The organism is Rhizobium sp. 268 (assembly GCF_036571585.1).
Lineage (GTDB): Bacteria > Pseudomonadota > Alphaproteobacteria > Rhizobiales > Rhizobiaceae > Rhizobium > Rhizobium redzepovicii.
Genome location: NZ_JAPPSO010000014.1, coordinates 1 through 115,343, shown reverse-complemented (window position 1 = coordinate 115,343; position 115,343 = coordinate 1). Strand labels below are relative to the sequence as shown.

Genomic DNA, 115,343 nt, shown 5'->3' with positions numbered 1-115,343 from the left:
ATGAACGGGCTCGTCTCGACTGTGATGATGGCAACGCTGGTGGCCGCGCCCTTCTATCTCTCCCGTACGCTCGGGCTCAACGAGGCGCTGGTTGGCACCGTCATGTCGATCGGTCCGGTGATCTCGATCCTCAGCGGTGTCCCGGCCGGTCGCCTGGTCGATCGCCTGGACACGCCCTTCGTGGTTGCTGCAGGGCTCGTCGCCATGGCCATCGGTTCCATCGCTCTCGCCGTGCTGCCCGGAATTGCCGGCTACATCGCCGGAATCGCTCTGCTGACATCAGGCTATCAGTTGTTCCAGGCGGCCAACAACACGGCCGTCGTGGCGGATGTGCAGCCCGACCAGCGCGGCGTCATCTCCGGCGTGCTCAACCTGTCGCGCAATCTCGGGCTGATTACCGGCGCATCCGTCATGGGAGCCGTGTTCGCGCATGGCTCGGGGAGCTCAGAGATCGCCGCGGCACGGCCCGAGGCCGTTCATTCAGGTATGCAGATCACCTTCGGCGTCGCAGCCGCATTGATCGCCATCGCGTTGACCATCGCGGCCGGGACCTACCGGCGGCGAACCAGTTCCGCAGGAGCATGAACCGCAACCGCAGCGCTCTAACCGGATCTATCGAGTAAGCTCTCCTCCAGGGGATTATGCATTCAGCCGTAGAACTCAGACCAAGGTCCGATCGGTCCCGGACTTCGTGCCCCATACCAACCTTCGATCGTTGCAATAGCTTTCCGGAATGAGTCGAATTTCGGAGCTTTTAGTGTGACCAAGATCATCATTTTGGGGATGATAGTGATGCCGGCTATCTTTTGGGGTTCTGTTGGCGTCTGGATCTATTCGCTGCTTTCGTGAGCGGCGTTCAGCGAATGGACGCCGGGAGAAGATGGAAAGCTGATCATCGCAAGCCTGCTGTCGATTGCAAAACGCGGTCTTAGTCGATCCGCGCCTTGTTGCTGAAACCGACTGTCGGGCGTGGACGCATGACGGCAAGTTGCGGCACACGTCACCTATTTGTGCTGTGCCTGGGCACCGGGCGCGGGAATGTGGGTTCGGTTGGATGGGGGCGGAATGCCACGACGGGCGGGCGGTGGTGCGGTGGACGGGTCGGACGGAGCATCATCGGGGTCGCGGAACGGATCGCGCCACGCGGCCATTCTCGGGGCGACGGATCGATATGGCGCAGCACTTGTAGACCCCACCCCCGCTGTTTCCTGCTCAAGGGGAGGGCCCTTCGCTGGTACCGGGGGCCTTCCGCTTCCTCCACGTCCCTCGCAAATTTTGTGAATTTTTTTGCTCGGAGGCCGCACTGGTGTGTGCGTGAAGACTAAGGCTGTTGCAGTGGCGCGCACCCCTAAGCTATGGGCTGTGTTCGGGCAACGGGCGAGCCGGCAAGGTATGAAACGGCCAGATCAGTTCAGTTTCAATCCATTTACTACAATCAAACTCGGAAGCGGTGTGCTGGGCAAGACCGCTCCGGTGATGATCGCTTTCATCATGCTTGTCAGTATTGCGATCTACAAGATGCCCAACGATTTGCCGTACATGGTTCTTGGGCTGGTGGCCTTAGTTGCACTTGTTCTAGTATTCTATTGTCTCAAGGCGTTTGGCTACGCCGAGCGTCACCCTGGCCCCTCAGTACTCGAAGGCGCGCAGTTGGTGAAATATCGACTAAACGAAATCGCGGCGAGTGATCCGAAGATCATTGATCTTTCACCAGAAGGTGGACAAGGACGATTGCCTCCGAGCGAGTTACGCGTTAGGGGCGAGGTCCGTGATGCCTAAGATTTATCTTGTGACATTACAGTGGATTGAGACCGCGCAAAATCCCGAGATGATCGATGCGCAACTCGGCCAATATGGTGACTGGATTCGATGGAACGGATGGACTTGGTTCGTTTCGACGAACTATGCACCTGCAGTGCTACGAATGGCGCTGATGTCCAAGTTAACGACATCCGACTTTGTTATCGTCTCAGAGCTTACGCCGCAGGCAATTGAGGGCTGGGCTCCGAATTGGGTCTGGGATTGGTTTAATTCCCGATGGTTCCCTCCACCTCCACCAACGACCGCGATACCTGAGGGGGCTCCGCCTCCGCAACGAGGGCTACTCGGTGATTAGTTGGGGGACAAAGAAAAAATATTCAGGAGACCTGAGAACACTGTCAGCCCCATCAGCCTATATCGAGACTTGTTGCAACATTGTTGCAGATTTGCGTTGACTATGTTGCAAACCAGTTTGAAGATTGCTGGCGTGGGGCGACGAAAATATTCAGGTTATTCAACAGGTTGCTGGCGGAAGAGGTGGGATTCGAACCCACGGTACGGTTTCCCGCACGCCGGTTTTCAAGACCGGTTCCTTAAACCACTCGGACACTCTTCCATCTGATTGAAAGGTTGAGAAACCACATTCCGTTGATTTCTTCCAACCGGCAGTTACTGCCGGTTTGCGCCCCAATCACTCGATGGCTGGGTTTTAGCAGCTTTGATAGCAGCGTCAACGTGCTCTGCAGCATTTGCCGGCATTCCGTTATGGCGTGCCAGTCAGTCTGAGCGTGACCGAGCTCCGGTGTTTGTCAGCCTGCGCGGGCCGTTCGCAGTTCCAGTGCAGGGGTGCTATTGACCAACTCCATGCCGGTGAACAACTCCACCCTGTTGCGACCGTTATTTTTGGCGCTGTAAAGCGCCTGATCCGCACGCTTCTGGACGTCTAGTTCCGTGAGGCCCGCTTCCCACAGCGCCACACCTGCGCTGACGGTCGGGGAGACCTGTTTTCCGTCGAAGACGAGACTCAAGGCGTTGACCGCCTCACGTATCTGCTCCGCGAGTGCGAAAGCAGAGGCTTCGGTTTCGCCGCGAAGGAAGAGGCTGAACTCCTCGCCGCCCAGCCGACCAAAGACGCTGGACCGGGGTATGCTGTCAGCAATCGTCCGAGCAACACTTACGAGAACAATATCGCCTTTGTCGTGTCCGAAGCGATCGTTCACGCTCTTGAAAAAGTCGATATCGATCAGGACGAATGCGTCTCCGCGCCCGAGGCTTTTGGGAAGTGAGCTGAAGAAATGCTGCCGATTGGGAACGCCGGTCAGCATGTCGGTATTCGCAAGTCTGGTAAGCTTCTCTTCGGCTCTTTCCTGTACGAGCACGAGCACGAACAGAGCCACCGCGAAATGACAGATAATCAGCAAAAAGAATGCGTAGCGCGGGGGAAGAGGCGCATCGTTCGGAAAGATGAAACCGACCACGACCAAAGCTGAGAGAGATGTCGCGACAAAAATAGCCACGGAAAGACCGAACCGCGCAGTAAGGCGCTCCTGAAAGAAGTCGCGGGCGATCACTAACCCCGACAAGGCCAGCAGAAGGGCGGCGTTGCCGTTGAACACGGATGCTCTGAGCCCATTGTCCACATACCACGGCGTGATCGCAGCACTAAGCGTCAGGGTGACAGGCAGGAGCATCGGCCACCAGTCTCGAAGGGAGCTGTGACGCCGGCTGAGGCCAAAAAGACCCACCGCCATCAGCCCGTAACCATTGGCACCAAGCGAAAAACTCCAGAGTGTCCTGGCATTATTGGACATGTGAAGACGCTCATCCAAACCTGCCAGCGTCGAGGCGATCGCGAGCAAGGAAAAACCGACGGCGAGTACGCCAAGCCCTGGCGTCGCTCCAGAGCGCCATCTCACGTAGAAGAAGCAGATTGCTCCGACGATGAAGGAAGACTTGTGTAGAAGAAGCACTGTCGCAAGATCCATTGCCGGAACCCGATATGAGATGAGAAGCGGGGCCGGAATAGCGGCTAAAATCTACTTTTCGGTGAACGCTGCGGGACAATGCGACGGAGGCAATCGCTGTTCTTTAGTGTTGACGAGCTTCGCAGGCCGGCGGGAATTTGCGGGTCGGCGCGTAACTCGTTCCCGGGCAAGCTCTTTGAAACTTATGTCGGAGACATGAGATCTAGCCTCCGTCTGATCCGAGGCCTTTCGGACCATTGAGCTGGTTCATATCCTCGCAGAGAGAGCGAACCGCTTCCATCGTCACCGCAAGTGCCGACATCAGCATTGCGATGTCGCTCTCTTGATCCAGCTGGGAAAGCGCACGCGCCCGAGCATTCAGCTGCCGGCTCACAGTGTCGAGCTGCGTTATGGTTTCATCGTTCATAGTGATCCTCCACAGGCATAACCTTCAAAGCCTTTCGCGGACGTTTCGTTCCCGGAGAGGATCGAGGCAGATCGGCGATGGAGCCGTGCCGGCGGCGTTTTCAATATGGAGCTTTTCGGGCGTCTGAAGCGGCCGGATGTTTACTATATGCCCCGCATCGGCACGGGAATTTCAGGCTTCTTTGCGGCAGTGGCAGGGCAGGGGGACAGGGCTCGCGTTAGCGATTTGTAAACCATAATCACTAGAATTATGACTATCGCTGCGAAATCGTTCGTAAATTTGCCACGAACTTCGCAAGATTAAACCCTCGTTAGGCGGGCGGGGATAAGGCGTATTGGCCCAGTATGGGGCAAAGTTCCTTAACCATAACGATCTTTGAGCGGCGTGGGACATATGAAATTGGGATACGGGGCGGCGTCTTTCGCAACGACAGTACGGTGGCTGGCGGTATCGGCGATGTGTGCGACGGTTGCGGCGTGCGGCACGACCCAGGGCGTGCCGAAGAAGAAAGCCCACGGCAAAGAATATTTCTCCGAATCCGAATATGGCGTGAAGGCGAGCCCACGGGTCGCCACCGGCAATAATATCCCGAAGGGCGGCGGCCGCTACATCGTCGGCAATCCTTACGAGGTGAAGGGCAAGTGGTATTATCCGAAAGAAGACTTCGCCTATAACAAGGTCGGCGTCGCCTCCTGGTATGGCTCGGCCTTTCATGGGCGCCTGACGGCGAACGGCGAAGTCTACGACCAGATGCATCTTTCCGCCGCGCATCCGACCTTCCCGTTGCCGAGCTATGCGCGCGTCACCAATCTCGAAAGCGGTTCCTCCGTCATCGTGCGCGTCAACGATCGCGGCCCCTATCATGAAGGCCGCATCATCGACCTGTCGAACAAGACGGCTGACATGCTGGATCTGCAGCACAGCGGCACCGGCAAGGTGCGCGTGCAATATGTCGGCCGCGCCCGCATGGACGGCCACGACATGCCCTATCTGATGGCCTCCTACGTGCCGAAGGGCAGCCGTATTCCCGGCGTCAATCCGGAAGGCCAGATCGCAACCGGCGTGATGGTCGCCTCCAACAGCCGCAAGATCACCCGCGACCAGCTGCAGAGTTCGGAAGATTACGAGACGCCGGCCAACGTGCCGGTACCGATGTCGGCGACTTCCTATGCCGGCTCGACACCGAGCGCCCGCTATAATACGGCGCCCGCTGTTGCTCCCGGCGCCCATGTCTTGGTCGCGCCGCAGGTACCGTCCGCCAACAATGCCTCGCAGGCCTTCGACCAGATGGTCGTGCTGCCGGAGATCGGTCCTATGCCCTATGAACGGCCGCTCGGCTCCCTCGCGCTGGGCTACCAGAACGACGACGTGAAGACGGTGACCGTCGATCTCGCCTTTGACGCGGTGATGGCGCGCAATGACGGGCTGACGCAGGAGTCGATCCTGGCCTCGGCCAAGCGTCATCAGGCCAAATTCGCCGCCCGCTGAGCGCGGCGATTGCATCGGATTTCCTCTCACTCTAACCTCCTGACGACACGCCGCTCGATCGATGGAAACGCCTGATGCTGAAGCTTGTGCTTCGCCTTTGTTTCACCGCAATTCCGGACGCAAAACCGCTACGCACTTTTGCTGGAATTGCTCTTGCATGCCTCATCCCGTTGACCACCGGAGCGCTTGCGGCCGATAGCGGGACCGCTGGTTTCGCCACCAAGGCGGCGCAGGCCTATATGATCGAGGCCGCCACCGGCACGGTGCTTCTCGCCAAGAACGAGGACCAGGGCTTTTCGCCCGCTTCGCTCGCCAAGCTGATGACGATGGATCTCGTCTTCGACGCGTTGACGAAGGGTCAGATTACCTTCGATACCGAATATCCCGTTTCCGAATATGCCTGGAGAACCGGCGGCGCGCCGTCGAGGACGGCAACGATGTTTGCCAGCCTCAAATCGCGCGTGCGCGTCGAGGACTTGATCAAGGGGATCGCCATCCAGGGCGCCAATGACAGTTGTATTATCCTCGCCGAAGGCATGGCTGGCAGCGAGCAGCAATTTGCCGAGTCGATGACGCGGCGCGCTCGAGAGCTCGGCATGGAAAAAGCCGAGTTCGGCAATTCCACCGGTCTTCCCGATGGAAAGAGCAAAGTGACGGCGCGCGAGATGGTGACGCTCGCCACGGCCCTGCAAAAGTCCTATCCGAACCTCTACCCCTATTTTGCGCAGCCGGATTTCGAGTGGAACAAGATCTTCCAGCGCAACCGCAATCCGCTACTCGGGCTCGATCTCGGCGCCGATGGGCTGGCAACCGGCTTTACCGAGGGCGAGGGTTATTCGATCGTCGCGTCGGTTGAGCGGGACGGCAGACGGCTGTTTCTGGCGCTTGCCGGCATTGCTTCCGACAAGGAGCGGACGGAGGAGGCCAAGCGGGTGCTCGAATGGGGGCTGACGGCCTTCGAGAACCGGCAGATCTTCGCCGACAACGAAGTGATCGGCGCTGCCAGCGTCTATGGCGGCACGGCGCGCACCGTCGATCTCGTAGCCAAGGCGCCGGTCAGCGTCTATATTCCGATCAGCAATCCCGACCGGCTGTCGGCGCGCATCATTTATCGCTGGCCGCTGACGGCACCGGTGACGCCGGACACCCAGGCAGGCACACTCAGGATTTTCGCGGGCAGCCGGCTGCTCAGGGAAGTGCCGCTCTATACAGTGCAGGGAGTCGGCCAAGGCTCGCTCAGCAGCCGGGCTGTTGACGCCATGTTGGAACTCGGCGAATCGCTTTTCTTCTCCTGGCTGTGGGACAAGTCCGCGCCGGGCTGAACGCCGGCTTTCCGATGCAATTTGCCGGGAAAGGTGAATATGTCGCCGCGGCGAAAGGTTTTCCTTCCTGCTGTCTTCGGATAGATAGAAGAAGCAAGGCGCGTGCGGCGCCTGGAATGCGGGAAGTTGTCATTGTCATCCGGTACGGGATTGTTCGTTACGTTTGAAGGCGGGGAAGGCGCTGGGAAATCCACGCAGATCCGCCGCCTCGCCGAGGCGCTGAAGGGCGACGGTCACGATGTGCTGGTGACGCGGGAACCGGGCGGATCGCCGGGCGCCGAGGCCGTGCGCCACGTGCTCCTGTCGGGGGCCGCCGAGGCCTTCGGCACGCGGATGGAGGCTATCCTGTTTGCGGCGGCGCGCAACGACCATGTCGAAGAGGTGATCCGCCCCGCACTGGCTGCCGGCAAGATCGTGCTCTGCGACCGTTTCATGGATTCCTCCCGCGTCTACCAGGGCGTCACCGGCAATCTCGAGCCCGATTTCATCGAGACGCTGCAGCGCATCGCCATTAACGGCGTCATGCCGGATTGCACCGTGATCCTCGATATCCCCGCCAAGATCGGGCTGGAGCGGGCGCAGAAACGCGCCGCCGCCGACGCTCCCGATCGCTTCGAGAAAGAGCGGCTCGAAACCCACGAGAAAAGGCGCGAAGCCTTTCTCGATATCGCCGCCCGCGAGCCGGAGCGCTGTCACGTGATCAACGCCATGCAGAGCGAGGAGGCGATCGCCGCCGAGATCGTGGCGATCGTCCGGCAGCTCATGTCGCCTGCAGGCCGTGCGCGCATGCCGGAAGCCGCACATCATGAGTGAAGCCCGTTATGAGTGAAGAAAGGCCTGGACTGCTCGACGGCGCCATCTGGCCGGGGGAAAATACCAGGCTGTTCGGCCATGAGGAGGCGGAGGCCTTCCTGGCGCAATCCTATCGGTCCGGCAAGGGCCACCACGCCATCCTGATAGAGGGGCCTGAGGGCATCGGCAAAGCGACGCTCGCTTTCCGCTTCGCCAATCACGTACTCTCCTATCCCGATCCTGCCACTGCCCCGGAGAGGATCGGCGATCCGGATCCTGCGTCTTCCGTGAGCCGGCAGATCACCTCCGGCGCCTCGCACAATCTCCTGCATCTCGCCCGGCCGGTGGATGAAAAAACCGGCAAGGTGAAGTCGGCGATCACCGTCGACGAGGTGCGCCGCGCCGGTAAATTCTTCTCGCAGACATCAGGCACTGGCAATTGGCGGATCGTCATCATCGACCCGGCCGACGACATGAACCGCAATGCGGCCAACGCCATCCTGAAGATCCTGGAAGAACCGCCGAAGCGGGCCTTGTTCCTGGTGCTCTCGCATGCGCCGGGACGATTGCTGCCGACGATCCGCTCGCGCTGCCTGCCGCTGAAACTGGCACCGCTTGCAGACGATGCGCTCATAGCCGCGCTTGCCCATCTCGGCATATCGGGAGAGGGTGGGGCGGTGCTTTCGGCCGCCAAGGGCAGCGTCGGCGAGGCGCTGAAACTGCTGAATTACGGCGGCGGCGAGATCATTGCCGCCTATGAGGAGATGCTGTCGGCCGAAGGGCCGACGGCCCGTAAGGCGATGCATCGGCTGGCCGATGCGCTTTCGGGCAAAGAAAGTGACACGATCTTCGATTTCTTCGTCAGCCATGTCGGCGACGACATCATGAACCGGGCACGCGCAGCGGCAGGCGAGGGGCAGATCGCGGCTGCAGAGCGGCTGGCACGGCTTTATTCCGAAATCACCGAACGGCTGACTATTTCGGATGCCTATAACCTCGACCGCAAACACACGATCATCGGCATCCTCGCCGATATCAAGCAGCCGGGTCTCTAGTTCCGTCCTGGTTCTCCGATCAGCCGGTCAGCAGCTTGACGGCGACGACGGCGAGTGTCGCGGCGAGGACGATGCGGATGGTGCGCTCGTGCAGCTTCGGCGCCAGGAGGCTGCCGATGATAATGCCCGGGATGGAACCGATCAGCAGGGCAAACAGCATCGGCCAGTCGATTTCGCCGATCAGCCAGTAGCCCGTGCCGCCGATCAGGGTCAGCGGGACCGCATGGACGATATCGGAACCGACGATCTCGCGCACATCGAGCCTGGGATAAAGGACGAGCAGGATCGTCACACCCAGCGCGCCGGCACCGACAGAGGTCAGGGTGACGAGGACGCCGAGCAGGAATCCGAGAATGACGGTGAGGGCAAGGATGGTTCTCGGCTGCGGCGGTGTGCGGTCGCCGATGGCGCGGCGTGCCAGCTCGAGTATCGGACCTCGGAAGACCAGCATGATCGCGGTCATGACAAGAAGCCAGCCGAGCGCCGTGGTGATGGTATTGGTGACACCGATGCTTTTGCGATCGACGCCTGCCAGCAGCCAGAGCATCAGCAGGGCGGCCGGCACGCTGCCGATTGCGAGACTGCCGACGATCTTCCAATTGACGCGCCCGTGCATGCCGTGGACGGCGGTGCCGGCAGTCTTGGTGATCGCCGCATAGAGAAGATCGGTGCCGACGGCGGTCGCAGGATGGACGCCGAAGAGCAGCACCAGCAGCGGTGTCATCAGTGAACCGCCGCCAACGCCGGTGATGCCGACGAGCGCGCCGACAAACAGGCCCGAAAGTGAATAGAGAGGCTCGAACGTCAATCAAGCGCCTCCGACGGCGCGCGGCCACGACAAACCGGATAGATGAAAACTGGCACTTCGTTCTGCCTCGCCCTCTTTTCCATGACGGGTAGATTGCGGCAGAAGCTGAGTCAAGTTCACCGCTGCCCGCGTCCCGGAAATCATTGGCGGCGGCAAAACTTGATGTTTCGCTGGACGGTGACATGCGCTAAGAGCGGCTGACCATTTTTATAGAGTAAGCCGGACATTGGCCGCCATGACAGACAAGACACCCTTCTACATCACCACCGCGATTTCCTATCCCAACGGCAAGCCGCATATCGGCCATGCCTATGAGCTGATCGCGACGGATGCGATGGCGCGCTACCAGCGCCTGGATGGCAGGGACGTGTTCTTCCTGACCGGCACCGACGAACACGGCCAGAAGATGCAGCAGACGGCGCGCGCCGAGGGCATTACCGCCCAGGCGCTCGCCGACCGCAACTCCGGCGAATTCCAGGCGATGGCCAAGCTGCTCAACGCCTCGAACGATGACTTCATCCGCACCACGCAGGAGCGTCATCACGAGACGTCGCGCAACATCTGGAACCTGATGGCCGAGAATGGCGACATCTACAAGGATAGCTATGCCGGCTGGTATTCGGTGCGCGACGAGGCCTATTACCAGGAAAACGAGACGGAGCTGCGCGCCGACGGCGTGCGCTACGGGCCGCAGGGCACGCCCGTCGAGTGGGTGGAGGAGGCGAGCTATTTCTTCAAGCTCTCCGAATATCAGGAGAAGCTGCTGGCCCTTTACGAGGCCAATCCCGATTTCATCGGTCCGGCCGAGCGCCGCAACGAGGTGATCTCCTTCGTCAAATCCGGCCTCAAGGACCTCTCTGTCTCGCGCACGACCTTTGACTGGGGCATCAAGGTGCCGAACGATCCCGCCCATGTCATGTATGTCTGGGTGGATGCGCTGACCAATTACATTACTGCGACCGGCTACATCGAGGACAGGAACGGCCCGCGGGCGAAATACTGGCCGGCCGATGTGCACATCATCGGCAAGGACATCATTCGCTTCCATGCCGTCTACTGGCCGGCCTTCCTGATGTCGGCAAAGCTGCCGCTGCCGAAGCGGGTCTTCGCCCATGGCTTCCTGCTCAACAAGGGCGAGAAAATGTCGAAGTCGCTCGGCAATGTCGTCGATCCTGTCAACCTGGTGAACCATTTCGGCCTTGACCAGGTGCGCTACTTCTTCCTGCGCGAAGTATCCTTCGGCCAGGACGGCAGCTATAGCGAAGAGGCGATCGGCACGCGCATCAACTCCGACCTCGCCAACGGCATCGGCAATCTCGCCAGCCGCTCGCTGTCGATGATCGTCAAGAACTGCGACGGCAAGATCCCGGAATGCGGGCCGCTAACCGACGAGGACAAGGCGATGCTGGCACAGGCCGACGCGCTGCATGCCTCCACACGCGAGGACATAGGCAAGCAGCAGATCCACCGGGCGCTTGCCTCGATCATCGCGGTCGTGTCCGAGACCGACCGTTATTTCGCCGGCCAGGCGCCCTGGGCACTGAAGAAAACCGATCCGGCGCGGATGGGCACTGTGCTTTACGTCACCGCGGAAGTCGTGCGCCAGATCGCCATCCTGCTGCAGCCCTTCATGCCTCAATCATCGGGCAAGCTGCTCGATCTGGTCGCGGCACCTGCAGACAAGCGAGATTTTGCTGCTCTTGGCGAATCCGGCCGTCTGGTTGCCGGAACGCCGCTCGAAGCGCCAGCGCCGGTCTTCCCGCGCTACGTGGCTCCGGAGGCTTAAGGCTGTGCTGATCGATACGCATTGCCATCTGGATTTCGCCGACTTCGAGGCGGAGCGCGACGAGATCGTTACGCGCGCCCATCAGGCGGGCGTCAAGCAGATGGTGACGATTTCGACGCGGGTGCGCAAGCTCGACCGGCTGCTTGCGATCACCGAGAAATATCCTTCGGTGTTCTGCTCGGTCGGCACGCATCCGAACAATGCCGACGAAGAGCTGGATATCCAGACGGAAGAGCTGGTGCGCCTTGCCAACGCCCATGAGAAGGTGGTGGCGATCGGCGAGGCGGGCCTCGATTATTTCTACGATACGCAGAAGCCCGAGGACCAGCAGACCGGCTTTCGTCGCCATATCGCGGCGGCGCGCGCCACACAGCTGCCGCTCGTCATCCACAGCCGCAGCGCCGATGAGGACATGGCCGCGATTCTGACCGAGGAAACGGGGAAGGGGGCCTTCCCCTTCATCCTGCACTGCTTCTCGGCAGGTCCGGAACTGGCGCGAACCGGCGTCGAACTCGGCGGCTATGTCTCCTTCTCGGGCATCCTGACCTTCCCGAAATCGGAAGAGCTGCGCGAGATCGCCAAGACGATCCCGCAGGATCGGCTGCTCGTTGAAACGGATGCGCCGTATCTGGCGCCGAAGCGCTGGCGCGGCAAGCGCAACGAACCGTCCTATGTCGTCAACACGGCCGAGGTGCTCGCCGAGACGATCGGCCTCTCCTACGCGGAGGTCGCACGGATCACGACGGAGAACGCTTTCCGGCTGTTTTCGAAAATGCCGAGGATCTGAGAGCGTGCTCTACCGGCGGCGCTTCACCATTCTCGGCTGTTCGTCGTCACCCGGCGTGCCGCGCATTACCGGCGACTGGGGCGCCTGCAATCCCGACAATCCGAAGAACCGGCGCACGCGCGCCGCTTTCATGGTGCAGCAATTTGCGCCGGATGGCGGTGTCACCACCGTCGTTATCGATACCGGACCGGATTTTCGCGAGCAGATGATCAGGGCAGGGGCCGACCATGTCGATGCCGTGCTCTACAGCCATCCGCACGCGGACCATATTCATGGCATCGACGATCTGCGCGGCTATTTTCACAATACGCGCCGGCGGGTGCCGATCTTTGCCGACCAATATACGATGGACAGGCTGCGCGAAGCCTTCGGCTATTGCCTGGAAACGCCGCCGGGCAGCAACTATCCGCCCATCGTGCTGCCGGTTGTCATCGAAAACCTCGACGAACCCGTCGAAGTCCGCGGCCCCGGCGGCAAGATACGGTTTCATCCGCATATTCAGCAGCATGGCGATATCCACTCGCTCGGCTTTCGGATCGGCGATGTGGCCTATTGCAGTGATATCAGCGACTTCCCGCCCCAGACCGTCGACAAGCTTCAAAATCTCGACGTGCTGATCATCGACGCGCTGCAATATACCTACCATCCGAGCCATTTGTCGCTGGAACAGTCGCTCGACTGGATTGGCCGGCTAAAGCCGAGACGGGCGATCCTCACCCATATGCACACGCCGCTCGATTATGACGTTGTGATGGCCGAGACGCCGGACCATGTGGTCCCGGCCTATGATCAGATGAGTTTCGAAACCGAAGTCAGGATCGGGGCTTAAGCCTGACCACAAAGACAATCGAGCCTGAAATCACTGCATGTAGGGCATAATCTCGACGGCGCCGCGATAGATCATGTCGAGCGAAACGTAGAGGATGATCAGCAAGCCGACATAGGCGATCCAGCGATGGTTGTTGAGCAACCGGGCGATCAGATTGGCGGCGATGCCCATCAGCGCGATCGACAGGGCAAGGCCGATGATCAGCACGCTTGGGTGTTCGCGCGCCGCCCCGGCAACGGCGAGCACGTTGTCGAGCGACATGGAGACGTCGGCAATGACGATCTGGGTCGCCGCCTGGAAAAAGGTCTTTTTCGGCGCCCCCTCGGCGCCCGCCGCGTCATGGTTGTCGCCATGGCCGGCGCGAAGCTCGCGCCACATCTTCCAGCAGACCCAGAGGAGCAGAAGTCCGCCGGCCAGCAGCAGGCCGACGATCGCCAAGAGATAGACGGCAACGCTGGCAAAGAGAATACGCAGGACGGTCGCGGCTGCTATGCCGACGATGATCGCCTTTCGGCGCTGCGTGGCCTCAAGCCCGGCAGCAGCGAGACCGATAACCACGGCGTTGTCGCCGGCAAGAACGAGGTCGATAGCAATGACCTGCAGCAAAGCCGTTAGACCGGCTGCCGTAAAGATGTCCATATGAAATATCCCCAATGCGTCAAAAGCCGTGCTAGCGTCTCGACGGTTTGACGTCAACCGCTAGAGCGCCTTGAATTGCGGTGGCGCGGGACAACGATCCTCGATGCCAAACCGTTCCTCATTTTGATATCGGTGAGCCGCCAATGTGGGGGGCGGCCGGTGCGACTGAAGCCGCTATCGCCTGCCCACGCATTGGCTTGGAACATTCCATTCGCCCACCTGTTTTTCTGATCAGGAAACCAGCCGCCGGATCCGCGGCGTGGGTCTATGCATCGAGAGGAGATTTCCCGTGAGCAGCATTTACCACGATACCAATCCAGCCTTCTCCGGCCCGACAGGGGGCAGCAGCCTCACCGCATTTTTCGACAACCGATCGCAAGCCGAATCCGCCGTCTCCCGTCTTGAAGACGCGGGCGTGCCGGTTGCGAGAATAAGGTTGATGCCAGGCTACGAGGCGGACGAAAAAACCGCCGGCGCCATGAGCGACGACCGCGGCGGCTTCTTCGACGCGCTGGCCGACTTCTTCTTTCCCGACGAGGATCGTGCGGTCTACGCAGAGGGGTTGCGGCGAGGCGGCTTCCTCGTTCAGGTCAACGATATCGATGACGCGCTCTATGAGACCGTCCACGATATTCTGGACGACGAGGGCAGCATAGACATGGACGAGCGGGCGGACCTCTGGTCGCTGGAAGACAGGCAACAAGGCGCGTCCAATACCGGTTTTGCCGGCAAACCCTCCGGCGGCAAAGCATCGGAAGACCTCGCCGTGTCCGAGAGTGCATTCGACGATACGCGCCCCGTAGCGACGCGCGACACCGTGCATGGAAGCGCCAAGGTGCGTGCCTACACTTATAGCGCCCCCACGCCGTCGGACGATGCCAATCGCCAATCGCAGAACCAGTCGCAGGGCGGATCGCAGCAAAGCCAGGGTTTCCGGCGCGACCACTGATCCTCTGACCTGCATTGGAAGGCGCGGCCGCGATGCCGGGCCTTCATCTCATCCCGCTTCTTTATTTGAGGATATGTCCATGCAATCATCCATCAATCGCGACGGCCGCCTTCCTGACCCCGATGAACTGATCGCCGAAGGTGAACCGCCTTTTGCCGATGCCGCCGTTGTAAGCACGCGTGAAAAAGTCGACGAAGATTTGAGCGGCCTGCAGCAGGAACTCAGGCTGCTGAAGGCTCGGATAGGCATGCTGCGCGAGGACGCGGAGGCGGCGCTGAAGGCAAAGGCCACATCGGTTGATGCAAACGCCCATGTCCAACTTGGCAGCTATCCCTGGGCGAAGCTTGCCGCAGCGATCTGCGCAACCTTCATTGCAGCCAGGCTGGTTCGAAATGTGCCGCTGGGGGTCATGCTTGCCGGATTTCCCAGTCATCTCTCCGAGGCGAGATGGCGTTGACCGGCGAGCTTTGAATCGCTGCACAAGGGCAGGCGCGTCGCTCGATGCGTCGAAGAAAATCAATGAAGCGGCGCGATGCCGGAAGCCATCGGCGTCGCAAGCTCTTTCAGAATCGCCTCAAGCGCGTCGGCCGTCGCCTGCAGCCCGGATGACCTCGCAATTTTGAGCGCCGCGCTGCAATGCGCAGACAATTCGTCTTGCTGGCTTTGATCATTCGTCCGAAAGACGATGCCCGCATAGTGCGATGGGTTTCCGGCTGCATCCCTGAAGCAGCGGCCGAAGGCGGCCACGGCTACGATTTGTCCGCTTCGATCAAATACCCGATAGTCATGGCGGTAGGGATCTCCTGTCACCACCGAGTCTGAAATCGCCTTGGCCACGGATGGCTTGTCGTCCGGATGAATCCTGTCGAGATATTTTATGATCGGCAGCCCCGCGATGGTCTGCTCCGGATCAAGCCCAAAGAGGTTCGCTAGTGCCGAATCCGCGTAAACCGTGTCGGTCGCCAAGTCCCACGTGAAGATGCCAGGCTCTTCGGCAAGGTCCATTCCCGTATCCCCAAGTCTGACCTGCCGGTTGACCACGTCACGCGGCTGGTGACACCCAATCTTAGTCGCCTTTCAATGGGACGCAATATCGACGTTTCCAATCTTGCTCGTGCATGCGGCTTGAGACCGCCGTACAAGCTCGCGACGCGCAGCCGGTAGCGGCCTCCCGCCCTTGCGCACCAAAGGAAGCCGCGGACGGCGATTGACGCTTGGAGCCGCCGTTCGCTCGACGTAGTGTTCGGAAAAACGCCATTCAATTCGGGGGACACCATGGATTTTTTGAACGTCGCGGCGATCGTATTCTTCCTTCTCGTCTGGGTGGCACTCGAGCCTTTGATGGCAATAGGGTGGCCGCGGCGAAACGACAGCCTTTCCGTCGACATGGTGCGCATTCGCGCGGCCTGGATGCGCGAGGTGCTGACCCGAGACAATAACTTCATCGGCGACGCGGCGATCCTCGGGCATACGATCAATTCGGCATCCTTCTTCGGATCTGCCAACCTCATCGTCATCGTCGGGCTCAGCGGTGCGCTGTTCATGGAGCCGAATTATGGATCGGGCGGCGGGCTGATCGCGCTGTTTGCGGCGCAGGATCCCGCCTGGTTCTTCCAGTGCAAGGTGCTCCTGATCATGGCGACGCTGCTGCGCGGCCTGTCCGATTTCATATGGGCGGTCCGACAGATCAACTATTGCCTTGCGGCGATCGGGGCGAGTCCGTCGCGCGATGAAGACAGGGACATCGTCAGCTGGACAAACGCGCTCACTCTGGTCTTGAACCCGGCTCTTCGCTCGTTCAGCGTCGGCGTCCGATCCTACTACTTCACCGTCGCTGCCGCCTTCTGGTTCATCGGGCCGATCCCCTTCATTGTCGCAGCCATCCTCAGCGTCGGCGTTTTGATCTGGCGTCAATCCTGGTCGGATGCTGCAAAGGGGATCATGGCCATACGCAGGCTGCTGGATTAGGATTGCCTGCGGTTCTGGGCAACGTCATAGTCTGCCGGCCGATGATGAGCAGAAGCGATATCTTACGGTCGGGTGCCAATGGATCGTCTCGAAGCGATGCGCATATTGCTGGCCGTTGTCGACGCCGGAAGCATCTCGGCCGGCAGCAGGCGGCTGAACGCGCCTTTGCCCAGCGTCAGCCGCAAGGTGGCCGAGCTTGAACGCCATCTCGGCGCAAACCTCATCGTCCGCACCAGCCGCAATCTTCAGCTCACCGACGCCGGCCGCGACTATGTCGACGCCGCCCGAAAGATCATTGCGGATCTCGATGAGGCGGAGCGAAGGGCGTCGGGCGAATACCAGACGCCCAGAGGCGCGCTCACGATCACGATGCCGATCGAATATGGGAGCCGGTATGTGCTGCCCGTCGCGCTGAGCTTCATGGACAAATATCCGGAGGTGTCGCTGAAGCTCCTGTCGCTCGACCGCACGGTTGATCTTGTGTCCGAGCTGGTGGATATCGCGATCCGTCTCGGCGACCTTGCCGACAGTTCCCTCCATGCGGTCAAAACCGGCGAATTCCGCCTGCTGACCTGCGCGAGCCCTGCCTATCTCGCGCGGCATGGCGAACCTCAGCGCCCAGGCGATCTCGTCGATCGCGACGGGATCTTCTTCAACAAGCCGGCATTCTTCTGGACATTCGACGTTGAGGGAAAGCCGATCGAGGCGATGCCTCGCAACCGGCTGGAAGTGAATACCGCGGCGAACTGCGTCGCGGCGGCCGTCGGCGGAGCGGGGATCGCGCGGCTCTTCGACTACCAGGTTCCCGACCAGCTGGCGTCGGGCGCGCTGGTGCCCATCCTGCGGGATTTCGATGGACCGCCGCAGCCTATTCATATCGTTTACGCTCGCCAGGGGATTCTGGCGCTGAAGGTACGCGCGTTTGTCGACTGGGCTCTACCCCGGTTGCGCGCGCTATCAGAACGACGATAATAAAACATTATCCGAATGATGCGCGGATTTCTTCAACCGTCTGTTTCGCATTCTGCAGATGGGGAAAGTGGCCGATACCCGGCAGGATATTGATTTCAACACCGATCCTGGCGGCGAATTCGATGCCCATTTCCTTGTTGATGTAGAGGTCCTTTTCGCCCCAGATGACTTTGACCGGCGTCTTCAACCGGTCAAGGTTGGCCTCGAGGACGTTCTGGTCGCGCGTGAAATGAGCGTAGTAATGGGCAAAGGCGTCCGCCGACGTCATTCCGCCCAAGTTCCACGAACGGACCAAGTCCTGCTGAACGTCGGTCGGCAGATCGAATTGTTCCGCCGGCGACAGGCCGCGCCTGTGCACGTTCTGAAGGATCTCGTCGCTTGTCTTGTTCATATAGGCGCGGGTCGGCGAGGCCGTCGGCTCGGCTTTGAGATTCTGCAGGTTCTCCCACATGTATTGCGGCCGGTCGAACGGCGCGAAGTCTCCGACGATGATCCGCCTGGCGATCGCCGGCTCATCGAGAGCAAGCAGCAAAACGGGGAGGGCGGCAATATCGGTCGCATAGATCACGAGGTTCGAACGGTCGATGCCTGCCGTCTCGATATAGGCCTTCAACACCGCCGCGTAGTCCTGGGGCGCATAGGAAAACCATTGCAACGCGGGGCGCGACGACTGGCCGTAGCCCGGCCAATCAAAGGCGTGGACGTCGTAGTCGCGAGCAAGCGTGCTCGCAATGTCCCTCCAGACCAACAGCGTTTCCGGAAACCCGTGCAGGAAAAGCACGGTGCCTTTTGGCGCCGGCGCGCGAACAATCATTCTCCTCAGCGTGAGCATCTCGTCGACCTTGATGAAATCAACGTCACCGTGCTGGGCTTCAGCGGACGCGAAGATTTTTCCGACGGGGAGGGATGGCGTGGCTGCGGCCGATGCAGCCCTATTTTCGGTTTTGTCTTCGGACATGTGAGTTCCTTTCCTGAACGACAGGTCCATAAGTAGCCACGCCGTCACCGCGCAGTAGCTGGAAAAATTGAGAGGCAGCCTCTTGATCGTGGTCGCTGTGACGGCGCTGGCCAAGGCTGAGTTTCCAACGAGAGGCTGCCTCTCAGTTTCTCCGGGTGCCGGCCCTGCGTCGCGCCACCCAAATAATCACCAGCCGCCGATTTGAGACAGCTCGCGGGGGATGGCGGAGCGCAGCGGCGACAACATAAGGAAGAACTGATATGACTGACATCACATTGAACCCTATGCGGTCACCAATGGCACCCCTTGCCGAACCTGTCCGTTGACTCTCATTGTCATGAAAGGACACACGTCATGGCACTGCTGACCTCTTTGAACCAAAGGCCTCTATCGCGACGCACGCTGCTGTCATCGGGTGCCGCGGCCGGCTTATCCGCCGTTCTGCTTCCGCTGGTGTCGGAAGCCGCCGACGTCATCGGCGCAACCATCGGAGAGATCCGACCGTTCAAGGCCGAGATCCCCGAGGCAGCGCTGACGGACCTCAGGCGGCGACTTGCCGAAACCCGATGGCCCGACGGTGAAACCGTCACGGATCGTTCGCAGGGTGTTGAGCCCGACAGGCTGAAGGAGCTGGTGGCCTACTGGCAGGCCTCCTACGACTGGCGCAAGGCAGAGAGCAGGCTGAATGCCTTTCCGCATTTTCTCACCAATATCGACGGTGTGGACATCCATTTCATCCATGTCCGTTCCCGTCATGAAAACGCGCTGCCGCTGATCATGACCCATGGCTGGCCGGGTTCGGTGTTCGAACTGCTCGATGTCATCGGGCCGCTCACGGACCCGACGGCGCATGGCGGTACGGCCGAGGATGCCTTCCACCTGGTGATCCCTTCGATCCCGGGATTCGGTTTCTCCGGGAAGCCGTCGACGACGGGTTGGAACCCGCAGCGGATAGCGGCTGCCTGGGACGTGCTGATGAAACGGCTCGACTATGACCGCTATGTCGCGCAAGGCGGCGACTGGGGCGCCATCATCAGCGACGCCCTGGGTCGCCAGGCACCCGATGGGCTGCTCGCCATCCATGTCAACAGGATCGAGCGGGCCACGACGTTCCCATCGGATGCAGCCCAGGCTCTTAAAAATGGAGGGCCGGCTCCCGACAATCTGTCTGCGGACGAGAAGGTCGTCTTCGATGAGGCGCGGAACTTCCTCAACAACGGCTTCGGCTATGCCGCGATCATGAGCACACGTCCGGAGACAGTCGGTTACGGCATTGCGGATTCGCCAGTTGGCCTTGCCGCCTGGCTTTACGACAAGATCGCCGACTGGGTGTTCACCCGAGGCGATCCGGAACAGGCGCTTGGCAAGGATGTCATCCTCGACAATATCACGCTGTACTGGCTGACGAACACCGGCCCCTCGAGTGGCCGCATCTATTTCGAAAACGCCATGGCGGGCGCAAAGCTCACGGAGGTCAAAGTGCCGGTCGCCGTCACCATATTCCCCGGAGAGGTCTACAAACCGCCAAAGCACTGGTTGTCGAAGGCCTATCCGAAGCTGGTCTACTATAACCGCGCGCCCACGGGCGGCCACTTCGCGGCCTGGGAGGAGCCGGAACTCTTCAGTCAGGAGATCAGGGCAGGGTTCAAAACGGTGCGATCATGAGCAACCGCCGTTAACCGACCGGCGTGTTTTCAGGGGCGGCGGCACGGCGAGCTTTACGCCCGCCAGACAGGTCGTCGATTGACGTCGATTACGCAACGCTTCACAACGTCCGAAGTTGCTAGAAACAACGCCAGCTTCTTGGGGACCAGGGCTATATGCGCATCAATGACGACCGTCATTTTTTTGGTAGAGTGTCGATATTCTTGACGGTGGTATTTTCGACGCTTGTGTTCGCGAGCGTAACCGTCGCCCCAGCGGCCGAACCGACCAATTCCTCGGCACCGATCCGGGTTATCATCGAATTGCCCAACGATGATGCCGGACGCGCGCTGGTCAACCGGATCGTTCCCGGCACTCAGGAACCGGCGCAGCCGGCAGCGGCCCCGCAAGAGGTGGCACCGCCGTCGATTGCCACCGCATTGCAGGATCTACGCCAAAGGTTGCTCACGCTCGTCGATGCAGTCCCAACGCTTCCGGGACAGGTTCAAACGGCGATCCGGGTCTTCCAAACGGATGATCGCATCGATGCTGTCGGACTGATCCTGGCGGTGACACTCTTCATTGCAGGCGGATTCGCTGCGCAGCGCCTTGCCTGGTGGTCCGGGCGAGGGCTGCTTCATTTTGTGTTGACCGCGCCTGCCGACACCGTCCGGCAGCGGATCAAGCTCCATGCGGCCCGGCTTTCAATGGGCCTTCTCGCGTTGGTCGGTTATCTCATCGGCAGCCTCGGCGCCTTTATCCTCTTTCCCTGGCCTGCCGTGTTTCGCGATATCGCGCTCATTCTGCTATCAGCGGCGCTGATGGTGCGCCTTGGCGTGCTTGTCGGCCGCATCGTGATTGCGCCCGGCGCCCGGCTGCCGCATATGCGGCTTCTGACGCTTGTCACCTCGCTTGCCTGGTTCTGGTATTACTGGCTTCTCGCAATCGTCGCCGTGCTGGCGGCCGGCTGGGCGATCATCGAAGTGTTCCAGACCATCGGGGCTTCGCCCATCCTGGTCGATCTCTTTACCGCCGCGTGGCTCGGTGTCGTTTCGATCACGCTGATTACGATGATTTGGCTGCGGCATTTCCGTTCCGACGGGCCGCCGGTGAACCGGTTAGTCTGCGTCGGCTTCAGCGCGAGCATCGTATTATCGTGGCTGTTATGGGTGTCCGGGCTGCGCGGAGTATTCTGGACGTTGATCGTCCTGACGCTTCTGCCGCTTACCGTTTCCGTGGCGCGTGATGTCATCGGTCGCATCGTACGATCCGGCGGCGAACACGCCGTCGAAGATCCGGCTATCGTCGGATGGTCCGTCGTCATCATGCAAACGCTCCGGAACGGCCTGATCGTGGTCGCCGCGCTGCTGATTGCCCGCGCTTGGAATGTCAATCTCAGTGACCTTGCCGCTGCCGAAACGGTGACCACCCGTTTGATCCGTGCAGGCATCCGCATCGTTATCGTGCTGCTGGTGACCGACGTCATCTGGAAGCTCGCAAGCACGCTGATCGACAGTCAGATGGCGGTGGCGTCGCGAAGTGCGGAGGCGGGGCATCTGGACGGACCCGAAGCGCGCCGGCGCCAGCGGTTAAATACCCTGCTTCCGATCCTTCGCAACGTGCTGTTTCTGGCGATCGGCGCTGTCGGCTTCCTGATGATCCTGGATGCCGTCGGCATTCAGATCGGACCGTTGTTGGCCGGCGCCGGTGTCGTCGGCATCGCCGTCGGCTTCGGCGCGCAAACGCTCGTCAAGGATATCATCTCAGGCGTCTTCTATCTGTTCGACGATGCCTTTCGCATCGGTGAGTATATTCAGGCGGCAAAATATAAAGGGACAGTCGAAGGTTTCTCGCTGCGATCGATCCGCCTTCGGCACCACCGCGGTCCGGTCACCATCGTTCCTTTCGGCGAACTCGGCGCGGTGCAGAACCTGAGCCGCGACTGGGTGATCGATATCATTACGCTGACCCTGAACTATGACAGCGACCTTGAGGAGGTCCGCAAGACCATCAAGCGCATTGGCGTCGAGCTGCTGGACGATCCCGAACTCGGGCCCAACATCATCGAGCCCTTGAAAATGCAAGGGATCGAGCAGATGGCCGATTACGGTGTGCAGATCCGCCTGAAGTTCATGGCCAAACCCGGCGAGCAATTCGGCGTTCGCCGAAAGGCACTGGCCATGCTCAAGAAGACATTCGCGGAAAAAGGGATCCAGTTTGCAACTCCGACGGTTCATGTTTCCAGCGGGACGGCCGATGCAGCAGCTTCCGCCGCCGCTACGGAGCTACAAAGACCGGCAAAAGTGATCCCAACACTTCAGGAGTAACTGCGCAGAGCACAAGACAAGCTCGGCGAGAGTGGCGACGCTATATGCCATTGTAATAAAAAGGCATTCTGTTGTTCCATAATCTGTCTTATGCGATTTTTGTGTGGCCGCAAAGTTGAAGTGTCCTGTTTCTGTAAAGTTTGAATGGCACACTCCCCGCGTTTTCGATTACGTGGGAGACGAGATGACAAGCCAGCTGTCTGGCAATCCCTGAGAACAAAGCTGGAGGCAAGCCTCCCATAGCGGCGTCTTACAGGAGGTTTCGTCCTGTAGAATGTCGAGCCCGTCGCGATGGTCGCGCAGCGATCCGAGCTAGCACACGGGACGGCGAATTTCTTCGCGAAGCTCTCGCTGCATCGTCCAAGGTTCCGCAGTCATTTCTGCGTGCTCAGCCGGGTATCACTCGTTCACTAGGTCGTTCAGCGACCAGCGACGTCAATGTCGGCAAGCAATTCGATTTTTGGAAGCACGCTGAGGTCCCGTTCAAACGCTGGAGCATAAAGCGGATATCCATCCACCAGGATCATGAGAATAGAAACTTAGGAAGCTGAAGCCGATGTGTGCACCCTCACCTGCCCGATCTGCCCAGCAACCAGGAGCAGCCAGTCAGATTGTGCCAGGCCATCGTGCCGTGGCAGACCAACGTTCCAACCAAAACGATGTCTTGACGCGCTACCGGATCGGCTTTTCTCGCAGGCTAGCCGGTTTAGCGTTGCCTTAAAGAAACTGTGCGAGGATGCATCTGTGTCCATCCGCGCCGGCAAACTAATGAAGTTTCGAAGAAATCCAAAGATACTCCGTGGCCTTGCTGCCTCCGCAGCCAGCCATGCAACCGCATTTGCTCCGGCACTATTTGCGGCGGTTATTGCAGTTATTGTCGTCTGGGTCGCAACGAACTGGCGGCTGGAGCGATCGCTGGCAGAGGAGCGCTCGATTGTTGCGGGCGAGCTTGCCACAATATCATCTCGGCTTCAGACGAACCTCAATAGCAATGTGAAGCTGCTGCAAGGTCTGGCGGCTGGCATCGCAGTCGACCCGGCAATGGGCCAGAACGGATTTTCCAAACTCGCCGCGCAGATCCTGCAGCCCGATTCACAATTGCGCAGTTTCGCTGCGGCGCCCGACATGGTGGTCAAATGGGTTTATCCTGAGAAAGGAAACGAAAAGGCCATCGGGCTCGATTACCGAAAGAATGACAAGCAACGGGCTGCCGCGATGCTGGCGCGCAACACCCACAATATCGTTCTGACAGGGCCAGTGGAACTCGTCCAAGGCGGAACCGCTTTCGTCGTCAGATGTCCGATCTATATCGATGACGGAAACAGCCAGATCTTTTGGGGGCTGCTCTCCGGAATTATTGATATCCCAAGGCTCTATAGTGATAGCGGCCTTGGATCGACCGAGCTTGAGATTGCCATCAGTACCGTGCCGGAGCCAAATTCGCCGAAACAGGTTTTCCTCGGAAGTCTGGAAACCTTTTCGAAGCAGCCGGTCGCGACATCCGTTGACATGGCTTATGGCCGGTGGACTTTCGGCGCCGTGCCCAAGCACGGATGGGGCCAAAATAACGGAATCGGCGTTTTTGAGTTTTATGCGAGCTTGTTGGGCCTCTGTGTCGTTGCGCCGATCATTTGGATCGGCTTCCTGACCAAATCACGCCAACGAACGATCGAGAAGCTTCGCCTTCACAAGAAGAAGCTCGTTCGAGCGCGGCAACGTCTGGAATATCTGTCGTTGCGCGACGCCCTGACGGGGCTGGCTAACCGACGGTTCGTCGACCAGATGATCTCGCAACCACAGAGACCCGATGGCGAAGACTGTCTGATCCTCATTCATATCGACCTCGACCGATTTAAAGAGATCAACGATACGAAAGGGCATGCCGGCGGTGACATGGTCCTTCAAACAACCGCTTCGCGCCTCGCCGATTTGACCGGCCCAACCGACGTCGCGGCTCGGATCGGTGGGGACGAGTTCATTTTCGCCAGGTGGAGCGCCAACCCCGAGCCTGAGGCAGCCGAATTGGCCAAGCAGATCGTCGCCACGCTCCAGCAGCCCCTCCTCATCGATGGGGCGGAGTATGTGGTCGGAGCAAGCGTCGGTGTCGCCTGGGAGACTGAACATGCCTCCGGGCGGGATCTCGGCCAGTTGCTTCTCAATGCCGATTTGGCCCTCTACGAAGCGAAGAAGGCAGGGCGCGGCCGCGCGGCCATTTTCACCGAAGAGCTTCGCAGCGCCGCAATCCATTCAAAAGAATTGGCGGATGAGTTCAATCTGGCGCTCGACCGCGATGAGCTCGTTGCATTCTTCCAGCCGCAATTCCATGCGGATACGCTGGCTATATCAGGCGTCGAGGCCCTCGCCCGCTGGGATCACCCGCGAAAAGGTCTGCTCGGCCCGAACAATTTTCTCGGCGCCGCGGAAAGGCTGGGGCGTAGCGGCGATATGGATAGGCTGATCCTGCACAAGGCCCTGTTCGAGCTGACGAGATGGGACAGCCTGGGAATGCAGATCCCGCGTGTCTCCGTCAATATATCGGCGCGCCGACTGGCGCAGGCAAATTTGCTCGCCGAACTGTCCGGGCTTCCCGCAGCGAGGGGTCGCCTCTGTTTCGAGCTGCTCGAGACAATTTCCTTCGACGAGCTTCAGCCTGCCCTCAACGAGGTCATTCCGGCAATCAAAGCGCTCGGCATTGAAATCGAGATCGACGATTTCGGCACGGAACATGCCAGCATCATCAGTCTGCTTCGGTTTGAGCCGCGACGACTTAAGATCGACCGCGAAATTATCAAGCCGATCGTAGCCTCTCCGTCTCAACGCCGCCTGGTTTCCTCCATTATCGAAATCGGCCGGTCACAGAACATCGACATCGTTGCCGAGGGCGTCGAGACAATGGAGCACGCGAAGATCCTAAAAGATCTCGGTTGCCATTTGCTGCAAGGCTATGCTCTGGCGCGGCCAATGACGTCGGAGCAGCTGATCGAATTTTGCCGCGTGAAGCACAAGGGACTGACGAAAGCAGGCTGATGCGCGAAATCACACCAGCCTAGAATCGGATGATTTGAGGCCGGATCGGATTAAAATCATCCGGTTCAGACGCAGCCGCGAGAGCCCGCTCAAGGGCGGCGGACAAGCTCCTGAAGCCTCCATGGTAGGCACCGGGCCGCAGTTTCGTCAGTCGATCGATCTGCTGATGGCCCAGCGGAGCGATCGTCAATCCGAATGGCAATGCCGTGGGTTCAGGGCAGTCCCCTGCCTCGACGATCGCCATCACAGCGGGAGGCGATCCAACGACCGCCACATCGCTCTCGAGTTTAGAGCTCTCGAAGTTATCGCTCTAACGGCTGCTGTCCACGGAATCCGGCATATCAGGCGTGGGCACGGCAGAATGCCTCGAATTCTCGTGCGGGCGCAGTTCGATGGCGCTCCTTATGTCTGAGCAAGGTGAACCGTCGCGGCGGAAGCTCGACCTCGAGCATTCGCAACTGGCCATTCTCGACGAAGGGCATGACGATCACCTCGGAGAGCGCCGTGACACAGCCGCAGCTTCTCACGGCCGACAATACCGCTTCGTTCGAGGGAAGCACCAGCGAGACGTCGAGCTTGGAAGGATCGATGTGAAGCTCGCGCAGCGACTGTTCGAGCACCGAACGTGTTCCGGAACCCGCTTCCCGCATGATCCATTTGAGGCGGCCGAGGTCCCCTGCTTCAATATCGTCGCGGTTTTCGGATCCGACGACAAGAACCAGCCTGTCGCTGGCGATCATGGAGTTCGAAAGCGTGGGTTCGTCGACCATGCCTTCGATGAATCCCAGTTCCGCGTCGCCCTGTTTGACCGCCGCAGCCACGGTCATCGTGTTGCCGATCGTCAGATCGATATCGATGCCCGGATAAGCGTGGGAGAAGCCGAGGAGCCGCGAGGGCAGCCAATAGTTGGCGATGGTCTGACTGGCATGGATGTCGAGCGTACCGGTCTTCAGCCTGCCAAGCTCGGCGAGAACCGCCTCGGTTGCTTTGACTCTTGCCAGCGTCTCCTTGGCCTCGCGCAAAAGGACGGCCCCTTCCCTGGTCAATTGAATGCCGCGGCCAACCCGGTCGAAGAGCTTCACGCAATAGAACGTCTCCAGCGCCTTGACGGAAGCGCTGACTGCGGAGGGTGTCAGTCGAAGAGCGGAAGCCGCCTGCGTGAGATGCTGCCGCTCGGCCACTGCCACAAAGATCGAAAGCTGCTCGAACGTCATCGAAAATCGTTCTCTTACACCGAATGAAATGTCAATAATTATTCGATGGATGAGCACAAAACGGAGGACTATCCTACAAATAGAATTTCTTTTGGATATTTCATGTCGCCTTCCTCGAGATTGTTGGAAATCCTTCCCGGCATCGCCGCCTCCGTCGCGATAACCATCTTGGCGTGGGGCATGGTTTCTATGGAGAAAGCCGTCATCGGCTTCGAAATCATCGATGGGCTGGTCTTCGCCATCCTCCTGGGCACGATGCTGCAGACCTTCGTGGGCCTGCCGGCCCGTTTTCATGCAGGGATCGCCTTTTCGAGCAAGGTCCTTCTGGAATTTGCCATCCTGCTACTCGGCGCATCCGTCAGCATAGCGACCGTCGCCGCGGCCGGCACCACCATGATCGTGATCGTCATGGGAACAGTGCTTCTCTCGCTGGTGACAAGTTATGGGATCTGCAGGATGCTTGGCCTTCACGACCAGCTGGCAACTCTTGTCGCCTGCGGCAATTCCATTTGCGGGAATTCTGCGATCGTTGCCGCAGCACCAGTAATCGGCGCCCGCGCGAACGACGTTGCATCGTCGATCGCCTTCACGGCGGCGCTCGGAATAGTCGTCGTCCTGGTGCTGCCGCCGCTTTTTGCGGTAACACATCTCACGGAATGGCAATATGGCGTTCTTGCCGGCATGACCGTCTACGCGGTTCCGCAGGTGCTTGCAGCGACCACGCCTGTCGGCGCCGTCAGCGTACAGGTCGGCACCATCGTGAAGCTCATGCGGGTCCTGATGCTTGGTCCGGTCGTGCTGCTGCTGCAACTCAAGAGGGATGCGGAGCATCCCACCCAAATCTCGCTTGCACATCTTCTGCCGTGGTTCATTGTCGGTTTCTTGGCGATGATGGGCTTGCGGAGCTTCGATCTCATCCCGCCGCAAGCCGCAACGGTGGCGAGGGAATCCTCGTCCGTGCTCACCCTCGTCTCGATGGCTGCCCTTGGCCTGTCGGTGAACATGCGGACGGTACTTGCCTCCGGCGGGCGCGTGCTGCTGGCCGGGGTGCTGTCGATGCTCGCGCTGGCGTTTATGAGCGCTATCGGACTGATGATCCTTCACCCCAACTGAAATCCTGCTTGCGGGCCTCACGTAGCAGGTTCATGCTTGTTTCTGTTAAGGCCCGTCGGTTGCGACCGGGATACCCGTCGCATATCTGGCCTTTCGTGGGACGGGTGCGATGGAGTGCGCCGGCTGCGGTTTCGATATTCAAAGTGGTTTTGCCTTCTGCACGCGATGCGGCGCCAGGCAGCCCCTCTCCTGTGCTGCCTGCGGCTGTGCCTGTCAGCCGGATTTTGCCTTCTGCCCGAGATGCGGCGCGGCCATCTCAGGCCGAGTCCCGCCTGCGCCGAAGCCAAGCATCGAGGTGGTGCCGCATAAATCAGACAGCGATGCCGACCGGCGGCCGGTCACGGTGCTCTTTGCCGATCTCTGCGGCTTCACGACGCTGAGCGAGCAGATCGACCCAGAAATCATGCGGGTGCTGCAGAACGAACTATTCGAAGAGATGACGCAGGCGGTCGAGGCTTATGGCGGATTCGTCGACAAGTTCGTCGGCGATGCGCTGCTGGCGCTGTTCGGCGCCCCGGTTGCCCATGAAGATGATCCGGTCCGGGCGCTCGGTGCCGCACTCGATATGATTCGGCGGGCGACTGACGTCGGCGACCGCTGGCGCTCACGCGCCGGTGTGCCGCTGCGTCTGCATATCGGCATCAATAGCGGGCCTGTCGTCACCGGCGGCTTCGGTGCGGTCAGCACAAAATCCTATTCGGTGACCGGCGACACGGTGAACACCGCCCAGCGGCTGCAATCGATGGCCGGCGAAAACGATATCCTCGTCGGACCGCTGACCTATCGCCTCACCCGCCATGCCTTTGCCTTCGACAGTCTTGGCGCGCAGACGCTCCGTGGCAAAAGCGGAAACGTCCTCGTCCATCGGCTGGCTGGGCTGCTGGAAGCGCCGCATACGGCGCGCGGGCTCGAAAGTTTCGGCCTTCAGGCGCCGATGATCGGACGCGATGGCGAGTTGTCGCGGCTGCTGACCTGCCTCGATCTCGCCTGCGGCGGTGCGGCGCAACTCGTCCGCCTGATCGGCGAAGCCGGTATCGGCAAATCGCGGCTGGTCAACGAATTCGTTGGAACCGCCGGCGATGCGGCCCGTTTCCCCGGCCTTGCCATCCGCAACGCCACCTGCTCTCCCCTCGGCGAACGATCCTATGGCACGCTCGCCGCGGTCGTGCGCAGCGCTTACGGTATCGGCGAGCGGGATGATCTCGCCAGAACACGGCAGCTGCTGACAACCGGATTCCGCGCGCTCGATCTCACCCAAGAGGATGTCGAGGGGCTTTTGCCGCTCTTTCTGCATGTCCTCGGTCTCGGCGACGCCGATGGGGCATTACGGCACATCGAGCCGGAACAGTTGCGGCGACAGATCTTCTATGCGGTACGCACCGTCTTCGAGCGGCGGTTGGCGCAAGGCCCTCTGCTGCTCGTTATCGAGGATCTGCACTGGGCGGACGTTGCCTCGCTGGAAGTGCTCCGCTTCATGATGGATCGGCTGGAGCGCAGCCGGCTGATGCTGCTGGCGATCTACCGGCCGACATCGCAGACCGACCCGCTGAACTCCGATCGCGTCAACGTGACCGTGCAACGTCTCGACCCGCTCTTTGCAGCCGATGGGCAGAAGTTGCTTGCTGCCTTTTTTGGCGAGAGCCATAGTAAGCTGCCGGTGGCCATGCGCAAGCGCATCCTGGATCGGGCCGGCGGCAATCCGCTTTTCATCGAAGAAATCCTGCGCGGACTGATCGACATGGGCACGCTGCACCATGACGGTCATCGCTGGCATGTCGCAGCCGACGACACGGATGTCGATATCCCGGTCAATCTCCAGGCGCTGTTGCTCGCCCGCGTCGATCGGCTGCCGCAAGAGATGAGACGGTTGGCGCAGGAGGCTGCGGTTGTCGGCCCAAAGTTCGATACCGCCCTGCTCCGCACCGTCACCTCCGACCCGGCCGGCGTCGACGCGGCGCTGGATTATCTCTGCGATGCCAATATCATCGAGGAATTGCGCGGCCCGGATGCCGGCGGATCGCCGGGCTATCGCTTCAGCCAGACGCTGATGCATGACGTCATCTACCACAATCTGCTGCTGCAGCGGCGCATGGAGCTGCATGGCAGGATCGGCCGCATTCTGGAACGCCAATATGGCGAAGCGCCCGACCGGGCCGAGCACCTGACGCAGCTCGGCCATCACTTCAGTCTGACCACCGAGAAAGCCAAGGGCGCCGGCTATCTGATGGCGGCGGGCGATCTGGCGCGCAAGACCTACGCCAATGACGATGCCATGCGACTCTACCATCAGGCCCTTGCCGCCTTCGCCAACGAGCCGGAGGTGTCGCCGGAGCAATTGGCGCTCATGGAGCGTCTTGGTGATCTCTGCGGCCCTGCCGGCCGGCGCGATGCTGCCTTGACCCATTATCAGCGGGCGCTTGCGATCCACCGCACCAAGGACGATCGGATCGCCGCAGCACGGATCCTGCGAAAGACCGGCCGTCTGCATCTCGACGCGGGGCGCCGCGACCAGGCGGAAACCCATTGCGCTGCGGCCGAAGCGTTGATCGCGACGATCGATGCGCCGATCGAACATGCGCACTTGCTGCAGGAGCGCGGCCATCTGGCCTTTCGCATGGGCGATCAGGCAGCTGCCGCCGAATGGGCGACGCAGGCGCTGCAACGCCTGCAAACGCTGCCCGTCGACGGAACGACCGAGGCCGGACGGGAGGCGGCACGGGCGATGGCGGAGGCGTTGAACACCAAGGGTGCGGCGCTGGCGCGGCTCGGGCGCCGCCGCGATGCGGTGCAGGAAGTCGAGCGCAGCCTTTCGGTCGCTGAAAAGGCCGATCTGCAAAGTGCAGCGTGCCGCGCCTATTCCAATCTCGGCGTTCTCTACACCATCGTCGACCCGGCCAACGCCATCAGGATCTGCCGGCGCGGCCTGGAGGTCGCCACCCGCATCGGCGATCTTGGCTTCCAGGCGCGGCTACTCGCCAACCTCGCGGTTTCCTGCTGCACCTTTACCGATCGCTGCGCGGCCGAGGGTGTGCCGGCAGCGGAGAAGGCCGTCGAAATCGACCGGGCGCTCGATCAGCGCGACCATCTCTCCGTGCCACTGATTGTCCTCGGGCAGATTCATCAATGCCACGGGCAGCCGAAGCTAGCTCGTAAGTATTACGAGGAAGCCCTTGAGGTTGCAAAGGAAATTGACGAGCCGCAACTGCTCTTTCCGTGCTATGATGGCTTGGCGACACTGAGCCTCGAACACGACGATATGGACGAGGCGGAACGGTATTTCACGCTGGCGCAGGATGTGTGCATCCGCCACAACCTCGATCCAGGCACACTCGTCGTTTTGCCGTTTCTCGACTGACCTTCCTCCCGGTGTAACTTCTGGAGAGCGGTTAGTCCAATCAAGTCAAATAGATAAAGGGAGGAATTAATCATGCAGGAGAACCACTCGGAAAGACCATTACAGCCCGGAGATCGCGCGCCAAACGTGGTGCTGGATGCGATTACTCGCCAGGGTAAGATCGCCATCGATGATTTTCGTGGCCAGAAACCGGTGCTTGTCGGGCTGTTTCGCGGACTGCATTGCCCCTTCTGCCGCCGGCAGATCGCCGCCATGGCCGAACTCACCGGTGCATTGCAGGAAAAGGGCATCGACAGCCTGACTGTCGTGAATACCCCGATCGAGCGTGCCCGCCTCTATTTCCGCTACCACCCGCTTCCCAACCTGCTGGCTGCTTCCGACCCGGAACGGATGTCACACAGGGCCTTCGGCCTGCCGAATGTCCAGTTCACCGAAGACGAGAATGACTGGCCGCACAAGCTCAGCATGAGCACGGTGACCTCGATGCGTATCGACATGCCGGGTGAGCTCCCGGAGCCGATGGATGTGATGGCGGCGGTGGACTATCTCGACAAGGCGGATGGCTACGAATTCACTGAGGACGACACGCAGATGATTGCGACCGGCCATGGCCAGCTTGTCGGCGAATTCCTGCTCGACCGAGATGGCGTCGTGCGCTGGTGTTTCACTGAAGTCGAAGACGGTGGCCGTCATATGTTCGGTGGTCCCGCCCCTCGGGAAGTGATGTCGGCAGCCTCGAATATGGCTGTTTGAAGCGAGTAATCTTTCCTCCGGGGATCGCCGTCTATCTCGGGCGCGAGGCCAGCCAGACGTGAAACGCTGCAACCTCGTATCGACTCAACGCCTTCGGCGCTGCGACGATGTAATACGCCCACTTCACAGGCCAGCGGACGTCTGGCAACAGATGGACCAGCCTGCCGCTGTCGAGTTCCTGCGCCACGAGCGCCTTGCGCACGAGGGCGACGCCCCTTGCCGCGACGGCAGCCTGAATGACTGCCGCCGTGGAATTGATCTTCAGCCCGCGTTCTATCGGAAGCCGGTTTGCGCCGGATCTCGCCAACCATTCCGCCCATGTCGGAAAGTCGCCGCCCGGATGCGGCGTGCCGTCAGCGTCTGTTCGACGATCCAGCCGGCGGTCACCTCCCGATCCACCTCGAGCAGCCGATTGTGGCATACCGCGATAATCTCCTCACTCATGAGGAATGTCGACTTCACACCCTTCCAGGCACCAAGACCGCAGCGTATGCCGATATCAGCCTCGCCCTGGGCCAGATCGATGACTCTGTCGGAGACATCAAGCCGGACATCGATCGTCGGAAAGTTCATCGAGAAGTCGTCCAATCTTGCCAGCAGCCAGTTGGCAACGGGACGCGGTGACCACCACGACCGACCGGGCTTTCCTGCCGCGAAGCTTCCGCAGCCCGGTTTCGAGACGATCGAGCCCTTCCGCGATATCATAGAGCGTCGGGCATGGTCACTCGATCGACCAGGCGGCATTGGGAATCCAATGGCATATCCTCGCCATGTATGCCCCGAGCTTCGTCACCGGCCGCCTGATGGTGCGCTTCGGCAAGGAACGGGTCGCGGCCGTCGGTCTCCTCCTCATCGGCAGCTCGGCGGCGGTCGCGCTCTCCGGCTTCGACATCTCCCACTTCTGGCTCTCGCTGGTTCTGCTCGGGATCGGTTGGAACTTCGGCTTCATCGGAGCAACCGCGATGGTCGCCGACTGCCATACGCCGGCCGAACGCAGCAAGGTGCAGGGGGCAAACGACTTCGTGGTCTTCGGTACGGTCGCCTGCGCGTCCTTCTCGGCCGGGTCGCTTCTCCACAGCTCCGGCTGGGAAACGATCAACTTGATCGTGCTTCCGGCGGTCGCCCTGGTGCTGTTTCCGTTGGTCTGGCGGGCGGCGCGGCCCGGCGATCACTCGGGAAGACCGGCCTTGCGGTAGCCATCGACAAAATGCGCAAGCGTCCGAGCGTCGCGGAAGGGCTCGGTCGCCGCCCAGTGGCGAATGGAAAAATGCGGGTTGGCGACGAGGAAGAGATCGGTCTCGGCGCGTGCCTCGTCGGGCCGGCCGAGCTTGGCAAGGCTTGCCGCCAGGAAACGGCGTGAGCTTGAGCGATAGGTCTCGTCGCGGCGCAGCGTCTCGACGGCGGCCGCATATTGGCCGGCCGCATATTGCGCCTGGCCGAGCGTCAGATAGTACCAGCTTGCCGGAAACGGGTTCAGCCGGAACGCTTTGCGAATATGCTCGAGCCCCTCGCCGACCCGGCCGGCAAGGACGGTGATGTCGGATAGCGCGGCAAAAGTATCGGCCTCATTCGGGTCGAGCTCGATCGCCTTGGCGAATTCCGCATCCGCTTCGGCGAAGTCGCGCTCATAGGCAAGCAGGTAAGCCAGGACCCAACGGCAGCCGGCATCGTTGGGATCGAGCGTGACGGCCCTGCGTGCCAGTTCTAAAGCGAGGCTGCGGTCGAATTCCGTCGGCCCGCCGCTATGGATCCGTCCCATCCAGTGGTTCATGGCGAGCCAGCGATAGGCCTCGGCATAATCAGGGTCGAGGGAGACGGCGCGCGTCAGCATCAGATGCGCTTCCTCAGCCGCCTGCGGGGAATCATCCATCAGCCTGCGCGCCCGCACACAAAGGTCGTAAGCCTCAAGGCTGATTGGCCGGTTGCGCGGCGGTGGTGCGCGCAGCCGCCCGAGCAGCGCCTCGACGATCTTTTCCGCCACCTCGTCCTGAACGGCAAAGATATCGTCGAGGCTGCGATCGAAGCGTTCGGCCCACAGGTGATCGCCGCTCGCGGCGTCGATCAGCTTGGCATTGATGCGGACCCGTCCTGCGGCGCGTCGGGCACTGCCTTCGAGCAGGTAGCGCACGCCTAGTTCCCCAGCGATCTCTCGCATGTCAACCGCCTTTCCCTTGTAGGAAAACGCCGAGTTGCGGGCGATGACGAACAGACCCGGCATCCTGGAAAGGTCGGTAATCAGGTCTTCGGTCAGCCCATCGGAGAAGAATTCCTGCTCGGGGTCATCGCTGATATTGACGAAGGGCAGCACAGCAATGGATGGCCTGTCAGGCAGCGGCAAAGCCTTTCGCTTGACGCCACCGGGCTGATCTGTGGCCCCGGTGAAGCGGTAGCCGACGCGCGGAACCGTGGCAATCCACTCGCCGCCGTCTGCAGCAGGGCCAAGCAGCTTTCGCAGCTGCGCGATCTGGACGGTGAGGTTGCCCTCCTCCACCGCCCTGCCCGGCCACGCCGCATCCATCAACTCGGCTTTGCCGAGGATTTCGCCCGGCCGCCCGACGAGCGCCGCAAGCAGCTTCAGCCCGCGGTGGCCGACGGCCACGGGATCGTCATTCCGAAGGAGCGTTCCCGCCGCCGGATCAAGCACGAACGGACCAAATGCAAAACGCGATCCCTGCATAGCCGCATCCTAGAGTCTTTAAAGCTTGGATGAAACTGTTCGTCCGCTTAGTCCGCGTGGTATCGAGGATGCGAGCAGTAATGGCGGCGACCACGCGGCCTGAACATAGACCGTCGAGGTGACACGCATGGTTTTCTGGATAGCGGCTGCGGTCGGGTTGGCGATCGCCTATCTCCTCGGTTCGATACCCACGGGCTATCTGGCAGGCAAACTGCTGAAAGGCATCGATATCCGGGAACATGGCTCCAAATCCACCGGAGCAACGAATGTATTGCGAACGCTCGGCAAATGGCCGGCGTCGATGGTGCTTCTGGTCGATGTACTGAAAGGTGTGGGCGCAATCGCCTTTGCGCGCGGGTTCTGCCTCTGGCTCTCGACAGTCCCATCATCCACTCCACCGGCAGCCTTCGATCTGCAGAGCTCGGAGCCTTGGGCTGTCTGCCTGGCGGGGTTTGCTGTGTTGCTAGGGCACAGCCGGTCGGTCTGGCTCAATTTTGCCGGAGGCAAGTCGGTTGCGACGGGGCTCGGCGTGCTGCTGGCGATGTCATGGCCCGTGGGTTTATGGGCCGCGGTGGTTTTCGGCGCCGCGCTGGCTATCTCCAGGATTGTTTCCCTCAGTTCGATGCTGGCGGCGTTGACGGCCATGGCCCTGGTCTGCGGCCTGGAGCAACCGCTGCCCCATCGGCTGCTGGTGATCGCCGGCGGCGTTTACGTGATTGTGCGCCATCGCGCCAACTTTCGGCGGCTTCTGGCTGGGACGGAGCCACGTCTGGGCAAAGTTGCCTAAGAGAAAAAGAGCAATGACCCCATCGACGGCTTGCTGCGAGAAGCAGGATCAAGCCTGCCGGACGATGGCGCCGATCGCATTGACAAGAAGCCGCGAGGCGGTGAGCGCCGACAGACCGTCAATGTCGGCGGGAGGATAGAACTCGACAAGGTCGAATCCCGCGATCCTCGCCCGCCTGCCGAGGCCGGCGATCAGGTCGACCACCTCAGAGTAAGTGAGGCCACCAGGGGTACGCGCCGCCACACCAGGCATGATGCCGGGATCGATGCTGTCGCAATCAAGTGTGACGACGACCTGCGCTCCTTCCGGGATATGCTGGAGAGCGGCGCCGACGCCCTGGCTATGAACCTCGCGAGCGGTCACAAAACAGCTGCCATAGCGTTGCGCCGCTTCGATGTCGGCGGTGCGCGCGCTGCCGACACTGCGCAAGCCGACTTGCACCATGCCGGCGACATGCGGCATCTCGCTCGCCCGGCGCATCGGACTTGAATAGCCGTGATGTTCGCCATGCACCTCGTCGCGCCAATCGATATGGGCGTCGATCTGCAGGACCCAGACCGGCCCTTGCGCCGCAAAACCGGCAAGGAAAGGAATGGTCACGGAACAGTCACCGCCGAGCAAGATCGGTATGGCCGGCAATGCCAATACCTTTCGCGTCTTCGCCTCGATCCGCGCCCGGTTGCCGATATTGTCGTGCATGGTTGTCTCGACATCGCCGGCGTCGGTGCATGCGATCGGCTTGCCATCGAACAGCGGACCGCCGAGATCGAAATCCCAGTGCTCGATGAGCCCGGCATCGTCCTGGCTTGCAGCACGGATGGCGCCGGCCGCCAAGGCATAGCCGCCGCTGTCCTTGCCGGGATAGGTCGTGCCGTGGGCGGCCGCGAAAATCACCGCCCGGGGCAAGCAGTCATCAGCGAGGCGATTGGGAAGGCCGAGAAAGGAGGGCGAGGCGGTCATTTCCTGATGGTCCTGCGTTCGATCCTGACCCGTTTAGCGCCTTTGGAAATTTTTGAGAACTTTTTGGGAGAGCTTAATTACGGCGTTCGCCATATCCCGCAGAATTCATCCTCCTAAGCCGACGGGCTCCAGGGTTCTGAGAACATAGGGTCTGACGAGGATATCTGCATGAGTGCCGAAAACACCCTATCACTAAGGGAGGCCCGTATCCCATGGGTGGCGATGGCAGGGGTCATCGCGACCGTTACGGTATTCGCCGTGGCGCAGGGGCTGACCTATCCGCTGCTGAGCTTCATCCTGGAGCGGCAGGAAACGACATCCGGCCTGATCGGCCTGTCGGCGGCGATGACGCCGCTGGGTTTCATTGCATCGGCGCCCTTCATTCCGGCGCTCTCACGGCGCCTCGGCGGGGCGCGGCTGGCCATCCTGTGTTCGATCCTGGCCGCCCTCACCCTGATTGCGATTGGCTTGATGCAGAATGTTTGGGTCTGGATGCCGCTGCGCTTCCTGCTCGGCGTCTTTGCCAATCCGCTCTATGTGATCAGCGAGACCTGGCTGATCACGATCACGCCGGCGCCGCGGCGCGGCCGGATCATGGGCCTTTATTCGTCGATTGTTTCGGCTGGCTTCGCCATCGGCCCGCTGTCGCTCGGCTTCACCGGCACGGAGGGCTGGCCACCCTTCATGATCGGTATCGCGGCCTTCCTCGCCTGTGGCTTCATCGTGGTTGCCGTCGCACCACGCGTGCCAAAGATGCCTCGCGAAGGCGAGGCAACATCGCTCGGCGGCTTCCTCGTACTGGCGCCGCTGCTGATGTTTGCTGTTTTCACAGCTGCCGCCTTCGAGCAGATCCTGCTTTCCCTATTCGCGGTCTATGGCGCGGCCCTCGGCAGCGCCATGGGACGGATCGCTGCGCTCATCACCTGTTTCATTGCTGGCAACGCGGTGATGCAGATCCTGCTCGGCCGCGTCGCCGAACGGCTTGGCTCGACAAGGACCATGTCATTCTGCGTCCTGGCTTGCCTTGCCGGTTGCCTGCTGCTGCCGCTGGTCTTCAACGCATGGCTGATCTGGCCGCTGGTTTTCGTTTGGGGCGGGGTCTCGTTCGGGATTTACACCATGTCGCTGATCCAGCTCGGCGAACGTTTCACCGGCCAGGCCCTGATCGCCGGCAACGCGGCCTTCGCTTTTACATGGGGCATCGGCGGTATGGTGGGCTCGCCCGCTGCGGGATTGGCGATGCAATTGATTGGACACCAAGGGCTGCCGATGTCGCTTGGCCTACTCAGCTGTGTCCTGGCGGGGTTTCTGTTGGCGGCGAGACGGCGGGGCGGGTGAACCCTGCCCTCGACTTTCAGGCATTGAACCGCGAGTATATAACGCGTTATATAACATTCAATGCAACGGAGAACAGGCATGGTCGAAGATGTGGTTCGAACCCTCGGTTTTCTGTGCTTGGGCAGCCGGCTGCGGCGGATCGGAGAGAGGCTGCAGGCCGATACGCAGCAGGTCATCGACGAAGCCGGTCTCAGCATTCAGGCGGGCAAATATCCCTTTTTGGCCGCGATCGACCGATCCGGCCCGCTGACGATCGGTGAGCTTGCGCAGGCGGTCGGGATCACCCAGCCCGGCGCAACCCGCACCATCGGCCAGCTTCTCGAACTCGGCTTCGTCGATATGCAGCCGGCCCCGGACGATCAGCGACGCAGACTGGTCTCGCTGACCGGCAAGGGACAGGATCTTGTCGATCATTCGAAGATGGTCATCTGGCCGCGCATCGCGGCGGCCGTTGCGGATCTCTGCGGCGATCTCGACGGGCCGATTCTGGAGCAGCTCGCAGCCATCGAGGACGGGCTTGCGGCGGTGCCGCTTGCGCGCCGCCACGCCGCCAAGGAGGAAGAAGCATGACCCATATCCTCGACCGGCCGATCTGGACCGCGTTGGAGACAGCGCATGCCGGCCTTGCAGAGGGGAACGAAAACGCGCGGCGATACCCACCATCGATCGTCCCCTTCGCGGCGTCCGCCGACGATAGGCCTGAAAGCCTCGACGCCCTGGAGATGCTGCCGGCGTCGGAGGAGAGCATGATCCTCTTGGAAGCCGGGCCGATCGCCATCCCAACAGGCCTTGCCGTTGCCACGGAAGCATCGGCGGTCCAGATGATTGCCGAGCGGCCGCATAAGCGGATTTCGGATTCCCGCATCGAGAGGCTGACGGAGGCCGATGCCGCCGACATGCTGGCTCTGGCGACGCTGACCAAACCCGGCCCATTCACGCTCAGAGCCCAGAGCCTCGGCAGCTTCTGGGGGATCAGAAGCGAGGGCCGGCTAATGGCAATGGCCGGGCAGCGGATGCGGCAGACCGGTTTCATCGAACTCAGCGGGCTTTGCACCCATCCCGATTTCCAGGGGCGCGGCCTCGGCACCCTGCTCTTCCGCTTCGTTGCCGGCGAAATCGCATCCGGCGGCGATACCGCCTATCTGCATGCCTATGCGGCAAATACGTCCGCCATCGCCCTCTACCTCGCGCTCGGCTTCACGCTTCGCTCAGAGATGAACATGCGCGTGGTCAAACGCCGCGGCTGAGCGATCGCACGACGATGCAGGAGCCCCGGAGCGCCTATCTTACCGCCGCCGGCAGTACTTCGAATTTCCAGAAGTTTTCCGGGCTGAAATAGGTCCCGGCAAATGCGCGAATATCCTCGACGGTGACCTTGTCGTAGCCGCTGAGACTGTCGCGTATCCGGTCTAAACGACGCGGATCCATCTGAGCGCCCCGCAGAGATTCGATCCAATATTCGTTGCTCTGCCGCTGATGCTTCAGTGTCTCGATGATCGGTTCCCGGGCGCGCGCGAACTCGTCCGGGGAGACATCATGCGATCGCAGGTCATTGGCGATGTCGTCGGCAAGTGCATAGAAGCGCCCGATCTTTGCCGGTTCCGTCTCGACGTAGAAAAATGCGTAGCCATAGCCGGGGATTTCGCGTGACAGGTTCGCGTCACCCTCCAGGACATAACTTGCGCCTTCCGCAATACGAAACTGGTCGATCAGCCTGTTCTGAAAAATCTGGGTGGCGATATTGGCGGTGAAGGACCGCGGCAGATCGGAGAGCAAATCGCCGATCGGTGCCCCGAAGGCGGCGGCCGCGTTATCCGCCCTGCCGCTATGGGTCAGCAAAATGGGCGTCTTGTTCGCCGCCGGGAAACGCACGTCACCCCACTCCTTGCTCAGCACCGCCTCCGGCCGCGGCGGCAAAGCGCCAAAGGTTTCGGCTGTCATCCGGATTGCGTCATCCACCGTGACGTCGCCGACGATGGTGATATCGATCGGGCCGGTGGAAACCATGGGCCGGAACTGCGCCTCGAAATCGTCCGGCTTGGCGGCGGACAAGGCAGCGCGATCGGGGAAGGTCCAGCGCGGATCGCCGGAATGCACGAGACCTCCGAAATCGCGACTGACAACGCCGCCGGGGGTCGCCTGATACTGATCGAGGCCGCTCAAATAGGCCTGCTGCACCCGCTTGAAAGCCTCCGGGCGGTAGGCGGGATCGGCGGTGTATGCCGTCATCAGCTGCAATTGCGTCGCAAGATCTTCAGTTCGCGTGCGGCCGTCGAAGCTGAAGGAACTGTCGCCGACGGAGAAGTCGATGCCGACGATGTTGGCCGTCAGCGCTTTCTGGATATCCTGGTAGTCCATGGCCTTGACGCCGGACAGCGCGACGGCCGGAGACGCCCAGATCGGGGCGGGACGGTCCTGCGGCAGGTCCAGCCGGCCGCGGCCGATATCTTCGCGCACCAGCACTTCATTGGCGCGCAGCTTGGTCGGCTTGACCGTAAGCCGGACGCCATTGGAAAAGCGCACCATGGTCACGCCGAGATCGTCGACGGCGCGGCGTTCGACCACGGCGCCCGGCTCGCCGAAATGGGTGTAGGGCCAGGCGACGTCGGCTGCACCGGATGATGCCGAGACGGCAGTAGCCTTTGAAGCATCATAGGCCTGCCGAACCGCGTCGGCTCCGCCCTGCGGTGATTGGGCCGTCTGCAGCACGACCTGCGGACCGTTGCCGGAGAAGGCATGCCGCAGCGCCTGATTGACCTCGGCTGCCGTGACGTCCTTCGTGATCGTCTCGAACAGCGAAAGGTCTTCGGCGGGCGACGTAAAGACCTGATTGTCATCGACGCTGCTGGCCAGCATGGAAGCGATGTCGGTGGTCGTGCGCGTCGCGGCTCCGGCCGCGGCAGCCTGGAGGAACGAGCGATATTCGAGGATTTCACGATCGAGTTCAGCCTGCGCAACGCCGAACTCCTCGATACGCCGCTGTTCCTGGTCGATGGTCGCGAGCGCCGCCTGCCATTTATCCGGCTCGGAATTCGCCACGATCAGGACGATATGCGCGGAATCAAGAAGATCCTGGGAGCCGGCGACCGCACTGATGAAAGGGGCATCCGCCTTGCTGGCAATAGTGCTCACCCGACGTTTGAGCACCAACAGGCCGAGATCTTCGATAAGCTGCGTGCGGCGCTTGGCAAATGTGTCAGCCGCGGCGTCATTGGGACGCGTCCAGGCTATCTGGATGCTGGTCATGCCGCCGGGAACAGCGAGGACGTCGGCGCTTTCGCCTTTCGTCTCCAGTGTGCCCAGATCCGGTTTTGTTGGTGCCCGCCCCACGGCCTTCCAGTCGCCGAAGTGCTGCCGGATTTGGGTTTCCATGGCAGCCGGGTCGATATCGCCCACCACCATCAGCGTTGCCCACTCGGGCCGATAATTGGCCCGGTAATAATCACGGACGAGGTCTACAGGCGCATTGCTGATGATGTCGGTTTTGCCGATCGGCACGCGGATGGTCGCGCGGCGGCCGGCGAGCAAGGAATTCATGATTCCGAGCCCTGCGCGATATTGCGGCGTGTCGCGCAGCCGCTCCTCCGACAGGATGACGCCGCGTTCGCGATCGAAGGCGCCGGCATCGAGGGTCAGTTCGCTCGCCGTCTCCCGCATCAGCATCAGGCCCGTCGAAACCGTGTCAGCATCGACCTCGGGAAGATCGAGTGCATAGACAGTCTCGTCATAAGAGGTGTGGGCGTTGGTATCAGGCCCAAAGGCCAGGCCCTTGCGCTGCAGGATACGGATTATCTCCCCTTCGGCGACATGCGTCGAACCCTTGAAGGCCATATGCTCCAGAAAATGCGCCAAGCCCTGCTGGTTGTCGTTTTCCTCGAGCGAGCCGGAGCCGATGCGAAAGCGGATCGCCGCCTGCCCGGGTGGCGTGGCATTGCGCATGATCGCAAACCGCATTCCGTTGGCGAGCGTGCCGAAATGGACGTCGGTGTCGGCTTGTAGGTCGCTTTGTGTTTGTGGCCAGGATGTGAACGAGGTGTCCGCATAGGCCGGCGACGCCAAGCTTGCGACCAGAGCAACCGTCGCGAGAAACCGCCAGGCGGCGGAGCATTCCATTTTATAAGACATTCTTGTCCAGGGATGAGCGTAAAGAGATGGATCGTGTTGATCTGACTATTCCACAGGTTGCATTTCTCTTCAACTTCTATGTGTGCCAGTGGACGAGACGGCAAAACTCCGGCCAGCTGCTTCCGCCGATGTCAGACCAATGTCATCGAAACCTCCTAAGGGATTGCGCCTTATCTGTCACCAGGAGGCGTTTTCGATGGCGACATTGCAGCAGGTCGCTTTCCGGGCCGGATGTTCGCTGGCAACCGCAAGCCGGGTTCTCAGCCGTGACGGACCGGCGAGCGACCTGATGGTGCGCAAGGTGCGCCGCGCCGCCGCAGAACTCGGCTATCGCCCGGCCGGCCATTCCGCCGGGCGGATCGGGCGCCGGCCGGTGGTCGGCGTGCTGATTCCGAGCATCACCAATCCGGTCTTTGCGTCGTCGCTGTCGAGCATCCAGAACCGCATGCTGGTCGCCGGCCACGGCGTGTTGATCGCCCAGTCGAATTACGATCCGGCGCGCGAGGCTGACGCCGTCGCCGCCCTGCTCAACGACCAGCCGACCGGGCTGATCCTCACCGTCTGCGATCCGTCGACCAGCGAGGCGCTGCTGGCCAGACTGCCGCCGACCGTGCTGCTCAACAACCTCCCGACCGCGCAGTTTCCGGCGGCCGTCACCGCCGACAATCGCGGCGCGGGCCGCGAGATCGCCACCTTCCTGATCGGCATGGGCCATCGCCGCATTCTCTTCCTTTCCGGCAATTTTGCCGCTTCCGACCGCGCCCGCCTGCGCTACCGGGGTTATCTCGACGCCATGGCCGAGAACGAGCTGCCACCGCTCGACGCCGTGCAAATCCCCTTCCTCGGCGGCTACGACCAGATCGACCTCGGCACGGTGATGACCTCGCTTGCGCCGACGGCGATCATCGCCTCCAATGACCTTCTGGCGCTCGGCGTCATCGGCGCGCTGAAGCGCGAGGAGCTGTCGGTGCCCGGGGATGTATCGGTCGCCGGCTTCGACGGCATCGCCATCGGCCGGCTGATCGATCCGCCGCTGACGACAATCGAAATGCCGGATGCCAGCATGGGGGCGACGGCCGCCTCGCTGCTCCTAGACATGGCGGAGAATGCCGCCCCTGCCCGCCATCTCGATGTCGCCTATACGCTGCGCCGCGGCGGCACGGTGCGCGCCATCTGAAGCTTCGAAACAAAAGGGCGCCACGCACTCGGCGTGACGGCCCTTCTTCTGACGCGGAAAGCGATCAGCTGCGCGGCAGCATGCCTTCGACGTCGGCGGCCGCGTCGTCGAGCGCTTCTTTGGGTTCGGCCGACTGGTCGACGATGCGCGAGAGGTTGTCGACGATCGTCTGGGTAACCTTGACGCCGTTGGAGCCGGGAAAGGCATACCAGGGGATCATCACGGGCATCTGGCTGAGGCCTGCCTGGAACAGCGGGTTCTGCTTGTAGAAATCGCCGAGATATTCCGGCAACTTGGCGGCAAGCTCGTTGTTCGGGACGTAACCGGTGCCGGGCACGACGACGGAAGCGCCGTAAGGGCCGGCGGCGAATTTGGCGAATTTCCAGGCGGCGTCCTGCTTGGCGGCGTCATGGGTCAGGATGACGACGGCGTTGCCGCCGGTGGGAAGACGGCCGTTCACCGGATCGATCAGCGGGATCTTGGCGGTGCGCAGATCGAATTTGTTACCGACATTCTTGATCGTGTTGCGCAGCGCGCCCGTGGTCTGGAACTCGAAACCGACCTTGCCGGCTGCGAAAGCCTGTTCGCCGGTGGGCTTGGTGAAGACCGGCATGCCGCCCTCGGTCACCAGGCGATGCAGGACCTCGACGGCCTTCTCGCCTTCCGGACCGTTGAAGGCGACCTTGCTTTCGTCGTCGCTCAGCATCCTGCCGCCGGCGCCGAAGAGCAGAGCCGAAAACATCCAGTCGTCGCCCTGCCAGCGGAAATCGATGCCGTCGACGCCGTTGCCGAGCGCCTTGATCTTGCCGCCGAGCGCGATGACCTCGTCCCAGGTCTTCGGCGGATTGTCGGGATTGCCGCCGGCCGCCTTCACCAGATCGGCGTTGTAATACATGATCGGGTTGGAGGTCGCAAAAGCCAGGCCCACCTGCTTGCCCTTCACCTGGGCGAGTTTGAGGATCGTGTCGGAGAAGCCCTGCTCGGCCATGTTGCCCTCTTTCTTGACGAGCGGGCCGAGGTCGACGGCGACATCGCGTTCGTCGAGCATGCGCAGGCGGTTCAGGCCGATGAAGGTGATATCGGGCATTTCGCTGGTGCCGACCTGGCGAAGGATCGTCTGGATGCCTTCCTCATAGGTCGCCGACGGGCTGGCGAACTGGATTTTGATATCGGGGTTCTCCGCCATGAACTTCTTCGAGATCGTGTCCATCACGTCCTTGAAGAAGCCCGGCATGGGGTAGTGAACCGTCAGCGTCGTCTCGGCATGCGCTGGAAGCGCGATTGCCATCGATACGGCCGCTGCGGCGAGAAGCTGGGTGATATGTTTCATCGCTCGTTCTCCTGGTTGAAGCCGGTCAGCCTTTGAGACCGGTCATGGTGATGCCCTCGACGAAACGCTTCTGCGCAAGCAGGAAGGCGGCGACGAGAGGAAGGGTAATGATCAGGGTCGCCGCCATCAGCGCGCCGTAGTCGTCGCCGGCCTCGGCGGCGCGGAAATACATCAGCCCGAGGGGTGGCGTGGCATAGTCCTGCTTGCTGATGACGATCAGCGGCCAGTAGAGATCGTTCCAATGGGCGACGACCGAGAAGATGGCGAAGGCGGTGACCGCCGGCCAGGCATTCGGCACGATGACGCGGGCGACGATGCCGAGCTCCGACATGCCGTCGAGACGGGCGGCATGGATGAGGTCGTCGGGCATGGCGCGGAAGAACTGCAGGAACATAAAGATCGCGAAGACCGAAATGGTGAAGGGTGCGATCAGGGCGGCATAGCTGTTGAGCAGGGCGGCGCGGTCGAAGGCGACATAAAGCGGCAGCGCCGTCGCATGGATCGGCACGAGAAGGCCGAGCATGACCAGCACCATCAGCGCGCGGGCAGCGCCGAAACGCAGCTTCGCCATGGCATAGGCGCAGGGGATCGCCACCAGCACCTGGAAGAAGAAGATCAGGCTGCAGACGACGACGCCGTTCCACAAGAGCCGCGCCATCGGCACCCGGCTCAAGGCCTTGGCGAGATTCTCAGCATAGGCGAAATGCGCCGGGATCAGCGACAGCGACGAGGTGAAAATGTCGCTCTGCGTCTTGCCGGCCGCCGAGATCATGAAGATGTAGGGCGACAGGAAGACGATCGCGCCGAGGGAAAGCAGGCTGAGGCGGATCACTCTGCCGAGGGAAAAAGCGCTTGTCGTCATGTGTAATGCACCCGGCGGTCGAGAATGCGGTACTGCAGGAACATCAGCACCACCAGGATCAGCAGAAACACCACGGTCATCGCCGAGGCATAACCGACACGCAGATAGACGAAGCCTTCCTGGTAGATGGTAAAGAGCAGCACTTCAGACGCCTTGTTCGGGCCGCCCTCGGTCAGCGTCTTGACCGTCTCGAAGACCTTGACCGCATTGGTGATGCTGATGGTGATGACGAAGAGCGTCGTCGGCCCGAGCATCGGCCAGGTCACCAGCAGGAAGCGGTCGAGCGAGGATTTTGCGCCGTCCACTTCCGCTGCGGCGTAAAGCTCGCGCGGGATTGCCGTCAGCCCCGCCAGGAAGAGCACCATGTTGAAGCCGGCCGATTGCCAGACGCCGATGATCGACAGGCTGTAAAGTACGGTGCCGGAGCTGCCCAGCCAGTTCGGACCGGGCAATCCGGCAAGCGCCAGCAGCGCATTGATCGGGCCGATCGTCGGGTGGAACATATATTGCCAGACGGTCGCCATGGCGACGATCAGCGAGGCGACCGGCAGGAAATAGGCGGTGCGGAAGACGCTGCGGGCCGCAGTCTCGCTTTCGATCAGCATGGCGATGCCGAGGCCGAGCAGGATCGAGACGGGCGCGACGATCGCCGTATAGACCGTGGTATTCCACAGCGACTTGCGAAAGGTGCGGTCGGTGATCAGGTGGGCGTAGTTCTCGAAGCCGACGAAACGGAACTCGCCGTAGCCGAGTTCGAAATCGGTAAAGCCGAGCACGACGACAGCGGCGACCGGCAAAAGTACGAAGAGAAAAAGCAGTGTTATCGCCGGCAGCACCAGCATCCAGGCGATGCGGCCCTCGCTGCGGCGATGGGCAAGAGCGGAATGACCAGGAATGGCCATAGAGGCGAGGCTAGCCATGCGCCCTCTCCCGCTCGGTATCGGCATCACCACTGAGCCCGGCATTAGCAGAGCTGAGCCCGGCATCGCCGCCGGCGACCACGCCGGCGAGCCGGCTGCCGTCCTCGGCAAAGACCAGCGTGCGGCCGGGCGACAATCGGAGCCCCACGGCATCGCCCGCCGCAAGCCCGGAGGCTTCGGACGGCTGTACCTTGGCGATGACGGTCTCGCCGATCGCATCGAGCCGGCAATGGAGGATGACTTCGGACCCCAGGAATTCGAGGCGTTCGATCCGGGCGGCAAGGCCGTCATGCCGGCTCTTGGCGAGAAAGACGAATTCGGGGCGAATGGCGATCGTGACCGGCGTCTTGCCGGCAGGTGCATTTTCAAGCGTCAGCCGCAGGCCGCCGCACAGGATCACGCCGCCTTCGACAAAGGCCGGAAGCAGGTTGATGCGCGGCTGGCCGATGAAGCGGGCGACCTCGATATGGGCCGGGTCGTCATAGATGACCTGAGGAGTTGCGATCTGCAGCAATCGGCCACCTATCATCACGGCGACGCGGTCGGCCATCGACAGCGCCTCCGCCTGATCATGGGTGACGTAAAGCGTCCGCCGGCTAGGATCTCACCGCTTTCGGCATGGTCGAGGCCGGCAAGGACGCGCCGTTGAGGATCTGGTTGCCGCCGAAGGCCTTGGTGATGCTGCGAAGCGAGAGCGCGCTCATTCGACGGCCTCGCGCGGCTTGACCGCCTGCGGATAGACCTCGAGCACGACATCGTCGAGCACATGCGCGGTCATGCCGGGAACGGCGACGATCTGGCTTTCGACCGACGTATCGAACTCGTGGATGACGGCGCCGATCAGGCGCTCGCCCGGCATCTCGCGCTCCATCTTGTCGATGATGAAGGCCGCCGACGGGCCCCAGGTCAACTGGGTATCGTCGAAGCGACCCTGCCAGGCCCGGTGAAGGTGGCCGCTGGCAAACAGCGCCACGTCATGGGCTGCTATCAGATCATAAAGCCGCCGGCGCTGAGCCGGACGAACGCTCCAATAGCCGGTATCGCCTTCATCGGGTGCATCGACGAACAGAGGCTTATGCGCGAAGAGAGCCACGCGCCGCCCTGCCCTGTCTTCGAGCGCCTTGGCGAGCCATTCGAACTGGGCCTCTTCCTCGTCATCCTCATGACCGAGAAGCAGCGAGTTCAAGCCGATGAAGCGCCAGCCGGCCGCATCCTCCAGCCAGCGATCGTCACCGGCAAGGCTGCGCCAGCGGGCCAGCCGCTCGGCGTTGACGGGCTGGTCGGACCCCTCGAGATGGCCGACATCGTGATTGCCGGGGACGATCAGCATCGGGATCGACACTTGCCGCATCAGATCCATCGAGAATGTGATGTCCTCGTCCTTGTCGGCGCCGTCGAGTGTGAGATCGCCGGTGTGGATGATCAGATCGGCGCCGGTCGCTTCGATCCAGCTCAGAAGCGGCGCCCAGTTGCCGTTGAAATGCGGCTTGTTCGGGCTGAAATGGGTGTCGGTGATCTGAATGATTTTCATGAGTGCGTCTCCGAGACCTTAGAAGCGCGTCGTGCGCACTCCCTTCTCGGGCCCTCTCTAGAAGGCTCCCATGTCAATCAGACATCCGATGTTTTCAGCTGTTTCTCAGTTTTGACATCGATCTGTCATGCAATGAAAAGGCTGCCCGCTGGAACGGGCAGCCTTTTCCGGCAATTGGAATTCAAAAGGTAGTGCGATCAGTGCCGTCGCGCGTTGGCGGGAATGGACGATACCGTTGCCGATACAGGGTCGCTTGCCGGAAAGCTGTCCTCAAGACCTTCATTGAGCTCTTCCTCCAGCACCGCGCTATCATGGGTCGAACGTGCGCTCGGCTGGCCGATCAGGCCCTTGCTGCCTTCGTCGAAATTGCCGTTGCTCAACGCGTCGTAACGGTTGATGCTGCCATCCGCCTCGCTGCCGGAAAAGCTGGTCAGCTGGACCATCATCACCTTGGCGTGGTCGACGGCCTTGGAGTGGTCGAGTTCGCCGTGAGAGTTGTCGATCTTGACGGAGATCGATTCCCCTCCCTCGCCCAGGAATTCGACGGTGAAGATGTCACCGGCCTGTGACACTCGCGTATCGATCAACTGCATGGAAACCTCCTGTGTCCTTCGATATCAACGGCAATCACGGTCCCTGAGTTCCACGGCAAGGCCATTCCACGTCGACGTGTGCGGCAGGACGTTGGCAACTGCTGAGCCTTTCCGTGACGCTTATGGTTAATTTATTAATAATTCAGAGTTTATAAAGAGAACGAAGCGGCCTTTCCGAGTGTTGATGGTGCGCCGCGGAGGAACCCCGATGATCCTGAAAATCCTTACCCCCAAGATCGACACCGATTGCCACGACACCGGCACTTATGCCGATGGAATCTTTGCCGAAAACCGGATCGATCTGTCTGCTCGCCGCGACGGCCGCCGCCGCTCGCAGCACGAGCGCGACTACGGTGCCGGCAGAAAACTGAAAAACCTGCCGGTCGGATTTGCCTGAGCGCCCTGCGCACCCATTGCCTGCTGCCTTGGAAGGCGCGACGCATCACAGCCTGCGAAACACTAGGACGCCTGAGGCAGGCAGCACGGCATCGAGCATTCCCGCAGTGGCTCTGATCCTTCCGCCGCCGTTGCCGACATTCCAGCCGCCGAAGGTCTCAGCATCGCTATTGAAGATCTCTTCCCAGAGGTCGTCTCCCAGACGCTCGCTGCGCAGCCGATAGCCGTTCTGGAAAGCAGCGTCGTTCAGCGATCCCACCACGAGGAAATCCTCGCCGTCGTTCCACCGATGAAATGCGATCACCCGGTCTTCGTCATGGACGTAAGGAATGGCGATGTTGCGGGAGCGAATGGCTGCCTCTTTGATGCTGAGGGCGATTAGGTCGCGATAACAGCTGATCATCCCTGCCCCGTTGCCCGCAGCCTCGCCGAGGATATTCTCCCGGTTCTCTAGGAAATCATTGTAACGATAGGGCTTCTGGGCGCCGATTTCCTCGCCCATGAAAAACATCGGCGTCCCGGCCGATAGCAGCGTCATCGCCGCCGCAAACCTGGATCTCGCCTCCGCCCAAGCCCTGGTCTTGCCGACGATCGGCGCGAAATTGACCGCGATGACAGCGGTTCGTGCCGACCCTTCGCGATTGCCGCAATCGTCGTGCGACTGGTTGTAGACCACCTTCGATCGCGCGCTCGTCTGCAATGCGCCGGCAAGCGACGACATGGTCAGCGCCCGACTGTCGCCAAAACCGGCATTCTTCAAAAGCTGCGCCTGCGCGCCACCGTGATATTCGACAAGGTTGTGATGAAAATCGCCGTACCAGGTGGCGTCGAAACCGAGCCCATCGCCGGTCAGGCTCGGCTCCGTCATTGCCGACCAGTCCGAATAATCCTCGGCTGTCAGGAAAAGTTGCGGCTTGATCAGCCGCATCGTGCGGGTCCACTGCTTCAGGAATTTGGCGCCGAAGGCGGCTGCCCGATCGGCGCGCCGGCCGTCGGCATGCAGCACTGGATATTGATGGATCGAACTGGTCTGATCGAGCCGGAAGCCATCGATATGGCAGACGGAGACGAGAAATGCCGCACTCGAGATGAAAAGCTGCCGAACCGCCTCCTCGTCGAAGGCAGGCGCCCATCCCGTGGAGATGTTGTCGATATAGCCGCCCGCGGGATTGGCGTAGTCGCCTGGGCGTCCCTCATACCAGTAGTAGATATTGCGGGTGGGATCGTTGGAATCATAGGCCCATTGCGCCCGCTCGCCATCCGGATCGAAGTGGTTGTAACAGACATCCAGAATGACGGCGATGCCCTGCTGGTGGCAGGCCTTGACGAATAACTTCAGCCGGTCGGTGCCGCCGGCGCCCTGATCGGCGGCAAAGAAATGCGAGGTGCCGTAACCCCAATTGGCCCGCGCCTCGAATTCGGCGATCGGCAACAGTTCGACGGCGTTGACGCCGAGCGCGGAAAGATGCGCAACGAAGGCGATCGCATCATCGAGCGTTCCCGGCGCGGGTTTGCCGAAACCGAGCGCGCCGACATGCAATTCATAGATCACCAGATCCTCGAGCCGGTCCGGAAGTTTGCGGCCGGCCACGAATTCGTCAGCCCAGAAAGCCTGCGCGGCAAGCTCCTGCCCGGACGGCAGCACCACCCGCTTCGGGTCGCAGACGACCGAGCAGCTCTGCGGTCCGTCCAAACCAGCCGGCGATCCATGATAAGGCGCACCATCCGGATCGAAATCTCCCGCCCCGATCTGCATCAGCGACCAGATGTCGGTCCGGTAGGCAAGCGATCCGTCGTCCTTGGTGATGCGATACATATAGGGCGTGCCGACCATGCCGTCGAAATCCGAAAGGCGGTGATCGTCGGCGGTTTCAACGGTCCAGAACCCGTCGACAGTCCTTCGCATGCTGATGGTCCCGAGCGCTCCGGTGCCGTCGTCGGCGACGTAGCCGATGGCGGGATCGGCGAGCACCAGCAAGACTTCCCGGGCGTTCGGCGCCCAGACCGAGAAACGAATGCGGTCGGCACCGTTGCGCCTTTCAATCCGGTTCGCCCCCAGACGGCCGATCCATGTCAGATGTTAGATCTGCGGCTCCATGCCCGGCTGGAGTTCGAAGGAACATTCCCGACGCGACGAGGCCTCGTCGTCCAATTCGGCGGCGATAGCCCATAGATCCGCCACGCCCGGCCGGTCAAGCTCGATACCCCAGCGAAAATTCGTGCCGATCTCGCCATCGGGAATGGAAACCCTGGCGACAAAGACATCATAGCCATCTTCGTCCTCGGAGCGCTGCATGGGAACCGATGTCCAGTCGGCCGAGGGGCGGCCGTGCCGGTCCCAACTGCCGCGGAGGCGGACATTGTCGAACGCCATCGACAGCAGACCGCTGCGAAACCGGAAATGAACATTGACGGTCATCGGAACCTCCAGATGCTTCGGAAGACAAGCTGCTGCTCGACCATTCGATTTTCGCCGCGCTCAGCCTGTCCGCATTTTCGGATGAGAATTTCGTTCACGGCAAGAAAGCGCTCGAGGCGGATGACAAGCTGATCTACGATCAGGCGAGCGGCGTTCTATCTTTTGACGCGGATGGGAGCGCGGCGGGCGCGGCAATGCATGTCGCGGAGCTCGACAATTCCGCTGAGCTTCACTTCAAAGATTTCCTGCTGATCTGACCGGGTCAGGCCCGTCGCTGTTCTGCGGCAGCTGCCACACCACACTGCGTTTCCAGGCTACTCTTGCCGGCATGACATTCCCGGCCACATTCCTCCGTTGACGCCACTTGCAGCACTGGAGAAGTTCTTGCCCTGGATCGCCTATATCGTCCATTTCATCGCCGCCGCCTTTTTGACCAACGGTATCCCGCATTTCGTCAACGGCGTCAGCGGCAGGCCGTTCCGCATCCCGTTCGCACCGCGGAGCCAACGTAGTTCGCCGACGGCGAATGTCGTCTGGGGCTGGGCGAATTTCCTCGTCGCCTTCCTGCTGTTTGCCAATATCGGGCCGCTCTATATCGGCACGCCGGGCGATACGATCTTCGTGGCGGCCGGCATGCTCGTCACCGGCATCCTGCTCGCCCGGATTTTCGGCGGCGATGTGAACTAGCGCAAACCTGTGGGGAAGCTCAGCTTGACGGTCGTTCCGTGCCCGGGAGAGGAATAGATGGATGCCTCTCCGCCGCTCTGACGGACGAAGCCATAAACCATGGCCAGGCCAAGCCCTGCTCCACCATCTCCGCCTCGTGTGGTGAAATAAGGCTCGAAAGCTTTGTCTACGACCTCTGGGCTCATGCCGATGCCGCTGTCGGTCACCGAGATCAGCAAGGTGTCTCCGTTTGCCGTTGCACCGATAATGATGACGCCTCCTGTCGGCATCGCTGCCGAAGCGTTGAGACAGAGGTTCAGAACGGACTGCTCCAAAAGGGCCGCGTCGAGCGATACGACCGGCAGGCCGGTATCCAGGTCCAGCTTGATATGGCACTTTGCGCCGACAGCGATCTCCAGGATATCGGCCATTCCGCGAAGGAGGCTGGCGACATCCACCGCGCTTGGATAGAACGGCTGCTGGCTGCCGATCGACAGCATGCTGCCGGCCAGCGAACGTCCTCTCTCGGCAGCCTTGCGAATCCGCGCAATGTTGCGTTTCTGCCGATCGTTGAAGCCGGTTTCACGCTCGAGAAGGCCGAGGCTGCCGGTGATGATGCCGATCATGTTGCCGACTTCGTGGCTCACCTGATGCGTCATGCGCATGATGCCGTCCAGTCGCTGAACCTTTGCCGCTTCCGCTTCCTGTCGATCCATCAGCGTGACGTCGCGTGCCAGAAGAACGATGCCGCCCTCCGGCTGTCGTGACATGGAGATCTCGATCACCCGCTGGTCGCCGGTGCGATGGCGGACGACTGCGCGTTCCGACAGAGTGCCGCGCTCCGGATCGGAGGGCAGCAGGGCGAGATCGATCTCCGGCACCGGCTCGACAAACCGGCGCAGCGGCAATTTGCGCGCGGAACCCGAATGGCCGAACAGTTCGATGATCCGCCTGTTCATGGTGATCGGTCGCCCGATCCTGTCGAAAAGCGCAATCCCCTCGTTCATATTGCGAAAGGTTGAACGGATGGTGCGAGCGGCGGCTTCTGCGGTGCGTCTCAAGCGAGACACGCGATCCACGCTGTCCTTGAAAGCTCGGAAGGCGTCCAGCAGACGCACAAGCTCGGTTTCATTTCCACGATAGGCTGGCGGACCCACTTCGTTTTCACCCTTGGCGAGCGCATTCATGCCGTTCGACAGCGCCACGATGCCCCGTGATACGCGCATGACCGACCGGATGGAGAATATGGCCATGACGAGCACGAGCAGGAAAGCCAAGGCCACGGTGGCCAGGAGCCGGCTCAAGGCATCGGAGGTCGAAAGCAGATCGTCGTTCAGCTGGCGTGCAACTGCATCGCTTTGCGTCTCCGTTGCATGGGAGAGGTCGCGGGAGACGGCATGCAGCTTTGCGACCGCCGCCCGGATCGCGAACATATTCAAAAGGTATCGTGTTTGAGCTTCGAACACGCGCTCATACGGCTGCAGCTCGGCAGGCGAAATTCTCAAATCGGGCTCGGTTTTCCCCTGCGCGGCCGTCGTATCCGCCACGTATCGTCTGCGAAGTTCACCGAGCTGGAAAAGACTGTCGGAGGTGGAAGCCGCTTGCACGATTCCATTCACTTGACGGCGCAACTCGTGATCGACGATGCCTTTGCCGGTCGCCACCTCCCCCAGCGCCGCGGCAGCTTCAGCTTTGTGATTCTGTGCAGCGTCGGCATCCCTGGCAAGCACAAGCGTCTGTGTCCTGATAAGATCGAGAAGCTCAACCATCCTCGGACTCGCAAAGCCGCGGGCAGCCTGGTCTGCTCCGTGGGGCGCGGCCGTCTTCAGCAGGCTGTCGACCTGCAGCACGACAGCGCGGCTCTCGCTTGCCACCCGGTATGGCGAGGTCGAGTTCATCAGGAAGGGCGCGCTCGACACCAGATCGGAGACTTGCCGGGAAACGAGCGAGGCCTTGGCGAGGCTCGTGAAGGCCTGCAGGCCGTAAGCTGCCATCTCGTCACGGGCGCGCTGCAGCCCGTAGATCGCGATCGCCGACAGGCTGAACACCAGGAAGCAGATAAACGCAATCGCGAACGGCAAGCGAAAGGCAATCGACGACAGAAAGGAGCGGCTGATCACGCGGACGGCTCGCCGTCGCCGGTGTGCAGGACATAGCCCTTTCCGCGTCGTGTCTTGATATGGCGCGGGAGGTCGGGATTGCGTTCGATTTTCCGCCGGAGCCGCAGAACCAGAACGTCGACGTTGCGGTCGATGTAGCGATCGCTTTCCGAGCCAAGCCGATCGAGGATCTGCGCCCGGCTCACCGGCTGGTTGGGGGTCTGCGCAAGGATTTCAAGCAGGGCGAATTCGGCCGTCGTCAGCGTTTTGCTGCGGTCGGCGAGGCAGACGGCTTGCCGGCCCATCAGGTCGATGGCCCAATCGCCAAGCAGCAGAGAGGGACGTTCGTGCTCCCGCTCACTCTCCTTTTCCTGTTTCAGTGAGGGCACGGTTCGCCGTAAGACAGCTTTGATGCGGGCCGTCAGTTCGATCGGTTCGAACGGCTTGACGACATAGTCATCCGCAGCAGTTTCCAGGCCGAGAACACGATCGGCGGCACTGCCGGCTGCCGTCACCATGACGATACCGATATTGGCCTCCGACCGCAGTTTTTGGGCGAAAGCCCGGCCGGATGTCCGCGGCAGGTTATGGTCGACCAGCACCAGATGCATCTGCTCTCGTGCCAGAATATCGGTCGCCTCCTCGGCGGATCCCGCGCAGGTCGGAATCCACCCCTCGGCCTCGACGAGATCGGAGATAAGTTCCGCCATATCCGGATCGTCCTCGACGATCAGAATTCGAACCTTCTGATTCAGCACCGCTTGATCCTCCCGGCGCAATCATAGGCATGCCGCCGCCAATGTTCAAAGACACTCTGATGATGGGGTTTGTCACATTTGTAATGAATGTAATGTCGCTCCGCCCGGCGATGAAAAATCGGTAACCATTCTTCGATTGCGGTGAAGCGAAGATCTGACATGCTGCCTGTGGAGATTGGAACGGGAGGTTCCAAGGGAGGCTTGCGTGAGAATATTGACCGCTTTTGCTGCGGGCATGGCTTTCTGGCTGTGCGGCGCAAGCCACGGCATGAGCGAGGCGCGATTGAACGTCCTGTGCGGCGTCGACGAAGCCTGGTGCATGACCATGGAAAAAGCGTTCGAAACCCGCGCGGGTATCGATATCTCGATGGTTCGCAAGAGCACCGGCGACATACTCGATCAGATCCGTACCGAAAAATCACATCCGACTGTGGATGTCTGGTGGGGTGGAACCGGTGATGCCCATCTGCAGGCGGCCTCAGAGGATCTGCTCGATCGATACCAGCCCGACCATGAACATGATATGCTGCCTTGGGCGCAGAACTTTTTTGCTATGTCCGGCTCACGGTCGGCCGCCATATATGCGGGGGCTTTGGGTTTCGCCTACAATTCCGATCTCCTCGCAGCGCTGAAGCTTCCGGCCCCGACCTGCTGGCAGGACCTGACGAAAGAGGCCTATCGCGGCCATATCCAGTCCGGCAATCCGAATTCCTCCGGAACCGCTTTCACAATGCTGGCCACACTCGTGCAGCTCCTCGGCGAAGAGGAGGCCTTTCGGTACATGGCCGCGCTCAACCGTAATATCGTCGAGTATACCCGGTCCGGCGCGGCGCCGGTTAAGGCTGCGGCCCGCGGTGAAATCCTGATCGGCATCTCGTTCATGCATGACGCGGTCACCCTGAAGGAAGCAGGCGCCCCCCTTGTCATCGTCGCCCCCTGCGAAGGGACGGGTTACGAGATCGGTGCGGTCAGCATCGTCAAGGGCAGCCGCAATGCCAGAGCCGCCCAAGCCTTCGTCGATTTCGCGCTTAGTCCCGAAGGCCAGGCGACAGGAGCCGCCGCCGGCCAGAACCAGGTCCCGTCGAACGCCAAAGCGGCTTTGCCGCCGGCCGCCCCCGACATCACCATGATCAAGATGGTGGATTATGACTTTGCAACATTCGGCTTGTCCGACGAGCGAAGTCGGCTGTTGACCCGCTTCGACGCCGAGATTTCTCCGACCCAATAGGCCGGCATCCGACCGCCATCCGACATTTGGCACACGGTGCGATCGACGCGCCGCGACGGGCAGCGCGTGTGCCGCTGACCCAACACCCTCTCAGACGCAAGCAACAGGAGGATACCCATGCGACTGACAGTTCTTTCCACGCTTCTCTTTGCCGGAACGGCGCTGGCTGCCGGTTCGGTCCAGGCCGCTGGCGAGCTCAACCTCATCTGCTCGGCCGATGTCGTCATCTGCGAGCAGATGCAGGGCGACTTTGAAAAGGCTCACGACATTAAGGTGAATATGGTGCGCCTGTCCTCGGGCGAGACCTATGCCAAGATACGCGCCGAGGCTCGCAATCCGAAGACCGACATCTGGTGGGCTGGCACGGGTGATCCGCATGTTCAGGCAGCATCGGAAAACCTGACACTGGAGTACAAGTCGCCGATGCTCGACCAGCTGCAGGATTGGGCCAAAAAGCAGGCGGAGAGCACCGGCTTCAAGACGGTCGGCGTCTATGCCGGTGCGCTCGGCTGGGGTTACAACACCGAGATCTTCAAGACCAAGGGTTATAAAGAACCCCGTTGCTGGGCCGATCTCCTGGCGCCGGAATTGAAGGGCGAAATCCAGATCGCCAATCCGAACTCGTCGGGCACGGCCTATACGGCTCTCGCTTCACTGGTGCAGATCATGGGCGAAGACCAGGCCATCGACTATCTGAAAAAGCTGAACGCCAACGTCTCGCAATACACCAAGTCCGGATCGGCTCCGGTCAAGGCTGCGGCGCGGGGCGAAACGGCGCTTGGTATCGTGTTCATGCATGATGCCGTCGCCCAGACCGCCGAAGGCTTTCCGGTCAAGTCGGTCGCGCCATGCGAGGGCACCGGCTATGAAATCGGCTCCATGTCGATCATCAAAGGCGCCCGCAATCTCGACAATGCCAAGGTCTGGTACGACTGGGCGCTGCAGCCCGAAGTTCAGTCGCGCATGAAGGATGCCAAGTCCTTCCAGCTGCCGTCGAACAAATCGGCGGAGGTGCCGAAGGAAGCGCCGAAGTTCGAAGACATCAAGCTGATCGACTACGACTTCAAGACCTATGGCGATCCGGCAAAGCGCAAGGCCCTGCTTGAGCGCTGGGACCGGGAAGTCGGCGCCATTGCCAACTGAAGATCGATGAATGACGCGGCATCCCGGACGAGTCCGGGATGCCGCTCCATTCTCCCATTTCATCAACGTGAAATAAGAGAGGTATGCCATGAGACGTGGCAATCGCCGATTGGACATCGTCCTTGGCCTGGGGGCGGCTGCCCTGATCCTGGTCCCGTGGTATCGCATCGAGGGCGGCTTCTTCGGATTCAAATGGCTGTCTGCATTCCCGTTCTCCGCCGATACGGCGCCAGGCCTGCTACAAATCCTGCAGCATGGAAGAATTTGGCTTGCCGGCGTTGTCCTGCTCTTCCTGCTCGGCTGTTTGGTGCGTCTGGTGGGCGATCCGATGCGGCGCGGAACCCTGCTCGCCTGGATCGGCGCCGTCGGCCTCGTCTTCCTGTCTCTGCAGGGACTGGCAATCGGCTTTTCCGGCTGGACCTGGGCAATCAGTGAAAACCTGTTCGGCATGTTGTCCGAAGGACAGCCTTCGATGGGTGCCGGCGCGGTCCTCCTGGCGCTCGTCTTCGTTCTCCTCTTTGCCTTCGGACTGGCCGAACGCGGAGTGATGAAGGGAGACGCCTTCATCGTCGGCTCGATTTCCATCCTTGCATTCCTGGTCACCGTCTTCGTTTTCTACCCGATCGGCAGCATGTTCATCGCTTCGGTGCAGGATTTCGACGGTTCCTTCAATCCGGATGGTCTTATACGCAACATCCAGGACCCCGGCATTTGGAGCCTGGCCTGCATAGCGGGCGAAGAACGTTGCGGTGTTGCCTGGCGCACACTCCTTCTCGCCGTCATGACAGCTTCCGGCTCGACCCTGCTCGGCCTCGGCTTTGCGCTGGTGGCGACGCGCACGCGTTTTCCTTTCAAGAAGGGATTGCGCCTGCTGACGGTGCTGCCGATCATCACGCCGCCCTTCGTCATCGGCCTGGCGCTGACGCTGCTGTTCGGCCGCGCCGGCGTTATCACCGAGGCCTTGTCCAGCCTGTTGGGTATCGAGCCAGGCCGCTGGCTCTATGGGCTCACCGGTATCTGGATCGCCCAGGTGCTCTCCTTTACGCCGATCGCCTTCCTCGTTCTTATCGGTGTCGTCGAAGGCGTCAGCCCCTCGATGGAGGAGGCATCGCAGACCCTGCGTGCCGGTCGTTGGCGAACGTTCTGGCGCGTCTCCCTGCCACTGATGAAGCCCGGTCTCGCCAACGCCTTCCTGATCGGCTTCATCGAGAGCATGGCCGATTTCGGCAATCCGCTCGTGCTCGGCGGCACGCATGGCGTACTTTCGACGGAAATCTTCTTTGCCGTCGTCGGATCGCAGAACGATCCGTCGCGCGCGGCCGTTCTTGCCATCGTGCTCCTCTGCTTCACTCTCTCGGCATTCCTTGCCCAGCGTCTCTGGCTATCGGGCAAAAGCTTCGCCACGGTCACCGGCAAGGGCGACAGCGGCGCTCATATCGCATTGCCGCGGGGCCTTTCCATTGCCGTGCATGCGGTGGTCGTTCCGTGGATGATTTTCACCGTCATCGTTTATGGAATGATCCTGATCGGCGGCTTCGTGAAAACCTGGGGCCTCGACAACTCGCTGACGCTCGACCATTACGCTCGCGCCTTCTCGATCGGTTTCGACAATGGCGCAATCGCGTGGACCGGCGTGGCGTGGAACTCCTTCTGGACGACGATGGAAATCGCGCTCGTCTCCGCGCCCCTGACCGCTGCCGTGGGCCTGCTCACGGCTTATATCATCGTACGGCAGAAATTCGTCGGGCGGAACGTCTTCGAATTCGCGCTGATGATGAGCTTCGCCATCCCCGGAACGGTCATCGGCGTCAGCTACATCATGGCTTTCAACCTGCCTCCGATCGAGATGACCGGCTCGGCGCTGATCCTCATCCTCTGCTTCGTCTTCCGCAATATGCCGGTCGGCGTACGCGGCGGGATCGCGGCGATGAGCCAGCTCGACAAGAGCCTGGACGAGGCTTCGCTGACTTTGCGTGCGGACAGTTTCCGGACGATCCGCAAGGTGATCCTGCCGCTGCTGCGGCCAGCCATCACCGCTGCCCTGGTCTACTCTTTCGTTCGCGCCATAACCTCGATCAGCGCTGTCATCTTCCTCGTCAGCGCGGAATACAACATGGCCACGTCCTATATCGTCGGCCTCGTCGAGAATGGGGAGTACGGCGTGGCGATCGCCTATTCATCCATGCTGATCGTGGTGATGAGCATTGTCATCGCCGGCTTCCAGCTCGTCGTCGGCGAGCGCCGCCTACGCCGCGAAAATCGCGTCGTCGGCACCAGCTCAGCTCCCTCTGTTCCTCTCGGTCAGGAGAAAACCGCATGATCACCGTCAAACCCGGTTCCGTCACCTTCCAGAATGTCCGCAAGTCTTTCGGTGCATTCACGGCCATTCCGGACCTTTCCCTCTCCATCGAGGCGGGCACACTGGTGACCTTGCTCGGCCCATCCGGCTGCGGCAAAACCACCACGCTGCGCATGCTGGCCGGGCTCGAGCATCCGACATCCGGGCGTATTCTGATCGGCGGCGCTGACGTTACCATGCTGCCCGCCAATGAGCGCGATGTCTCGATGGTGTTTCAGTCCTATGCCCTGTTTCCGCATATGACTTCGCTCGATAATGTCGCTTACGGTCTGCAGTCGTCGGGCCTCGGCAAGAAGGAAGCGCGGGAAAAGGCGGAGGAAGGATTAAAGCTCGTCGGCCTCGCGGGCATGGGCCATCGCCTGCCGGCCGAGCTTTCCGGGGGGCAGCAGCAACGCGTCGCAGTTGCCCGCGCGCTCGTGCTCGAGCCGCAGGTGCTGCTGCTCGACGAACCGCTCTCCAACCTCGATGCACGCCTGCGCCGCCGGGTGCGCACGGAAATCCGCGAACTGCAGCAACGGCTCGGCTTCACCGCCGTTTATGTCACCCATGACCAGGATGAGGCTCTGGCGGTGTCCGACCGCATCATCGTCATGAAGGATGGTGAGATTGCCCAGTCCGGGACGCCGCGTGAGCTCTATGAAGCGCCGGCATCGTCCTTCATCGCCGATTTCATGGGCGAGGCCAATGTCATTCCCTGCGAGGTGATCGGCGTCGAAGGGACGGAGGCGCTTATCCGCGTGGCCGGCGTGCATTATCGTTTGCCAAGCCGCAGCGCAAAGCTCGGCATGGCAAAACTCGCCGTCAGGCCCGGATCGATCTCCATAGCGGCAGCCGGCCACGAGGGTCTGGCGGGACGCGTGCTCCATAGTGCCTATCTTGGCGGACATGTCGAATATGAGATCGAAACTGATGTCGGAACGCTTTTCATCATCGACCATGCCGTTGAAAGAAACCTGTCGCCTGCGAGCGATGTCACACTGGGGTTCGAGAACCGCGGCATTGCGCTGATCAATGCCTGAAATTTTTGAAATGCGAATAAAGGATAGCAACATGACTATGCATGACACCGACCTGGAACGGCGCTTCGCCCTGGCCAAGTGCCTTGCTGAGGAGGCTGGCGCTTTGGCGCTCGATTATTTCAACAAGCGCGAGACTCTTGTGATCGAGACAAAGCGCGATCTTCAGGATGTCGTGTCGATCGCGGATCGGAACGTCGAGACCTTTCTGCGCGAGCGGGTTGCAAAAGCAATTCCCGAGGACGGTTTCCTCGGCGAGGAGTTTGGCCATCAAGCGGGACGTTCCGGCTATACCTGGGTTGTCGATCCGATCGACGGCACGGCGCCCTTCGTCAATGGCATGCCCACCTGGTGCGTTTCGGTCGCTGTCCTCTACCAAGGCGTCCCGGTCGTCGGCGTGATCCAAGCGCCTTGCGCGAATGAGCTTTATGCCGCAGCCCTTGGCCTTGGCGCGAGCTTGAATGGCGAGACGCTTTTGCTCGATCCCTCCCGCACGATACAGAACGCCATGACGGGCATTGGCTGCAATACGCACGTCGCTCCGGAGGTTGTCGGCTCCATCATAACGGCGTTGCTCGCCAGCGGCGGCACGTTTATTCGGAACGGCTCCGGAGCGCTGATGCTTGCCTATGTGGCTGCAGGGCGTCTCGTCGGCTATTATGAACCTCACATGCGGGCTTGGGACTGCATGGCGGGTTATTGCCTTGTGAAAGAAGCCGGCGGCCGGTACCTGCCCTTCCCGACCGAGGGCGAAGATTTGTTCAAGGGGCATCCCGTCCTGGCCAGCAATGTTTCCGCATATCCGGAATTGTTGGCGATTCACAATCTGCGCGACGGTAATAGAACCGCACTATAAAGCAGGCTGCGTGGCGGCGAGCGCACGGCTGACAACGGCGGATGGTTGCGCCTACAACTGATTATCATAATCTGCCATGAACACGCTCAGGCGGGTGAAGAATCAGCAAATTCAACAATCCCCAATTGCCATGAAGACTCCGAAAAAACGCAGCAAGCCTCGACCAGACAAGTCTCAGCCATTGCTGCGGCAGCTCGCCGCCGTTCCTGCCAAGCTGTTTTCGGGGGCATTCCGCCAACAATACGGCGCGATTTGCTTCCGCTACGCCAATGACGGAGCGGGAATCGAAATCCTCGTGATCACATCGCGCGAGAGCGCGCGCTGGGTCATTCCGAAAGGGTGGCCGATGAAAGGGAAGAAGCCGTTTGAAGCGGCAGCGATCGAAGCCTGGGAGGAAGCAGGCGTGCGCGGGACGGTGAGGAAGAAACCGGTCGGCCGCTACACCTATCTGAAGGACCTCGACGATGGCGACGTAGCTCCCTGCATCGTCGATTTGTTTCAGGTTGAAGTCGTCGAGATCAGCAACGACTTCAAGGAGCAAGGCCAGCGCATTTTGGAATGGGTCAGCCCCGATGAAGCGGCACGACGCGTTCGCGAGATCGAACTCAAGTCGCTGCTCGTCGAATTTGAAGTTCGCCCGCGCAGGAAGCGCGATCCTCGCTGACAGCTGTCACCTCTATTAGTTACTTGCATCATGATAGTCACTGCTATAGTGACATCCTATGCAACGGACGAGCTTCAGCCAATTCAAATGCCCGGCAGCGCGCGCGCTCGACAGCGTCGGCGACTGGTGGAGCATCCTCATCCTGCGCGATGCCTTTCAGGGACTGTCGCGCTTCGACGATTTCCAGAAGAGCCTCGGGGTGGCGCCGAACATCCTGACGCGGCGGCTGAAACACCTGACGGATCAGGGGCTGTTCGAACGGCGGCTCTATCATCAGCGCCCTGCCCGCTACGAATATCGGCTGACAGACAAGGGCCTCGATTTCTTTCCGGTGCTGATGACGCTGTTTTCCTGGGGAAGCCGGCACATTCCCGAAGAAGATCTTGCCTTTCTGCTCGGCGACGCCGCCTCCGGAAAAGAGCGCGAGGCGGTGCTGGTCGACGCACGGACCGGCGAAGAAGTGACTCCCGAAAACACCAGCCTGCTTGCAGGCCCCGCAGCCGACGACGCGGTGCACGAGCGGATCGCCCGCATGCGCGCCTGGTATCTCGGCATCGACGCATAGAGAGGAAAATATCATGGATCGCATCGTTGTCACCGGCATGGGACTTGTCTCGCCGCTCGGCACAGGCGTCGAGCTCGCCTGGAGGCGCCTTCTTGACGGCAGGTCGGGGCTGAGGCTGCTTTCGGACGATATCGTCGGCGAGCTGCCGGCCAAGGTCGGCGGCATCGTTCCTGATACCACAGAGGATGCGGAGGCCGGTTTCGATCCCGACCGTTACATCACGCCCAAGGACCAAAAGAAGATGGACCGCTTCATCCAGTTCGCCATGGCGGCGGCGGAGGAAGCGGTGAAGCAGGCCGGATGGATGCCAACCGACGAAGGCGCGCGCGAACGCACGGCAACGATCATCGCCTCGGGCGTCGGCGGCTTTCCTGCCATCGCCGAGGCAGTCCGGATCGGTGAGGCGCGCGGCGTGCGGCGACTGTCTCCCTTCACCGTGCCCTCCTTCCTCGTCAACCTCGCCGCCGGCCAGGTCAGCATCCGCTACGGCTTCAAGGGCCCTCTCGGCGCGCCGGTGACGGCGTGCGCGGCCAGCGTCCAGGCGATCGGCGATGCGGCGCGGCTGATCCGTTCCGGCGAAGCGGATGTGGCGATCTGCGGCGGCGCCGAGGCCTGCATCGACAAGGTGAGCCTTGGCGGTTTTGCCGCGGCGCGTGCCCTTTCCACCGGCTTCAACGAAACGCCGGAGCTGGCGTCGCGGCCCTTCGACACGGCGCGCGACGGCTTCGTCATGGGCGAAGGCGCCGGCATCCTGGTGATCGAAACGCTGAAGCATGCACTTGCTCGCGGCGCGACGCCGCTTGCCGAACTCGTCGGCTACGGCACGGCAGCGGACGCCTACCACATGACCTCAGGTCCCGAAGACGGCGACGGCGCGCGCCGGGCGATCGAGGCAGCGCTCCGGCAGGCGAAGATCCCGGCGTCCGAGGTCAAGCATCTGAACGCGCATGCGACCTCGACACCGGTCGGCGACAAAGGCGAGATCGCGGCGATCGCCACGGTCTTCGGCCGGGATGGCGGCATTGCCGTCAGCGCGACGAAATCGGCGACCGGCCATCTGCTGGGTGCTGCCGGCGGGCTGGAGGTGATCTTCACCATCCTGGCGCTGCGCGATCAGATCGCGCCGCCGACCCGCAACCTGGATCACGCCGATGCCGTCGCCGATGGGATCGATATCGTCGGCAAGATGGCGCGGCCGCTGACGATGGACTACGCCATCACCAACGGTTTCGGCTTCGGCGGAGTCAATGCCAGCGCCCTCTTCCGCCGCTGGTCGTAAAGTCCGCTTTTCTTAAGTAAAAAATCGCCTACACTTCTGCTCTATCGGGGATCATTCTCCGATAGAGCGGGAGATTCCCCATGCGCGCCTTCTTCGCAGTTGTCATTCTGTGTGCCGCGTCCCTCTTCTCCACAGTCTCGGCTCGCGCCGAAGACCCCATCGACACGACGCGGACGATGATCGAAGAACAGATCAAAGCCTTCCTCAAGGACGACGCCGAAACCGCCTATTCCTTCGCCGCTCCTGGCATCAGGGCGATGTATCCCGACAAGAACCTGTTCTTCGCCATGGTGAAGAAGAGCTACGAGCCGGTCTATCATCCCGGCAACTACGCCTTCGGCCGCAGCCGCTCGATCGACAACGGCGCGCTGATCTATCACGAGGTGCTGATCTCCGGCCGCGACGGCAAGGATTGGACGGCGATCTACCAGATCACCCGCCAGCCGGACGGCAGCTACAGGATCAACGGCGTGCAGATCATGCCGGATGCCGACAGCAAGGGCATCTGACGCGCTATTCTTGGCTGGATGAAACAATGCCCAGCCCCTGGATCCGTTGCACTAACTATTTTGAAATCGTGCTGGAGTAAAAATCCGCCAGCGGAGGATTGGCAGGTTGAAGACTGGCAAGCGATTTTTCACGGCTCTTGAGGCATTGCGAGGAATCGCGGCTATCATGGTCATGTTGTTGCATACCGCTGGCACGCTTGGTCCGATCCGGGCGAATATAAGTTACCTTGCCGTCGACTTCTTCTTTCTTTTGAGCGGTGTGGTTCTGGCAAATTCATACGAAAAGCAACTGGCAACGGAACAGATTTCGCCTGCCAGATTTTTGCTGCAGCGGATCATTCGGCTTTATCCTGTTTACCTGCTTTCTCTTCCTGTTGGCCTTGTCAGCTATTCAATTCAATTCGGCTTCGATTACCTTACCCTGGCCGGCCTTCTGCTGCGGGCGATTCTATTCATTCCAAACGCAGGCACGGGCGGCGCCTTTCCGTTAAACGGGCCGAGTTGGTCGCTCTTCTTCGAACTCTGGGCTGGAGTGCTGTTCTCCATTCTTCTGGTGCGACTTTCGTCCAGAATCTTGCTCGCCATCGCCCTCGGGACAGCGGGTATCACCTTGTACGGAGCCCTTGGAGGCAATTTCGACATTGGCCATCAGGCGGGCTACTTCGGATTTGGCTTCTCGAGAATTTTGTTCTCGTTCTCGCTCGGGATCTGCCTTTACAGGTTGTACGAGGTTCGGCTGCCGAATGCATTCAATAGAGGCAACACCATCGGCATTTTCCTCTGTGGTTGCCTGATTGTGATCACGAATATACCCGCGAGCACATTCTACGGTTTTCCCTATTTTGATCTTTTCATGTGCTTGGTGATTTTCCCAGCCATTGTCTGGATCGCAATGCGCACGAGGCAGACCGGCCTTGTCGAGCTGGTATTCCGCTGGCTGGGGATAGTTTCCTATCCGATTTATATCCTGCATGCGCCTATTTTCGAGTTACTGCATTTACTGCGGCAAAGAGGCTTTGACCTCCCGGCCTCCCCGGCGGCCGGTATGGTCGTCGTGATAGCGATTTTCATTGTGGCCAGCGTCGTCGCCATTCGCTTCGACGAGCCGGTGCGCAAAAAGCTCAGAATGATGGTTGCACCAAGTCCGGTGTCCAAGGTTACCTCGGAAAGCCAGGCGGGGGTGACGTAGCCTTACACCGGTTCGAGGTCGCCTCTCGCCCATTCCTCCATCGTCTCCGCCATGAAATCGGCGAAGCGGCCTTCGGCGATTGCCTTGCGGATGCCCTGCATCAGTTCCTGGTAGTAGGCCAGATTGTGCCAGGAGAGCAGCATGCCGCCGAGTGCTTCGTTGGAGCGGACGAGATGGTGCAGATAGGCGCGTGAATAGTCGCGCGAGGCCGGGCAGTTCGACTGGTCGTCAAGCGGGCGCATGTCCTCGGCATGGCGGGCATTGCGGATATTGACCTTGCCGCGGCGGGTAAAGGCCAGGCCGTGGCGGCCGGAACGGGTCGGCATGACGCAGTCGAACATGTCGATGCCGCGGGCGACCGATTTCAGCATATCGTCAGGCGTGCCGACGCCCATGAGGTAGCGCGGCTTTTCCAGCGGCAGCACCGGCAGCGTCGTTTCCAGCATCTGCAGCATGACGTCCTGCGGTTCGCCGACAGCAAGGCCGCCGACCGCATAACCCTTGAGGTCGAGCTGACTCAGCGCCTCTGCCGAGCGGATACGCAGCGCCGGGATGTCGCCGCCCTGGACGATGCCGAACATCGCTTTTCCAGGCTGCTCGCCGAAAGCGACCCGGCAGCGCTCGGCCCAGCGCAGCGACATTTCCATGGCGCGCTCGATCTCCTTCGGCTCGGCCGGCAGCGCCACGCATTCGTCGAGCTGCATCTGGATATCGGAGCCGAGCAGCCCCTGGATCTCGATGGAGCGCTCCGGCGACATATGGTGCAGACTGCCGTCGACATGCGACTTGAAGGTGACGCCCTGCTCGTCAAGCTTGCGCAGGCCGGAGAGCGACATGACCTGAAAACCGCCGGAATCCGTCAGGATCGGGTGTTCCCAGCGGATCAGCTTGTGCAGGCCGCCGAGGCGGGCGACGCGCTCGGCACTGGGGCGCAGCATCAGATGATAGGTATTGCCGAGGATGATGTCGGCGCCGCTCTCGCGCACCTGGTCGAGATACATCGCCTTGACGGTGCCGACGGTGCCCACCGGCATGAAGGCCGGCGTGCGGATGGTGCCGCGCGGCATGGAAATTTCGCCGAGGCGCGCGCCGGCATCAGTCTTCTTCAACGTAAATTGGAAGTTTTCTGTCATTTGTCTTTCCGGAAAAGAAGGCTCGCGTCTCCGTAGGAGTAGAAGCGGTAGCCTGTCGAAATGGCGTGTTCATAGGCCGCATGCATGGTTTCGAAGCCTGAAAAGGCCGAGACCAGCATGAACAGTGTCGAGCGCGGCAGGTGGAAATTGGTCATCAGCATGTCCACAGCCTTGAAGCGATAGCCGGGCGTGATAAAGATGCCGGTGGCGCCGCTCCAGCCGCGGATCTCGCCGCTTTCTTCCGCAGCACTTTCGATCAGCCGCAGCGAGGTCGTGCCGACGCAGACGATGCGCCCGCCCCTTGCCTTGACGGCGTTCAGTTGCGCGGCAGTCTCAGGGCTGACAGTGCCGCTTTCAAGGTGCATCTTGTGATCGACGGTGTCGTCAGCCTTCACGGGCAGGAAGGTGCCGGCGCCGACATGCAGCGTGACGAAATGGCGTTCGATGCCGGCTCTGTCGAGCGCTTCGAACAGCGCAGGCGTGAAATGCAGGCCGGCGGTGGGGGCAGCGACGGCGCCCTCCTCGCGGGCGTAGATCGTCTGGTAGTCAGCGCGGTCCCGCTCGTCATCGGGGCGCTTGGCGGCGATATAGGGCGGTAGCGGAATATGGCCGACGGCGGCGATTGCCTCGTCGAGCGCCGGGCCTGTGAGATCGAAGGCGAGCGTCACTTCGCCGGCCTCGCCCTTTTCCTCGACGGTGGCATCGAGCGCGCCAAGAAAGCAGCTTTCGCCGCTATGACCGAAGGCGATGCGGTCGCCCTCCTTGATGCGCTTGCCGGGTTTTGCAAAGGCCTTCCAGCGGCTGGGGCCGATGCGCATATGCAGCGTTGCCGACACCTGCCTGCCGCCCGCACCCTCGCGATGGCGGATGCCTTCCAGCTGGGCGGGAATGACCTTGGTGTCATTGAAGACCAGCGCATCGCCCGGCCGCAGAAAGGACGGCAGATCGCCGACCCGATGATCGGAGAGCACGGTTTCAGCATGGGGGTTGACGACGAGCAGACGGGCGCTGTCGCGGGGCTCGGCGGGCCGCAACGCGATGCGTTCATCCGGCAGATCGAAATCGAAAAGGTCTACGCGCATAACGGCACTTTCAGACAAAGCGAAACCCGCCCCCACGCGGTTAACGCGCAAGAGCGGGTTTCAGCAGAAATCACAATCAGACGTCGGCGGCAACCCGCATCGACACGATCGAGTCCGGATCGGAAACCGGCTCGCCGCGCTTGATCTTGTCGACGTTGTCCATGCCTTCGATGACCTGGCCCCAGACGGAATACTGCTTGTTCAGCCAGGGCGCGTCGGTGAAGCAGATGAAGAACTGCGAATTGGCGGAGTTCGGGTTCTGCGAACGGGCCATCGAGCAGGTGCCGCGCGTATGGGTGGTCGCGGAGAATTCAGCCTTCAGATCCGGCTTGGAGGAGCCGCCCATGCCGGCGCGGCCGGGATTGAAGGTTTCCGAGCCCTTCTTGCCGAATTCGACATCGCCCGTCTGCGCCATGAAATCCTGGATGACGCGGTGGAAAACGACGCCGTCATAGGCCTTTTCGCGGGCGAGTTCCTTGATGCGGGCGACATGCTCCGGGGCGACCTGCGGCAGAAGCTGAATGACAACCTTGCCCTTGGTGGTTTCCAGAATGATGGTGTTTTCGGGATCCTTGATCTCGGCCATTGCCTTCTCCTCTTGTTTCTCTCGTAACTTACTTCTTGCCCAGGGCGACCTTGATCATCCGGTCGGGACTTTTGACTTCGCCGTTCTGGCCTTCGCCGCGCTTGATCTTGTCGACATTTTCCATGCCGGACACGACCTTGCCGACAACGGTGTACTGGCCGTTGAGGAAGGAGCCGTCGGCGAACATGATGAAGAACTGCGAATTGGCGGAATTCGGATCCTGCGAGCGGGCCATGCCGACCGTGCCGCGCACGAACGGGGTCTTGGAGAACTCGGCCGGAATATCCGGCATGTCGGAGGAGCCGGTGCCGGCGAGACTCGCATCGAAACCCTTTTCCATATTGCCGTATTTGACGTCGCCGGTCTGGGCCATGAAGCCGTCGATGACGCGGTGGAAGGCAACGTTGTCGTATTCACCCTTCTTGGCCAGCGCCTCGATCTGGGCGACATGCTTCGGCGCTACCTCAGGCATCAGCTGGATGACGACGGGGCCGTTCTTCAACTGGATGGTGAGATAATGATCGGTCGACTGGGCGAAGGCGTCCCCCGCGAAGGAGGCGAGATACAACACGCCGGCAAATGCGAGATAAAAGAGTTTCATATGGGCTCCGTTGCGGCGGGTTTCGCCTGGTCTTTGCGCTTGCCAGACTTCGTATTTATCAGTCTGGGCGCTTGGATGAGAGGGCTTGCAAGACGGCGGCCGGCACGAAGGCGCTGACATCGCCGCCCATGGCGGCGATCTGGCGGACCAATGTGGCCGTAATGGGCCGCGAGGCCGTTCCCGCCGGCAAAAAGATGGTCTGGATATCGGGCGCCATCGTCCTGTTCATGCCGGCCATCTGCATTTCGTAATCAAGATCGGTGCCGTCGCGGAGACCGCGGATCAAAAGCGTGGCGCCATGGGCGCGGGCGGCGTCGACGACCAGATTGTCGAAAGCGACGACGTCGATGTCGCCGGTCTTGCCGGGCAGCGCTTCCGCCAGCGAAAGGCGGATCAGCTCGGCTCTCTCTTCGAAGGAAAAGAGCGGCGCTTTGCCGGGGTGGATACCGATCGCGACGATCACCTTTTCGGCGACGTTCAGTGCCTGGACCAGAACATCCACATGCCCATTGGTGATCGGGTCGAAAGACCCGGGATAAAAAGCTGTCGTCATCTGGCCCGACCGTTGGTTTGACGCCTTTTGTCACGGATGCCGGCTTGCCGCAAGTGATTTGGCCAATCATCCCGGACGGTTGAACGGTGGATGAACGGCCCGTTCAAGGCGGTTTCAGACAGGATCTGCTTAACTCAGATCATCAACGCAGCTGATGCCATTCCGGCGTCCGGCGCCTCCCGAAAGACCAATTCCATGCTGATCGTGCTTGTTGCACTTGCCGTCGTTTCCTCGCTTGCCGCCGAGATAGCCTATGGCTATTTCGCCGATCGCTACGAAGTGAGCTGGGTGCGGCCGGAGCTTGCCGAGCATGCCGCGATCGTGCGGGCCCAGGGCCGGCTGCGCGCAAAAAACGACGTTCGAATCTGAACGCCAGATGAACGAGACATTCAAGGAGGCTTCAGATCGGCATTGGTAAACACCCCGTCAACATCCGGCGGAACCATTTTAAAACGGATGCGTTCATTCAACCGATACATAGATGCGATTATCGCGGCAGGAAGGACTAAAGATGCCCGGCAAGATTACGATGATTAACGTGCTCTGGATGGTAATGGTCACGGGCATGCTGACCGCAACTGTCGCTCTCTATGATCAGAAGGTTGATACGTCCAAGGTTTATGGTCCCTATGCTTCGGCCCGGACGGCCGTACTGGGCCAGTACTGAGGGGCGAGAACGCAACTCCCCAGGAAAGGAATGCCTATGTTCACGATCTTGACAGTGCTCACCGCCCTTATCAGCGTCATGTTCATAGTGTCTGTAGCCTCGACAATATCTGCGCTTCGGCGCGAAGGTGAAGAGGTAAAGGCGCTGAACGAAAAACATAGCGCATTCTGACATTCCTCTTATCCCAACTCCTTCCCCACCTTGAGCGGCACCCCTTCCGCTGCCAAGGCCATTCAAAGCCGGATGCACCCAGCGTCCGGCTTTTTCTTTGGGCCGGTAAGGACGAGCGCGGGTTAAAAAGAAAAGGGCGGCCCGAAGCCGCCCTTTTTACTTGATCAGTCCTCAGCCGGCCCGGCCGGGTCACCATCGGCAGCCGGCGCCTCGCCGGCAGCCGCTTCCTCGGTGGTGGCGGCGCCTCCGGCGACCTCGACAGCCTCCTCCGTCTCATCCTCCTCCGGCTCGCTGATGCGTTCGACAGAGACGACCTTCTCGTCCTTGGCCGTCGAGAAGATGGTGACGCCCTTGGTGGCACGGCTTGCGATGCGGATGCCGCCGACCGGCACGCGGATCAGCTGGCCGCCATCGGAAACCAGCATGATCTGGTCGCCATCATCGACGGGGAAGGCCGCGACCAGTTCACCGATCTCGCCTGTCTTCGACGTGTCGGTGGCGCGGATGCCCTTGCCGCCGCGGCCGGAGATGCGGAAATCGTAGGACGACGAACGTTTGCCGAAGCCCTTTTCGGAGACGGTGAGCACGAATTGCTCGAGCTGCTTCAGCTCCTCATAACGCTCGTCGGAGAGCTGTCCCTCTTCGGTGACTTCCTCGCCGACCAGCGCGATCTCCTCGGCCTCACCTGTCGTCAGGCGGCGGTCGTTGGCGGCGCGCTTCAGATAGGCGGCGCGCTCCCACGGCTCGGCGTTGACATGGCGGACGATGGTCATCGAGATGATGCGGTCGCCGCCGGCAAGGCTGATGCCGCGCACGCCGATCGAATTGCGGCCGGCGAAAACGCGGACGTCGTCGACCGAGAAGCGGATGCACTGGCCGAGCGCCGTCGTCAGCAGCACGTCGTCATTTTCCGTGCAGGTCTCGACGGAGAGGATTTCGTCGCCCTCCTCCTCGAGCTTCATGGCGATCTTGCCGTTGCGGTTGACCTGGACGAAGTCCGACAGCTTGTTGCGGCGAACCGTTCCCCGCGTCGTCGAGAACATGACGTCGAGATTGTCCCAGCTCTCCTCGTCCTCGGGCAAGGGCAGGATGGTGGTGATGCGTTCGCCGGGTGCGAGCGGCAGCATGTTGATCAGTGCCTTGCCGCGCGAGGTCGGCGTGCCGATCGGCAGACGCCAGACCTTTTCCTTGTAAACGATGCCGCGCGAGGAGAAGAACAGGACCGGAGTGTGGGTGTTGACGACGAATAGCCGGCTAACGAAATCCTCGTCGCGAGTGGTCATACCGGAGCGGCCCTTGCCGCCGCGGCGCTGGGCGCGATAGGTGGTCAGCGGCACGCGCTTGATATAGCCGAGATGCGAGACGGTGACGACCATGTCCTCGCGGGCAATCAGATCCTCGTCGTCCATTTCGAGGCCGCCGTCGACGATCTCGGTGCGGCGCGGCGTGCCGAATTCGTCACGCACGGCAGTGAGCTCATCCTTGACGATGCTCTGGATGCGGACGCGCGAGGAGAGAATATCGAGGTAATCCTTGATTTCCTCGCCGATCTTGTTGAGTTCGTCGCCGATTTCGTCGCGGCCAAGGGCCGTCAGACGGGCAAGGCGCAGTTCGAGGATGGCGCGGGCCTGCTCTTCGGACAGGTTGTAGGTCAGGTCCTCGTTGATGCGATGGCGCGGATCGTCGATCAGACGGATCAGGCTTTCGACATCTTCGGCCGGCCAGCGGCGGGTCATCAGTTCTTCGCGGGCCGACTGCGGATCGGGCGCCTGGCGGATGACGCGGATGACTTCATCGATATTGGCGACGGCTATGGCGAGACCGACCAACACATGAGCACGGTCGCGCGCCTTGCGCAGCAGGAATTTCGTTCTCCGGCTAACAACCTCCTCGCGGAAGGAGACGAAGGCGCGCAGCATGTCGAGTAGGGTCAGCTGCTCAGGCTTGCCGCCGTTCAGCGCCACCATGTTGCAGCCGAAGGACGTCTGCAGCGGCGTATAGCGATAAAGCTGGTTGAGGATGACCTCGGCATTGGCGTCGCGCTTCAATTCGACGACGACGCGATAGCCCTGACGGTCGGATTCGTCGCGCAGGTCGGAGATGCCTTCGATGCGCTTGTCGCGCACCAGCTCGGCCATCTTCTCGATCATCGTCGCCTTGTTCACCTGGTAGGGGATCTCGGTGATGATGATCTGCTCGCGGTCGCCGCGCATCGGCTCGATGGCCGCGACACCACGCATGATGACCGAACCGCGGCCGGTCTCATAGGCCGAGCGAATGCCGGCACGGCCGAGGATCTTCGCACCCGTCGGGAAGTCGGGGCCGGGAATGATCTGCATCAGGTCCGGCAGTTCGATAGCCGGATCGTTGATCAGCGCGATGCAGCCGTCGATGACTTCCGACAGGTTATGCGGCGGAATATTGGTCGCCATACCGACGGCGATGCCGCCGGCGCCGTTGACGAGCAGGTTCGGGAACTTGGCGGGCACCACGACCGGCTCGGAAAGCGTGCCGTCGTAGTTGTCGCGGAAATCGACGGTTTCCTTGTCGAGATCGTCGAGCAGCGAATGGGCTGCCTTTTCGAGGCGGCATTCGGTGTAACGTTCAGCCGCCGGCGGATCACCGTCGACCGAGCCGAAATTGCCCTGGCCATCGATCAGCGGCAGACGCAGCGACCAGGGCTGGGCCATGCGGGCCAGCGCATCGTAGATCGCCGAATTGCCATGCGGATGGTATTTACCCATCACGTCACCGGTGACGCGGGCGCATTTGACGTATTTCTTGTTCCAGTCGATGCCGAGCTCGGACATGCCGTAAAGGATGCGCCGGTGCACGGGCTTCAGGCCGTCGCGCACGTCGGGCAGCGCGCGGCTGACGATGACGCTCATGGCGTAATCGAGATACGACCGCTGCATTTCCTCCATGATGGAGATGGGCTCGATGCCTGGCGGGAGCTTCCCGCCGCCGGGGGGTGTTTGCTCAGTCAAAACAGATCACGATCTCTTCTAGAATCACTTGAAGATTTATAGCGGAAAGCCTGTTCCCGCGCCAATTTCACGGGGCGTTTTGAACAGGCTTTTGCGGCTTAAAGAGGGTAAAACATGCAAGTGGCGCGGCCGCACCGGACAAATCCGCCGCTGGCCGCCGCGGGATATTTGCCAAATCGGAATCGCCGCTTCACAATCACAAAAACCACGCATAAAAACCATGCGGCTATATGGGGTTTTCGAGGGACGATGGCAAGCGCCGACCAATTGATCAACGCCTTCACGACGCTCATCGTCACCATCGATCCGCCGGGGCTCGCACCGATCTTCCTGGGGCTGACGACCGGCATGAGCCGCGCCCAGCGCACGCAGGTGGCGCTGCGCGGCTCGACCATCGCCTTCATCATCCTTGCCGTCTTCGCGCTGTTCGGCGCGAGCGTGCTCGGCGTGCTCGGGATCTCGATCGGCGCCTTCCGCATCGCCGGCGGGCTGCTGCTCTTCTGGATCGCCTTCGAGATGGTGTTCGAGCGGCGGCAGGAGCGCAAGGAGAAGGCCACCGAAGCTGCCGTCACCAAGGATCATATCGAAAATATCGCCGTTTTTCCCCTCGCCTTGCCGCTGATCGCCGGCCCGGGCGCGATCTCGGCGACGATCCTGCTTGCCGGCACGCTGCCGACCTCCGTCGAAAAAGCCCAGTTCATCGCCGTCATCGCCGCCAATCTGCTGCTGACCTTCCTCATGCTGCTGATTGCCGAAAGGCTCGACCGCTTCCTCGGCGTCACCGGCCGGGCGATCCTGACGCGGCTCCTCGGCGTCATCCTCGCCGCCCTAGCGGTGCAATTCGTCGTCGACGGCGCAAAGGCGGCGCTCAATCTGATCAGCGCGACACCGCACTGAACGGCGCAAACCAAAGAAAAAAAGCATGACGCCATCAAAGGCATCATGCTCTCGGATAGTCTACAGAGCCGGGAAAGCGGTTGATCAGAACGGGATGTCGTCGTCGAGATCGCGCGAGAAATTACCGCCGCCACCGCCGCGGCTCGGTGATGAAGAGGGAGCCGGGGCGCCGTAGTCATCGCCATAATCATTGTTGCTGCTGCCTCGGCCGCCGCCGGAGCTTGCACCGCCGCCTTCGCCGCGGCCGTCGAGCATGGTCAGGGTCGAACCGAAGCCCTGCAGCACCACTTCCGTCGAGTAGCGGTCCTGGCCCTGCTGGTCCTGCCATTTGCGGGTCTGCAGCTGGCCTTCGATATAGAGCTTGGCGCCCTTCTTCACATATTGCTCGACGACCTTGCAAAGGCCTTCGTTGAAGACGACGACCGTGTGCCATTCGGTCTTCTCACGGCGCTCGCCGGAATTGCGGTCACGCCAGGTCTCCGAGGTCGCGATACGGAGATTGGCGATCGGCCGGCCATCCTGCGTGCGGCGGATTTCGGGGTCCGCACCGACGTTTCCAATCAGAATTACCTTGTTTACGCTACCAGCCATGCTTCTCACCCTGCCTGCCGCCCTGCCCGGCGGCGTTTCAATCGATCGGCGCACCTTAAACCATCACGGACCGCCGATGCGCATGGGCGGCATTTAATCCACATGTTTATCCATCAGAACGCCGCATGCATCCATCAGGAATTTTGTTCTTTATTTGTTCTAGTTTATCCTTATGATCCTGTCAACAGAATCGAAAACCTTCGGTGTTGCGGACATTCAGCCTCGACTCGCCGGTCGGCATCACTAAATAAGGGCTGTTATCCCAAAGGACCAAGCTGAGACGATGAGCGAACTGAAGACGATCTCCATCCGCGGCGCGCGCGAGCACAATCTCAAGGGCATCGATCTCGATCTGCCGCGCAACAAGCTGATCGTCATGACCGGGCTTTCGGGCTCCGGCAAGTCCTCGCTTGCCTTCGACACGATCTATGCCGAGGGCCAGCGCCGTTATGTCGAGAGCCTGTCGGCCTATGCCCGGCAGTTCCTCGAAATGATGCAGAAGCCCGACGTCGACCAGATCGACGGGCTGTCGCCGGCGATCTCGATCGAGCAGAAGACCACCTCGCGCAACCCGCGCTCGACGGTCGGCACCGTCACCGAGATTTACGACTATATGCGCCTTCTCTTTGCCCGCGTCGGCGTTCCCTATTCGCCGGCGACCGGCCTGCCGATCGAGAGCCAGACCGTCAGCCAGATGGTCGACCGCATCCTCGATTTCGGTGAGGGCACCCGTCTTTATATTCTTGCGCCGCTCGTGCGCGGGCGCAAGGGCGAATACAAGAAGGAACTGGCGGAGCTGATGAAGAAGGGCTTCCAGCGCGTCAAGGTCGACGGGCAGTTCTACGAGATCGCTGAGGCGCCGGTACTCGACAAGAAATATAAGCACGACATCGACGTGGTGGTCGACCGTATCGTCGTGCGTTCGGATGTCTCCGCCCGCCTGGCCGACAGCCTGGAGACCTGCCTGAAGCTCGCTGACGGGCTGGCAGTTGCCGAATTTGCCGACAAGCCGCTGCCGCCGGAAGAGACCTCGGCCGGCGGCTCGGCCAACAAGTCGCTGAACGAGACGCATGAGCGCGTGCTGTTTTCGGAGAAATTTGCCTGCCCGGTTTCCGGCTTCACCATTCCCGAGATCGAGCCCAGGCTGTTCTCGTTCAACAATCCCTTCGGCGCCTGCCCGACCTGCGACGGCCTCGGCGCCCAGCAGAAGATCGATCCGGATCTGATCGTGCCCGAGCCCGAACGGACGCTGCGTGACGGCGCGATCGCCCCTTGGGCCAAGTCGACCTCACCCTATTACAACCAGACGCTGGAGGCGCTCGGCAAACATTACGGCTTCAAGCTCGGCACCCGCTGGAACGATCTTTCCGACGAGGCCAAAGACGTCATTCTCAACGGCACTGAGGACAAGATCGAATTCCATTATGCCGATGGCGCCCGCTCCTATACGACGCAGAAGAATTTCGAGGGCATCATCACCAATCTCGAGCGCCGCTGGAAGGAGACCGATTCCGCCTGGGCGCGCGAAGACATCGAGCGCTTCATGTCGGCGGCCCCCTGCCCGTCCTGCAACGGCTTCCGCCTGAAGCCAGAGGCCCTGGCGGTGAAGATCGACACGCTGCATATCGGCGAAGTGACCGGTATGTCGATCCGCGTCGCCCGCGACTGGTTCGAGACACTGCCGGCAAGCTTCAACGCCAAGCAGAACGAAATCGCCGTGCGCATCCTCAAGGAAATCCGCGACCGGCTGCGCTTCCTCAACGATGTTGGCCTGGAATATCTGAGCCTGTCGCGCAATTCCGGCACGCTGTCGGGCGGCGAAAGCCAGCGTATCCGGTTGGCCTCGCAGATCGGCTCGGGGCTGACGGGTGTCCTCTACGTGCTCGACGAGCCGTCGATCGGCCTGCATCAGCGCGACAATGCCCGGCTGCTCGACACGCTGAAGCACCTGCGCGACATCGGCAACACCGTCATCGTCGTCGAACATGACGAGGACGCGATCATGACGGCCGACGACGTCGTCGATATCGGCCCGGCCGCCGGCATTCACGGCGGCCAGGTCATCGCCCACGGCACGCCGCAGGACATCATGGACAATCCGAAGTCGCTGACCGGCAAATATCTGTCCGGCGAACTCGGCGTTCCCGTACCCCACGAGCGCCGCAAGCAGAAAAAGGGCCGCGAGATCAAGGTAGTCGGGGCGCGCGGCAACAATCTGAAGAACGTCACGGCGGCAATCCCGCTCGGGGTGTTCACGGCAGTGACCGGGGTTTCCGGCGGCGGCAAATCCACCTTCCTGATCGAGACGCTCTATAAATCGGCAGCACGCCGCGTCATGGGCGCACGCGAAAACCCCGCCGACCACGACCGCATCGACGGCTTCGAGCATATCGACAAGGTGATCGATATCGATCAGTCGCCGATCGGCCGCACGCCGCGCTCGAACCCGGCGACCTATACCGGCGCCTTCACGCCGATCCGCGACTGGTTCGCCGGCCTGCCGGAAGCAAAAGCACGCGGCTACCAGCCGGGCCGCTTCTCCTTCAACGTCAAGGGCGGACGCTGCGAGGCCTGCCAGGGCGACGGCGTCATCAAGATCGAAATGCACTTCCTGCCCGATGTCTACGTCACCTGCGACGTCTGCCACGGAAAACGATACAATCGCGAGACGCTCGACGTCACTTTCAAGCAGAAGTCGATCGCCGACGTGCTCGACATGACGGTAGAGGAAGGCGTCGATTTCTTCGCGGCGGTGCCGGCAGTGCGCGACAAGCTGCAGGCGCTGAAGGATGTCGGTCTCGGTTACATCAAGGTCGGCCAGCAGGCGAACACGCTTTCCGGCGGCGAGGCGCAACGCGTCAAGCTCGCTAAGGAATTGTCGAAGCGCTCGACGGGACGCACGCTCTACATTCTAGACGAACCGACGACCGGCCTGCATTTCCACGACGTCGCCAAGCTGCTCGAAATGCTGCACGAACTGGTCAACCAGGGCAATTCTGTTGTGGTAATCGAGCACAATCTCGAGGTGATCAAGACGGCCGACTGGGTGCTCGATTTCGGCCCCGAAGGCGGCGATGGCGGCGGCGAGATCGTGGCGTTCGGCACGCCGGAGGCGATCGTCAAGGAGAAGCGCTCCTATACCGGACAGTTCCTCAAGGAATTGCTGGAGCGGCGGCCGGCGAAGAAGGCGGTTGCGGCGGAATGACGATGAGGCCGGCGTCGCCCGATGATCTGGAAAGGGTCGCGACGCTGACGGCGGCCGCCTATCGGCCGTATACCGAGCTCTTCGGCGCTCCGCCGATCCCGGTGACGGAAGACTATACGCCGCGAATCGAACGCGGCGAGGTCTGGCTGCGCGAGGTCGGCGGCGAAACGGCCGGCCTGGTGGTCGTCGAGCGGCATTCGGATCACCTCTTGCTGTTCAGCATCGCGGTGTCACCGGCCTTTCAGGGTGGCGGGCATGGGTTGGCGATACTCCATTGGCTAGAAGCCAAAGCGCGCGAATGGGCGCAGCCGCAGATCCGGCTTTATACGAATGCGCTCATGGAGCGGAATATCGCGCTTTATAGCGCCTTCGGGTTTCAGGAAACGGGTCGCCGGCCGAACCCTTCTCGGCCAGGATGGACCCTCGTTGACATGGCGAAACAGATCAACGCAGCCTGAGCGGCTGCGAATGGGGAGGACGACATGACGAAATCCGGCACTATCCGCACCGGCATCGGCGGCTGGACCTTCGAGCCCTGGCGCGGGCATTTCTTTCCCGATGACCTGAAACAGAAGGACGAGTTGAACTATGCCAGCCGCCAGCTGAATGTCATCGAGGTCAACGGCACCTATTACAGCACCCAGAAGCCGGCGGTCTTTGCCAAATGGGCAGCCGACGTGCCCGACGGTTTCATCTTTTCACTGAAGGCGACCCGGTTCGTCACCAATCGGCGAGTGCTGGCCGAAGCCGGTGAATCGATGCAACGCTTCCTGTCATCCGGAATCAGCGAGCTTGGCGATCATCTCGGACCGCTGCTCTGGCAGTTCGCGCCGACGAAGAAATTCGATCCGGACGATTTCGAGGCCTTCCTGAAGCTGCTGCCGGAAAAGCAGGATGGGCTGGCGCTTCGCCACGTGGTCGAGGTACGCCATGATTCCTTCAAGGTGCCGGAGTTCGTGGCGCTGCTTGCCAAATACGGCGTGGCGCCTGTCTGCGCCGAACATTTCGAATATCCGATGATCGCCGACGTCACGGCCGATTTCGTCTATGCCAGGCTGCAGAAAGGATCGGACGATATTGCAACCTGCTACCCCGACAAGGACCTGAAGGCCTGGGCGGACCGGCTCGAGACCTGGGCCGAAGGCAAGGTTCCTGACGATCTGCCGCTGATCGACGGGGATCGCAAGGTCAAGGCCGAGCCGCGCGACGTTTTCGCCTTCATGATCCATGAGGGCAAGGTCAATGCGCCGCATGGAGCGATGGCCCTGCAGAAACTGCTGGCGAAGTAAGCCAGCTCGGAGCTCGGAGTGGCTATGCGCCGATTGGGCTAAAGTGGCAAGACGTGAGCCGCGAGGTCTTCCGCCGTCAGCCCCTTGCCGGCACGGTGGGCGGCCTCTCCATGCAGCCAGACGCCGGCGGCCGCGGCCTCGAAGGCCGGCAGGCCCTGGGCGAGCAATCCGCCGATGATGCCGGCGAGCACGTCGCCGGAGCCGGCGGTGGCAAGCCAGGCAGGTGCATTGGTATTGATCAGCGCGCGGCCGTCCGGCGCGGCGATGACGGTATCGGCGCCTTTATAGACGATCGCGGCGTTGGCGCGGCGGGCTGCGGCTAAGGCCTTGTCCACCTTCCCCAGCGCATCGTCGCCGCCGATATCGGGAAAGAGCCGCGAAAATTCGCCCTCATGCGGCGTCAGCACCAGGCGCGGCTCACCGCCGAAAAGTTCGAAAAGCTGTTGCGGATCATCCTTGAACGAGGAGATGCCGTCGGCATCAAGCACCAGCCGGCGTTCGGCGAGCGCCGAGACGAAGGCGCGCGCCCTGGCGCCGATGCCGAAACCAGGGCCGAGAACGAAGGTCTGCAGCCGCTTGTCGGTGAGCCAGTCTTCGAGATCGGCCGCATCATCGATCGCATGCAGCATGACGGCGGTGAGATGCGCAGCATTGGCGGCTATCGCCGCATGAGGGGCCGCGATCGTCACCAAGCCGGCCCCCGCCTTCAGGCCCGAGATCGCCGACATGCGCGCGGCGCCCGTCTTATCGGCCTCGCCTGAGAAGACGACCAGATGGCCGCGCTGGTATTTGTGGGTTTCCAGCTGCTCGGTGGGCAGCACACCCTTCCAGGCATCCGGCCTGTTCTCGGCGATGACGCCGCTCGCCTCGGCCCTAATGATGCGGGCGGGAATGCCGATGTCGAAGACCTCCAACTCACCGCACAGCTCCCTGCCCGGCATCAGCAGATGGCCGGGTTTGCGAGTCATGAAGGTGATGGTGTTGCTGGCCCGGAAGGCGGCTCCCAGCACCCGGCCGGTACGGCCGTCCAGGCCGGAGGGCAGGTCGATGGCAAGCACGGGGAGACCGGCCTCGGCAATCCGCTCGATCACAGTGCGGGCATCGGCCGGCACCTCTCGGCTAAGCCCCGCACCGAACAGGCCGTCTATAACGACGTCGCCGCTTTTGGGACTATAGAGGTGGAGCGGTTCGCCCCGCAACGCGCATCCGGCTTTCGCGCGGGCCGCATCGCCCTTCAGCCTGGAGGGATCACCAAGATGGAAGAGCGCCATTGGAGCCCCGCCCTCCTGCAGATGTCGTGCGGCGACATAGGCGTCGCCACCATTGTTGCCCGGCCCGCAGAGCACGACGAAGCGCAAGGCTCCGGGATGAAGGCGCAGGGCTGCAGCCGCAACCGCCGCACCTGCCCTTTCCATCAGGCCAAAAGAATCGATACCGGATGCGGCTGCAGCGGTGTCGACGGCGGCCATCTCGGCAGGAGTGAGAAGAAGGTCGGACAGTTGGTGGCTCATCGGCCTATTCAATCGAAAAACGCCTAAAAAACAACCGCCTGAAATGATAAAGAAAAGAACCAATTTTGTGCATTTGCCTATCTTTTCATCTTGCACGGACGCACTTGCAGGACTCCTTAAACATGAGTTTTTTCGGATTTTCGATATGATTTTGATCGAAGGGTGGAGTTTCGCGACTGTTTTGTCACCAAATCGACATCAGACTCTCGGCAAATGCGGCGGTTTCGGCAAAATCCGTGGATTTTTTTAACAAGACGGATTTCAAACTGGCACGATATCTGCATCATATCCGGCGAGCGGGAAAATTCCTGCCATAACGGGAGAAGCGGAGAGACATTTTCTCATGAAAAAGATCGAAGCGATCATTAAGCCTTTCAAGCTGGACGAAGTGAAGGAAGCTCTTCAGGAAGTCGGCCTGCAAGGTATCACGGTCACGGAAGCCAAGGGCTTCGGCCGTCAGAAGGGTCACACGGAACTTTACCGCGGAGCAGAATACGTCGTCGATTTCCTGCCGAAGGTGAAAGTCGAAGTGGTGCTGGCCGATGAGAACGCGGAAGCCGTCATCGACGCGATCCGCAAGGCGGCGCAGACAGGCCGCATCGGCGACGGAAAAATCTTCGTCTCCAACGTCGAAGAGGTTATCCGTATCCGCACCGGCGAGACCGGCATCGACGCCATCTGACCCACTTTGCCAAGCGCGCAAAGTTCGATACGGTCAGCGCAGCCATGTATTGTCATCGTAAATCGGAGGAAGGTATTTAATGGCGACCGCAAGCGAAATTCTGAAGCAGATCAAGGAGAACGACGTAAAGTTCGTCGATCTGCGCTTCACCGACCCGAAGGGCAAGCTGCAGCATGTGACGATGGACGTTGTCTGCGTCGACGAGGACATGTTCGCTGACGGCGTGATGTTCGACGGCTCCTCGATCGGCGGCTGGAAGGCCATCAACGAGTCTGACATGGTGCTGATGCCCGATACCGAGACGGTGCATATGGACCCGTTCTTCGCTCAGTCGACCATGGTCATCGTCTGCGATATTCTCGATCCGGTATCCGGCGAAGCTTATAACCGCGATCCGCGCGGCACCGCCAAGAAGGCCGAAGCCTATCTCAAGGCATCGGGCATCGGCGATACGATCTTCGTCGGCCCGGAGGCCGAATTCTTCGTCTTCGACGACGTCAAATATAAGGCCGATCCTTACAATACCGGCTTCAAGCTCGATTCGACCGAACTTCCGTCGAATGACGACACCGATTACGAAACCGGCAACCTCGGCCATCGCCCGCGCGTCAAGGGCGGCTATTTCCCGGTTCCGCCTGTTGACAGCGCCCAGGACATGCGTTCGGAAATGCTGACCGTTCTATCCGAAATGGGCGTCGTCGTCGAAAAGCATCACCATGAAGTCGCCGCCGCCCAGCACGAACTCGGTATCAAGTTCGACACGCTGGTGCGCAACGCCGACAAGATGCAGATCTACAAATACGTCGTGCACCAGGTGGCCAATGCCTATGGTAAGACGGCGACCTTCATGCCGAAGCCGATCTTCGGCGACAACGGCTCGGGCATGCACGTGCACCAGTCGATCTGGAAGGGCGGCAAGCCGACCTTTGCCGGCGACGAATATGCCGGTCTTTCCGAGAGCTGCCTCTACTACATCGGCGGCATCATCAAGCATGCCAAGGCGATCAACGCCTTCACCAATCCGTCGACGAACTCCTACAAGCGTCTCGTCCCGGGCTATGAGGCACCGGTTCTGCTTGCCTATTCGGCCCGCAACCGCTCAGCCTCCTGCCGCATTCCGTTCGGCACCAACCCGAAGGCCAAGCGCGTCGAAGTCCGTTTCCCGGATCCGACCGCCAACCCCTATCTCGCCTTCGCCGCCATGCTGATGGCCGGCCTCGACGGCATCAAGAACAAGATCCATCCCGGCAAGGCCATGGACAAGGATCTCTACGACCTGCCGCCGAAGGAATTGAAGAAGATTCCGACCGTCTGCGGCTCGTTGCGTGAAGCCCTCGAAAGTCTCGACAAGGACCGCAAGTTCCTGACGGCCGGCGGCGTGTTCGACGACGACCAGATCGATGCCTTCATCGAACTGAAGATGGCAGAGGTGATGCGTTTCGAAATGACGCCGCATCCTGTCGAATACGACATGTACTATTCGGCCTGATCGGCCTGAACACGGAAAGCCCCGGACTGCCGGGGCTTTCCCCTCCCAGGGTCATGGACGCCAGCTGGAGGATATGACGTTCATGTGACGCGCTTGCGCAAAAATCTTGATTTGCGCGGCACCAATCACCAGATTTGGTGATGAAAGGAAGTCGTACCATGAAAGAAAGAGTAGCAAAGTTCAGTATCGGCGAAGTGGTCCGGCACAAGGTTTTCCCGTTTCGCGGCGTCATCTTCGACGTTGATCCGGAGTTCGCGAATACGGAGGAATGGTGGAATTCCATTCCGGCCGAGGTGCGCCCGAGCAGAGACCAGCCCTTCTATCACCTGCTCGCCGAAAATGACGAAAGCGAATATGTCGCTTATGTCTCCGAGCAGAACCTGATGAACGACGAAAGCGGCACGCCGCTTCGCAACCCACAGATCTACCAGATTTTCGATCAGGCCCCGTCAGGGCAGTTCAAACCCAAGATGAGCTTCGCCCACTAAATCAAAGGCGCCGATCAAACAACAAGGCCTCGCCTCTCCCAGCGAGGCCTTTTCTTTTGACACAAAAAAACCCGGCACGAAGCCGGGTTTCTATTCGATATGGCGGCGGCAGGATTACTGCGCCTTGGCAGCCTTCTGGGCGTCTTCCAGCTTCTTGCGGGCCTCCTCGGCCTTCTTCTGCATGCCTTCCTGCAAGCTGCGCTGGCTTTCAGCGAGCTTCGATTCGGAAACCGGTTCGCCGTCATAAGCGCCGGTGAAGCCTTCGAGCGAAATCTTGATCGGGTTCGGGGCGCGGCGGAAGTTGATTGACGTGAAGATCACGTCGCTGCCCTTCTTGAGGCTGGCGATCATCGCGTCGGTCAGCGGAATTTCAGCCGTGCACTTATCCGGGAGGCAGACGGCGTAGTCGAGCTTCTGGCCCTTGCCGCCGTCGATCTGCATGATGATGCCCGGGGGGATCAGGCGTGCCGTGGGAACAGACACCTGCAGGAGCTTACGGTTGATCTTGCCGGAGACCGAGATCAGGCCAACGGCCGTGACAAGCTGGCCGCCATTGGCGAGAATCAAGTTCTGGACAACACAGATGTCGTTGTCTTCCTGCTTGCTGCAGGTCTTGTACCAGCCGAGCTTGGGCGCGCCGGCGGCCTGCGCCTGGCCCTCGGCCGGAGCCTGTGCCGCAGCATCCTGTGCGAAGGAGGAGATCGGAGCCGAAGCGGCGCCGAACATCACTGCCAGAACGGACAGCGCTGCCCGCATTTTCTTTTCAGACTTGAACATCATAACGAATTCCGTCTCCTGATATCCGTTCGAGACAGCGACTTGCCGCCCCAACCTCGGGTCGTTCGGCACCCACCTCTTAAAAAAATAAGGCAAATGCATGACCCCGAAACTTCGGGTTCACCTGTTACATCGCAGCGTTCAAGATATCCAGCTTTTCTTTGGCCATTTGAGGAGCATTTCGTCGCGATGCCAAAGAAATCGCCGCTTCGTGTTGGAATCGCTCGACCCCATGATAATCTCCGCGGTGAATCATGCCCGTTTTCGTGGCCGCAAGGATTGCCGAATGCTCCGGATCGTCGTCCCCTTCGTCCTCTCGCTGCTGTGCGGCGCTGTTGCCGCCGAGCCGCTGCATGGCATCGCGATGCATGGCGAACCGGCCTTGCCGGCTGATTACAAACACTTCCCTTACGTCAATCCCGACGTGAAGAAGGGCGGCAAGATCACCTATGGCGTCGTCGGCACGTTCGACAGCCTTAACCCGTTCATCCTGAAAAGCATGCGCACGACGGCGCGTGGCATGTGGGATCCGGAATATGGCAATCTCGTCTACGAATCGCTGATGCAGCGCTCCAGGGACGAGCCTTTCACGCTCTACGGCCTGCTGGCCGAGACTGTGGAATGGGACGAGGACAGGAGTTTCATCCAGTTCAACCTCAATCCGAAGGCGAAATGGGCCGATGGCCAGCCGGTGACGCCTGAGGACGTGATGTTCACCTTTGAACTGATGCGCGACAAGGGCCGCGTGCCCTTCGCCAACCGCCTCAACGTCGTCGCCAAGATGGAAAAGGTCGGCGAAAACAGCGTGCGATTCACCTTCAATGACAAGGCCGACCGCGAGACGCCACTGATTTTCGGTCTTTTCCCGGTGCTGCCGAAACATGCGATCGATCCGGAAACCTTCGACCGTTCGTCGCTGACACCGCCGGTGGGCTCCGGTCCCTACAAGGTGAAGACGGTCAAACCAGGTGAGAGCATCACCTATGAGCGCGACCCGAATTACTGGGGCAAGGACATTCCCTCCAAGGTCGGCACCGACAATTACGATCAGATCACCGTCCAGTATTTCCTGCAGGACACGACGCTGTTCGAGGCCTTCAAGAAGGGCGATGTCGACGTCTATCCCGACGGCAATCCCGGCCATTGGGCCAACGCCTATAATTTCCCCGCGGTCACTTCTGGCGCCGTCGTCAAGGACGTATTCACGCCGAAACTTCCGAGCGGCATGCTCGGCTTCGTGTTCAACACGCGCCGGCAGATATTTGCCGATCCCAAGGTGCGCGAGGGCCTGTCGCTGGTGTTCGATTTCGAATGGGCAAACAAGAATCTTTATTCCGGCGCCTATAAACGCACGCAGAGTTTCTGGCAGAATTCCGAGCTTTCGAGTTTCGGCGTTTCCGCCAATGCGGCCGAGCTCGCGCTGCTCGGACCGATCAAGGACAAAATCGCACCCGCGATTCTCGATGGCACCTACAAGCTGCCGGTCACCGACGGTTCCGGCCGCGACCGCGATGTGCTGAAGCAAGCCGTCGGGTTGTTGAAACAGGGCGGTTATACGATCCAGGGCGGCAAAATGCTGGATGCCTCCGGCCGCCAGCTCGCCTTCGAGATCATGACGCAGAATGCCGATCAGGAGAAACTCGCCATCGCCTATCAGCGTTCGCTGCAGACAATCGGCATCGCCGCTTCGATCCGCACCGTCGACGATTCGCAGTATCAGAGCCGAACGAACAGTTTCGACTACGATATGATCATGAAGTCCTACACCTCGTCGCTGTCGCCCGGAAACGAACAGCTCGGCCGCTGGTCTTCGGCTGCGCGCACGCGCGAGGGTACGGACAGCTTTGCCGGCGCCAATGATCCCGACATCGACACGCTGATCGACCACCTGCTCAGGGCGCGCTCGGCTGAGGATTTCACCGCGGCGGTGCGCTCCTACGATCGGCTGCTACTTTCCGGCCACTACGTGCTGCCGCTCTACCATATCGACCAGCAATGGGTGGCCCATAGCAAGCGCATCGGCCGTCCCGACAGCGTGCCGCTCAATGGCTATCAGCTGCCTGTATGGTGGGATACAAGCGCGCAGTAGATGCAGCCGAACCACCCGGCCTTTATGTCTCCCTTCGGAGACGCACAAAATAAGGAAAATCATCATGGAGCGTATCACCATCGACGTCGTCTCGGATGTCGTCTGCCCCTGGTGCTATCTCGGCAAGGCGCGGCTGGAACTCGCCATCGCCGAGGTGCAGGACGAAATCGGCGTCGACATCAACTGGCGGCCGTATCGGCTCAATCCCGACTATCCCAAAGAGGGCGTCGACCAAAAGAAGGCGCTGGCTGAGAAGCTTGGCGGCGAGGAGCGCGTGGCGCAGGCACACAAGATGCTGACCGATTTGGGCCGCGAGGTCGGAATCGCCTTCGATTTCGAGGCGATCAATATCGGCCCGAACACGCTCGATGCGCATCGGCTGATCCACTGGGCGATGATCGAAGGACGCGAGAAGCAGGACAAGGTGGTTGACGCCCTGTTCAAGGCGAATTTCGAGGATGGCCGCAATGTCGGCGACCACGCGGTGCTGCTCGACATCGCGGAAAAGGCCGGCCTCGACCGCTCGGTCATCGCCTCGCTGCTTGCCTCCGATGCCGATCGCGATTTGATCGTCGCCGAGATCAAGGCGGCGCAGGAGATGGGCGTCAACGGCGTGCCGTTCTTCATCTTCGACCAGCAATATGCCGTCAGCGGCGCGCAGACACCCGATGTGCTGGCGAATGCGCTGCGCGATATCGCCAAGGCAAAGGCCGAGGCGCGATCGGGACTCAACTGACCGGCGGCATGGCCTGAAATGGTCCCGCTTTACCCCAGAACCGGAACGCAACGCACCTCAGTCGTCACCGAATTGGCGATGAAACATTCATCGTGGGCGTGATGGTGCAGGTTTTCGAGTTCGCTTAACGAGGGCTGTCTCTCGCCGCTGAAGACGACATGCGGCTTCAACGTCACCACGGTCATGGCAAGGCGGCCTTCGCCATTCTTTTCCATGACGCCCTCGGCGGCGTCGGTGTAGCTGTCGACGCAGAAGCGCCGTTTTGCGGCGATCGACAGGAACCAGAGCATGTGGCAGCTGGAGAGCGAGGCGACGAACGCCTCCTCCGGATCGACGGCGTCCTCGGCCGAATAAGGCAGCGGAACGACGTGGGCCGACGAGGATGCACGCAGCTCAATGCCGCCGTCGAAGGTCCAGCGATGGGCACGGCTGTAGCGATTGTCGGTGAAGGTCTCGCCGTTGCGCTGCCAGGCGATCGTCGCGCCGTATGTCGCCATCTCAGTCTCCCTTTGTTTATTTCGCCATCTCGGCCAGCTGCGTCATGATAACAGCAGCGCCCTGCAAGCGCTTTTCCGGGGTCGGCAGGTCGCGAGTCAGGAACAGGCTGTGGTCGGGGCGGATCTTCGCCATGGCGCCCTGCTTGCCGATATAGCCGACAAGGTTGGCCGGGTTGGGGAATTCCTTGTTGCGGAACTGCACGACGACGCCCTTCGGGCCGGCATCGAGCTTTTCGACATTGGCGGTGCGGCAGAGGGACTTGATGTAAACGATCTTCAGGAGATGCTGGACCTCGATCGGCATCGGGCCGAAACGGTCGATCATCTCGGCGCCGAAGCCGTCGATTTCCTTGAGTTCGGTGATTTCGCCGAGGCGGCGGTAAAGCGCCATGCGCAGATGCAGGTCGGGGACGTAGCCCTCAGGGATCATCACGGTCGTGCCGACGGAGATTTGCGGCGACCAGCCGGTGTCGTGGATCTCGTCGACACCCTTGACCTCGGCGACCGCCTCTTCCAGCATCTGCTGGTAGAGTTCGAAGCCGACCTCCTTGATGTGGCCGGACTGCTCCTCGCCGAGCAGGTTGCCGGCGCCGCGGATATCGAGATCGTGGCTGGCGAGCTGGAAACCAGCACCGAGTGTATCCAACGACTGCAGCACTTTCAGCCGCCGGTCTGCCGTCGCCGTCAGCACCTTATTCACAGGCAGGGTAAAGAGCGCGAAAGCGCGCACCTTCGAGCGGCCGACGCGGCCGCGCAGCTGATAGAGCTGGGCAAGACCGAACATATCGGCACGGTGGACGATCAGCGTGTTGGCTGTCGGCACGTCGAGGCCGGATTCGACGATGGTTGTGGACAACAGCACGTCGTAGCGGCCTTCATAGAAGGCGTTCATGATGTCTTCGAGTTCGCCGGCCGGCATTTGGCCGTGGGCGACGGCGACCTTCAGCTCCGGCACGTCGGACTGCAGGAAGGCATGCACATCGGCGAGATCGGCCAGCCGCGGGCAGACATAGAAGCTCTGGCCGCCGCGATAGTGCTCGCGCATCAGCGTCTCGCGGATGACCAGGCTGTCGAAGGGCGAGATGAAGGTGCGCACCGCCATGCGGTCGACCGGCGGTGTGGTGATCAGCGACAATTCGCGCACCCCGGTCATGGCCAGCTGCAGTGTGCGCGGGATCGGCGTCGCCGACAGTGTCAGCACATGCACGTCGCTCTTCAGCTCCTTCAGCCGCTCCTTGTGCTTGACGCCGAAATGCTGCTCCTCATCGATGACGAGCAGGCCGAGATTGGCGAATTTGATGCCGGCGCCGAGCAGCGCATGCGTGCCGACGACGATATCGGTCTTGCCTTCGGCGACTTCCTTCTTGGTCAGCGCCAGCTGCTTGGCACCAACCAGGCGTGAGGCCTGCTGGATGCGCACCGGCAGGCCGCGGAACCGCTCGGAAAAGGTCTTGAAATGCTGGCGGGAGAGTAGTGTCGTCGGCACGACGATGGCAACCTGGACGCCGTTCATCGCGGCGACGAAGGCGGCGCGCAACGCCACTTCCGTCTTGCCGAAGCCGACGTCGCCGCAGACGAGACGGTCCATCGGCCGGCCGGCGCCGAGATCGGAGCGGACGGCGTCGATGGCGTTGTCCTGGTCCTCGGTCTCATCATAGGGGAAGCGGGCGGCAAATTCGTCGTAGAGGCCGTCCGGCGTCGTCAGAACAGGCGCGTGGCGCGTCAGCCGCTCGGCGGCGATGCGGATCAGCGCATCGGCCATGTCGAGCAGGCGCTTCTTCAGCTTGGCCTTGCGCATCTGCCAGGCGCCGCCGCCGAGCTTGTCGAGCTGCGCCTCGGTACCCTCGCCACCGTATCGCGAGAGAAGATCGATGTTTTCGACCGGCAGGAAGAGTTTCGCCTCGTCGGCATATTGCAGTTCGAGGCAGGCATGCGGCGCGCCCGCGGCCTCGATGGTCTTCAGCCCGATGAAGCGGCCGATACCGTGTTCGGCGTGGACGACGATCGAGCCCTCGTCGAGGCCGGCAACCTCGGCGATGAAATCGGCGGCGCGCTTGCGGCGCTTGGAGCGCCGCACCATGCGGTCGCCGAGAATATCCTGCTCGCCGATGACGACGAGATCGCCCGCCTCGAATCCGGATTCGAGATTGAGCACCGCGGCGGCCGCCTCGCCTTTCGCCAGCGAACCGAGATCCTTCAGCGCCTCGATCGGCTTGACCTTTTCCAGGCCGTGTTCGTTCAGCACCTGCAGCAGGCGCTCCAGCGAGCCTTCAGTCCAGGCGGTGACCAGCACCTTCGCGCCGGCAGCGCGGCGGTCGGCAATATGTTTGACGACGACGTCGAAAATGTTGATGCGCTCGGCATCGCCGCCGCCTTCGGCATTCGAGCGAGCCCAGCGCTGGCCTTGGCGGGCCTCGATATTGACGACGCGGCGCGCCTCGCCTTCGATTTCGTTGAAGGGGCTGATGCGGATCGCGCCGAGCGCGTCGAGGGTTTTGGCGAAAAGCTTGCTGTCGAGATAAAGCTGGCCCGGCGTCACCGGCTTGTACGGCGTGCCCTGCGCCATCTGGCCCTTGGCCGGCTGAGCGGAATTCAGCCGGGCGTCGTAATAATCGAAAACCAGCTTGGAGCGCTCCTCGGCTGCCTCACGCACCGTGTTGTCAGTGACGACACGGAAGCCGCTGAGATAATCGAAGACGGTATCGAGCTTCTCGTAGAAGAGCGGCAGCCAGTGCTCCATGCCCGGATAACGGCGGCCTTCGGAGACGGCGAGATAGAGCGCGTCGTCTCGCGTCGTCGCGCCGAAAGCCGAGAGATAATTCTTGCGAAAGCGGCTGATCGTATCCGGCGTCAGCGTCACCTCGCTCATCGGATTGAGATCGAGGGAGCGCACCTGGCCGGTCGTGCGCTGGCTGGCCGGATCGAAGCTGCGGATCGATTCCAGCGTATCGCCGAAGAAATCGAGGCGGACCGGTTCTTCAGAACCCGGCACGAAGACGTCGAGAATGCCGCCGCGCACGGCATATTCGCCGACCTCGCGAACGGTTGCGACGCGGTCGAAGCCGTTGCGCTCCAGGCGCCCGGCAAGATCGTCCATGCGCAACTGATTGCCGGGACGGGCCGAAAAGCTCAGACTTTCGATCACATCCTGGGGCGCCACCTTCTGCAGCATGGCATTGGCGGTGACGAGCACGATCGCCGCATGCGGCTTCTTCCGATGGGCGATGAGGCCACCGAGTGCGGCAAGCCGGCGGGCCGAGGTATCGGCGCTCGGCGAAACGCGGTCATAGGGCAGACAGTCCCAAGCCGGCAGGGTGAGAACCGGAATATCGGGGGCGACGAAGCCCAGCATCTGCTCGAGATCGGCCATGCGGTGGCCGTCTGATATGACATAGGCAACCGGCTCTCCCGCCCGGGCGAGTTCGGCCAGCAGCAGCGGTTCGAGGCCGACAGGCACATTGCCGATCGTCAGCGGCTCGGCAATGGCCGCAAGCTTCTTGGCATCAAAACCAGGGATCATTCCGGCGTCCTGAGGGGCTTGTCGAAATCGGGCGTATAGGCGGCAAGGCGGGCAAAGATCGGTGTCTGGAAACGCTCGGGAACAGGCCATGTTCCCATGATCCAGCGGACTAGGTCATTGTCTTCCTCAGCCATGATCGTCTCGAACTCGTCGAGCTCGGCTTCCGAAAGCGTCGCGATCTCGGCTTCGGCGAACTGGCCGAAGACCAGATCCATCTCGCGGATGCCGCGATGCCAGCAGCGGAAAAGGATCCGGCGGCGGCGCGGGTCGAGACCGGCACTCGTGAGCGTGACACCTGTCATGGCATTACCTTCCTGTTGATGCGCCTCTATAGACCCTGGAAAGCGGCTTGTCAGCCTTGCCAAGGCCGCATTGTTCATCGCATTTTGGCCGCATGCGCCCCGCCATTCTCGATCCTTTGTTTTCTCCCATTTCGGGCCTTCCTGGCGTCGGCCCGAAGATCGCCGAGCTGCTGATCAAGCTGCTCGGGCGCGAGACGGCGGAGGATTGTCGGGTCATCGACCTCCTCTTCCATGCGCCCTTTTCGCTGATCGACCGGCGCAATCAGCCGGGGATCGCCCGCGCGCCGCAGGGCGCGATCGTCACGATCACCGCCCGCGTCGATCGCCACCAGGTGCCGCAGCGTGGCAAGAGCAATGTGCCCTACCGGGTCTTTCTGCATGACGAGACCGGCGAATTGACGCTGGTCTTCTTCCGCGGCCAGGCAGCCTGGCTGGAAAAACAGCTGCCTGTCGATGCCGAGGTGACGGTCAGCGGCAAGGTCGACTGGTTCAACGGCCGCGCCTCGATGGTGCATCCGGACTACATCGTCAGGGCTGACGAGGCGGAGAACCTGCCGCTGGTCGAGCCGATCTATCCGCTCACGGCAGGGCTCTCGCCGAAGACATTGCGCAAGATCATCGATGCCGCCCTGCCGCGTTTTCCCGAGCTGCCGGAATGGATCGACCCGGCGCTGGCGCAGAAGCAAGGCCTGCCGTCGATCCGCGACAGTTTCCACATGCTGCACGAGCCGCGCGACCCCGCCGATATCGATCCGCAGGCCCCCGCACGACGGCGGCTTGCTTATGACGAGTTTCTCGCCGGCCAGCTATCGCTGAGCCTGGTGCGCCAGAGGCTGCGCAAGGTGGCGGGCCAGCCGGTGCAGGCGACGGGCAAAGTCAGCGCCAAGATCCTGAAGTCCCTGCCCTTCTCGCTCACATCTAGCCAGAACGTGGCGATCGCCGAGGTTTTGAAGGACATGGCAGGCGCCGAGCGCATGCTGCGGCTGCTGCAAGGTGATGTCGGTTCCGGCAAGACGCTGGTGGCGCTGATGGCGATGGCGGCGGTGATCGAAAGCGGCGGCCAGGCCGTGCTGATGGCGCCGACCGAAATTCTGGCGCGGCAGCACCACGCGACGATCTCGAAATTCGCTGCCTCCGCCGGCCTCGGCATCGAGGTCCTGACCGGCCGCACCAAGGGGCGCGAACGGGAGGAGATCCTCGAACGCATTGCCTCGGGCGCCGCACAGATCGTCATCGGCACGCATGCGCTGTTCCAGGACAGCGTCGCTTACGCCAAGCTGATGCTGGCCGTCGTCGACGAGCAGCACCGTTTCGGCGTGCATCAGCGCTTGAGATTGACTGCCAAGGGCATCTCGCCGCACATGCTGGTGATGACGGCGACACCGATCCCGCGTACGCTGGTGCTTGCCGCTTTCGGTGACATGGACGTCTCCAAGCTCACTGAGAAGCCGGCCGGCCGCAAGCCGATCCAGACGATCACCGTGCCGATGGAAAGGACAGGCGAAATCGTCGGGCGGCTGCAGGGTGCCCTTGCCGAGGGCAAGAAAGCCTACTGGATCTGCCCGCTGGTCGAGGAATCCGAGCAGCTCGACCTGATGTCGGCCGAGGAGCGGCATGCAACACTTGTTGCCACGCTCGGCCCCGATATCGGCCTCATCCATGGCCGGATGAGCGGGCCGGAAAAAGATGCGGCGATGATGGCGTTCAAGAACGGCGAGACCCGGCTTCTGGTCGCCACCACCGTCGTCGAGGTCGGCGTCGACGTGCCGGATGCGACGATCATGGTGATCGAACATGCCGAGCGCTTCGGCCTGGCGCAATTGCACCAGTTGCGCGGCCGCGTGGGGCGCGGCGACGAGGCTTCGACCTGCATCCTGCTCTACAAGGGCCCGCTCGGCGAAACCGGCCACGCCAGGCTTTCGATCATGCGCGAGACCGAAGACGGTTTTCGCATCGCCGAGGAAGACTTGAAATTGCGCGGTGAAGGCGAGCTGCTCGGCACGCGCCAGTCCGGCACGCCGGGCTTTCGCATCGCCAGCCTCGAGGCGCATGCCGACCTCCTGGAAATCGCCCGCAAGGATGCCGCCTATCTGATCGAGCGCGATCCGGAGCTCACCGGCGACAGAGGAACGGCGATCCGCACCCTGCTCTATCTCTTCCGTCGCGACGAGGCGATCCGGTTCTTGAGAGCTGGATAAAGCGCGCCGCGGCGCACTTTAATCTTCCTTCCATGCATGTCGTTATCCCAAAACCGCCAAACACTTTTGGGCGACATGCATCAATCCGCCTTGGAAACCGCTACGGGCTTCGGCCGCGGCAGATGCTTCTGCTTCGGTTCGGAAGGCTTGTGCTCGGGGGCGACGAGTCCGCCCGAGATCAGGAACTTGGCGGCGTCTTCCGGGCTCATGTCGAGAAGGACGATCTTTTCGCGGGGCACGAAGACCAGGAAACCCGCCGTCGGCACCGGCGTCGGCGGCAGGAAGACGGCGACCATATCCTGACCCATGTCGTTGAACTTCGACGCGATCTCGCCCTTGGCGTCGGTGGCGATGAAGACCAGCGCCCAGAGGCCGGGACTGGGATATTCGATGAGGCCGACCTTCTTGAAGGAGTTCGCCTGTTCCTTCAGCACGGTTTCGAAAATCTGCTTCACGCTTCTGTAGACGGTGCGCACCAGCGGCATGCGCTGAACGACCGATTCGCCGAAACGAACGATGCTCTGTCCGATGAGGTTCTTGCCGAGGAAGCCGACAACGGTGATCAGCACGACGGCGGTCAGCAGGCCGAATCCGGGAATGGCGAAATTGAGGTAGCTTTCCGGATTCCAGCGCGCCGGAATATAGGGCCTGACCCAGCTATCCGACCAGTGGATGAAGGTCCAGGTCAGCCAGATGGTAATCGCGATCGGCGCGCAGATAATCAGGCCTGCAAGAAAATTATTCCTCAGCCGGGTCGCGACCGGCATTCTGGGGGTGTTGTCGGTCATCTCGCCTGATGAACTCCATCTCGGTCCTGGACAGGCCGGAACGCCGGCCCTTCCCCCTTGTCCGCCTGGTAAAACTGCCAGAATTCGGGGCGTCGCACAATATGTTTCGGCGCGAAGATCAGGTCGTTGCGGGCTTATTCCACGGTCACGGATTTCGCCAGATTGCGCGGCTGATCGACATCCGTGCCCATGAAGACGGCGGTGTGATAGGCGAGCAGCTGGATCGGCAGCGAGAAGATCATCGGTGCGATGATTTCGTCGACCACAGGCAGGGTGATCGTCGCCATGGTCGGCAGTTTCGAGGCGCTCGCACCGGCCTCGTCGGTTATGAAGATGATGCGGCCGCCGCGGGCTGCGACCTCCTGCATGTTCGAGACGGTCTTTTCGAAGAAACGGTCGAAGGGGGCAATGACGATGACAGGCATGTTCTCGTCGATCAGCGCGATCGGCCCGTGCTTCAATTCGCCGGCGGCATAGCCTTCGGCGTGAATATAGGAGATTTCCTTGAGCTTCAGCGCGCCTTCCATGGCGAGCGGGAAGCTGGTGCCGCGGCCGAGATAAAGCACGTCCTTGCATTTCGACAGCTCGCGCGACAGGCTTTCCATCTGCGGCTGGATGAGGTTCAGCACTCGGCTCATGATGCGCGGCATTTCGGCGAGATGGCGCACCAGCGCCCTCTCCTCCTCGGCGCTCACCGTGCCGCGGGCCTTGCCGGCGCCGATCGCCAGCGATGCCAGCACGGCCAGCTGGCAGGTGAAGGCCTTGGTCGAGGCGACGCCGATTTCAGGTCCGGCCATGATCGGGAAAACGGCGTCGGATTCGCGAGCGATCGTCGATTCGCGGACATTGACGACGGCGCCGATCTTCAGGCCGTTGTCCCGGCAATAGCGCAGCGATGCCAGCGTATCGGCGGTCTCGCCGGACTGGGAGATGAAGAGCGCTGCCTGCGAGGGCGACAGCGGCATTTCGCGATAGCGGAATTCGGAGGCGACGTCGATCTCGACAGGCAGGCGGGCATAACGCTCGAACCAGTATTTGCCGACGAGACCGGCGAGATAGGCAGTGCCGCAGGCCGAGATCGCCAAGCCGGTCGCCGCCTTGAAATCGATCGCAGCGGCATTGGCGCCGATCGTGTTCTCGGCGAAATCGACGTAATGGCTGAGCGCATGGGAGATCACCTCCGGTTGCTCGTAGATTTCCTTTTCCATGAAATGGCGGTGGTTGCCCTTGTCGACGACATAGGCGGTCGCCTGCGAGATCTGGCGAGAGCGCTTGACCGGCTTTCCGGCGAAGTCGATAACGGCGACGCTGTCGCGTGTGATGACGGCGCAGTCGCCGTCGACCAAATAGGTGATCTCGTTGGTAAAGGGCGAGAGCGCAATCGCATCCGAACCGAGGAACATCTCGCCGCGGCCATAACCGACGGCAAGCGGCGGGCCGGAACGGGCGGCCATGATCGTACCAGGATCGGCCTTGAGCATGACGGCGAGAGCATAGGCGCCGGTCAGCCGGTTCAGCATCTGCAGCATGGCGGCGCGCGGCTCCAGGCCCTCGCGCAGGTATTTCGCCATCAGCTGGCCGACGACCTCGGTGTCGGTCTGCGTTTCGAAGACCGCGCCTTCGGCGGTCAGTTCGTCGCGCAGTTCGGAGAAATTCTCGATGATGCCGTTATGGACAACGGCGACACCTTCGACAAAATGCGGATGGGCATTGGTTTCATTGGGAACGCCGTGCGTCGCCCACCGCGTGTGGGCAATGCCGACCAGGCCTGGCAGCGGTTCGGCGTCGAGGCGCTTTTCCAGATTGAACAGCTTGCCCTCGGCGCGGCGGCGATCCATCACCCCCTCATGGATGGTGGCGACACCGGCGGAATCATAACCGCGATATTCGAGACGCTTCAGCGCATCGACCAGTCGCCCGGCAACAGGCTGAGTTCCGACGATCCCCACAATTCCGCACATGCAATATCCCCACAAGGCTCCGACAATCGAGGCCAGTCCTAACGATTCCCGCTTAGTTATCAATCACCTCGGCGGTCACTTTCAATTTCCGCCGGTTACGCAAAGCGGCTTCAGGCCTTAGCCTTCTTCGCGGCCTTGATGGCGAGCGCGCGCTCGCGCAGCAGTGTGGCCCGACCGGGCTTGATCTCCTGCCGGGCACGGCCGAGCGCCAGCGCATCGGCCGGGACGTCGGCGGTGATGACGCTGCCGGAGGCGATATAGGCGCCGTCGCCGATCGTCACCGGGGCGACCAGCGAGGAGTTGGAACCAATGAAGGCGTTTTCACCGATCACCGTCTCGGCCTTGTTGACGCCGTCATAATTGCAGGTGATCGTACCGGCGCCGATATTGCTGCCGGCGCCGATAACGGCGTCGCCGATATAGGTAAGATGGTTGACCTTGGCGCCGTCGCCGATCCGGCCGTTCTTGACCTCACAGAAATTGCCGACCTTCGAACCATTGGCGAGATCGGCACCTGGCCGCAACCGCGCGAAGGGGCCGACGGTCGCGCCTTGGCTGACATGGGCGCCTTCTATATGCGAGAAGGCATGGATGACGGCGCCGCCGTCGATCACAGCGCCGGGGCCGAAGACCACGTTCGGCTCGATCAGCGCGTCCTGGCCGATGACGGTGTCGTAGGACAGAAAGACCGTTTCCGGCGCAATCATGGTGACGCCTGACAGCATCATGTCGTGGCGGCGGCGCTCCTGCCAGAACCGCTCGATGACGGCAAGCTCAGCCCGGGTGTTGCAGCCGGTCATCTCGATCTCAGGGGCGTCGACGGCGGTGACGCGGCCGCCGAGCGAACGGGCGATTTCGACGAGATCGGTCAGATAGAATTCACCCTTGGCATTGGCATTGCCGATGCGCGAGAGCAGATCGAGCGCCTTGCGGCCGTTGATCGCCATCAGCCCGCTGTTGCACCACGTCACCGTGCGCTCAGCATCGGTCGCGTCCTTTTCCTCGCGGATGGCGATGAGTTCGCCGTCCTTGACGAGCAGGCGGCCGTAGCCTGTGGGGCGATCGGTGTGGAATCCGATGACGACGATATCGCTGCCTTCGGCAAGGCCCTGGCGGGCGGCCTTCAACGGCCCGTCGGTCTGCAGCGGCACGTCGCCATAGGTGACGAGAATATCGTCATAGCCCTTGGCGATCGATTCGCGCGCCGCCAGCACCGCATGGCCGGTGCCGAGGCGCTCCTTCTGCAGGCAGGATTCAATTCCGACGCCGCCAATGTGTGCTGCCTTTGCCACTTCCTCGGCATCGCGGCCGACGACGAGTGCAGCGGAGGAAATGCCGGCGGAGGCGACCGCCTCGACCACATGGGCGATCATCGGCCGTCCGGCGACCGGATGCAGCACCTTCGATTTCGAGGATTTCATCCGCGTGCTGTCACCGGCGGCAAGGATGACGGCAAGACAAGTACGTTCCATGATCTGCTCCGCGAATCCGCGCCATGAGGCGGCTTTGTTGCCTCATACTGCATAATTCCTCAAATCGGAATCGATTTTCGGGAAGTGCGCTTTGTGGATCGAAAGTCTTGCGGCGTGCTTTGCGCCCCGAAAAAGACGCGGGGCGCGCGGAACAGAGCAGAGCCTCTACAGGTGTGAGATATCGGCTGAAATCGGCACGATGACTGTCTCCGAACCGCGGGCGGCGAACGCCTCGTGCACATGATGGCGGCCGTCCAGGATGACGAGTTCCATGGCGCGGCGCGCAGCAAGGCTGTCGCCGGAAACGATCGCGTCAACGATACGCATATGGGTGTCGGCGATATTGGCGAAGCCGTTTTCGGATGGCGGCGTGCTCATGCGGAACATGCCGACGAGGGCCGCTTCGATGAGGCTGCCCAAGGTGCGCATGAAGGGATTGTGCGAGGCCTCGGCGAGCGCCAGGTGAAAGTTAAGGTCGGCGAGCGCGAGGCTGTCGGCGGTATGGCCGCTCGCCGCCATCTCGAGCGCCAGCGCGCGCAGCGTCTCGATATCCTCGGCATTCGCCCGTTCGGCAACGAGACCGGCGGCGAAGGGTTCGATGGCGAGACGAATATCGTAGAGCTGCAGCAGAAACTCTTCCGTCACGCCGTTATCGAAGTGCCAGGCGATGATCTCGCTGTCGAACATGTTCCAGAAGTTCTTTTCGGTCACACGCGTGCCGACCCGCGCCTTGGCGACGACCATGCCCTTGGCGGCAAGCGTCTTCATCGTCTCGCGCAAGACGGTACGGGACACCTTGAAGCGCTGCGCCAGCTCGGTGTCGCCAGGCAGGATGGTGCCGACGGGATAGGTGCCGGCGACGATTTCCTTGCCGAGTTCGTCGACCACCTGTGCGTGGCTCGTCCGGGTTCTGCGCCCCGTCTTACGGGTCTCGTCCAATTTGTTGCGCAAGCGATCCCTCTCCCCTCAGGCGTACCTCTTGTTCAGACTGGAAACGAACAGGATGGCTTTCTGCATCAGGATGAATGCAAACAGCAAAAGGCCAATCAGAATCTTGGTCCACCAGCTCGACAGAGTGCCGTCGAAGGTGATGTAGGTCTGAATGAGCCCCTGGATCAGGATACCGATGAAGGTTCCCGCCACGAATCCCGCTCCTCCGGTCAGCAGCGTCCCCCCAATGACGACCGCCGCGATGGCATCGAGTTCGACACCGACTGCTGCAAGAGAATATCCGGCAGAGGTGTACAGCGAAAAAACGATCCCGGAAAGGCCTGCTAGAAAGCCCGACAGCGCATAAATCTGGATTGTCGTGCGTCCCACAGGCACGCCCATCAACCGGGCCGTCTGCGGGCCGCCGCCGAGCGCATAGACATTGGTGCCGAAGCGGGTGCGCTGGGCGATGAAAATGCCGACGGCAAAGACCAGAAGCATGATGGCGCCGATCAGCGTCAGCCGGCCGCCGCCGCCGGGCAGGCGCCAATAGAGGCTCGTCAGCGTCGAATAATATTCGTGGTCGATCGGGATGCTGTCGATCGAGAGCACGAAGGCCATGCCGCGCGCCAGGAACATGCCGGCGAGCGTGACGATGAAGGCCGGCATTTCGAGATAGTGGATGATTGCGCCCATGACCGCGCCAAAGGCGGTGGTGATGACCAGCACCAGCGCGAAGGCCAGCAGCGGATGGATCGAGGTCTTCTGCAGGATCACCGCGAGGAAGACGCCGGTGAAGGCGATGATCGATCCGATCGACAGATCGATGCCGCCGGAGATGATGACGAAGGTCATGCCGACGGCGGCGATGCCGAGGAAGGCGTTGTCGGTCAGAAGATTGCCGATGACGCGGGTCGACAGCATGTTCGGATATTGCAGCGTGCAACCGGCATAAGCGAGCACGAAGATGACGATGGTCGCCAGCAGCGGCAGGTATTTGGAGTTCATTTCGACTGCTCCCTTCCGCCCTGCCGGCGGCTGGCGAAGATGGCGAGCGACTGCACCGCCGGCGACTGGATGACGAGGATGACGATAATGATGACGGCCTTGATGATCAGGTTGAATTCGGGCGGGAAGCCGGAGGACAGGATGCCGGTATTCACCGCCTGGATGATCATCGCGCCGATCAGCGATCCGAGGATGCTGAAGCGCCCGCCGAGCAGCGAATTGCCACCGACGACGACGGCGAGGATGGCGTCGAGTTCCAGCCAGAGGCCGGCATTGTTGGCATCGGCCCCCTTGATGTCGGCGGCGACGATGATGCCGGCGATCGAGGCGCAGAGACCGCTCAGCATGTAGACGGCCATCAGCAGGACCGGCGTCTGGATGCCGGAGAGCGTGCTGGCGCGGCGATTGATGCCGACGGCCTCGATCAGCATGCCGAGCGCCGTGCGGCGGACGAGCAGGATGACGAGCAAAGCGACGAGCAGCCAGATGACCACAGGCATCGGCAGGAGCGCCAAGGAACCGCTACCGAAGAAGGTCAGCCCGTCATCGTTGAAGGTGAGGATCGCGCCTTCGGTGATGAGCTGGGCGATGCCGCGGCCGGCGACCATCAGCACCAGCGTAGCGATGATCGGCTGGATATTGAGGACCGCCACCAGGAAACCATTCCAGACGCCGCAGGCAATGCCGATCGCCAGCGTCAGGACAATGGTGTAGGCCACTGAATTTCCGGTGACAATTGACGAGGCGGCGACGGCGCCGCAGATGGCGATGACGGCGCCGACGGACAGGTCAATGCCCTTGGTGGCAATGACCAGCGTCATGCCGATCGCCAGCAACGCCACCGGCGCGCCGCGATTGAGCACATCGATCAGGCTGCCGTAAAGCCGGTCGTTCTGAACAACCACATTAAAAAACTGCGGCGACGTGATGAAATTCAACAAAAGAATGACAACGAGCGCGATCAATTGCGGCGCCAGGCGATAAGCCAGCGCCTTCAGCGAGGACCTCATGCATCCTCCTTCTTATGTTCGGCGGCGGCAATGGCTTCGACAATGCCCGCCGCGGTGATACGTTCGCCGGTGAGTTCGGCGATATGCTGCCTGTCGCGAAGGACAATGACACGTGAACTATAGGCGACAAGCTCTTCAAGTTCCGAGGAAATCACGATCAGCGACATGCCTTCGGCGCAGAGTTGCTCAATGAGCTTGATGATCTCGGCATGGGCGCCGACATCGATGCCGCGGGTCGGCTCGTCGAGGATCAGAAACTTCGGATTGGTCGCCAGCCAGCGGGCCAGGATCGCCTTCTGCTGATTGCCGCCGGAGAGGAGCCGGATCGGCTTTTCGCGATCGGTGGTGCGGATATCAAGCGCCTTGATGTAGCGGTCGGCAAGCGCATTCTGCTCGGCGCGCGACAGCGGCCGGGTCCAGCCGCGGCGCGCCTGCAGCGCCAAGGCAATGTTCTCCCGGATCGACAGGTCGCCGATGATGCCATCGGTCTTGCGGTCCTCGGGGCAGAAGCCGAAACCTTTTTCGATGGCCGATCGCGGGCTGGAAAGCGTCACCGGCTGCCCGTCGATCGTGGCGCTGCCGCTGTCGGCATGCTCGATGCCGAAGAGAAGCTCGGCGGTTTCCGTGCGGCCGGAGCCGAGCAGACCGGCAACACCGACCACCTCGCCGGCGCGCACATCAAGATCGAAGGGCTTGACCTTGCCGCGTTTGCCGTAGCCGGCAAAACGATAGCGGACCTCGCCGGCCGCAAGGCTGTGCTCCCGTACCGTCTCCTCGACATGCGCCAATTCACGGCCGAGCATCATGGCGATCAGGCCCTGGCGCGGCAGATCGGCGACGTCGCGGGTGCCGACGAGCTTGCCGTTGCGCAGCACGGTGATCCGGTCGCTGATCGCATAGACCTGTTCGAGAAAATGGGTGATGAAGACGATGCCCAGACCGCGCTTCTTCAGGTCCTCGATGATGCGAAAGAGCAGCGCCACTTCCTGGTTGTCGAGGCTGGCGGTGGGCTCATCCAGGATCAGCACCTTGCCGGAAAGATCAACGGCGCGGGCGATGGCGACCACCTGCTGGACGGCGACGGAGAAGCGGCCAAGCTCGGCGGTGACGTCGATATCGATGCCGTAGCCGGTGAGCAGATCGCGCGCCTTGCGGTTCATCGCGCGCACGTCGGTCATGCCGAAACGCCTTGGCTGGCGTCCGAGAAAGAGATTTTCGGCGACGCTCAGATTGGCCAGCAGGTTGACCTCCTGGTAAACCGTGCCGATGCCGAGCTTCTGGGCGGCGAGCGTATTAGCCGGATTGATTTCCTGGCCGTCGAGGGTCAGGCTGCCCTCGTCACGATGATAAGCGCCGGTGATGCATTTGATCAGTGTCGATTTGCCGGCACCGTTCTCGCCCAGCAGCGCGTGCACCTCGCCCTTGCGCAGCGTGAAATCGACCTTGTCCAACGCCACTGCGCCGGGAAAGAATTTCGATATTCCGGAAGCCGCGAGAACGTTCTCGAAATCGTGAATCATAAGGGTCTGTTTTCCTGATATTGACGGCAAAAGCCGCGCCGCGGCCGGACATGACGTCCCAAGGCGGCAAGGCAGTTCCGCACCGGTCCATGATGGGCCGGTGCGGTTCTACAGCGCTTGAATGCTGCATCATTCTACCCTCAAATCGATCCCGATTTGAGGATTATGCAGCGGCGTCAAATCAGATCAGTAGCCCTGACCCTTCTTCTCTTCGTAGACCTTCATCGGCTCGTCGGCGGGCGTGTAGAGCTTGGATTCGGTCTGGATCCACTTCGGCGGAGCCTTCTTGTCATTCAGGTAGGCATCGAGCGCATCGAAGGCCGGACCTGCCATATTAGGCGTCAGCTCGACCGTGGCATTGGACTCGCCTTCGGACATGGCCTTGAAGATATCCGGCACGGCGTCGATCGAGACGACGAGGATATCCTTGCCGGGCTTCAGGCCGGCTTCCTTGATCGCCTGGATGGCGCCGACGGCCATGTCGTCGTTATGGGCGTAGAGAGCGCAGATGTCCTTGCCGCCATTTTCGGCCTTCAGGAAGCTTTCCATGACTTCCTTGCCCTTGGTGCGGGTGAAGTCACCGGTCTGGCTGCGAACGATCTTGAGGTTGTCGTGGCCGGCGAGAGCTTCTTCGAAGCCCTTCTTGCGGGCGATGGCCGGCGACGAACCGGTCGTGCCCTGCAGCTCGACGACGTTGCACTTCTTGTCGCCGACGGTCTTGACCAGGAAGTCACCGGCGACCTTGCCTTCGTGGACCAGGTCCGAAGTGACAGCCGTCAGGTAGAGATCATCAGGAGCCTTGATGGTGCGGTCGAGCAGGATGACCGGAATCTTGGCTTCCTTGGCTTCCTTCAGAACGTCATCCCAGCCGGTTTCGACGACCGGAGCAATGAGAATGGCATCGACGCCCTGAGCAATGAAGGAGCGCAGAGCCTTGATCTGATTTTCCTGCTTCTGCTGTGCATCGGCAAACTTCAGATCGATGCCGCGCTTCTTGGCCTGCTCCTTGGTTACGGTCGTTTCAGCCGCGCGCCAGCCCGATTCCGAGCCGATCTGCGAGAAGCCGACGGTCAATCCGCCGGCCGAAGCCGAACCAAACATGCAGGTAGCAAGAATCGTGGCACTCAAAAGTGCAGTCTTCAATTTCATGATTTCCTCCCAAGCCGCGTCTCGCGGCGCACGGTCAAAAAATCATATAGTATTACTTTTGTAAATCGGAATCTTTGCATGCAGCGCAGCAAAAAAGAGCGCCCACAAGGGGCGCCCTTCGCACGTGCGAATTGAAGACTGCTTATTGCGCCGGTAGCTTGTCGTCGACGCCTTCGACATAGAAATTCATGCCGAGCAGCGTGCCGTCATCGGCCTTCTCGCCGGCCTTCAGCCAGGGCGTGCCGTCCTGCTTGTTGATCGGGCCGGTGAAGGGATGCAGCTCACCCGACTTGATCTTGGCTTCGGTTTCCTCGGCCATCTTCTTCACATCGTCAGGCATGTTGGTATAGGGCGCCATCTTCAGGATTCCGTCCTTCAGGCCGTCCCAGCTCTGCTCGGACTTCCAGGTGCCGTCCAGAAGCGCGTGGACGCGCTTGGAGTAGTAGGTGCCCCAGGTATCGACGATCGCCGTCAGCTGCGCCTTGGGGCCTGCCGCGATCATGTCGGATGCCTGACCGAAGGCGTGGATGCCGCGTTCTTCGGCAACCTGCATCGGCGCGGTCGTATCCGTGTGCTGGGTCAGCACGTCGACGCCCTGGTCGACCATCGCCTTGGCGGCATCGGCTTCCTTGCCGGGGTCGAACCAGGTGTTGACCCAGATGACCTTCAGCTTGAAGCTCGGATCGACCGACTTGGCGCCCTGCTCGAAGGAGTTGATGCCCATCACCACTTCCGGAATCGGGAAGGAGGCGATGTAGGCGGCGGCGTGATTCTTCGAGGTCTTAGCGGCGATCTGGCCGAGGATATAGCGGCCTTCATAGAAGCGCGAATTGTAGGTGGCGAGATTGGGGCCGGATTTGTACCCGGTGCCGTGCTCGAACTTGACGTCGGGGAACTTGGCGGCAACCTTGACCGTCGCATCCATGAAGCCGAAGGACGTCGTGAAGATCAGCTTGCAGCCGGAACGGGCAAGACGCTCGATGGCGCGCTCGGCATCCGGGCCTTCCGGCACGTTTTCGAGGTAAGGCGTGTCGATCTTGTCGCCGAATTCGGCCTGGACCTGCTGGCGGCCGAGATCATGCGCCTGCGAATAACCGCCATCGGTGTGCGAACCGACATAGACGAAGCAGACCTTCGTCTTATCAGCAGCCTGAGCGGCCGACGAGATGCCGATCACGGCGGCAGCCGAGGCGGCGAGTGCGAATGCGTATTTCTTCATGGTAACCCCTGTTGGTTTGAAGTTATTTGCGGAAACCCGTCTTTGTCTTTGCCTTATCGCTCCGGCACGAAGGCTTTTCCGAGCGAGGCGGGCGTATTGATCAACGTCGTGCGCCGATTATGAGAAATGATGATGAGAACCACAATAGTCGCGGCATAGGGCAGCATCGAGAGGAACTGTGAGGGAATGCCGAGACCGAAGGCCTGCGCGTGCAGTTGCAGGATGGTGACCGCGCCGAAGAGATAACCGCCGGCAAAGACCCGCCACGGCCGCCAGGAGGCAAAGACCACCAGCGCCAGCGTGATCCAGCCGCGTCCGGCCGACATGTTCTCCGCCCATTGCGGGGTATAGACGAGCGACAGCTGGGCGCCGGCAAGACCGGCGCAGGCGCCGCCGAACATCACCGCCAGATAGCGCGTGCGGATAACCTGAATGCCGAGCGCATGGGCCGAAGCGTGACTGTCGCCGATCGCCCTCAGCTTCAGCCCGGCCCGGCTGCGGAACAGGAACCAGCTGACGCCGACCACAAGCGCAATCGACAGGTAGAAGATCAGATCTTGCCGGAAGAGAACATGGCCGATGACCGGGATGCCGGAGAGGAGCGGAATAACGATCTCACCCAGACGAATGCCGGGCATGCTGACATAGGCTTCGCCGAGCATGCCCGACACGCCGAGGCCGAGAAGGGTAAGCGCCAGACCCGTTGCCACCTGGTTTGCCACCAGCGTCAGCGTCAGGAAAGCGAAGAGAAGCGAGAAAAGCGCGCCTGCGGCAATGCCGCAGACCATGCCGACATAGGGCGAGCCCGACATTTGCGCTCCGGCAAATGCGGCGACCGCGCCCATGATCATCATGCCTTCGACGCCGAGATTGAGCACGCCGGAGCGCTCGGTGACGAGTTCGCCCAGCGCTGCGATGACGAGCGGCGTCGAGGCGGTGATGACGGTCAGCAGAATTGCTTCGAAGATGCTCATGCCGCGCCCCTGACCCGCGACCAGACGATGCGGATTTTGTAATAGATCAGCGTATCGCAGGAGAGCACGAAGAAGAGCAGCAGCCCCTGGAAGACGCGGGTGACCTTGTCGGAAACGCCGAGCGACAGCTGTGCGGCCTCGCCGCCGAGATAGGTCAATGCCAGCACCAGGCCCGATGCGATGATGCCGAGCGGATTGAGGCGTCCCAAGAAGGCGACAATAATGGCGGTGAAGCCGTAGCCCGGCGAGATCGCCGGCTGCAGGTGGCCGATCGAGCCGGAGACCTCGGCTATCCCGGCGAGGCCGGCAAGGGCGCCGGAGAAGAGGAAGCTGAACCAGATCATTTTCTTCGACGAGAAACCGGCAAAGCGCCCTGCCCGTTCCGACTGGCCGAGCACGACGATCTCGAAGCCTTTCAGCGTGTAGCGCAGCATGAACCAGACGCCGACGGCCGCAATGAGGGCGAAGATGAAGGCCCAATGGGCCCGGCCCGACTCTTCCCAGATCGCCGGCAGCACCGCCTCAGGCGCGAAATCGCGCGAGACCGGAAAGTTGAAGCCCTTCGGATCGCGCCAGGCGCCACGGATCAGCCAGTCGAGGAAGAGCTGGGCGATATAGACCAGCATCAGCGACGTCAGGATTTCGTTGGTGTTGAAATGCGCCTTCAACAGCGCCGGAATGGCGGCGAAAAGCGCACCGCCGAGCGCTCCCAGGATGAGCATCAGCGGCAGGACAAGCGGCGAGTGCCAGTCGTAGAAGACGATCGGCAGATAGGAGCCGGTGATGGCGCCGATGGTGAACTGGCCTTCGGCGCCGATATTCCAGTTGTTCGAGCGGTAGCAGACCGCCAGGCCGACAGCGATCAGGATCAACGGTGCCGCCTTGATCGCCAGTTCGTGCAGAGACCAGACCTCGAGCAGCGGCTCGACGAAGAAGGCGTCCAGCGCCTCCACAGGGTCCTTGCCGAGCATGGCAAACATGATGGCGCCGAACACCAGTGTCAGCACAAGGGCCAGCAGCGGCGAGACGAAGGTATAGAGCTTCGAGACGTCGGGGCGTTTTTCGAGTTCAATGCGCATGGGCTGCCTCTTCAATGCGCATGCGGCGCCTCTGGGGCACCACCGCTCTGGTGCAGGCCGCCCATCAGCAGTCCGATCTTTTCGCGTGTCAGTTCGCCAGCCGGGAACGGGCTGGAAAGGCGTCCCTCGGAGATGACGGCAATATCGGTCGCCACTTCGAAGATCTCGTCGAGATCCTGGCTGATGACGACGACGGCGGAGCCGGCCTTTGCCAGATCGACCAGAGCCTGGCGGATGCGGCTTGCAGCCCCGGCATCGACACCCCAGGTCGGCTGGTTGACGACGAGCACGGCCGGCTGGCGGTCGAGTTCGCGGCCGACGATGAATTTCTGCAGATTGCCGCCGGAGAGCGAGCCTGCGGCCGGGTCGTCGCCGCTCTTGCGCACATCCATCGCCTCGGAAATCCGCCGTGCGGCAGATTTCACCGCGCCATGGCGGATGATGCCGAGCAGGCCGAGAAAGGCCTTGCGGTCCGACTGGCTGCGGGCGAGCACCAGATTGTCAGACAGTTTCATGGCGGAGACGGCGGCATGGCCGTGCCGCTCCTCCGGCACGAAACCGGCGCCGAGCAGGCGGCGGGCGGTGATGCCCTCCGTGCCCACAGGCTTCTTGCGAATGACGATCGCTTCTGCCGACGCGACCGGATATTCGCCGGAGAGGGCATCGAAAAGCTCGCTCTGGCCGTTGCCGGCGACGCCGGCGATGGCGAGGATTTCGCCAGCGCGCACCGCCATCGAGACGTCGCGCAGCGGCATGGCGAAAGGCGTGCGGGGTGCGACCGAAAGGTTGGCAACGGCAAGCTGCACCTCACCCTTGTCGCTCCGCTCGGGATGGGTGACGCTCGCCACCTCGCTGCCGACCATCATGCGGGCAAGCGAGGCCGGCGTTTCCTGCTTCGGATCGCAGGCGCCGGTGACGCTGCCATGGCGCAGCACCGTGGCGCGATCGCAGATGCGCTGCACCTCTTCCAGGCGGTGGCTGATATAGAGAACCGAGCGGCCCTCGGCGCGCAGCTTGAACAGCGTTTCGAACAGCCGGTCGGCCTCCTGCGGCGTCAGCACCGAGGTCGGCTCGTCGAGAATGATCAGCTTCGGGTTCTGCAGCAGCGCGCGGACGATCTCGATGCGCTGGCGCTCGCCGACGGAGAGATCGGCGACATGGGCATGCGGATCGAGCGGCAGGCCGTAAGCTTGAGACAGCGCCCTCGCCTGCTCGGCGATCTTGCCGATCGGGATGGAGTCGTCGAGCGACAGCGCGATGTTTTCGGCGACGGTCAGCGCCTCGAACAGCGAAAAATGCTGGAAGACCATGCCGATGCCGAGCTTGCGGGCCTCGCCCGGCGAGGCGACCGACACCGGCTTGCCCTGCCAGAGGATATGCCCGTGCGTCGGCTCCAGCACGCCGAACAGCATCTTCACCAGGGTGGATTTGCCTGCGCCATTTTCGCCGAGAAGCGCGTGAATTTCGCCCGGCGCGATATCGAGATCGATTTCATTGCAGGCGGCAAAGCCACCGAAAAACTTCGTCAGCTTCTGGACGGATAACAACGCACCGGGTTCCGGCACATTCAATGGCGACACGTTCCCCTCATTTCTTCTGCCGATCGGTCCGTTCGGATCTCATGGAATCAGCAGCGTCGTTCCTGTTGTTTTTCTTGTTTCCAGATCCGCGTGAGCCTGCCCAACTTCACGCAAGGGATAGGTTTGATTGATATTGATACGCACTTTGTTGCTTTGCACAACATCAAATAGCGCCTTGGCGCTGTCGGTCAGCTCCTGGCGGGCGGCGATGTAGGTGAAGAGCGTCGGCCGCGTCGCAAACAGCGAGCCCTTCTGCGCCAGCATCGCCAGGGTAAAGTTCTCGATCGGCCCGGAGGATTGGCCGAAAGAGGCAAAAAGGCCGCGCGGCTTCAGGCAGTCGAGCGACTGTGGAAAAGTATCGCGGCCGATCGAATCGTAGACGACATCGACGCCCTTGCCCCCGGTGATTTCGCGCACGCGGGCGACGAAGTCTTCGCTCTTGTAGTTGATCACATGGTCGTAGCCATGGGCGAGCGCCAGCTCGATCTTGTCTTCGGAGCCCGCCGTGCCGATGACGGTGGCGCCGAGCGCCTTTGCCCATTGGCCGGCGATTAGGCCGACGCCGCCGGCAGCGGCGTGGAACAGTAGGACCGTCTGCGGGCCGACCTTGAAGGTGCGGTTCAAGAGATATTCGGCGGTCATGCCCTTCAGCATCATCGCCGCTGCCGTTTCGAGTTCTATGCCGTCAGGCACAAGCACCAGATGCCGCGTCTCGATATTGCGTTCGGCGCTATAGGCGCCGTCGGCGCCGGCATAGGCGACGCGGTCGCCGATATTGAAATCGGTAACGCCGGGGCCGACTGCCGTCACCGTGCCGGCGCCCTCCTTGCCGGTGACAAAGGGCAAATGCGGCGCCTTATAGGTGCCGTTGCGGAAATAGACATCGATGAAATTGAGGCCGACCGCCGCCTGGCGGATCTGCACCTCGCCGGCTGCGGGCGGCGGCAGATCGAGCTCGACGTAATCGAAGACCTCCGGCCCGCCCGTTCTCGAAAATGAAATCGCCTGCGTTTTCGTCATCTGGCTTGTCCTAAGCTTTTCGTCCGAGGGCGGGGAAGAATTGCAGCACCGCGCCGATGACGTAAAGATAGACCCCGGTCACGATAAAGAGAATGAGCGCCCATTCGGGCGTGTCGAAATGCATCAGCAGCGAAAAAATCCCCAGCGCCGACCACAGGAAAAAGACGCCGAGGTTGAGCGGGCGCAGCCTTTTGACCCGGACCGGGTGGAGGAAATTGATCGGCAGGAAGGTCAGCACCACCGAGACGATGACAACAGTGAGCGCCGTCGTGGCGCTCGCATCGATGACGAACAGCGTGAAGACGATCATGTTCCAGACGACAGGGAAGCCGGAGAAGAAATACTCGTCCGTCTTCATGCCCATATCGGCATAGTAGATGGCGCTGGAGACGACGATCATGCCGGCGGCGACGAAGGACCAGGGCTCGCCGATCATGCCGCTCTGATAAAGCGCGAAGGCCGGCAGAAGCACATAGGTGACGTAGTCGATGATATTGTCGAGCGTATCTCCCGACCAGTTCGGCAGCACTTCCTTGACGCGCACCTTGCGGGCGATCGGCCCGTCTATGCCGTCAACCAGAAGGGCGAGGCCCAGCCACCAGAACATGTCGATGAAGCGGTGTTCGGCGGCGGCAACGACGCCGAGAAAGGCAAGGAAGGAGCCGGATGCCGTCAGGATATGGACGGAAAAGGCGCGCATCTCCGCATAAGGAACACGCTTGTAGTTGAAAATCTTCATATTCCCCCGACCGCCCTATCGCGCTCGCCCCGGCAAGCATCTTTTTTTCGCCACCATCGCCGAACCCTGTTGCTGAATCGGGTTCGACGCCGTAGGTCTTTGTTGTCGCACCATTTTTGCCGAAAACCGGCATCCGTTTCCGGCGTGCTGCTCTAATATGCATCCTTTGCCGGGCTTCGCCAGCGGGAAATACGACATTCCCCGCCAGCCATTGAATCCTGACGATGACATGCATATTTCCCTTTAGAAGCGTCGCGTGGAATGGAATGCCTTTAATTCCGGCCCGATTTGTAATATCTCGCTCGCATCCGACTGTTCATCCGACGAAACGGGATCCGCTACCGAAATGAACGCGCCTGCAAAGACCGAAGACTTCGCCTTGTCCATCCCCGCCGGCGTCTATGCCGAGACGGTGCTCGATGTCACGCACTATACGGACCGGCTCTTCCGCTTCACGATGACCCGGCCGCAGGGCTTCCGTTTCCGTTCCGGCGAATTCGCGATGATCGGCCTGATGGTCGAGGGCAAACCGGTCTTCCGCGCCTATTCGATCGCCAGCCCCGCCTGGGCCGAAGAGCTTGAATTCTTCTCGATCAAGGTGCCGGATGGCCCGCTGACCTCGCATCTGCAGGCGATCAAGCCGGGCGATCAGGTGCTGATGCGCAAGAAGCCGACCGGCACGCTGGTGCTCGATGCGCTGACACCAGGCCGTCGTCTCTACATGTTCTCGACGGGAACGGGCGTTGCGCCTTTCGCCAGCCTGATCCGCGATCCCGAGACCTATGAGAAGTTCGAGGAAGTCATCCTCACCCATACCACCCGCGATGTCGCCGAGCTGCAATACGGCTTCGACCTCGTCAACGAGATCCAGAATGACGAGCTGCTGAAGGAAGTGGTCGGCGACAAGCTGCGCCATTATGCGACCGTCACGCGCGAGGATTTCGAATATCGCGGCCGCATCACCGACCTGATCTCGTCGGGCAAGCTGTTTACCGATCTCGGCGTACCGCCGCTCGACCCGGCGATCGACCGCGGCATGATCTGCGGCTCCTCGGCCATGCTGAAGGACACCAAGGAACTGCTCGAAAAGGCCGGCCTCAACGAAGGCGCCAACAGCAAGCCCGCCGAATTCGTCATCGAGCGCGCTTTCGTCGGCTGAGGTTTTTCCGACAATCAGACCTGACAACGGCTCCGGAAACGGGGCCGTTTTTATGTCTGGGCGAGATAGTCGATCAGCATCGCCATCGCGGCGCGCGCCGCATCCGGCTTGCCTCGGTGGATGGCCTGGATGACAGCGACATGCAATGCGATGGCGCGATCCATTCGCTCCGGGTTTGCGGTGGAGTACCAGAGGCGACGCGAATGCGTCTGCACCGGGCCGAGCGCCGCGGTGATAAAACCATTCGGGCAGACCTCTTCGAGGATTTCGTCGAAGGTCTTGTCGGCGGCAAAGAAGCCGGCGAGATCGCCCGTGGCGGCGCATTTGTCCATGGCCCGGGCGCAGTCGCCGAGGCGCCCGCGCTGTTCGTCCGTGGCATGCTCGGCAACGAGGCTTGCCGCGATCGGCTCCAGTTCACGGCGCACCTGCATGACATTGCCATGATCCTCCGGCGCGATCTCGGCAATCTGCAGCCCGACGCGCGGCTTTACCAAGATCAGCCCCTGCCAGGCGAGCTTCTGAATGGCCTCCCGCACCGGCGTCCGCCCATGGCCCGCCATATCGATCAGCTGTTTTTCGGTGACGAGCGCCCCGGGCTTCAGCGCCAGTGTGACGATCAGGTGTTCCAGCGCAAGATAGGCAAGATGGCTCTGTGAGGTCTGCATGCTGAAAATCCGCTGCCGATCTGATATATCACCTTGTCGCACGGCGAAAAGCCGAAGACAAGTCGGCATTGAAATATCGGAATAGAGACAAAGAGATAACAGCGGTGTGAATTCGACGAATGCGATTGCTGACCTGGTGGTCTACGCCGCAAAGAACTCCCTTCCCTCGCCCCACCTCCGTTATGCTCGGCCTTAAGCCGAGCATCCACACCACATCCACCAGCAGTAATGGCATGGATCCTCGGCCCAAAGCCGAGGAGGACAGAGAGCGGGGTTGGCGTCCACGTCGAATACAAGCTTGACGATGGATTGGCCGCCCCGCTGCCCTTTGGCGGCCTGATGAAGCATTATATTGGCGCCGCCGTCCTGAGCGACGAGTTCAACGATGCGATCGCCGGGCAAGCTGGTCGCCTTAAATCCGAAGTGCTTCTCATAAAACCGCGCCGTTTCCTCGACGTTCCCGGCGTAGATCACCAGCCTGTTGAGCGGCATGACGGCGCCTCATGTCTCCTCAAGTTTACTTTGAGTGCAACGCAACCGCTGTTCCTGCGGCTGCGTTGCCTCAGGCCAAACTTAGCTGAACAGAGTTCCCGAAACCTGCGTGCCATCCGCAAGGTAGAAGAACTCGATGCTGTTTGCTCCGGCGTACCAGTCTTGCAGTATCACCGTGGCGTTTTCATAGCCTGTGCCGGGCGTCGCGTCGGCATGAGATTGAAGAACGAGATCATCCCCCACTCTCAGGTTATCCAAATCCGCCAAGGATAGAACCCTGTCCAGATACACCGCGTCACTTCCTTCGACACCAGTGTCCTTGATCGTCGCAGCAAGAGCCATGTTCACATGGTAGCTGTCGCCGTCGTTGCCGCCATCTGCAAAACCTTGGCCCAATATCAGGTTCAAGGTATCGCTGCCGTCGTCGCCATAGAGGTGGAAATCGCCAGTGCCGCTAAAGAGCGTATCATCGCCGCTGCCCCCATGAAGCTGGTCTGCTCCGCCGCCGCCATTCAGCGTATCATTGCCGGTTCCACCGGTGATGATGTTGTCGCCGGTGTTGCCGGTCAGTGTTGCATTGCCGGTGCCGGTGAAAGTCAGCCGCTCGACGTTGGCATCGTTCGCCATCAAATAGCTTGTCAGTGTGGTGCGGATCTCGTCCGTCCCCTCTCCTGCAGCCTCCGTGATCGTCACACCCTGAGCGTCGATGAGATAGATATCGTCTCCCGCGGCTCCGACGAGGGCGTGTCCCGAAGTGGAAGAGGCCAGGGTGTCGGCGAAGGAGGAGCCAACGACCCGCTCGAAATTGGCCAGAACGTCACCTGACGCGTAGCCACCGCTGACGACCTTGGTTGTCAGGTTGATATCTACCGCATCGCTGGAGAGCGAATAATCGATCGTATCCAGAGTGCCCGCTCCGCCATTCAGATTGTCCGCCGAAGCTGAGCTGAAGAAGGTGTCGTTGAAGTTCGACCCTACGAAAGCTTCAATGCTGTCGAAGCTGTCGCCGGCGGCGTCGCCTGTATGGACCCCGGTCTTCAAATCGAGAGTGATTGCCGCCGCCGCATTGGCATAGCTGGCGGTATCCGCGCCCGCACCGCCGATCAACTGGTCGGCTCCGGCACCTCCGATCAGCGTATCGTTGCCTATTCCACCTGTTATGACGTTGTCGCCGGCATTGCCGGTCAGGGTCGCGTTGCCGGCGCCGGTGAAGGTGAGATGCTCGATATTGGCGTAGGCCGCCATCGAGTAGGAGGTCGCAGTGGTGCGGATCTCGTCGTCGCCTCCGCCTGCCGATTCGGTGATGACGATGTTCTGGGAGCTGACAACATAGGTATCGTTGCCGCCGCCGCCCTGCAGCGTCTGGGTGGTCGTGGCGGTCGAGCCGAGCGTGTCTGCGAAGGCCGAACCGATGACCTGCTCGATGCTGACGAGCCTGTTGCCCTCCGCGTCGCCGCCCGATGCGATGGCCGTCACTCCGCTAGCCCCAAGGATCACGCTGACCGCTGCAGCCGAAGAGGAATAGCTGACGGTGTCGGTGCCGACACCGCCGTTGAAGGTGACGGCTGTGCCGTTGCCAACGAAGGTGTCCTTGGAGGAAGAGCCGACGAACGTCTCAATGCTGCTGAAGGTGTCTCCGGCGGCGTCGCCAATGTGGACGCCAGTCTTCAGATTGATAGTGATTGCGGCCGCCGCATTGGCATAGCTGGCGGTATCCGTGCCCGCACCGCCGATCAGTTGATCGGCTCCGGCGCCGCCATTCAGCGTATCATTGCCGGTTCCACCGGTTATGACGTTATTGCCGCTATTACCGGTCAGGGTCGCGTTGCCGGTGCCGGTAAAGGTCAGCCGCTCGACATTGGCGAAAGCCGCCATCGAATAGGTTGCCAGCGTAGTGCGGATCTCGTCCGTACCCTCTCCAGCAGCCTCCGTAATCGTCACGCCTTGGTTGCCGACGAGATAGATATCATCTCCGGTTCCTCCGACGAGGCTGTGTCCTGATGTCGACGAGCCCAGGGTGTCGGCGAAGGAAGAGCCAATGACCCGCTCGAAATTGGCGAGAACGTCCCCCGCCGCATCGCCACCGCTAACGATGTTGGTCGTCAGATCGACGTTTACCGCAGCACTGGAGAGCGAATAGTCAATCGTATCAGTGCCTGCTGCGCCATTCAGATTATCTGCCGAAGCTGAGCTGAAGAAGGTGTCGTCGAAGCTCGAGCCCTCGAATGCTTCGATGCCGGTGAAGGTGTCGCCGGCGGCGTCGCCGGTGTGGACCCCGGTCTTCAGATTAAGCGTGATCGCAGCCGCCGCATTGGCATAGCTGGCGGTATCCGTCCCTGTGCCGCCGATCAGCTGGTCGGCGCCCCCGCTGCCGATCAGGGTATCGTTCCCGCCGGCGCCGTCCAGGATATCATTGGCCGCGCCTCCGATGAGGATGTCATCGCCGGCGCCGCCGGTCAGGTTCACTGCCCCGGTGCCGGTGAAGGTCACCCGCTCGACATTGGTGTAGTTCGCCATTGAAAAGGTTGTCAGCGTGGTACGGATCTCGTCCGTACCTTCGCCAGCGGCCTCGACGATGGTGACGCCCTGGTTGTCGACGAGATAGATATCGTCTCCCGCTCCGCCGACGAGGGTGTGTCCAGACGTGGAAGAGCCCAAGGTGTCGGCGAAGGACGATCCTACGACTCGCTCGATGTTGACGAGGCTGTTGCCTTCAGCGTCGCCGCCCGTTGCAACCGTCGTCACCCCGGCGGCCCCAAGGGTTACGTTGACGGCCGCAGCCGAGGTGGAATAATCGACGATGTCGGTGCCGGCGCCGCCGTTGAAGGTGATGGTAGTGCCGTTGCCGACGAAAGTGTCGTTGGCGGACGAGCCGCTGAGCATCTCGATGCCGCTGAAGGTGTCGCCGGCCGCATCGCCTGTATGGACGCCGGTCTTCAGATTAAGGGTGACCTGGCCGGTATAGGCTGCTGTATCGTTGCCCGTGCCGCCATCCAATTGATCTGCCCCCGCGCCGCCGGTGAGGCTGTCGTTGCCGTCGCCGCCCTGGAGCACATCATTACCTGCGCCGCCGATGAGGATGTCGGTGCCGGCGCCGCCGAACAGCTGGTCATTGCCGGCGCCGCCGTCCAGGGTATCGTTGG

Annotated in this window: 97 protein-coding genes, 1 tRNA gene and 4 pseudogenes (1 of these 102 running past the window's edge); 51 read left to right on the top strand and 51 right to left on the bottom strand. The window is 61.4% G+C overall.

Translation table 11 applies throughout. The features are described from left to right. Both OS035_RS25535 and OS035_RS25525 read left to right on the top strand, forming a co-directional pair. Positions 1–585 carry the 3' portion of an MFS transporter gene (locus OS035_RS25535; protein WP_409565138.1) on the top strand. The gene continues 843 nt to the left of window position 1, outside the view, so only the last 585 of its 1,428 coding nucleotides appear in the window; its start codon lies off the left edge, out of view; its stop codon occupies positions 583–585. A 729-nt stretch (positions 586–1,314) separates the two neighbouring features. Continuing rightward, positions 1,315–1,779, top strand: a complete 465-nt coding sequence (locus OS035_RS25525) for a hypothetical protein (protein WP_183777671.1) — start codon at positions 1,315–1,317, stop codon at positions 1,777–1,779. Positions 1,780–2,287: 508 nt separating this feature from the next. Here OS035_RS25525 and OS035_RS25520 read toward each other — a convergent pair. The 3 genes from OS035_RS25520 to OS035_RS25510 form a co-directional block, all read right to left on the bottom strand. Further along, a tRNA-Ser gene (locus OS035_RS25520) sits at positions 2,288–2,377 on the bottom strand. 193 nt (positions 2,378–2,570) lie between these two features. After that, on the bottom strand, positions 2,571–3,746 hold the full coding sequence (locus OS035_RS25515) for a GGDEF domain-containing protein (protein ID WP_183777672.1): 1,176 nt from the start codon (positions 3,744–3,746) through the stop codon (positions 2,571–2,573). 202 nt (positions 3,747–3,948) lie between these two features. Further along, a complete protein-coding gene (locus OS035_RS25510) occupies positions 3,949–4,152 on the bottom strand; it encodes a hypothetical protein (protein ID WP_331814210.1) in 204 nt (67 codons plus the stop codon). Between the two features lie 393 nt (positions 4,153–4,545). Between OS035_RS25510 and OS035_RS25505 the strand changes: the two genes are divergently transcribed. The 4 genes from OS035_RS25505 to OS035_RS25490 all read left to right on the top strand — a co-directional run bounded on the left by OS035_RS25505 (position 4,546) and on the right by OS035_RS25490 (position 8,809). Then, a complete protein-coding gene (locus tag OS035_RS25505; protein ID WP_183777673.1) occupies positions 4,546–5,640 on the top strand; it encodes a septal ring lytic transglycosylase RlpA family protein in 1,095 nt (364 codons plus the stop codon). A gap of 74 nt (positions 5,641–5,714) precedes the next feature. After that, the gene (locus tag OS035_RS25500) at positions 5,715–6,962 is read left to right on the top strand and encodes a D-alanyl-D-alanine carboxypeptidase family protein (protein WP_375166057.1); all 1,248 of its coding nucleotides are present in this window, start codon (positions 5,715–5,717) and stop codon (positions 6,960–6,962) included. A 132-nt stretch (positions 6,963–7,094) separates the two neighbouring features. After that, positions 7,095–7,775, top strand: a complete 681-nt coding sequence (gene tmk, locus OS035_RS25495; RefSeq protein WP_097628860.1) for a dTMP kinase — start codon at positions 7,095–7,097, stop codon at positions 7,773–7,775. Between the two features lie 8 nt (positions 7,776–7,783). Continuing rightward, complete coding sequence (locus OS035_RS25490) at positions 7,784–8,809, top strand: DNA polymerase III subunit delta' (RefSeq protein WP_183777674.1); 1,026 nt, start codon at positions 7,784–7,786, stop codon at positions 8,807–8,809. 19 nt (positions 8,810–8,828) lie between these two features. Here the strand turns inward: OS035_RS25490 and OS035_RS25485 are convergent, their stop codons facing one another. Beyond that, positions 8,829–9,617 (bottom strand): sulfite exporter TauE/SafE family protein, encoded by a 789-nt coding sequence (locus tag OS035_RS25485; RefSeq protein ID WP_003586405.1) that lies wholly within the window; start codon positions 9,615–9,617, stop codon positions 8,829–8,831. Positions 9,618–9,852: 235 nt separating this feature from the next. Here OS035_RS25485 and metG point away from each other — a divergent pair, with 235 nt between their 5' ends. The 3 genes from metG to OS035_RS25470 are packed head-to-tail and all read left to right on the top strand — an operon-like array spanning position 9,853 to position 13,019. Then, positions 9,853–11,403 (top strand): methionine--tRNA ligase, encoded by a 1,551-nt coding sequence (gene metG / locus OS035_RS25480; RefSeq protein WP_183777675.1) that lies wholly within the window; start codon positions 9,853–9,855, stop codon positions 11,401–11,403. A gap of 4 nt (positions 11,404–11,407) precedes the next feature. Next, complete coding sequence (locus tag OS035_RS25475) at positions 11,408–12,190, top strand: TatD family hydrolase (protein WP_183777676.1); 783 nt, start codon at positions 11,408–11,410, stop codon at positions 12,188–12,190. 4 nt (positions 12,191–12,194) lie between these two features. After that, positions 12,195–13,019: an MBL fold metallo-hydrolase gene (locus OS035_RS25470; RefSeq protein ID WP_097628864.1), complete on the top strand. Its 825-nt coding sequence runs from the start codon at positions 12,195–12,197 to the stop codon at positions 13,017–13,019. Positions 13,020–13,049: 30 nt separating this feature from the next. On the opposite strand, the gene OS035_RS25465 is transcribed toward OS035_RS25470, so the two are convergent. Continuing rightward, the gene (locus tag OS035_RS25465) at positions 13,050–13,658 is read right to left on the bottom strand and encodes a TerC family protein (protein ID WP_097628865.1); all 609 of its coding nucleotides are present in this window, start codon (positions 13,656–13,658) and stop codon (positions 13,050–13,052) included. 289 nt (positions 13,659–13,947) lie between these two features. On the opposite strand from OS035_RS25465, the gene OS035_RS25460 reads away from it, so the two are divergent. After that, entirely contained in the window at positions 13,948–14,607 is a 660-nt protein-coding gene (locus OS035_RS25460; protein ID WP_097628866.1) for a hypothetical protein, read from the top strand. Positions 14,608–14,686: 79 nt separating this feature from the next. Further along, positions 14,687–15,064 (top strand): hypothetical protein, encoded by a 378-nt coding sequence (locus OS035_RS25455; RefSeq protein ID WP_097628867.1) that lies wholly within the window; start codon positions 14,687–14,689, stop codon positions 15,062–15,064. A 59-nt stretch (positions 15,065–15,123) separates the two neighbouring features. On the opposite strand, the gene OS035_RS25450 is transcribed toward OS035_RS25455, so the two are convergent. Then, positions 15,124–15,612, bottom strand: a complete 489-nt coding sequence (locus tag OS035_RS25450) for a PAS domain-containing protein (protein WP_097628868.1) — start codon at positions 15,610–15,612, stop codon at positions 15,124–15,126. 270 nt (positions 15,613–15,882) lie between these two features. On the opposite strand from OS035_RS25450, the gene OS035_RS25445 reads away from it, so the two are divergent. Together OS035_RS25445 and OS035_RS25440 are read left to right on the top strand one after the other, a co-directional pair. Continuing rightward, the gene (locus OS035_RS25445; protein ID WP_097628869.1) at positions 15,883–16,575 is read left to right on the top strand and encodes a DUF599 domain-containing protein; all 693 of its coding nucleotides are present in this window, start codon (positions 15,883–15,885) and stop codon (positions 16,573–16,575) included. A gap of 78 nt (positions 16,576–16,653) precedes the next feature. Then, on the top strand, positions 16,654–17,547 hold the full coding sequence (locus tag OS035_RS25440) for a LysR family transcriptional regulator (protein WP_097628870.1): 894 nt from the start codon (positions 16,654–16,656) through the stop codon (positions 17,545–17,547). Between the two features lie 7 nt (positions 17,548–17,554). On the opposite strand, the gene OS035_RS25435 is transcribed toward OS035_RS25440, so the two are convergent. Continuing rightward, the gene (locus OS035_RS25435) at positions 17,555–18,505 is read right to left on the bottom strand and encodes an alpha/beta fold hydrolase (RefSeq protein ID WP_097628871.1); all 951 of its coding nucleotides are present in this window, start codon (positions 18,503–18,505) and stop codon (positions 17,555–17,557) included. A 354-nt stretch (positions 18,506–18,859) separates the two neighbouring features. Here OS035_RS25435 and OS035_RS25430 point away from each other — a divergent pair, with 354 nt between their 5' ends. The 3 genes from OS035_RS25430 to OS035_RS25420 all read left to right on the top strand — a co-directional run bounded on the left by OS035_RS25430 (position 18,860) and on the right by OS035_RS25420 (position 25,503). Next, entirely contained in the window at positions 18,860–20,170 is a 1,311-nt protein-coding gene (locus tag OS035_RS25430; RefSeq protein WP_183777677.1) for an epoxide hydrolase family protein, read from the top strand. Between the two features lie 155 nt (positions 20,171–20,325). Continuing rightward, a complete protein-coding gene (locus tag OS035_RS25425) occupies positions 20,326–22,476 on the top strand; it encodes a mechanosensitive ion channel family protein (RefSeq protein WP_097628873.1) in 2,151 nt (716 codons plus the stop codon). Positions 22,477–23,244: 768 nt separating this feature from the next. Next, complete coding sequence (locus tag OS035_RS25420) at positions 23,245–25,503, top strand: bifunctional diguanylate cyclase/phosphodiesterase (protein WP_331814222.1); 2,259 nt, start codon at positions 23,245–23,247, stop codon at positions 25,501–25,503. A gap of 341 nt (positions 25,504–25,844) precedes the next feature. On the opposite strand, the gene OS035_RS25415 is transcribed toward OS035_RS25420, so the two are convergent. After that, the gene (locus OS035_RS25415) at positions 25,845–26,717 is read right to left on the bottom strand and encodes a LysR substrate-binding domain-containing protein (protein WP_097628876.1); all 873 of its coding nucleotides are present in this window, start codon (positions 26,715–26,717) and stop codon (positions 25,845–25,847) included. A 102-nt stretch (positions 26,718–26,819) separates the two neighbouring features. On the opposite strand from OS035_RS25415, the gene OS035_RS25410 reads away from it, so the two are divergent. The 3 genes from OS035_RS25410 (at position 26,820) to OS035_RS25400 (ending at position 31,938) form a co-directional block, all read left to right on the top strand. Beyond that, positions 26,820–27,830: a YeiH family protein gene (locus OS035_RS25410; protein ID WP_097628877.1), complete on the top strand. Its 1,011-nt coding sequence runs from the start codon at positions 26,820–26,822 to the stop codon at positions 27,828–27,830. 109 nt (positions 27,831–27,939) lie between these two features. Continuing rightward, positions 27,940–31,185 carry an adenylate/guanylate cyclase domain-containing protein gene (locus OS035_RS25405; protein WP_097628878.1) on the top strand — a complete coding sequence of 1,082 codons (3,246 nt, stop codon included), beginning with the start codon at positions 27,940–27,942 and terminating at the stop codon, positions 31,183–31,185. Between the two features lie 72 nt (positions 31,186–31,257). Continuing rightward, the gene (locus OS035_RS25400; protein ID WP_003586427.1) at positions 31,258–31,938 is read left to right on the top strand and encodes a peroxiredoxin-like family protein; all 681 of its coding nucleotides are present in this window, start codon (positions 31,258–31,260) and stop codon (positions 31,936–31,938) included. A 31-nt stretch (positions 31,939–31,969) separates the two neighbouring features. Here the strand turns inward: OS035_RS25400 and OS035_RS25395 are convergent, their stop codons facing one another. Beyond that, positions 31,970–32,245, bottom strand: a complete 276-nt coding sequence (locus OS035_RS25395) for a LysR substrate-binding domain-containing protein (RefSeq protein WP_275593024.1) — start codon at positions 32,243–32,245, stop codon at positions 31,970–31,972. Further along, a complete protein-coding gene (locus OS035_RS25390) occupies positions 32,212–32,643 on the bottom strand; it encodes a LysR substrate-binding domain-containing protein (RefSeq protein WP_375166055.1) in 432 nt (143 codons plus the stop codon). Before OS035_RS25390 ends, OS035_RS25395 begins: the two co-directional genes overlap by 34 nt. A gap of 5 nt (positions 32,644–32,648) precedes the next feature. On the opposite strand from OS035_RS25390, the pseudogene OS035_RS25385 reads away from it, so the two are divergent. Continuing rightward, positions 32,649–33,134, top strand: a pseudogene (locus OS035_RS25385) (MFS transporter); the annotation flags it as partial. Here OS035_RS25385 and OS035_RS25380 read toward each other — a convergent pair. Further along, on the bottom strand, positions 33,107–34,615 hold the full coding sequence (locus OS035_RS25380; protein ID WP_097628879.1) for a winged helix-turn-helix domain-containing tetratricopeptide repeat protein: 1,509 nt from the start codon (positions 34,613–34,615) through the stop codon (positions 33,107–33,109). The pseudogene OS035_RS25385 and the gene OS035_RS25380 sit on opposite strands and share 28 nt — an antisense overlap. A gap of 127 nt (positions 34,616–34,742) precedes the next feature. Between OS035_RS25380 and plsY the strand changes: the two genes are divergently transcribed. Next, positions 34,743–35,402 carry a glycerol-3-phosphate 1-O-acyltransferase PlsY gene (plsY, locus tag OS035_RS25375; RefSeq protein ID WP_097628880.1) on the top strand — a complete coding sequence of 220 codons (660 nt, stop codon included), beginning with the start codon at positions 34,743–34,745 and terminating at the stop codon, positions 35,400–35,402. A gap of 48 nt (positions 35,403–35,450) precedes the next feature. Here the strand turns inward: plsY and OS035_RS25370 are convergent, their stop codons facing one another. Next, entirely contained in the window at positions 35,451–36,362 is a 912-nt protein-coding gene (locus tag OS035_RS25370; protein ID WP_097628881.1) for an agmatinase, read from the bottom strand. A 168-nt stretch (positions 36,363–36,530) separates the two neighbouring features. Here OS035_RS25370 and OS035_RS25365 point away from each other — a divergent pair, with 168 nt between their 5' ends. The 3 genes from OS035_RS25365 to OS035_RS25355 all read left to right on the top strand — a co-directional run bounded on the left by OS035_RS25365 (position 36,531) and on the right by OS035_RS25355 (position 38,947). Continuing rightward, entirely contained in the window at positions 36,531–37,700 is a 1,170-nt protein-coding gene (locus OS035_RS25365; protein ID WP_097628882.1) for an MFS transporter, read from the top strand. A gap of 78 nt (positions 37,701–37,778) precedes the next feature. Further along, positions 37,779–38,270, top strand: coding sequence for a MarR family winged helix-turn-helix transcriptional regulator (locus OS035_RS25360; RefSeq protein ID WP_097628883.1), 492 nt, complete (start codon positions 37,779–37,781; stop codon positions 38,268–38,270). Then, entirely contained in the window at positions 38,267–38,947 is a 681-nt protein-coding gene (locus tag OS035_RS25355) for a GNAT family N-acetyltransferase (RefSeq protein ID WP_097628884.1), read from the top strand. The genes OS035_RS25360 and OS035_RS25355 overlap by 4 nt, the downstream gene beginning before the upstream one ends. Positions 38,948–38,981: 34 nt before the next feature. Here OS035_RS25355 and OS035_RS25350 read toward each other — a convergent pair whose 3' ends face one another. Beyond that, the gene (locus tag OS035_RS25350) at positions 38,982–41,825 is read right to left on the bottom strand and encodes a M16 family metallopeptidase (protein WP_331814209.1); all 2,844 of its coding nucleotides are present in this window, start codon (positions 41,823–41,825) and stop codon (positions 38,982–38,984) included. Positions 41,826–42,021: 196 nt separating this feature from the next. Between OS035_RS25350 and OS035_RS25345 the strand changes: the two genes are divergently transcribed. Next, complete coding sequence (locus OS035_RS25345; RefSeq protein ID WP_097628886.1) at positions 42,022–43,002, top strand: substrate-binding domain-containing protein; 981 nt, start codon at positions 42,022–42,024, stop codon at positions 43,000–43,002. Between the two features lie 64 nt (positions 43,003–43,066). Here the strand turns inward: OS035_RS25345 and OS035_RS25340 are convergent, their stop codons facing one another. The 6 genes and pseudogenes from OS035_RS25340 to OS035_RS25315 form a co-directional block, all read right to left on the bottom strand. Beyond that, a complete protein-coding gene (locus OS035_RS25340) occupies positions 43,067–44,332 on the bottom strand; it encodes an ABC transporter substrate-binding protein (RefSeq protein ID WP_097628887.1) in 1,266 nt (421 codons plus the stop codon). 25 nt (positions 44,333–44,357) lie between these two features. Continuing rightward, on the bottom strand, positions 44,358–45,194 hold the full coding sequence (locus OS035_RS25335) for a carbohydrate ABC transporter permease (protein WP_097628888.1): 837 nt from the start codon (positions 45,192–45,194) through the stop codon (positions 44,358–44,360). Next, on the bottom strand, positions 45,191–46,114 hold the full coding sequence (locus tag OS035_RS25330) for a carbohydrate ABC transporter permease (RefSeq protein WP_097628889.1): 924 nt from the start codon (positions 46,112–46,114) through the stop codon (positions 45,191–45,193). The genes OS035_RS25335 and OS035_RS25330 overlap by 4 nt, the downstream gene beginning before the upstream one ends. Further along, positions 46,107–46,703, bottom strand: a pseudogene (locus tag OS035_RS25325) (TOBE domain-containing protein); the annotation flags it as partial. The gene OS035_RS25330 and the pseudogene OS035_RS25325, both read right to left, overlap by 8 nt. A 111-nt stretch (positions 46,704–46,814) precedes the next feature. Then, a complete protein-coding gene (locus OS035_RS25320; protein WP_097628890.1) occupies positions 46,815–47,645 on the bottom strand; it encodes a metallophosphoesterase family protein in 831 nt (276 codons plus the stop codon). A 197-nt stretch (positions 47,646–47,842) separates the two neighbouring features. Continuing rightward, complete coding sequence (locus OS035_RS25315) at positions 47,843–48,238, bottom strand: hypothetical protein (RefSeq protein ID WP_097628891.1); 396 nt, start codon at positions 48,236–48,238, stop codon at positions 47,843–47,845. A gap of 208 nt (positions 48,239–48,446) precedes the next feature. Here OS035_RS25315 and OS035_RS25310 point away from each other — a divergent pair, with 208 nt between their 5' ends. Further along, complete coding sequence (locus OS035_RS25310; protein ID WP_331814208.1) at positions 48,447–48,635, top strand: hypothetical protein; 189 nt, start codon at positions 48,447–48,449, stop codon at positions 48,633–48,635. A gap of 45 nt (positions 48,636–48,680) precedes the next feature. Here the strand turns inward: OS035_RS25310 and OS035_RS25305 are convergent. Next, a pseudogene (locus tag OS035_RS25305) lies at positions 48,681–51,053 on the bottom strand (alpha-amylase family glycosyl hydrolase). Between the two features lie 14 nt (positions 51,054–51,067). Between OS035_RS25305 and OS035_RS25300 the strand changes: the two are divergent. Together OS035_RS25300 and OS035_RS25295 are read left to right on the top strand one after the other, a co-directional pair. Then, positions 51,068–51,310 (top strand): annotated as a pseudogene (locus tag OS035_RS25300) (calcium-binding protein); the annotation flags it as partial. A 127-nt stretch (positions 51,311–51,437) separates the two neighbouring features. Next, on the top strand, positions 51,438–51,740 hold the full coding sequence (locus OS035_RS25295) for a hypothetical protein (protein ID WP_097628894.1): 303 nt from the start codon (positions 51,438–51,440) through the stop codon (positions 51,738–51,740). Here OS035_RS25295 and OS035_RS25290 read toward each other — a convergent pair. Beyond that, positions 51,737–53,839 (bottom strand): ATP-binding protein, encoded by a 2,103-nt coding sequence (locus OS035_RS25290; protein WP_097628895.1) that lies wholly within the window; start codon positions 53,837–53,839, stop codon positions 51,737–51,739. The genes OS035_RS25295 and OS035_RS25290 overlap by 4 nt on opposite strands. Beyond that, the gene (locus tag OS035_RS25285; RefSeq protein ID WP_041683629.1) at positions 53,836–54,576 is read right to left on the bottom strand and encodes a response regulator transcription factor; all 741 of its coding nucleotides are present in this window, start codon (positions 54,574–54,576) and stop codon (positions 53,836–53,838) included. Before OS035_RS25285 ends, OS035_RS25290 begins: the two co-directional genes overlap by 4 nt. Before the next feature lie 235 nt (positions 54,577–54,811). On the opposite strand from OS035_RS25285, the gene OS035_RS25280 reads away from it, so the two are divergent. From OS035_RS25280 to OS035_RS25235, 10 genes are all read left to right on the top strand, one after another. Further along, positions 54,812–55,804: an ABC transporter substrate-binding protein gene (locus tag OS035_RS25280; RefSeq protein ID WP_131710914.1), complete on the top strand. Its 993-nt coding sequence runs from the start codon at positions 54,812–54,814 to the stop codon at positions 55,802–55,804. A gap of 117 nt (positions 55,805–55,921) precedes the next feature. Next, positions 55,922–56,947, top strand: a complete 1,026-nt coding sequence (locus OS035_RS25275) for an ABC transporter substrate-binding protein (protein WP_097628897.1) — start codon at positions 55,922–55,924, stop codon at positions 56,945–56,947. 88 nt (positions 56,948–57,035) lie between these two features. Further along, entirely contained in the window at positions 57,036–59,267 is a 2,232-nt protein-coding gene (locus tag OS035_RS25270; protein ID WP_331814207.1) for an ABC transporter permease, read from the top strand. Beyond that, on the top strand, positions 59,264–60,325 hold the full coding sequence (locus OS035_RS25265; RefSeq protein WP_331814206.1) for an ABC transporter ATP-binding protein: 1,062 nt from the start codon (positions 59,264–59,266) through the stop codon (positions 60,323–60,325). Before OS035_RS25270 ends, OS035_RS25265 begins: the two co-directional genes overlap by 4 nt. Before the next feature lie 31 nt (positions 60,326–60,356). Next, entirely contained in the window at positions 60,357–61,178 is an 822-nt protein-coding gene (locus tag OS035_RS25260) for an inositol monophosphatase family protein (RefSeq protein WP_331814221.1), read from the top strand. Positions 61,179–61,308: 130 nt separating this feature from the next. Next, entirely contained in the window at positions 61,309–61,842 is a 534-nt protein-coding gene (locus OS035_RS25255) for an NUDIX hydrolase (RefSeq protein ID WP_183777790.1), read from the top strand. A 58-nt stretch (positions 61,843–61,900) separates the two neighbouring features. Beyond that, positions 61,901–62,407: a winged helix-turn-helix transcriptional regulator gene (locus tag OS035_RS25250; protein ID WP_183853517.1), complete on the top strand. Its 507-nt coding sequence runs from the start codon at positions 61,901–61,903 to the stop codon at positions 62,405–62,407. A 13-nt stretch (positions 62,408–62,420) separates the two neighbouring features. Next, entirely contained in the window at positions 62,421–63,686 is a 1,266-nt protein-coding gene (gene fabF / locus OS035_RS25245; RefSeq protein ID WP_331814205.1) for a beta-ketoacyl-ACP synthase II, read from the top strand. An 80-nt stretch (positions 63,687–63,766) separates the two neighbouring features. Next, positions 63,767–64,195, top strand: coding sequence for a DUF4864 domain-containing protein (locus tag OS035_RS25240; protein ID WP_183853521.1), 429 nt, complete (start codon positions 63,767–63,769; stop codon positions 64,193–64,195). Positions 64,196–64,301: 106 nt separating this feature from the next. Beyond that, on the top strand, positions 64,302–65,384 hold the full coding sequence (locus OS035_RS25235; RefSeq protein ID WP_183853523.1) for an acyltransferase family protein: 1,083 nt from the start codon (positions 64,302–64,304) through the stop codon (positions 65,382–65,384). 2 nt (positions 65,385–65,386) lie between these two features. On the opposite strand, the gene tgt is transcribed toward OS035_RS25235, so the two are convergent. From tgt to coaD, 5 genes are all read right to left on the bottom strand, one after another. Next, positions 65,387–66,517, bottom strand: a complete 1,131-nt coding sequence (gene tgt, locus OS035_RS25230; protein ID WP_331814204.1) for a tRNA guanosine(34) transglycosylase Tgt — start codon at positions 66,515–66,517, stop codon at positions 65,387–65,389. Continuing rightward, positions 66,514–67,599, bottom strand: a complete 1,086-nt coding sequence (gene queA / locus OS035_RS25225; RefSeq protein WP_331814203.1) for a tRNA preQ1(34) S-adenosylmethionine ribosyltransferase-isomerase QueA — start codon at positions 67,597–67,599, stop codon at positions 66,514–66,516. The genes tgt and queA overlap by 4 nt, the downstream gene beginning before the upstream one ends. Positions 67,600–67,675: 76 nt before the next feature. After that, on the bottom strand, positions 67,676–68,185 hold the full coding sequence (locus OS035_RS25220; protein ID WP_003573154.1) for a peptidylprolyl isomerase: 510 nt from the start codon (positions 68,183–68,185) through the stop codon (positions 67,676–67,678). A gap of 28 nt (positions 68,186–68,213) precedes the next feature. Next, positions 68,214–68,786 (bottom strand): peptidylprolyl isomerase, encoded by a 573-nt coding sequence (locus OS035_RS25215; protein WP_310807544.1) that lies wholly within the window; start codon positions 68,784–68,786, stop codon positions 68,214–68,216. 58 nt (positions 68,787–68,844) lie between these two features. After that, positions 68,845–69,339 carry a pantetheine-phosphate adenylyltransferase gene (gene coaD / locus OS035_RS25210; RefSeq protein WP_097628908.1) on the bottom strand — a complete coding sequence of 165 codons (495 nt, stop codon included), beginning with the start codon at positions 69,337–69,339 and terminating at the stop codon, positions 68,845–68,847. 90 nt (positions 69,340–69,429) lie between these two features. Between coaD and OS035_RS25205 the strand changes: the two genes are divergently transcribed. Then, positions 69,430–69,708, top strand: a complete 279-nt coding sequence (locus OS035_RS25205) for a hypothetical protein (RefSeq protein WP_097628909.1) — start codon at positions 69,430–69,432, stop codon at positions 69,706–69,708. A 142-nt stretch (positions 69,709–69,850) separates the two neighbouring features. Then, a complete protein-coding gene (locus OS035_RS25200; RefSeq protein WP_003539654.1) occupies positions 69,851–70,006 on the top strand; it encodes a hypothetical protein in 156 nt (51 codons plus the stop codon). 335 nt (positions 70,007–70,341) lie between these two features. On the opposite strand, the gene gyrA is transcribed toward OS035_RS25200, so the two are convergent. After that, positions 70,342–73,164, bottom strand: coding sequence for a DNA gyrase subunit A (gyrA, locus tag OS035_RS25195; protein ID WP_310807545.1), 2,823 nt, complete (start codon positions 73,162–73,164; stop codon positions 70,342–70,344). 249 nt (positions 73,165–73,413) lie between these two features. Here gyrA and OS035_RS25190 point away from each other — a divergent pair, with 249 nt between their 5' ends. After that, positions 73,414–74,061 (top strand): MarC family protein, encoded by a 648-nt coding sequence (locus tag OS035_RS25190; RefSeq protein WP_097628911.1) that lies wholly within the window; start codon positions 73,414–73,416, stop codon positions 74,059–74,061. Between the two features lie 84 nt (positions 74,062–74,145). Here OS035_RS25190 and OS035_RS25185 read toward each other — a convergent pair whose 3' ends face one another. Beyond that, positions 74,146–74,652, bottom strand: coding sequence for a single-stranded DNA-binding protein (locus tag OS035_RS25185; protein WP_003586486.1), 507 nt, complete (start codon positions 74,650–74,652; stop codon positions 74,146–74,148). 283 nt (positions 74,653–74,935) lie between these two features. Here OS035_RS25185 and uvrA point away from each other — a divergent pair, with 283 nt between their 5' ends. The 3 genes from uvrA to OS035_RS25170 are packed head-to-tail and all read left to right on the top strand — an operon-like array spanning position 74,936 to position 79,146. Continuing rightward, positions 74,936–77,857 (top strand): excinuclease ABC subunit UvrA, encoded by a 2,922-nt coding sequence (gene uvrA / locus OS035_RS25180; protein WP_097628912.1) that lies wholly within the window; start codon positions 74,936–74,938, stop codon positions 77,855–77,857. Next, on the top strand, positions 77,854–78,315 hold the full coding sequence (locus OS035_RS25175; protein ID WP_331814202.1) for a GNAT family N-acetyltransferase: 462 nt from the start codon (positions 77,854–77,856) through the stop codon (positions 78,313–78,315). The genes uvrA and OS035_RS25175 overlap by 4 nt, the downstream gene beginning before the upstream one ends. A 24-nt stretch (positions 78,316–78,339) precedes the next feature. After that, positions 78,340–79,146 (top strand): DUF72 domain-containing protein, encoded by an 807-nt coding sequence (locus tag OS035_RS25170; RefSeq protein WP_183853531.1) that lies wholly within the window; start codon positions 78,340–78,342, stop codon positions 79,144–79,146. A 38-nt stretch (positions 79,147–79,184) separates the two neighbouring features. Here the strand turns inward: OS035_RS25170 and OS035_RS25165 are convergent, their stop codons facing one another. Then, complete coding sequence (locus OS035_RS25165) at positions 79,185–80,657, bottom strand: NAD(P)H-hydrate dehydratase (protein ID WP_331814201.1); 1,473 nt, start codon at positions 80,655–80,657, stop codon at positions 79,185–79,187. Positions 80,658–81,000: 343 nt separating this feature from the next. Between OS035_RS25165 and OS035_RS25160 the strand changes: the two genes are divergently transcribed. The 3 genes from OS035_RS25160 (at position 81,001) to hspQ (ending at position 83,316) form a co-directional block, all read left to right on the top strand. Then, entirely contained in the window at positions 81,001–81,339 is a 339-nt protein-coding gene (locus tag OS035_RS25160; protein ID WP_003539626.1) for a P-II family nitrogen regulator, read from the top strand. Positions 81,340–81,418: 79 nt separating this feature from the next. Then, positions 81,419–82,828: a type I glutamate--ammonia ligase gene (gene glnA, locus OS035_RS25155; RefSeq protein WP_003559365.1), complete on the top strand. Its 1,410-nt coding sequence runs from the start codon at positions 81,419–81,421 to the stop codon at positions 82,826–82,828. Positions 82,829–82,986: 158 nt separating this feature from the next. Next, on the top strand, positions 82,987–83,316 hold the full coding sequence (gene hspQ, locus OS035_RS25150) for a heat shock protein HspQ (protein WP_003539613.1): 330 nt from the start codon (positions 82,987–82,989) through the stop codon (positions 83,314–83,316). 114 nt (positions 83,317–83,430) lie between these two features. Here hspQ and OS035_RS25145 read toward each other — a convergent pair whose 3' ends face one another. Continuing rightward, complete coding sequence (locus tag OS035_RS25145) at positions 83,431–84,096, bottom strand: invasion associated locus B family protein (RefSeq protein ID WP_097628916.1); 666 nt, start codon at positions 84,094–84,096, stop codon at positions 83,431–83,433. Positions 84,097–84,379: 283 nt separating this feature from the next. Between OS035_RS25145 and OS035_RS25140 the strand changes: the two genes are divergently transcribed. Further along, the gene (locus tag OS035_RS25140) at positions 84,380–86,182 is read left to right on the top strand and encodes an extracellular solute-binding protein (RefSeq protein WP_097628944.1); all 1,803 of its coding nucleotides are present in this window, start codon (positions 84,380–84,382) and stop codon (positions 86,180–86,182) included. Between the two features lie 64 nt (positions 86,183–86,246). After that, positions 86,247–86,918, top strand: a complete 672-nt coding sequence (locus OS035_RS25135; RefSeq protein ID WP_097628917.1) for a DsbA family oxidoreductase — start codon at positions 86,247–86,249, stop codon at positions 86,916–86,918. 29 nt (positions 86,919–86,947) lie between these two features. Here the strand turns inward: OS035_RS25135 and OS035_RS25130 are convergent, their stop codons facing one another. From OS035_RS25130 to OS035_RS25120, 3 genes are read right to left on the bottom strand one after another with little or no spacing between them, the layout of a single operon-like run. After that, on the bottom strand, positions 86,948–87,415 hold the full coding sequence (locus tag OS035_RS25130) for an OsmC family protein (protein ID WP_097628918.1): 468 nt from the start codon (positions 87,413–87,415) through the stop codon (positions 86,948–86,950). Positions 87,416–87,431: 16 nt separating this feature from the next. Further along, on the bottom strand, positions 87,432–90,935 hold the full coding sequence (gene mfd / locus OS035_RS25125) for a transcription-repair coupling factor (protein WP_331814200.1): 3,504 nt from the start codon (positions 90,933–90,935) through the stop codon (positions 87,432–87,434). Beyond that, positions 90,932–91,237 (bottom strand): FAD assembly factor SdhE, encoded by a 306-nt coding sequence (locus OS035_RS25120; protein WP_049735505.1) that lies wholly within the window; start codon positions 91,235–91,237, stop codon positions 90,932–90,934. The genes mfd and OS035_RS25120 overlap by 4 nt, the downstream gene beginning before the upstream one ends. Positions 91,238–91,329: 92 nt before the next feature. Here OS035_RS25120 and recG point away from each other — a divergent pair, with 92 nt between their 5' ends. Then, positions 91,330–93,435 carry an ATP-dependent DNA helicase RecG gene (recG, locus tag OS035_RS25115; RefSeq protein ID WP_097628921.1) on the top strand — a complete coding sequence of 702 codons (2,106 nt, stop codon included), beginning with the start codon at positions 91,330–91,332 and terminating at the stop codon, positions 93,433–93,435. An 80-nt stretch (positions 93,436–93,515) separates the two neighbouring features. Here the strand turns inward: recG and OS035_RS25110 are convergent, their stop codons facing one another. The 14 genes from OS035_RS25110 to pcsA all read right to left on the bottom strand — a co-directional run bounded on the left by OS035_RS25110 (position 93,516) and on the right by pcsA (position 109,884). Continuing rightward, entirely contained in the window at positions 93,516–94,223 is a 708-nt protein-coding gene (locus tag OS035_RS25110; protein ID WP_097628922.1) for a DUF502 domain-containing protein, read from the bottom strand. A gap of 134 nt (positions 94,224–94,357) precedes the next feature. Next, positions 94,358–96,184, bottom strand: a complete 1,827-nt coding sequence (gene glmS / locus OS035_RS25105; RefSeq protein WP_331814199.1) for a glutamine--fructose-6-phosphate transaminase (isomerizing) — start codon at positions 96,182–96,184, stop codon at positions 94,358–94,360. A gap of 110 nt (positions 96,185–96,294) precedes the next feature. Continuing rightward, a complete protein-coding gene (gene glmU / locus OS035_RS25100) occupies positions 96,295–97,656 on the bottom strand; it encodes a bifunctional UDP-N-acetylglucosamine diphosphorylase/glucosamine-1-phosphate N-acetyltransferase GlmU (protein WP_131710890.1) in 1,362 nt (453 codons plus the stop codon). 165 nt (positions 97,657–97,821) lie between these two features. Then, positions 97,822–98,607 (bottom strand): FadR/GntR family transcriptional regulator, encoded by a 786-nt coding sequence (locus OS035_RS25095; RefSeq protein WP_097628925.1) that lies wholly within the window; start codon positions 98,605–98,607, stop codon positions 97,822–97,824. Between the two features lie 15 nt (positions 98,608–98,622). After that, positions 98,623–99,594, bottom strand: coding sequence for a galactofuranose ABC transporter, permease protein YjfF (gene yjfF / locus OS035_RS25090; RefSeq protein ID WP_331814198.1), 972 nt, complete (start codon positions 99,592–99,594; stop codon positions 98,623–98,625). Beyond that, positions 99,591–100,604 (bottom strand): ABC transporter permease, encoded by a 1,014-nt coding sequence (locus tag OS035_RS25085; RefSeq protein ID WP_097628927.1) that lies wholly within the window; start codon positions 100,602–100,604, stop codon positions 99,591–99,593. Before OS035_RS25085 ends, yjfF begins: the two co-directional genes overlap by 4 nt. Then, positions 100,601–102,124, bottom strand: a complete 1,524-nt coding sequence (gene ytfR / locus OS035_RS25080; protein ID WP_183777703.1) for a galactofuranose ABC transporter, ATP-binding protein YtfR — start codon at positions 102,122–102,124, stop codon at positions 100,601–100,603. The genes OS035_RS25085 and ytfR overlap by 4 nt, the downstream gene beginning before the upstream one ends. Before the next feature lie 186 nt (positions 102,125–102,310). Then, positions 102,311–103,273 carry a galactofuranose ABC transporter, galactofuranose-binding protein YtfQ gene (ytfQ, locus tag OS035_RS25075; protein WP_183777704.1) on the bottom strand — a complete coding sequence of 321 codons (963 nt, stop codon included), beginning with the start codon at positions 103,271–103,273 and terminating at the stop codon, positions 102,311–102,313. A 142-nt stretch (positions 103,274–103,415) separates the two neighbouring features. Next, positions 103,416–104,492, bottom strand: coding sequence for a BMP family ABC transporter substrate-binding protein (locus OS035_RS25070; protein ID WP_097628930.1), 1,077 nt, complete (start codon positions 104,490–104,492; stop codon positions 103,416–103,418). 53 nt (positions 104,493–104,545) lie between these two features. Continuing rightward, on the bottom strand, positions 104,546–105,466 hold the full coding sequence (locus OS035_RS25065; protein ID WP_097628931.1) for an ABC transporter permease: 921 nt from the start codon (positions 105,464–105,466) through the stop codon (positions 104,546–104,548). Beyond that, on the bottom strand, positions 105,463–106,545 hold the full coding sequence (locus OS035_RS25060) for an ABC transporter permease (RefSeq protein WP_097628932.1): 1,083 nt from the start codon (positions 106,543–106,545) through the stop codon (positions 105,463–105,465). The genes OS035_RS25065 and OS035_RS25060 overlap by 4 nt, the downstream gene beginning before the upstream one ends. Before the next feature lie 11 nt (positions 106,546–106,556). Beyond that, positions 106,557–108,125 (bottom strand): ABC transporter ATP-binding protein, encoded by a 1,569-nt coding sequence (locus OS035_RS25055; RefSeq protein WP_097628933.1) that lies wholly within the window; start codon positions 108,123–108,125, stop codon positions 106,557–106,559. Between the two features lie 39 nt (positions 108,126–108,164). After that, positions 108,165–109,145: a quinone oxidoreductase family protein gene (locus tag OS035_RS25050; protein WP_097628934.1), complete on the bottom strand. Its 981-nt coding sequence runs from the start codon at positions 109,143–109,145 to the stop codon at positions 108,165–108,167. A 10-nt stretch (positions 109,146–109,155) separates the two neighbouring features. Next, complete coding sequence (gene pcsA / locus OS035_RS25045; protein WP_097628935.1) at positions 109,156–109,884, bottom strand: phosphatidylcholine synthase; 729 nt, start codon at positions 109,882–109,884, stop codon at positions 109,156–109,158. A gap of 346 nt (positions 109,885–110,230) precedes the next feature. On the opposite strand from pcsA, the gene OS035_RS25040 reads away from it, so the two are divergent. After that, positions 110,231–111,043, top strand: coding sequence for a ferredoxin--NADP reductase (locus tag OS035_RS25040; protein ID WP_097628936.1), 813 nt, complete (start codon positions 110,231–110,233; stop codon positions 111,041–111,043). A gap of 50 nt (positions 111,044–111,093) precedes the next feature. On the opposite strand, the gene OS035_RS25035 is transcribed toward OS035_RS25040, so the two are convergent. From OS035_RS25035 to OS035_RS25025, 3 genes are all read right to left on the bottom strand, one after another. Continuing rightward, positions 111,094–111,708 (bottom strand): GntR family transcriptional regulator, encoded by a 615-nt coding sequence (locus OS035_RS25035; protein ID WP_097628937.1) that lies wholly within the window; start codon positions 111,706–111,708, stop codon positions 111,094–111,096. A 192-nt stretch (positions 111,709–111,900) separates the two neighbouring features. Next, positions 111,901–112,200: a VOC family protein gene (locus OS035_RS25030; protein WP_331814197.1), complete on the bottom strand. Its 300-nt coding sequence runs from the start codon at positions 112,198–112,200 to the stop codon at positions 111,901–111,903. 81 nt (positions 112,201–112,281) lie between these two features. Continuing rightward, positions 112,282–115,343, bottom strand: a 3,062-nt coding sequence (locus OS035_RS25025; RefSeq protein ID WP_331814196.1) for a beta strand repeat-containing protein, incomplete at its 5' end; no start/stop codon positions are given.

What these genes read in the sequence shown, in the direction of transcription:
- OS035_RS25515 (WP_183777672.1), bottom strand. Translation starts at nt 3,746, where the DNA reads ATGGATCTTGCGACAGTGCTTCTTCTACACAAGTCTTCCTTCATCGTC.
- OS035_RS25510 (WP_331814210.1), bottom strand. Translation starts at nt 4,152, where the DNA reads ATGAACGATGAAACCATAACGCAGCTCGACACTGTGAGCCGGCAGCTG.
- OS035_RS25505 (WP_183777673.1), top strand. Translation starts at nt 4,546, where the DNA reads ATGAAATTGGGATACGGGGCGGCGTCTTTCGCAACGACAGTACGGTGG.
- OS035_RS25500 (WP_375166057.1), top strand. Translation starts at nt 5,715, where the DNA reads ATGCTGAAGCTTGTGCTTCGCCTTTGTTTCACCGCAATTCCGGACGCA.
- OS035_RS25490 (WP_183777674.1), top strand. Translation starts at nt 7,784, where the DNA reads ATGAGTGAAGAAAGGCCTGGACTGCTCGACGGCGCCATCTGGCCGGGG.
- metG (WP_183777675.1), top strand. Translation starts at nt 9,853, where the DNA reads ATGACAGACAAGACACCCTTCTACATCACCACCGCGATTTCCTATCCC.
- OS035_RS25465 (WP_097628865.1), bottom strand. Translation starts at nt 13,658, where the DNA reads ATGGACATCTTTACGGCAGCCGGTCTAACGGCTTTGCTGCAGGTCATT.
- OS035_RS25455 (WP_097628867.1), top strand. Translation starts at nt 14,687, where the DNA reads ATGCAATCATCCATCAATCGCGACGGCCGCCTTCCTGACCCCGATGAA.
- OS035_RS25450 (WP_097628868.1), bottom strand. Translation starts at nt 15,612, where the DNA reads ATGGACCTTGCCGAAGAGCCTGGCATCTTCACGTGGGACTTGGCGACC.
- OS035_RS25445 (WP_097628869.1), top strand. Translation starts at nt 15,883, where the DNA reads ATGGATTTTTTGAACGTCGCGGCGATCGTATTCTTCCTTCTCGTCTGG.
- OS035_RS25440 (WP_097628870.1), top strand. Translation starts at nt 16,654, where the DNA reads ATGGATCGTCTCGAAGCGATGCGCATATTGCTGGCCGTTGTCGACGCC.
- OS035_RS25435 (WP_097628871.1), bottom strand. Translation starts at nt 18,505, where the DNA reads ATGTCCGAAGACAAAACCGAAAATAGGGCTGCATCGGCCGCAGCCACG.
- OS035_RS25430 (WP_183777677.1), top strand. Translation starts at nt 18,860, where the DNA reads ATGGCACTGCTGACCTCTTTGAACCAAAGGCCTCTATCGCGACGCACG.
- OS035_RS25425 (WP_097628873.1), top strand. Translation starts at nt 20,326, where the DNA reads ATGCGCATCAATGACGACCGTCATTTTTTTGGTAGAGTGTCGATATTC.
- OS035_RS25420 (WP_331814222.1), top strand. Translation starts at nt 23,245, where the DNA reads ATGAAGTTTCGAAGAAATCCAAAGATACTCCGTGGCCTTGCTGCCTCC.
- OS035_RS25415 (WP_097628876.1), bottom strand. Translation starts at nt 26,717, where the DNA reads ATGACGTTCGAGCAGCTTTCGATCTTTGTGGCAGTGGCCGAGCGGCAG.
- OS035_RS25410 (WP_097628877.1), top strand. Translation starts at nt 26,820, where the DNA reads ATGTCGCCTTCCTCGAGATTGTTGGAAATCCTTCCCGGCATCGCCGCC.
- OS035_RS25405 (WP_097628878.1), top strand. Translation starts at nt 27,940, where the DNA reads ATGGAGTGCGCCGGCTGCGGTTTCGATATTCAAAGTGGTTTTGCCTTC.
- OS035_RS25400 (WP_003586427.1), top strand. Translation starts at nt 31,258, where the DNA reads ATGCAGGAGAACCACTCGGAAAGACCATTACAGCCCGGAGATCGCGCG.
- OS035_RS25390 (WP_375166055.1), bottom strand. Translation starts at nt 32,643, where the DNA reads ATGATATCGCGGAAGGGCTCGATCGTCTCGAAACCGGGCTGCGGAAGC.
- OS035_RS25380 (WP_097628879.1), bottom strand. Translation starts at nt 34,615, where the DNA reads ATGCAGGGATCGCGTTTTGCATTTGGTCCGTTCGTGCTTGATCCGGCG.
- plsY (WP_097628880.1), top strand. Translation starts at nt 34,743, where the DNA reads ATGGTTTTCTGGATAGCGGCTGCGGTCGGGTTGGCGATCGCCTATCTC.
- OS035_RS25370 (WP_097628881.1), bottom strand. Translation starts at nt 36,362, where the DNA reads ATGACCGCCTCGCCCTCCTTTCTCGGCCTTCCCAATCGCCTCGCTGAT.
- OS035_RS25365 (WP_097628882.1), top strand. Translation starts at nt 36,531, where the DNA reads ATGAGTGCCGAAAACACCCTATCACTAAGGGAGGCCCGTATCCCATGG.
- OS035_RS25360 (WP_097628883.1), top strand. Translation starts at nt 37,779, where the DNA reads ATGGTCGAAGATGTGGTTCGAACCCTCGGTTTTCTGTGCTTGGGCAGC.
- OS035_RS25355 (WP_097628884.1), top strand. Translation starts at nt 38,267, where the DNA reads ATGACCCATATCCTCGACCGGCCGATCTGGACCGCGTTGGAGACAGCG.
- OS035_RS25350 (WP_331814209.1), bottom strand. Translation starts at nt 41,825, where the DNA reads ATGTCTTATAAAATGGAATGCTCCGCCGCCTGGCGGTTTCTCGCGACG.
- OS035_RS25345 (WP_097628886.1), top strand. Translation starts at nt 42,022, where the DNA reads ATGGCGACATTGCAGCAGGTCGCTTTCCGGGCCGGATGTTCGCTGGCA.
- OS035_RS25340 (WP_097628887.1), bottom strand. Translation starts at nt 44,332, where the DNA reads ATGAAACATATCACCCAGCTTCTCGCCGCAGCGGCCGTATCGATGGCA.
- OS035_RS25335 (WP_097628888.1), bottom strand. Translation starts at nt 45,194, where the DNA reads ATGACGACAAGCGCTTTTTCCCTCGGCAGAGTGATCCGCCTCAGCCTG.
- OS035_RS25330 (WP_097628889.1), bottom strand. Translation starts at nt 46,114, where the DNA reads ATGGCTAGCCTCGCCTCTATGGCCATTCCTGGTCATTCCGCTCTTGCC.
- OS035_RS25320 (WP_097628890.1), bottom strand. Translation starts at nt 47,645, where the DNA reads ATGAAAATCATTCAGATCACCGACACCCATTTCAGCCCGAACAAGCCG.
- OS035_RS25315 (WP_097628891.1), bottom strand. Translation starts at nt 48,238, where the DNA reads ATGCAGTTGATCGATACGCGAGTGTCACAGGCCGGTGACATCTTCACC.
- OS035_RS25310 (WP_331814208.1), top strand. Translation starts at nt 48,447, where the DNA reads ATGATCCTGAAAATCCTTACCCCCAAGATCGACACCGATTGCCACGAC.
- OS035_RS25280 (WP_131710914.1), top strand. Translation starts at nt 54,812, where the DNA reads ATGGCTTTCTGGCTGTGCGGCGCAAGCCACGGCATGAGCGAGGCGCGA.
- OS035_RS25275 (WP_097628897.1), top strand. Translation starts at nt 55,922, where the DNA reads ATGCGACTGACAGTTCTTTCCACGCTTCTCTTTGCCGGAACGGCGCTG.
- OS035_RS25270 (WP_331814207.1), top strand. Translation starts at nt 57,036, where the DNA reads ATGAGACGTGGCAATCGCCGATTGGACATCGTCCTTGGCCTGGGGGCG.
- OS035_RS25265 (WP_331814206.1), top strand. Translation starts at nt 59,264, where the DNA reads ATGATCACCGTCAAACCCGGTTCCGTCACCTTCCAGAATGTCCGCAAG.
- OS035_RS25260 (WP_331814221.1), top strand. Translation starts at nt 60,357, where the DNA reads ATGACTATGCATGACACCGACCTGGAACGGCGCTTCGCCCTGGCCAAG.
- OS035_RS25255 (WP_183777790.1), top strand. Translation starts at nt 61,309, where the DNA reads ATGAAGACTCCGAAAAAACGCAGCAAGCCTCGACCAGACAAGTCTCAG.
- OS035_RS25250 (WP_183853517.1), top strand. Translation starts at nt 61,901, where the DNA reads ATGCAACGGACGAGCTTCAGCCAATTCAAATGCCCGGCAGCGCGCGCG.
- fabF (WP_331814205.1), top strand. Translation starts at nt 62,421, where the DNA reads ATGGATCGCATCGTTGTCACCGGCATGGGACTTGTCTCGCCGCTCGGC.
- OS035_RS25240 (WP_183853521.1), top strand. Translation starts at nt 63,767, where the DNA reads ATGCGCGCCTTCTTCGCAGTTGTCATTCTGTGTGCCGCGTCCCTCTTC.
- tgt (WP_331814204.1), bottom strand. Translation starts at nt 66,517, where the DNA reads ATGACAGAAAACTTCCAATTTACGTTGAAGAAGACTGATGCCGGCGCG.
- queA (WP_331814203.1), bottom strand. Translation starts at nt 67,599, where the DNA reads ATGCGCGTAGACCTTTTCGATTTCGATCTGCCGGATGAACGCATCGCG.
- OS035_RS25220 (WP_003573154.1), bottom strand. Translation starts at nt 68,185, where the DNA reads ATGGCCGAGATCAAGGATCCCGAAAACACCATCATTCTGGAAACCACC.
- OS035_RS25215 (WP_310807544.1), bottom strand. Translation starts at nt 68,786, where the DNA reads ATGAAACTCTTTTATCTCGCATTTGCCGGCGTGTTGTATCTCGCCTCC.
- coaD (WP_097628908.1), bottom strand. Translation starts at nt 69,339, where the DNA reads ATGACGACAGCTTTTTATCCCGGGTCTTTCGACCCGATCACCAATGGG.
- OS035_RS25205 (WP_097628909.1), top strand. Translation starts at nt 69,430, where the DNA reads ATGAACGGCCCGTTCAAGGCGGTTTCAGACAGGATCTGCTTAACTCAG.
- OS035_RS25200 (WP_003539654.1), top strand. Translation starts at nt 69,851, where the DNA reads ATGCCCGGCAAGATTACGATGATTAACGTGCTCTGGATGGTAATGGTC.
- OS035_RS25190 (WP_097628911.1), top strand. Translation starts at nt 73,414, where the DNA reads ATGGCAAGCGCCGACCAATTGATCAACGCCTTCACGACGCTCATCGTC.
- OS035_RS25185 (WP_003586486.1), bottom strand. Translation starts at nt 74,652, where the DNA reads ATGGCTGGTAGCGTAAACAAGGTAATTCTGATTGGAAACGTCGGTGCG.
- uvrA (WP_097628912.1), top strand. Translation starts at nt 74,936, where the DNA reads ATGAGCGAACTGAAGACGATCTCCATCCGCGGCGCGCGCGAGCACAAT.
- OS035_RS25175 (WP_331814202.1), top strand. Translation starts at nt 77,854, where the DNA reads ATGACGATGAGGCCGGCGTCGCCCGATGATCTGGAAAGGGTCGCGACG.
- OS035_RS25170 (WP_183853531.1), top strand. Translation starts at nt 78,340, where the DNA reads ATGACGAAATCCGGCACTATCCGCACCGGCATCGGCGGCTGGACCTTC.
- OS035_RS25165 (WP_331814201.1), bottom strand. Translation starts at nt 80,657, where the DNA reads ATGAGCCACCAACTGTCCGACCTTCTTCTCACTCCTGCCGAGATGGCC.
- OS035_RS25160 (WP_003539626.1), top strand. Translation starts at nt 81,001, where the DNA reads ATGAAAAAGATCGAAGCGATCATTAAGCCTTTCAAGCTGGACGAAGTG.
- glnA (WP_003559365.1), top strand. Translation starts at nt 81,419, where the DNA reads ATGGCGACCGCAAGCGAAATTCTGAAGCAGATCAAGGAGAACGACGTA.
- hspQ (WP_003539613.1), top strand. Translation starts at nt 82,987, where the DNA reads ATGAAAGAAAGAGTAGCAAAGTTCAGTATCGGCGAAGTGGTCCGGCAC.
- OS035_RS25145 (WP_097628916.1), bottom strand. Translation starts at nt 84,096, where the DNA reads ATGATGTTCAAGTCTGAAAAGAAAATGCGGGCAGCGCTGTCCGTTCTG.
- OS035_RS25140 (WP_097628944.1), top strand. Translation starts at nt 84,380, where the DNA reads ATGCTCCGGATCGTCGTCCCCTTCGTCCTCTCGCTGCTGTGCGGCGCT.
- OS035_RS25135 (WP_097628917.1), top strand. Translation starts at nt 86,247, where the DNA reads ATGGAGCGTATCACCATCGACGTCGTCTCGGATGTCGTCTGCCCCTGG.
- OS035_RS25130 (WP_097628918.1), bottom strand. Translation starts at nt 87,415, where the DNA reads ATGGCGACATACGGCGCGACGATCGCCTGGCAGCGCAACGGCGAGACC.
- mfd (WP_331814200.1), bottom strand. Translation starts at nt 90,935, where the DNA reads ATGATCCCTGGTTTTGATGCCAAGAAGCTTGCGGCCATTGCCGAGCCG.
- OS035_RS25120 (WP_049735505.1), bottom strand. Translation starts at nt 91,237, where the DNA reads ATGACAGGTGTCACGCTCACGAGTGCCGGTCTCGACCCGCGCCGCCGC.
- recG (WP_097628921.1), top strand. Translation starts at nt 91,330, where the DNA reads ATGCGCCCCGCCATTCTCGATCCTTTGTTTTCTCCCATTTCGGGCCTT.
- OS035_RS25110 (WP_097628922.1), bottom strand. Translation starts at nt 94,223, where the DNA reads ATGACCGACAACACCCCCAGAATGCCGGTCGCGACCCGGCTGAGGAAT.
- glmS (WP_331814199.1), bottom strand. Translation starts at nt 96,184, where the DNA reads ATGTGCGGAATTGTGGGGATCGTCGGAACTCAGCCTGTTGCCGGGCGA.
- glmU (WP_131710890.1), bottom strand. Translation starts at nt 97,656, where the DNA reads ATGGAACGTACTTGTCTTGCCGTCATCCTTGCCGCCGGTGACAGCACG.
- yjfF (WP_331814198.1), bottom strand. Translation starts at nt 99,594, where the DNA reads ATGAACTCCAAATACCTGCCGCTGCTGGCGACCATCGTCATCTTCGTG.
- OS035_RS25085 (WP_097628927.1), bottom strand. Translation starts at nt 100,604, where the DNA reads ATGAGGTCCTCGCTGAAGGCGCTGGCTTATCGCCTGGCGCCGCAATTG.
- ytfR (WP_183777703.1), bottom strand. Translation starts at nt 102,124, where the DNA reads ATGATTCACGATTTCGAGAACGTTCTCGCGGCTTCCGGAATATCGAAA.
- ytfQ (WP_183777704.1), bottom strand. Translation starts at nt 103,273, where the DNA reads ATGAAATTGAAGACTGCACTTTTGAGTGCCACGATTCTTGCTACCTGC.
- OS035_RS25070 (WP_097628930.1), bottom strand. Translation starts at nt 104,492, where the DNA reads ATGAAGAAATACGCATTCGCACTCGCCGCCTCGGCTGCCGCCGTGATC.
- OS035_RS25065 (WP_097628931.1), bottom strand. Translation starts at nt 105,466, where the DNA reads ATGAGCATCTTCGAAGCAATTCTGCTGACCGTCATCACCGCCTCGACG.
- OS035_RS25060 (WP_097628932.1), bottom strand. Translation starts at nt 106,545, where the DNA reads ATGCGCATTGAACTCGAAAAACGCCCCGACGTCTCGAAGCTCTATACC.
- OS035_RS25050 (WP_097628934.1), bottom strand. Translation starts at nt 109,145, where the DNA reads ATGACGAAAACGCAGGCGATTTCATTTTCGAGAACGGGCGGGCCGGAG.
- pcsA (WP_097628935.1), bottom strand. Translation starts at nt 109,884, where the DNA reads ATGAAGATTTTCAACTACAAGCGTGTTCCTTATGCGGAGATGCGCGCC.
- OS035_RS25040 (WP_097628936.1), top strand. Translation starts at nt 110,231, where the DNA reads ATGAACGCGCCTGCAAAGACCGAAGACTTCGCCTTGTCCATCCCCGCC.
- OS035_RS25035 (WP_097628937.1), bottom strand. Translation starts at nt 111,708, where the DNA reads ATGCAGACCTCACAGAGCCATCTTGCCTATCTTGCGCTGGAACACCTG.
- OS035_RS25030 (WP_331814197.1), bottom strand. Translation starts at nt 112,200, where the DNA reads ATGCCGCTCAACAGGCTGGTGATCTACGCCGGGAACGTCGAGGAAACG.